Genomic DNA, 115343 nt, shown 5'->3' on the forward strand with positions numbered 1-115343 from the left:
GTTGCACTCAATTATAATCTTTCACGCAAAGCGTAAGAGGTGTTTATGCAAACCATAACAAGCCATAAAAAGCTCGAACACCCCATCATCAAATGGCGCGAATATCTAGAGCTCACAAAGCCACGGGTCGTCGCCATGCTACTTCTGACGGCGGTGGTCGGCATGTGTTTGTCGACGCAGAACGCGTTGCCCGTTTGGACTCTGATTCCGGCCCTCGCGGGTATTGGTCTAATGTCTGCCGCCGCAGCGGCGATTAATCACTTAGTCGACCGCCATATTGATGCCAAGATGGCGCGAACCTTACGTCGTCCGCTACCACAAGGAAGTCTCTCACCAACGCGTGTATTGACCTTTGCTACGATCCTGGGGCTCGTAGGTTTTGTCATGTTATACGCGTGGGTAAACCCACTAACAGCTTGGTTAACCTTTGCCAGTATGGTGGGCTATGCAGTGGTCTACACCATGTTTTTAAAGCGCGCCACGCCACAGAATATTGTGATTGGTGGTTTGGCAGGTGCAGCGCCACCGCTGTTAGGTTGGACAGCCATGACCAATGAGATCCACGGTTTTGCGATTCTTTTAGTCATGATCGTGTTTACCTGGACACCGCCCCATTTCTGGGCACTCGCCGTGCATCGAGAAAAGGACTATGCGCGAGCTAAAGTCCCAATGCTACCGGTCACCCATGGCGTCGAATTTACCAAGACTTGCATCTTTCTATACACTATTTTGCTATCGGTGGTATGTCTTCTGCCTTATCTCGTTGGTATGTCAGGCGTGCTTTATCTGATTGGATCAACCGCTTTAAACATGATCTTCTTGGGGTATGCATGGAAGCTTAAATATGCACCGGAAAAAAATACGGCATATAGCATGTTCACCTTCTCCATTTGGCATCTGATGTTAATGTTCGTCATTCTCTTAGTTGATCATTATTTGTAAGGACATACCATGCAATCGCGTTGGCTTATAATTATCGGTGGAATATTGGCAGCCGCTGCCGGGGCTTTGGCTTTTATCACAATGCCGCAAGAAAAGCCGGAAGCCTTGGTATATGATCCACCAAGGGCACTTGCTCCTTTTAAGATTGAGTCCACGGCTACTGGTGGAACCGTTGATAACGAAGCGTTAAAGGGTCAGTGGACATTACTTTTTACGGGCTACACCTATTGTCCGGATATTTGCCCGACCACGCTTTCTTCTCTAAAAACAATTCTGCCCCAGTTGCAAGCTCATGCTGATGTCCCGGTCAAAGTTTGGATGATCTCCGTCGACCCTCAGCGAGATTCACTGGCGCGCTTAACGGAGTACACGGGTTACTTCGGTAGACATTTCGTTGGGGTGCGCGCTGAGCACCCACAACTGTTCCCATTTGTCAGAGATTTAGGGTTAATGTATTCAGTTCCTGAAGAAGGGGAAACAAATTATTTGGTCAATCACAGTGCAGCGATTATTTTGGTGAATCCTAACGGGAGGCGGCTCGCTATCTTTAATGCGACTCACGAGCCGGGCGCTATTCCAACAGTCGATATGGAACAGCTAGTACGCGATTTTGCTATATTAGCGGGCTAGTCGGGCCAGTTACCCTGACTATCGGGACGAATGAGCGCCACCGAGAACCAATGATAACCACCACTGGTACTCGGAGCTGTGCAATTGATACGAGAGCGTCCCATAGGGATGTCGTTCTTAGGTGTCACGCTAAATTGCATTTCAGAGTCCCAATGCGGCTCAAGCACATCACTTCCTGCAAAACAGCGCAATGCATTGGTGTTCATTCCCTCTTTCTTACTAAGTTCGACGGTCACAGTCGGGCGTGTTTCGGAATGTGAAACTAACGGATCTGCTGGCGTATAATGAGTTACAGGCATAGGTAAACTATTCAGTTTGACCGCCAACGTCTCTAAGTTAGCGTAGCGTCCTGATGCTGGAAAACGTGGGATCGCTGTGGTCGGACTCCATTGACTCCAAGCACCTGAATGCTGAGCAAACCCTTTAAAGCCCCAGTCTTTTAGTAGCTTCTCAAGCGCCGGCGAATATTCGCCGTAAGGATAGGCAAAGTACTTAGGTTGTTCACCTAACTGAGTATCAATCGCTTGTTGCGCTGAAACAACATCCTGTTTCATTCGAGCCTGCCATTGCGCCTCTGATTCATTGTCTTTGCGACGAATTAAGTGAGCATGAGTCTGTCCATGGTTCACTATGGTCGCGCCTTCTGCATCAATTGTTTTCAACTCCTGCCAACTCATATAGGCCGATGGATGCGCTTCAAGTAAATCAGGATTAACGAAAACAGCGTACGGATAATTATACTCTGTAAGTATCGGATGAGCGTTTTCAAACACATTGTCGTAACCATCATCAAAAGTAATAACGACGGTCTTGGCCGGGATACTTGCCCCCTCGTCTACCCATGTTGCGGCTTGCTCGATATCAACAACATTAAAGTTATTGTCTTTCAAGTACTTTAAATGTTGCTCGAACTGTTCTGGTGTAATCGAGGTCACCGCTGGGGTGCTATCAGAGACATGATGATACTGAAGAATATGTACCCCCGGATAATAATCATTAGATGCCATGGCATCCACTGTAAAACTAGAGAGTGCGATAAGAGCCAATAAACCTGTGATTAATTTCATCAGACTATCCAGAAAGTTGCTGGTGAATGTTACATTAATGCCAGTCTACATGATTTAGTTGGAATTCGCTTAATGCAAAAGTTGTTGGGCTTTGCGCGCGCCGATCATCGTCGCGTATTTGCAATCGCGTTACCCATGATGATATCGAATATCGCTGCACCGCTTTTAGGGCTAGTCGATACGGCAATTATCGGGCACTTGCCAAACAGCGTGTATCTCTCGTCAGTTGCGATTGGCGCCATGGTCGTCAGCTTTATATATCTACTTGCGGTATTTCTTCGTATGGCGACAACGGGCGCTATTGCCCAAGCCTTTGGCGCCGATGATCAAACGGAACAACATCAACTGTTCACCCATGGGATTCTCACCGCCTTAATACTGGGGGTGGTGATCATTAGCTTGAGTCCCTTTATAACTTCAGTGTCATTGTGGCTCGTCGCACCAGACCCAAAGTTACTCAATTACGCCACGGACTATATTCAAATTCGATTATGGTCAGCGCCAGCGGCGCTCACAACACTGATCTGCCTGGGTGTTTTACTCGGTCGTCAAGATAGTCGAAGAGCGATGTGGTTAGTGATTATTACTAACTTCGTCAACGTCGTACTTGATCTCATCCTTATCGTCGGCTTAAACATGAATGTTAGAGGTGCTGCATTAGCATCGCTCTGTGCTGAGTGGACAACAGCTATCGTAGGCTTCTATTGGTGTCGTCACACCTTAGGTTGGCAGTTGAGCAAGGCACGCATTGTTGCCAGTAAATTAAGCTTGTTCTTACAGGCTAACGGCAATATTTTTGTTCGTAGCCTGACACTGCAACTTTGTATGGCGATGATGACGGGCTATGCCGCACGCTACGGCACAACCATAGTGGCTGCCAATGCAGTATTAATGCAATTCTTAATGCTAATATCACTTGGGCTTGATGGCATAGCATATGCTGTTGAGGCGTTAGCCGGTGAAGCCAAAGGACGAAATCGCCCAAATCAAGTACGCTATTGGTGCAGGATCACACTGTTGTGGTCAAGTCTGTTCGCGGCCGGCTATTCACTCGTATTTTGGTTGTTGGGGCAGCAAATTATTGGCTTGATTACTGACTTATCAGCAGTGGTGGATACGGCAATGCGCTATTTACCGTGGGTGATCGCACTACCGTTGCTTGCACATTGGAGCTATTGGCTGGATGGTGTGTTTATCGGTCTAGCATGGTCAAAAGCCATGCGAGATACCATGTTGCTTGCGGCTATTACTGGTTTTATCCCGATTTGGTGGCTAAGTAAGCCACTCGAGAACCATGGTTTGTGGCTGGCTCTGAGTGGCTTTCTCATTATGCGTGCTGTTTACCAGGCGATTTGGTTACTGCGCAGGAGTCGCAAGGTCGTCTAGTAAAATAACTTGTGGAGGTGTGCCACCACCGTCAGCATCTACCGCGATAACTGTATAGATACCACCACCTTCTAAGTTGAATAATACAGGACCAATTGCTGCAGTCTTAGTGCCTGCTGCAGTGACAGTCGCGTAGTATTCACCTGGAGTGACTTGTAAGCTACCTGTTGACACCAAGCCTTCAACATCAAAAGGTACATCGGCAACAACGGGATCAGCATCGCTAATATCTTCAGCTGCGGTCAAATAGATATCCACGTTACCCGCTGAAGGAGACGCGTGCACCACTTGAAGCTGCGCGGCCGTTGCAATACTACGACGTTGCTCAGTTAATGCCTGTAGCGCTAAGGTATCGTCCCCTAAGGCACCGACGGCATAAATGCTATAACTCATTGTCGCTTCTAACGAGAACTCGATATCATCTAACACTTGGGGCGTGCCACCTGTTGCGGCGACATCGATCAAATAGTCACCTTCTGCGACGTTGATATAGTCAGTGGCTGATTGGAACGCAAGATCAGTGATTTGCGGATCGGCTGCGTTATTCAGCGTTACATCAACATTTGGTGCGTCAGCAGCGGCGTGAATAACACGTACATCCGCTCCTGCGTTTGCGTCAGGAACTAAAACCGTACCGTCACCCGTTGCAATCTGCAGCGTCACAGGTGAATCGCCTGTTGCTGTATTATCTGTTGCAGCCACGATATAGTCACTGCCGTCGGGAAGCGTAATGGTACCCGAGTCATAGACCACGGTTGTTTCACCTACTGGGGTTAGACGAACACGATAGTCACCGGCTTCAACCGATACTTGACCTGAGTCATCACTAAACTCCAATGTGGCCGCGGGCGATGCGTCGGCAAGTGCTGCGTCAGGCGCTGTCAGATAGACATCAACTCCGGGGGCGTTATAAGCTGCATGGACTACTTGAATGCGGCTATTGCCACTCGCAACGTCCGACACTGGATTACTAATGACTAAAGGTTCGAGACTTTCATCACTCACATTACCCACGGCAAATATTTCGTAGCGTGTGTCTGCGTTAAAAGTCAGGTCCGCCGGTCCAATGACTGCAGCTGTCGATTGGTCGGGTAAAATGCCCTCAACCGTTATCGAATACTCACCTTCTTCGACTTCGATAACGCTGGAGCTGGCTTGATAAGGTACGTTTTCTAAAAGCGTTGTATCTTCTGCTATTACATTGACGCTCGGCGCATCAGAGGCTGTATGATGCACGCGTACGAAACTACTTTCTGGTGTGGGGTCGACAACTACTTCATCGTCGTTGTCATCGTCATCTAACCAACATCCCGACAAGACAAGCGTCGGCAAAAGTAGTACACTGAGTTTAGTGATTCCTCGCATTGTAATTTCCTCGTAATGATTAGGGCAAATATCACTACGAACTATGCAAATGCGAGGGATCACATTTGCTTAACAAATTTTGTAAAGAATTTGTAAGCTTGTATAGCTAGAATGATCTAGTAATACGAGTGTTCACCACGTTCATGTTCAGTCACATCTCGGACGCCCGTGATCTCATCTGGGAAACGCTCGATGAGTTCTTTCTCAATACCGTTTTTCACGGTCACGTCGATCATGCTACAGCCGTTACAACCACCACCAAATTGTAAGACCGCTTTACCGTCCTCGGTGATTTCAGTCACTAAAACATGACCCCCATGATTGGCAAGCTGAGGATTAATTTCCGCTTGAATCACATATTCCACACGGTCAATCAGAGGCGCGTCGTCAGCCACTTTACGTGCTTTAGCGTTAGGCGCCTTCAGTGTCAATTGTGAACCAAGTTCTTGTTCCTCAAAATCAATCACAGCGTCTTCTAAAAACGGCGCGCTTCCTGAATCAACGACTGCGTCGAAACCGTTAAAAGGAAGTCGTTCATCATCTGGCTCAACTGAGTCGGGTGGGCAGTAAGATACACCGCACTCAGCATTCGGCATCCCAGGATTAACAACAAATACGCGAATGTTTGTGCCTTCGGGCTGATCAGCTAACAACTTACAGAAGTGCTTTTGTGCAGATTCCGAAATGCGGATCATAATATCACCGTTCCTATACTTGAGTAATTTACTAGGTTTTATTCTAACGCAGACACTGCCAAAAGACTAGTGTTCGAGCGGGACGCTCCTAGGTTATACGCCAGACTCCAAACATCAACTGAACGCGCACCAACGGCATGTAGTGCCTCACTCGCAGCGCAAAAACTTGCGCCTGTTGTGCAGATATCATCAATTACCGCAATCGACTGACCCGATAATTTGCGATTCGCCTTAATAGCTCCTATTCGACTCAGCCAGCGCTGTTGTCGACTGCGATACTTTTGCTTGTCCAAACGTTTTATCCATAGCAAGCCACGTTTGGCAACCGGGATCGAAAGTAAACGTCCGCAATGGTGAGCAATCAAGCCGGCGGGATGAAAGCCTCGTTTTAACCAATCCTTGTCAGTACTTGGCATAGCGACTAAATAGTCAGGCAAAGGCATGCTGTGATAGCGATAGGTAAGCAAAACCTGTGCGCTCAGTTGTAATGCCAATAGTCGAGCCCAGTGACTGTTTCCACTCTCCTTAAAGCGATTGATTAGCCAACGTATTGACGTGTGATATCGCCAAACTGCGATGCAAAGCCGCTGTCGACGGAAGCAACGCTCTCCATGCGGTGGTGCATGTTCCAACAACAAGTGCCGAAAGGAACGAGGGCACATTCTGGGCAACTGCGCACTGCAAATAGTGCAGATTCCGGTTAGCGAGTTCGTTGGTTGTTGGCAAAAGACACAATCATTGAATTGCAGTATGATGGCGAGGTGATTAAGGCGAGATAGCATAGTTCATCAATATCGACAAAAAAAGAGAAACATAGTGAGTATTGCAATAACACGACAGGGGCAAGGGGAAGATTTAGTTGTACTCCATGGCTGGGGTATGAATCGTCACGTATGGAGCTTGATAAAAGACGAACTCAGCAAACACTTCAATATATGGCTGGTCGATCTGCCAGGCTTTGGTGATAGTCATGAAGAAACCCTATCGAATTCCGTCGATTCCATCGCTGACCAATTGCTATCTTCCCTACCTCAACGTTTCCATATATTGGGCTGGTCAATGGGTGGATTAATAGCCACGTCGTTAGCTACCCGACACTGCCAGCGCGTCGATAAATTGATCACCGTAGCGTCATCCCCTTACTTTCTGGAGTCGAGTGATTGGCCAGGCATCAAGCCACGATTAATGACCCAGCTAGAAACCGATTTACAAAATGATTTTCGTAAAACGGTGGAGCGCTTTTTATCACTCCAAGCGATGGGCAGTAAAAATGCAAAGCAGCAAGTAAAGCAACTCAAACAGTGGTTATTTGAATCCCCGTTAGCCTCTGAAGAAACATTGCTTACCGGACTGAAATTGCTTGAAAAAACTGATCTTCGCAACACTCTCAAGCATATTCAAGCGCCTATGCTACGCATGTATGGTCGACTTGATGGGCTGGTACCTATCAGCGCTTGTCAGGCGATCGAGCCCTTAGTTCCACAGTCCACGTCCTACGTATTTAATGACAGCGCTCACGCGCCATTCATCACCGAACCCGAATTGTTTATCGAACGCCTGATAAGCTTTATCAAAGGCTGATTAACGTTGGCATTGTGTGCAATACACCGTACTGCGCTGGCCTAAACGAATTTCTCGCAATGGCTTTTTACAGACCATGCACATTTTTCCGCCACGCCCATAAACCTGAAGTTTTTGGGCAAAATAACCGGGGGAACCATCCACTCGAGTAAAGTCACGTAACGTCGTGCCCCCCTGCCGTATCGCCTCAGCTAATGTCTCTTTGATGTGCTTAACCAATCGTTCATAGCGCACTTTACTTATTGCTCCAGCGGCGCGCTTGGGATGAATACCTGCTTTAAAGAGCGCTTCATTGGCGTAGATATTACCCACACCAACCACTTGATGGTTGTCCATGATGAACGTCTTTATCGGTTGCTTTTTGTTGCGTGATCGCTCGAATAGATAATCTGCATTAAATTCATCCGTCAAAGGCTCGGGTCCAAGCATCGCTAGCAGCTTATGCTCGTCAGCATTCGTTTCAGTAAATAATAGGGCGCCAAACCGACGCGGATCGTTGAGCCGCAAACATTGTCCCGTCGTGAACTCTATTTCGATGTGGTCATGCTTAACGCGCGGTGTTTCAATCGGCACTACGCGTAGCTTTCCTGACATGCCGAGATGCAAAATGAGTGTGCCCTGCTCAGTTTCTAGCAGTAAATATTTCGCTCGTCGACCACGCGAAGAAGACGGCTTCCTTCAACGTGATGAACTTGGTCAGGCACAGGCCAGCGTAATCGTGTATCGTGAACATTAACACGCTCAATTTTATGCCCTTCAATATGCGGGGCTATCCCCATACGACTCACTTCAACTTCTGGTAATTCTGGCACAATGAGGCTCCACTAGTTACTAGGAATTAGAGACGCGCGAGTTGCGTTTTCTATTAAATATAATTGTCCTTGCTGCGGCAGCCTAAGCATTACCGTGGGTTTATCATAAAGCTCAACTTCAGCATAATTATCGTTGCCAAAATACAAAGTCACGATGACTGGATCGCCTTGAGGCCTCTGGCTTGTCGCTGAAATCGCCAACTGTAGCCATTGATTAATAAGCGCCAACACTTGCTCTTGGGATTGAATACAATCGCCTTGGCAGGTCCATTGCTGCTCCTTCAGTTGGTATTTTGAGCCTGCAAATTCGATTCCTGTGAGTTCATCTGACTTGCCCATCAACGACTGAGTGGGTCCCGAGCTTATCTTGGTATTCGGATTTGGAAAAGCAAACCAAAAAGTCGCCACGATGATAAGTACCACGTAAACGATGATATTATTCCAAGTGCTTTTTTTAAATGTGAGTCCAAAAAACCGTCGCTTTTCGTTAATATCCATAGACTCTCTTCGACAAAACAATTGTTGATATCACAATAATACTTTATATTCTCGCCGCTTATCTTATTTAATCATGGCTATGGAAAAAATATCCCATCACATTGACTCGATAATCGACGCGCTCGTTGAGCGTGGATACGCAATTATTCCGAGTTTTTTACCCCACGCCGTCGCAGAACCACTGTATCAAGAAGCGAGCCAAATTGCCTCAGCTCATTGGCAAACCGCTGCCATTGGACGCGCTCAAACACATACCATTAATACGATGGTTCGTAACGATAGGATTATTTGGCTAGACGATAACAGCACTTACGGCGCCCCCTTCCTGAATTTAATGGAACAGTTACGACTCGCTGTTAACCGCACGCTCTTTATGGGTTTGTTCGACTACGAATGTCACTTAGCTCACTACCCTAAAGGCGCGTTTTATAAAAAACATCTGGACGCGTTTAAAGGTAAAAGTAATCGCAAGTTAACCACGGTGCTGTATCTTAACCCCAAGTGGAGCGAGGCCGATGGCGGCGAATTAGTAATGTACGGAAAGCGCGGTGAGGTGTTGGAAAAAGTGTTACCAAAACGTGGCACATTAGTTGTGTTTTTAAGCGACCAGTTTGTACACGAGGTACTTCCTAGCCAAAAAGATCGTTTCAGTTTAACAGGTTGGTTCCGGTTAAACGCCAGCATCTCCGGCATTATCGATCCACCACGCTAATCTAGTCGCGCATGTAGCATAAATTTTAGATATAAAAAAACCGGCGTAGTAGCCGGTTTTTTGCGAAACAAAACCAAATTACTTGATTTTTGCTTCCTTGAAGATCACGTGTTTACGAACCACTGGATCGAACTTTTTGATCTCCATTTTCTCTGGCATGGTGCGTTTATTTTTGTCTGTAGTATAGAAATAACCTGTACCAGCAGACGACACCAAACGAATCTTATCGCGCATAATATCTGTTCCTTACACCTTGATACCACGGCCGCGGAGATCCGCTAATACCGAGTCAATACCATTTTTATCGATGATACGCATACCTTTGGTAGAAATGCGTAATTTTACCCAACGCTTCTCGCTCTCAACCCAGAAGCGGTGAGTTTGTAAGTTTGGTAAAAAGCGACGCTTAGTCGCATTGCGTGCGTGCGAGCGGTTGTTACCGACTACCGGACGCTTACCTGTAACTTGGCATACTTGTGACATGTCTCTACTCCAAAATTGCTGCAAGCTCGCCTGTCGCCCAATTTGACCTTGCCTAGAAATCCGAGGGCGCATTTTATACAGCAAACAGGCCCGCTAATCAAGCTAAAACGGCGGTTTTTTGATCTCTTTGATCGTTCGGGCGCAATTTTACGCTATCTTGCAATAGATCTCCAGTGATTATTAAATAAGCCCTCTTTCGGCAAATGACACAGGATCACCACTACCGATCACGAAGTGATCAAGCAACGCAACGTCAACCAGGGCGAGTGCTTTCTGGAGTCTCTCTGTTACCCGTTTATCCGCCTGGCTCGGTTCCGCCACTCCCGATGGGTGGTTATGCGCCAGGATAACGGCAGCCGCATTATGCTGCATGACAAGTTTAAGCACTTCACGCGGATAAACTGGAGCAGCATTAATCGTACCGTAGAATAGCTCTTCATAACGCAACAAACGATGTTGGCTATCAAGCAATAGCAGTGCAAAAACCTCTCGCCGCTGATGACGCAACTGAGTTGACAAATACTCCTTCACCATCGATGGTTCAGTAAATCCGTCCCGCCGCGAAAGTTGCCAAGCTAAGTAGCGTTTTGAGAGTTCGAGTACCACTTGTAGCTGATTAATCCGCGCGGGCCCTAGCCCTTTTACAGCCATCAGTTGCTGGTTCGAGGATGTCAGTAATGGGCCAATCCCGTTGAATTGCACGAGCAGCTGTCGTGCAAACGTAACCACGTCCAAACCTCGACAACCACTCCCCAATAAGATCGCCAACAGTTCCGCATCTGACAGCGCACTAACTCCAAACTGCTGTAACTTTTCCCGGGGTCTTTCAGACTCAGGCCAAGACTTTACACTCATTGATTCAGCTCCGCTAAAATACTCGAGTGTAGCCTTACAGACTACCGCCTCGCCGTAGCTCATGTTATCTTTACGTGTCTTAACATACGGACGTTGGTGATTCATCATGAGTGCACTTGCAGGTCAACATATTTTAATCGGTATCACCGGAGGCATAGCAGCCTATAAAATACCCGAACTGATACGTCGCCTCAAAGACGAGGGCGCGCAGGTTCGTGTCATACTGACCAAAGGTGGCGAAGCCTTTGTGACGCCCATGACACTTCAAGCGGTATCCGGTGAAGAAGTGCATAGTGAACTACTCGACACACAAGCAGAAGCCGGTATGGGTCACATTCAACTGGCGAAGTGGGCCGATATTGTTATGATTGCGCCGGCCAGCGCTAATACGTTAGCTAAACTCGCTCATGGCTTTGCTGATGATCTACTCAGTACCGTTTGTCTTGCCACTGCTGCACCGTTGTTGCTGGCGCCGGCAATGAATCAACAAATGTGGCAACACCCTGCGGTTAAGGCCAATATGCAACGGCTTAGCGAGCAAGGAGTCAAGGCGATTGGCCCCGAGTCGGGCTCGCAGGCCTGTGGCGATGTAGGTGCTGGACGCATGAGTGAGCCCCATCAAATTAAAACGTTCATCATTGAGCAGTTACAGGATTCAGTGAGTAAACCGCTTGCAGGCGTGCGACTCACTATCACTGCAGGTCCAACGCGAGAAGCAATTGACCCCGTGCGTTACATCAGTAACCACAGCTCCGGTAAAATGGGATTTGCCCTGGCTCAGTCGGCAGCCAAACTCGGTGCTGAAGTGACACTGATAGCAGGTCCTGTTGACCTTCAAACGCCCACGGGGGTGAAACGGCTTGATGTAGAATCAGCGCAAGAGATGTTAGAAGCAGCCCTGGCGAACCCGAGTGACATTTTTATCGGTTGTGCTGCAGTGGCAGATTATCGTGTCGCGAATATCGCCGAACACAAAATAAAGAAGAACGCTCAATCGGGTGCTCCGCAACTCGAGCTTATTGAAAACCCAGACATTCTAAAAACCATTGCTGAACAGAACCCTGCACCGATGTGCGTTGGCTTTGCAGCGGAAACACGCGACGTAGAAACGTATGCGATTGATAAATTGAAACGTAAAAAGTTAGCGCTCATCATCGCCAATGATGTTAGCAATAGTGATATTGGCTTTAATAGTGATAATAACGCCGCCGTGGTGCTCAGTGCTGACGAGCGTGTGGTGTTTGAGCAACAAAGTAAAACATCGCTTGCCCATCAGCTGGCACACTATATTGCGAACCACTTTCATCAGAATTTTCGTAGATAATTAAGGAACCGAATCAATATGACCTCGGTAGAAGTCAAGATACTTAATCCTAAAATTGGCACCGACATCCCGCTTCCTGAGTACGCCACTAGCGGTTCAGCAGGCATGGATCTTCGCGCGTGTATTGATGCGCCCATGACTATTGCAGCAGGACAGACGCACTTAGTCGGAACTGGACTTGCCATGCATATCGGTAACCCAAACTATGCAGCGACGTTATTACCTCGCTCTGGACTTGGACACAAACACGGTATCATTCTTGGCAACCTTGTCGGACTCATTGACTCGGACTATCAGGGCGAGCTTAAGGTGTCCGTTTGGAATCGTAGTGAAAGAGATTACGTAATTGAACCTGGCGACCGCATTGCACAACTAGTGATTGTTCCTGTCATTCAGGCCGATCTCAACATTGTAAACGAGTTCGCTGCAAGCGATCGCGGCCAAGGCGGGTTTGGCCATTCTGGTAAGCAATAGTTAATTAGGTAACGCGATGACACAACAAAAAAGAAACCGTCGTGAAGAGATTCTACAAGCCCTTGCCGCCATGTTGGAGACAAGCCCCGGGCAACGGATTACCACGGCAAAATTAGCGGCTAACTTGGGTGTTTCGGAAGCAGCGTTATACCGTCACTTTCCATCAAAAGCACGTATGTTCGAGGGGCTTATTGAGTTTGTCGAAGATACGCTTTTAAGCCGCATTAATTTAATTATGGACGAAGAGAAAGACACGCTGATGCGTTGCCAAACGATCCTTAAGTTAGTGCTTACTTTCGCTGAAAGAAATCCTGGAATTACTCGTGTCATATCAGGTGATGCATTAATGGGGGAGCATGACAGGCTACGCCATAGGATAGAGGATTTATTTAACCGTATTGAGTCACAACTGAAGCAAGTTTTACGTGAAAAGGCATTAAGAGAACAAAAGCGGTTCGCTGTAGAAGAAGGTGTACTCGCGAATCTATTATTGTCATTCGCTGATGGTAAGATTAGTCAATTCGTACGTTCAGATTTTAAACGCTTACCTACGGAACACTTTGAGCAACAGTGGCAACTTATGGAACAACAATTACTGGCTGCATCCTAGCAGCCAGTAATTGTATCATTCATTCTTCTTAGCACGACTCAATAACGCGATAGCCGCCTCTTCCGGCGCCTTACCCTCGTATAACACTTTATAAATCTGCTCACAGATCGGCATTTCGCAGTCTTCACGATGCGCTAAAGACACGACTTCTCTCGTGTTACGGTAGCCTTCGACGGCTTGACCGATGGATTCTAATGCATCATCTACAGACTTACCCTGACCTAACGCTAATCCAAAACGACGATTTCGTGACTGGTTATCTGTACAAGTAAGGATAAGATCACCTAAACCGGCCATCCCAGTGAAGGTTTCACTTTTGGCACCCAGCTTGAGACCTAAGCGTGTCAACTCGGCTAAACCACGGGTAATAAGCGCAGTACGTGCGTTCGCACCAAAACCAATGCCATCCGCCATACCAGCACCAATTGCAATGACATTCTTGACTGCACCACCGAGTTGCACACCGATAAAGTCATCATTGGTATAAACGCGAAAAGAACGCTCGCAATGCAACATTTCTGACAGCTCATCCACAAAATCTTGATCTGTCGATGACATCGAGATAGCCGTCGGTAGGCCTTTAGCCATTTCAATTGCAAAGGTAGGACCCGACAATACCGCTAATGCGTGAGTGTTGCCAAGCACATCCTCAGCGACCTCATACAATAGGCGTCCACTCTCTGGCTCGAGACCTTTAGTCGCCCAAGCGACGCGTGCGTGCGTTGCTAGTAGCGGATTGATGGTATTTAAGATGTCAGCGAAAGCATGGCTCGGTACTACCACAACCACATTTTTCACGCCATCCACCGCCGCTTTAATATCTGCGGTAACTGTTAAGCTTTCTGGAAATTTACAACCTGGCAAGTAATGCGCATTTTCGCGATGTTCTCGCATCGCCGCAACTTGCACCTCATCGCGTCCCCAGAGTAAGGTTTTCACCCCTTTTCGAGCGAAACAAATAGCAAGGGCGGTGCCATAAGACCCCGCCCCTAGAATCGCAACTTCTGCTTGCTTCATATTAAGCAACCAGTCCTTACGCGTCAGCTTGCTGTTGTTGTGCTTGTTGCTGCTGAACGTGTTGCGCGAAGATCGCATCAAAGTTCACAGGTGCTAAGTTCAACTGTGGGAAAGTCGCACGGTTAACCAAGCTTGCTACACATTCACGTGCGTACGGGAACAAGATGTTCGGGCAGAACGAACCTAACGTATGCGCTAATTGACCTTCTTGAACTTCGTCACCGATGGTGAAGATACCCGCTTGATGAACTTCACAAAGGAATGCGACTTCGTCGCCTACTTTATTAGTTGCCGTCAAAGTCAGCACGACCTCATAAACGTTGTCTTCAAGTTTTTCATGCTTAACGTTCATGTCGAGTTTCAGGTCAGGCTTCCATTCTTTACGGAATACTGAAGGCGAATTTGGCGCTTCAAAAGAAACGTCCTTAGTGTAAACGCGTTGGATAGCAAACTGCGGTTGTTGTTGTTGATTTTCGGCAGTTGCGCCATTTGCTTGCTGTTCGTCAGCCATGATGATACTTCCTATTAAAACGTTGGTTGTTCACTAAACTAAATTGTCGATTGACGACTTTAGCTAAATTTTTAGTTAAAAACTACTTTCCTGTTGCAATCGGTAATTTATCATTACGCCAAGCATTCATGCCACCTGCTAGGACAGCGACTTGGTTAAAGCCTTGTGCTTGTAAACTTTTCGCGACCGAAACCGCCGTGTGTCCAGTGTTGCATACCAATACAATGGGGGCATCCTTAAACTTTTCAATAGCATGCACCTTATTGTCTTTGATCTGCTGCTGCGGCAATGATTTAGCACCACTCACGTGTCCCTTTCGGTACTCATCCGCTGAACGGATATCGACAAATATTCCGTCCTCTCGGTTAGTCCAGATAATCGCTTGTTGCGCCTGTAACTGCTTGATACCTTGCATGGTAGAGCGAATGGTCATAATGATTAACGCGAGCAAAAGAACAACCCATAGTCCGCTCATGAATGGATTATTCGCTACAAATGTCATTAGTTGTTGCATGCTAACTCGTTTATTTATTCGGTTAATGGTGACCCCTCACAGGAGGAGGGTATGTCCTTTTAGAGGGTGAAAGTATACCCTCTGTAGCCCTAACTACCAATAGCAAATCGAGTGGATGCGAAATCGGCAGAAATCCAGTAAACTGGACAGAATATATTTTTGCTTTCAAGCGCATAGGTAGTCGATATGGCACATGATAAAAAACCATTGGTTTTGATGATCTTAGATGGCTGGGGATACCGTGATTCAGCTCCGGACAACGCGATAACCGCGGCGAACACGCCAGTGATGGATCGGTTGTGGAATGAGTACCCTCACTGTTTAGTCGACGGCTCGGGAGGCGCCGTTGGTTTGCCGGATGGCCAAATGGGCAATTCTGAAGTAGGCCACGTTAATTTGGGTGCAGGCCGCGTCGTTTATCAAGATTTCACGCGCATCTCGCAAAGTATAAAAACGGGAGAGTTTTTCGATAACCCTGTGTTGACCGAAAACGTGGAACAAGCGGTCGCTAAAAACGGAGCAGTCCATATCATGGGACTACTCTCAGCAGGGGGTGTTCACAGTCATGAGGAGCATCTCATGGCGATGGTCGAATTGGCGCATAAAAAAGGCGCTCAACGTATCTACGTGCATGGCTTTCTTGATGGTCGCGATACCCCGCCTAAATCAGCAGGTCCGTCGATTGAAAAGTTTGAAGCACTCTTCGAACGACTTGGTGTAGGTCGCTTTGCCTCACTATCGGGTCGATTTTACGCAATGGACCGCGATAATCGCTGGGAGCGCATCGAAGGTGCATTTAACGCCGTTTATCATGGACGTGCTGAACATCGCGCAAATAACGCTCATAACGCCCTCGCCGACGCGTATGAGCGGGGCGAATCCGATGAGTTTGTCAGCCCGGTGGTCATTGGAGAGCCGGCCGCGATAGAGGACGGTGATGCGGTGTTCTTTATGAATTTCCGCGCTGACCGAGCGCGCGAGATGACACGTGCGTTTATTGATAATGAACTCGATACGTTTGAACGTGGCATTCGCAAACAACTCAGCGGCTTTGTCATGTTAACCCAGTACGCTGATGAATTTGACACGCCTTGTGCCTTCCCACCGGTAAGACTCGACAATGTGTTAGGCGAGTGGTTAGCTAAGCACGATAAAACGCAGTTGCGCATTTCTGAAACAGAGAAATACGCGCATGTCACATTCTTCTTTAGTGGAGGACGGGAACAAGCGTTTGATGGCGAACAACGCAAACTTATTCCTTCACCTAAGGTAAAAACCTACGATCTGCAACCTGAAATGAGTTCAAAGCAACTCACTGATGCGATTGTTGAAGCTGTCGATAATCAAGAGTATGACGTCATTATTTGTAACTATCCCAATGGTGATATGGTGGGTCATACAGGTAACTTTGATGCAGCAGTAAAAGCCTGTGAAGCCGTTGACCATTCGGTGGGAAGAGTAGTTGAAGCATTACAAAAAGTGGGCGGTGAATGCCTTATTACTGCTGACCACGGTAACGCCGAGCAAATGAGCGACCCGAGCACGGGCCAAGCCCATACTGCGCACACCAGTGAGCTTGTTCCGTTTATTTATGTCGGTCGTCATGCTACACCACGCAATGGTATTCTCTCCGATGTGGCGCCCACCATGTTGCATTTAATGGGACTTGAACAGCCAAATGAAATGACGGGTAAAACGCTCATGCAATTGGACGGTTAATTAATGCTGAAAGCGTTTGTATGGAGTTTGTTTCTTGTAGTCACTTTGTTGGCTGCTGACGTTAGTGCGCAGCAGCCTACTGAGCAAACCAAGGCAGAAAAGCAGGCCGAACTTAAAGCAATTCAAGCCGAGATTGAATCTCGGCTTGAAGCGTTTGAGTCACGCAAACAAGCATTAACATCGAGTCAGCGGGCGCTCAAAAAATTAGAGTTACGCACCGCCAAATTGGCTGAAGCGCTGCAAAACACCCGCGAGCGATTGCAAACCTTAGCTGGAGAGATTGAAAACAACGAAGCAGAGCAAAGTCGGCTGGAAAGCGATATCCGTGACCAACTGAACGCGTTGAAAGATCAGGTCATCGCGGCCTATGCAAACGGCGATTACGACTATCTCAAACTGCTACTGAACCAGCAAAAGGCATCCACTCTCGAGCGTCAACTGACGTATTATAAGTACCTTAACGATGCCCGTATTGCAGCCATCGACAGCTTAAAACAAACACAGGCTCAATTAGAACAGGTCAAACAAGCGTTACAGGCGCAATACCAACGGCAAACTGAGTTACGCGGCGAGCAGTCAGCACAACGTTCCGCACTTAAAAGGCAACAACAAAAGCAAGAACAAGCTATTGTCGAACTGCGTAATGAGCAGCGCTCAGAGGAAGAAAAAATTGCCGAACTGCGAAGTAGTCAAGCTGAATTAGAACAAGTGATTGCTGCCATCGAGGAAGCACTTAGTGATCGTGTTGAGTTAGTCGGTTTGAAGCCTATTAAAGCGAGTTTACAATGGCCGACCAATGGTAAAGTACAGCGTTTATTCGGTGAACGTCGTGAGGGACCTATCCGTTGGAAAGGCGTACTCATTGATGGCGAACAGGGGCAAAGCATCCGTAGCATTGCCGACGGTCGTGTTGTTTTTGCCGACTGGTTACGTGGATTCGGACTGGTTATTGTGATCGACCACGGTGAGGGCTATATGAGCTTGTATGGCTACAACCAAGTGATATTCAAGAATGTCGGCGAAGAGGTACAACAAAACGAGGAAATTGCACTCATGGGTCAAAGCGGCGCGCAAAATTCTCCTGCACTTTATTTCGAAATTCGCTTTAAAGGGCAACCCGAAAATCCAACCCAATGGATTCGCTAGCCGTCATGGGCCGTTACCTGTGTCTACTCGTACTCAGTTTTATAATGGTTTCCCCTGTGGTCGCTGCCGATAGGATCGCTATTATTATCGATGATATCGGTAATCACCCAGAAGATCTCGCAGCCGCGGACCTCCCCGGAGATATTACCTTTGCTATTCTTCCCTTTACTCCTTACGGTCGGTCTTTTGCCTTAAAAGCGCATCACCAAGGCAAACAAATTATGGCACATGTACCGATGCAAGCTTTAGCGGGAAATGCCTTGGGCTTAGGTGCGCTCACCGCCGATATGTCGAGTGCCGAAATAAAGCTCAAGTTACGGCAAGTATTAGATGATATTCCTTATGTGGCCGGCATTAATAATCACATGGGCAGTCAACTCACGCAGTTAACTCAACCTATGCAAGCGGTGATGGAGTCATTAAAGAATCACGATTTGTACTTTATCGACAGTAGAACAACCGAGTACACCGTGGCAGAAAAGATGGCACAGTCCTACCAAGTACCTGTCGCCCGGCGACACGTCTTTATCGATAATGAAACAGACGAGCAATATCTCACTGAGCAGTTTGATGAGCTAATACAGATCGCTCACGCACACGGGAGTGCTATTGCAATTGGTCACCCTTACCCGGAAACGATTAAATTTTTAAAACAGCGCTTAAAGTCGTTAAAAGAAGATGATGTTCAGCTAGTTTTCGCATCGGAATTGACAGTTAAAAGCGAGTTAAGCATCGCCAGTGGCTTGTTCAAGACGGGTCAGTAGAATCAGCGCTTGATCACGGCTATCCCCGCATACATCGTGCGTCGCATCAAAGTCTGAGCACACCTGAGGACGGCGCGGGTCACCAAACAAACGACACAAATTATCGTCATCGAGTTGGACACAACGCTCACCTGCCCTTTTACCCTCGGACATTCCCGGAATCGGAGAACTGATCGACGGCGCAATGCAACAAGCGCCACACCCCATACGACACTCCATGAATCCTCCAAAAATCTACTGGGCAATCAGAAACGAAAAAGGCGCTACTTGCGCAGCGCCTTTGGTACACAATACAGACTCAGTTATGACATCGCTGCACGCAATTTCTTCATCGCATTTTGTTCCAGCTGACGAACACGTTCAGCAGACACTTCATACTTCGCGGCTAAATCATGTAACGTAACTTTACTTTCAGACAACCAGCGTGACTGAACGATATCCTGACTACGTTCATCAAGCTCGCTCATCGCTGAAAACAGCTTTTTCTGAGTGTGTGCTTCGTAGTCTTCAGTCTCGATTTCTTCCGCGAGATCTGAGCGTTTGTCCTCAAGATACATCGCCGGTGAGTAGGTCGAGCCTTCTTTAGAATCATCATCGTCAGAACTCAGTTCAAAAGCTTGGTCATGGGCACTCATGCGCGCTTCCATTTCCATGACTTCTTTGCTCGAAACACCTAGCTCTTTTGCCACCGTTTCGACTTCATCTTGATTGAACCAGCCTAAACGTTTCTTCATCTTACGCAAATTGAAAAACAATTTACGCTGCGCTTTGGTGGTCGCGACTTTTACAACTCGCCAATTACGCAATACATATTCGTGAATCTCTGCCTTAATCCAATGCACAGCAAATGAAACAAGGCGCACACCCACTTCTGGGTTAAAGCGTTTTACCGCTTTCATGAGACCAATGTTACCTTCTTGAATCAAATCCGCTTGCGGCAGGCCGTAGCCAGAATAGCCACGGGCGATGTGCACGACAAAACGTAGATGCGACATGATTAACTCTTTCGCTGCATCTAAGTCTTTATCTTCCTGCAAACGTTTTGCCAGCGCTTTTTCTTTCTCAGCGCTCAGCATTGGAATGCGGTTGACTGACTGAATGTAACCGTCAAGACCCCCGCCCTGAGGGACCGATAAAGCCATGGTTTTTAATTCAGTGCTCATTTAACAACCTCTAATTACTCACTACATGTATCGACTAGCATAGCCTATTCATATGACCGTTTTTTTACACGCAAGTTCCCTTTTAGCGCAACAGATCGTCAGTGCTGGACCCGAAAAAACGATCGCCAAGAATCTCAGTATAACGCGCATGTTTGTCAACGCAAGTTTTGCGATCGTTTTCGATCATGCCTCTGGTTCGATACTTTTTATGTGCTTTCGCACCGCTAGAAAACTACCGATTAAACCCAGCGCCACAGCAACCAACCAGACCATTAACATCTCGCCCACAGTCAATCCTGAAAGGGAAAACTGTGATTGATATAATTCAGTTACATTGGTTACGGCAGAACCAATCCACCAGATCAATAACTGGGTTGCCAACCATGCAATCACACCGCCTGCCACACCATACCAAACACCGGTATACAGAAACGGCCGTTGAATGAATGCATCAGTGGCTCCGACGAGTTTCATAATCACGATTTCATCACGTTTACTGAGTATATTCAGTCGGATTGTATTGCTCACGATCAGAATGACAGAGATACATAAAAGCAGCGCTAATGCGGCCAATACATCCTGAATTAAATCAACAATCGCTTGCAGACGAGACAGCCAATCAACATCGAGTTTACCCATCTGCACTTCGCGAGCCTGTTGTAGCTCTTCAAGCAATGCCTGCGCCCGCGCAGGTGTGCGTGCTTGTTGCGCTGGTGTTACAACCAGTACGTCGGGAAGCGGGTTACTGTCAAAATAGTCCAATGTTTCACCAAAACCAGAAGTCGCTTTAAACTGCTCAAACCCTTCTTGTTTGGTAACCCACTGAACCGATTCGACGTCATTACGGATACTTATCTGCTGCTTTAATGTAGCAACCGATTGCTGGCTTGCATCGGTACGCAGAAACAAAGAAATTTCAGAGGCTTGCTGCCACTGTCCAGCAATTTGGGAGGTGTTTTTTACCATCACATAGAGTGCGCTAGGTAGCGTTAAGCTCAAACCAAGTACAGCAACAGTCATTAAGCTCGCAATAGGATTACGCCACAACTCCCCTAGACTACTGACCGCCTGTTGCAAATGATGCACCGGGATCATCAAAATACGCCGCCAAAACGGCAAGCTGGTTTGTTGTTGAGCACCTTTTTCGACGACTCGATTGCGGAACAATAAGCTCATGCCGGTTGCTCCTCTAGGCCATCATTAATGAGCCGCCCTTCTTTTAAGGTCAACGTCCGATATTTTAACCGCGCAATGAGACCTAAATCATGCGTAGCAATGAGTACCGATACACCGACTTGGTTGAATTCCTCAAATAGCCGAATAATGTCCATAGAGAGCTTAGGGTCAAGGTTACCCGTAGGTTCATCCGCCAATAGTAAAGGCGGTTTGGTAACGATAGCGCGTGCGATACCGACACGCTGTTGTTCACCACCGGAGAGCATCATGGGAAAATGCCGATACTTATCCGCCAAGCCGACCTTATCAAGGGCGGCAAGTACCCGTTTACGTGCTTCTTGTACGCTGTAACCCTCAATGATCAATGGTAACGCGACGTTATCAAACACCGATTTATCCATTAACAGCCGGTGGTCTTGGAATATCATACCAATGTCGCGACGTACAAAAGGGACCTGCTTCGGCTTAATCGTGTTGAGATCATGTCCATTGATACGCACTCGACCGGCGGTCGGGCGCTCCATCACACTGATTAGTTTGAGCAAGGTACTTTTACCGGCGCCGGAGTGACCCGTTAAAAATGCCATTTCTCCCGGCTCAACATGAAAATCAACATGGCTGAGGGCTTGGTGACCCCCAGGATAAGTTTTACTAACTTGCTCGAAGCGTATCATAGTGGCTTAAAGTTGCTTTATTCTTGGTCTAGCTTACGGTCAAATAGCGCTTGAATAAAGTCTCGCGCGACAAATGGCCTCAGATCGTCCAGTTGCTCACCCACACCGATGTATCGAATAGGAATTTTAAATTCATCGGCTACGGCAAAAATCACACCGCCTTTAGCGGTACCATCCAATTTCGTCATTACAATTCCGCTCACTCCGACAGCTTCGGTGAACAATTTGGCTTGCGAGATTGCATTTTGGCCCGTGCCCGCGTCTAACGTTAGCATCACTTCGTGTGGCGCTTCCGGATCCTGCTTTTTCATTACCCGCACAATTTTCTTTAGCTCTTCCATGAGGTTAGATTTATTTTGCAAACGCCCAGCCGTATCGGCAATAAGCACGTCTATACCACGGGCTTTCGCCGCCTGCATTGCATCGAACAATACCGATGCACTATCAGAACCGGTCTGTTGTGCAATGACAGGGATTTCATTGCGTTCGCCCCAGATCTGTAACTGTTCTACAGCAGCGGCGCGGAACGTGTCCCCGGCTGCGAGCATGACTGACTTGCCCTCACGTTTGAACTGTTTAGCGAGCTTACCAATGGTGGTGGTTTTACCCACTCCATTTACACCGGTCACCAAAATGACATACGGCGTTTTACTGGTATCAATCGCGAGCGGCTTATCGACCGGCTCGAGCAAGGCTTCCATCTGCTCTTGCAGCAATTCATATAGTGCTTCGGCATCTTTAAGTTGTTTGCGATCCGCTTGTTGCGTCAGATTATCGATGATTTTTGTGGTCGTTTTTACGCCTAAATCAGCCATTAATAGCTGCGTTTCAAGTTCTTCAAACAGATCGTCATCGATCTTCTTACCTTTAAAGACGCCGAATAAGCCCGAACCAATACTGCCCGATGTCCGCTTGAGTCCCTCGGTCAGGCGAGCCCAAAGCCCCTTTTTCTTAGCGGGTGCCGCTTCGGGTGTTGATTCAACTTCAGGTTCTATTGCTGGAGCGGCTTCAGGCTCGGGCTCAGGCTCAATGTTAGACTCAGATCTTGTCTCCTCTGCAGAGACAACCTCAGGTTCTGGTTCGAGCTCAGGTTCGGGTTCAGACTGCTTAGGAGGTTCCGGGTCGACCTCGGGTAACGGCTTTCCTGCGGCTGAATCGGCCGTCACTTGCGCACAGTCTTCCGTTGCATCAGCATCACGTGGGGTCGACTGCTGCTCTTGCTCATCTTGTTTTATTTCTTTCTCATCTTGTTTCGACGATTTATTGCGTCGAAACATTGAAAACAAACCTTTTGCCATAATTGAATACCTTGGAACTACAACCATTAAATCGTTAAACTAGTGATAGTTTACCACGCTGTAGCGAAACTGACGACGCACCCAGATAATTAACCAGGCCAATTATATTGTGAAAAAACAAAGCAACAAGAAAACAGGAGAATTGCGCCTTATTGCCGGGCAATGGCGCGGGCGTAAGCTGCCCATACTGACATCCGAGGGACTTCGCCCCACCACGGACCGCGTACGAGAGACGTTATTTAATTGGCTGCAATTTGATATTCAAGGCGCTCAGGTTGTCGATTTGTTTGCTGGCAGCGGTAGTTTAGGCTTTGAAGCCGCATCAAGAGGCGCCCAACAGGTAACATTGATAGAGATGGATAAAGCGGCGGCGCGGCAATTGAATCAAAATGTCAGTCGCTTATCGGCACCACAAATTAATGTGATACAACAAAGCGCGCTCGATTGGCTAAACGCGGAGTCAACTCAACACACTAAACTAGACATCGTATTTATCGATCCACCATTTAATAAATCACTCGTCAGTCCGACGCTTGCCGCGCTGAAGCGAGGTGAGTGGTTACATTCGGATTCGCTAGTTTACGTCGAAAGTGAACGCAACTTACCGCCTGAAATCTTCAATGACTTCGATATCCTCAGAGAAAAACATCACGGTCAAGTCAGCTTTAGACTGCTCACTCCATCAACTGAAGAGACAACACACGTATGAATATGATTTTACTTCTCGGCAAAGCGATTTTTGCCATTATATGGATTGCTTTGCTTGCGCTTTTATCGGGTTTAGTCGTCGACATGAGCACCCAAGCTTATGGTCTGATTGCTATGTTACTCGGCGTACTTGTGATTATGCATTTGTTATTGCTGGGGATTTTTGTTGCCACGATGAAAGCTCAACTCCCTTGGAAAAAGGGAGATGGCTGGCAGATTCTTATCTTCGGCATTTTCGGATGGCTAACAATCTACGCACGTCAGTCTGATGACTGATTCACTTCAAGGCCGATGTTAGAAATACCTTCATCGGCCACCATTTGCTTCAGCTGGTTAACCAATGCCTTTGTGACGGTCGGTTGCGCTTCGAGGTAATTGAGCATCGCTTGCTGCATTTCAACTTCGTACTGATACAGCTCATGTTGATTAACCGCCTCTCGTAACTGTTCAGCGGGTACCTCATCGGCGATATTGAGCTCAATGAATTTAGCCACCGAGGCTTGCGATACTTTCGCGACATCAACAAAGTTTTTTGAGTCTTTATCAAGCACGCCCTGCAGCAAGGTACTGATTGCAGTACACGCATCCATCGCGGGATAAACCCCAAGCATGTCATGACCGTATTCACTCGGCGTCACTTCATCGACTTTCTCTTGCCAACGTTCTGCGTTGATTTTGCTGTGTTTAGGATTTGCATGACGGTCCCATAGCGCGTTAAGGGCGCCACGTAGCGGCTTGAGTTCACCGAACCCCGTGAGCTGATGAAAAAATTCATAATTTGGCAGCATCCGCTCGCACAGATACAATGCAAACAATGATTGTTTTTCGGCTTCCATCGCACGGATGCGCTGAAACGTATTTAATTGACCCACAAGCAATCCTCGTTTTCGCTGAAGGACCCGTATTATGCCTAAAATAAGCTTGCCTCGCTACGATGACATTGTATTAGCTGCCAATCGCTTGGAAGGTTTCATTAAACACACACCGGTACTCACATGTTCAGAAATCGATGAGGCCCTGGGCTGTGAAGTTTTCTTTAAGTGCGAAAACCTTCAGAAATCCGGCGCGTTTAAGTACCGGGGCGCCAGCAATGCGTTGTTATCTCTGTCAGAGCAACAACGGCAAACTGGAGTGTTTACCGTATCATCAGGTAATCACGGTGCCGCACTGGGCTATGCTGGAGCACGTTTAGGCATCTCCGTTACGGTCGCGGTGCCCTATAATGCGCCTGCGATAAAACGTAACAATATTGAAGCCAGCGGTGCTTCAATAGTGACTATAGAGCCCGGTATGGAAGCGCGAGAGCGATTTGCAGCAGAACGAGCGCAGACCGGAGAGACATTTATTCCCCCCTATGACCATCCCGATATTATCGCGGGACAAGGAACAGCAACGTTAGAGCTACTCAAACAAGTCGAAGATTTAGACACCGTCGTCGCCCCTTTGGGCGGTGGAGGTCTGCTGGCAGGCGCATGCCTAGCAGCGCAAGGACTCGAAGTTTATGGCGCTGAACCGATGCTCGCTAATGATGGGTTTGAGTCGCTCCGCACCGGAGTCCGACAACCCGCGAAACCACCGCGTAGTATTTGCGATGGCTTACTGACGCAATTGGGGGAATATAATTTCGAAATATTAAAACGCCACGTAAGTGCTGTGCTTGTCGTTGAGGATAAAGACACAAAAGCGGCCATGGAACTGATCTGGCAGCGTCTTAAAATCATTATAGAACCATCCTCAGCGATCACGCTGGCGGCGCTGAAGCAAGAGCGAAGTCGATTCGCCGGGAAACGGGTTGGAATTGTATTAAGTGGTGGGAATATCGCGGCCGAGCCCAGTCAGCCGCTCAAGGTTTAAGTTGCGAAGATATCGGCATCGCTTTTGAACGTTTTAAATTCAAGCGCGTTGCCGCAGTAATCGTAGAAAAACATCGTGCCTTGCTCGCCCGGTTTGCCTTTAAAACGAATATAAGGCTCGATGACAAACTCAATATCAGAGTCAGCAATCTTACGCGCCACATCGTCCCAATCTTCGCGTAATAACACGACACCGAAGTGAGGCACGGGCACATTGTGACCATCGACGCCGCTGTGGTTTTTAACACCCGCTATTTCAGGTGCCACATGCGTCACAAATTGATGACCAAAGAAGTTCCAATCGATCCAATCGTCACTACTACGCCCCTGTTCCAGCCCCAAGATCTCACCATAGAACTTGCGTGCATTATCGAGGGACTTTACAGGTAAGGCTAAATGAAACGGACGTACTGCTGACATTGGCGATTACATCCGTGCTTGAGGTTCATGAATCGACTGACGCATCGCTGGAGAGCGCTTCCACATACGGTGCCCGATAGCAGCAAGCAATAGACCCCAATTAAGCGGAGGAATAAACCCTGCAGTCAATACCGCCAATAAACTCCAGAGGGGTTTAGATTGATACTGACCGACTAAGCCGTAAAACAATAACGCGGCTACGAGTCCCTGAAGTAACAGTAGGCTCAATAGCATAATTATTTCCTTCTTTAGCGAACATTTTTATCACTGCAAACTGCAGTTTTTTGTTATTTCTAAGCCTACTCAATTATGACTAAACTGTAAAATAATGTATAAGTTATTGATTTAAATACAAAAAAACCGGTCTATTGACCGGTTTTTAAGTTTTATGTTTTTTATTTTAATCGGTTCTATCGTTTAGAACGCGTTTAAAGCAGTATCCAGATCGGCTTTAAGATCGTCTAGATCTTCAATACCCACCGAGACACGAACAAAGTTGTCTAGGATACCTAGTTTCTCACGATTTTCTTTAGGTACCGACGCATGAGTCATGATCGCAGGGTGTTCAATTAACGACTCGACCCCTCCTAAGCTTTCTGCCAGCGCAAAGATTTCGACCGACTCTAAGAACTTACGAGCGGCCGCTAAATCGCCTTTCAATAAAATTGAGATCATGCCACCAAAACCCGACATTTGACGCTTAGCAAGCTCATGTTGTGGGTGGCTTTCAAGACCTGGGTAGATCACCTTCTCAACTTTCGGATGTTGCTCGAGCCACTGTGCCAACTCGAGTGCTGCTTGGTTATGATGACGCATACGTAACGCCAACGTCTTGACACCTCGGAGCGCTAAGTAGGAGTCAAAAGGACCCGCAACAGCACCCACCGAATTTTGCAAGAATAGCATCTGTTCGACTAAGTCTTGGTTATCACCGACAACAGCGATACCACCCACCATGTCAGAGTGCCCATTCAAGTACTTAGTCGCCGAATGCATTACGATGTCGGCTCCCAGCTCAATTGGACGCTGATTAAAAGGCGTCGCGAACGTATTATCCACTACCACGATGATGTCTGGATTATGTGTCTTTGCTGTTTTTACAATGGCTTCGATATCAACCAGTTTCAACATAGGGTTGCTGGGTGTTTCAACCCAAATCATACGTGTTTCTGAGGTCAGCGCCTGTTCGACTTGCTTAATGTCGGCAAGGTCAACGTATGAGAACTTAAGTCCTGCTGAACGCCCACGTACCTTGTCGAACAAACGGAAACTGCCGCCGTATAAGTCATCCATAGCGACCACGTGATCACCGCTATCAAGCAGCTCTAAAATTGTTGAAGTTGCCGCCATGCCGGAAGCAAAAGCAAGCCCTTGAGTGCCCCCTTCCAAATTCGCGACGGCGCGCTCCCAAGCAAAACGTGTTGGGTTATGCGAGCGCGAATATTCAAAGCCTTTGTGTTCACCCGGGCTCTCTTGCGCGTAGGTTGAACTGGTAAAAATCGGAGGCATGACTGCCCCAGTGACCGGCTCAGGTGACTGACCACCATGAATGGTGCGTGTCGCAAATTTCATTGGTTTGTTTGATGCCATTATTACAACTCCTTACAGCAAATTATTTTCACGCATCCACTCATCGTTGAATAACTTCGATAAGTAGCGATTACCTGTATCACACGCAAGTGTCACCACTTGCTTTCTCTCGGTTTGATCTTGGCAATAACGCACTGCAGCAGCGATTAAGGTGCCGCTCGAAGAGCCCACCATGACGCCCTCTTTCTCGAGCACCTGACGCGCCATCTGCATACCTTCTTTATCTGAGATAGCGTAGGCTTTATTGGCTAATTCAATTTCGCAGATTTTTGGTACGAAATCCTCGCCAATACCCTCTGCCAACCAGCTACCGGCTTCGACATGCTCTCCACGATTCACTAATGGTTCCAAAATTGAACCCGCGGGATCGGCAAGCACTAAATCAACATCGGACTTCTGCTCACGGAGATAGCGGCCAATACCTGTTAGTGTACCGCCTGAACCGACGCCACAAACGAAGGCATCAATGTCGCCGTCCGTTTGTTGCCAAATCTCTGGACCCGTGGTTTTGTAATGCGCTTCTACGTTGGCAGGGTTTTCAAATTGGTTTACATAGAACCAGCCGTTTTCTTCGGCTAAGCGAGCGGCCATATCTTGGTAGTATTCAGGGTGACCTTTTTGTACATCTGAGCGAGTCTGTTTGACAGTCGCCCCCATCGCACGCAAATTGTTGACTTTCTCTTGGCTCATTTTATCAGGCATTACGATCATCAAGGGGTAGCCCTTACTCGCCGCAACTAACGCCAAGCCCAAGCCTGTATTGCCTGCAGTCGCCTCGATGATGGTATCACCTGGCTTCAATTTGCCATCACGCTCAGCCGCATTAATCATCTCAACGGCGATGCGGTCCTTGATAGACCCACCCGGGTTTTGCAGCTCTAACTTAAGATACAAATCGCAGGGACCTGTATCGATGTTGTTCACTTTTACCAACGGCGTGTTGCCGATCATTTCCAATACGTTGTCATATACTTTCATATCGCGTCGCTTTTTCTCATCTGTTCAATGCGGTTCATTATCCCTATACTTTGACCACTTAACAACCACCGCCTTAGAACGCTTTGTTCAAAACAATAACTAGTTAAGCGAGACGCAAATGGATTTAAGAAGCGATACAGTGACCCAGCCAACATCTGCCATGCGTGATGCGATGATTCGTGCTGATGTGGGTGACGATGTGTATGGTGAAGATGCCACAATTAACGCGTTAGAGCAGCGCGTTGCCCAGTGGTTAGGTAAAGAGGATGCGCTTTTCTGCAGTTCCGGCACACAAAGTAACTTATTAGGTTTGCTCAGTCATTGTCGTAACGGTGAAGAATATATCGTGGGTCAGGAATATCACACCTATCGCTATGAGGCAGGCGGCGCTGCGGTGCTCGGAGGCATCGTGCCACAAACCATCGAAGTCGAAGCCGATGGTACTCTGTCGTTAGACACTATCGCCGAACGCATCAAGCCAAATGATCCTCATTTTCCGATTACCCGACTACTCGCATTTGAGAACACGCATGCCGGTCAGGTGATTGCTCAAGACTACTTCGACCAAGCGCGTACCCTGGCTGAACAGCACGGTTTAAACATGCACCTTGATGGTGCCCGATTAGTAAACGCTATGGCAGCAACGCAATTGACGGCCACCGAGCTGGCTGCGCCGTTCGATTCTGTTTCAGTATGCTGTTCAAAAGGTTTAGGAGCACCGGTCGGGTCACTACTTGTCGGTTCGGCTGACTATATTGCCCGTGCTCGACGTTGGCGTAAGATGGTCGGTGGCGGTATGCGGCAAGCGGGTATTTTAGCAGCTGCGATCGATTACGCATTAGATCATCACCTTGAACGTATTCAAGACGATCACGATAATGCCCAGTGGCTTGCTACCACGCTCAAAACAATCTGCGCTGACACCAATATCGTGGTCAGCGATGCTCGTACTAACATGGTTTACTTGACCTTACCCTCGCTTGAACTCGCTCAATCTCTAAAGCACTTTATGGAGCAACACCATATAAAAATTGGAGCAGCGAAGAAGTTGCGGTTAGTCACGCATTTAGATATTTCTCGAGACAATTTAGAACGTTTTGTTGTGCTTTTTGAAGACTTTCTAAAAAGATAACGCAGTTAACCGAACGTTAGCGTAAAGTGGCGCTATAAGTGCCACTTTATCAGTCGTGTTCCGCAAAAGCGTTGCCCGAGGTCAAGCTTAGCAACACCAGGCTTATTGTTGCTTATAATTTTTTTAATTGCTCTAACAAACGATCCAGGGCGCGGTAACTCAATGCCTCCGCAAGGTGACGCCGACCCACCGAGGTCGCATCATCCAGATCGGCTATCGTGCGGGCAAGTCGTAGTGTTCGGTAAAAAGCACGATGTGAGAGACCCAACTTTTCCACCACTTCAACTAAAAACGTATGATCCGCCTTGCTTAATTGACTATGTTCCAACACCGCTTGTGTGGTCAGTTCGGCATTTAGACAGCCTTGTCGCTCTCTCTGTTTAACATGACACGCAGCAACTTGATTACGAATTTGAGGTGACTGAGGTGTCGGCTTATGCTGAGCATCAAGCGCTCGAAGCGACTGTGTTTCTCTTGGCACCTCAACTTGCAGATCGATCCGGTCAAGCAATGGTCCTGATAATTTATTGAGATATTTAAGTATTTGATCGGGCGTGGAACGGCAACTCTCAAGCGTTCCGTCAAACTGTCCACAGGGAGAAGGATTAAGCGCCGCAATTAATTGAAATTGAGCCGGATAAGTTGTCTGGTATCCCGCTCGACTTATGGTGACTTCGCCCGACTGTAATGGCTCACGTAATGAATCAAGCACATAGCGAGAGAACTCAGCCAGTTCATCAAGGAACAACACGCCCTGATGAGCGAGACTGACTTCACCGGGTTTAGGTGGTGAGCCATGTCAGTTCGCATATTAAATTCTACTCCCAGAACGAAAAATCAATAAGTTACAGTTCAAGTTTGCAAAATAGCTAATCTTTTATTTCGCATAATAAAGGCTGCCATGCAGGTATTTTCGCGTAATAGAGGCTACTCCCTGTAATTCTTAAGTGGTCATAAAACAAATTGCCTTGAACACAGATGCGAACTTGTATTAAAAACAAATTTCTACTTTTAATACAAGCAAGAACCTTATTGTTATAGCGGTATTTCAAAGTTACATTAATACCATTTTAGTAAGCGTACTTTTTGAGAGGTCATCTAAATGGAACAGCTATTGCTATGGTTAAATACAGTTGGTTTGACTTTAGGAGTCTTAGGAGCATTAGGACTGACAATCTTCACTAAGGATTTTATTAGAATCAATGCCGATGGAACAGAAACATGGGGACCTCCGAAGGGAGTCAGTAATGAAGAGTGGAAGTCAAAAAATTTAAAGCTTCGTAGAAATCAGAAGTACTTTATACCCTGTTCATACATATTTATTGGGAGCGGCTTTATTCTTCAACTAATTTGCTTGTGGATACCTCGATTATAGCAAGCTGGAGATAGGCGGTTCCCAACTCGGTTCAATATTAGGTTAATCAAATTGGGTTAACACCTGTCTAGTTTCAGTTTATGACTGACAATGAATCAAACAATTAATCCTTATAAACACATCTGGGCTAAAGTACATCATTAATCGAGCCTAGTTAAGGATGCTATGCCCCCCCTCAGCTCAGCTCACCTCAGCATTAATATTGGCAACCACTCAAAGTCCTGCTATGTTAAATCCATATTCGCACAATAGCCTCTACTAACATGGACTTCAAAACACCGGTTCGCAAAATCAAACCCACGCGCAGAAGCGTATCTGGCTACTTTTCCTTTCGAGGAAAAGAGCCTATCCCATACGAATCAACCCTCGAACGCGACTTCGTTATGAGAATGGATTATGACCGCTCTGTTAAACATGTTGTCTCGCAGCCTGCTCGCTTATTCTATATTGATGCGAATGGAATAGAGCGCCGATATACGCCTGATTATCTGGTCTACTTCACCAATCCTATGCGCAAGCCTTTATTGGTAGAGGTCAAAGAAAAACAAGAGCTGGAACGCGACTTTTATAAGCTTCGTTATAAATTCTCGGCAGCATTTGGGTTAGCAAAGCAAAACGGGTGGACCTTTAAAATCTATGATGAACGACGTATCCGAAACGCCCTACTCGATAACCTTCAGTTGCTTAGGAGCTTTGCCAGCCGAAAAGTTAATACTGCCATAGTAAATGAAGTTAAAAACGACCTAGCGAGCATGCCTCTTCCGATTTCAGTACAACGTTTCACTCACAGATTCAACTCAGAGCGAGGAGCCCCTGGTATCCGGAAAAACGATATTTGGCGATTAGCCCTGGACCATTTATTAGAACTGGATTTATCTGCGCCACTATCTGAGGAAACCGCTATCGTCGGGGTTAATCATGGCAGCTTCTAATGGACATCAGTTAAAAAGACGCCGATTCAAATTAACGCCAGGTACCTCTGTTATCATGGATGGTGATGAGTACCTAGTAAAAGAAATACTCAACGAAAAAGAATGTATCGTCAAAAATATTTCCTCAAACTCGGCCGATATCGTTGCCATTAGTAAGCTCATCGAGCATGCCTCGAGCGTTACGTCTCATTTAATGCCAGCTGAGTCCGATTTAGATAACATTTCAGAGGCCGACTACCGAATAGCGAAAGACAGGCTAGAAGCTATCAAGCCTTTACTAGAATTCGACCAGCCAAGGAAAAGTGATGTCCGTTTACGTGCCGCTGAAGTTGATTGCCACTATACGACACTCTACAACTGGCTCAGGGCTTATCAATCAACTAAAGCCCTTACCAGCCTTATTCCAAAACGACGGGGTTGGAACTACAACCGTAAGCGGCTCGACAATGACGTTAACGCCATAGTTGAGCACTATATTGAGAACCTTTACCTGACGATAAAGCAGCCAAGTCCTAAAAAGGTTTATGCCGAAATCAAAAGTGCCTGCATTAAAGCTGGACTAACACCACCTCACCAATCCACTATTTACCGGCGTATTGACAGGATCCCAGAAGAAAAACGCTTACGCGGTAGAGGCCGGATTGAAGAGGCAAACAACCGCTTTTCAATAAAAGCAGGCAAGTTTCCTGGCGCCAATACTATTCTGAGTGTTGTGCAAATTGATCATACATCTGTGGATCTAATTGTAGTCGACGAGGATACCCGTCAGAGTATTAAAAGAATCTGGATTACCGTAGCGATTGACGTATTCTCCAGAGTTATTACAGGCATATATCTCTCATTGGACGCGCCGAGCTTAACATCCGTAGCCATGTGCATATCTCATTCAATACTGCCCAAAGATAAATGGCTAAAGTATGTTGGTATTGAAGGTGAATGGAATGTCTGGGGTTACCCGAAAAAGATACACACCGACAACGGCGCAGACTTTCGCTCTATTAACCTATCAGACGCCTGTGCCAGCAATGGGATTGACATTGAGTTTAGACCGGTTAAAAAACCTAATTTTGGTGGGCATGTAGAACGTTACCTGGGCACTTTCGCCAAAAAAATAGCAGAGTTGGACGGAAAAACGTTTAACCGTAGCAATAAACGGGAAACTTACGATCCTGAAAAACACGCTAATATGACGATAGATGAAATTGAGAAATGGCTGGTGAACGCAATTATTGAATATCACCATACACCGCACAGTTCAATTGGCGTCGCTCCGGTAACTCAATGGAAAATGGGTATAGAGGGCGGTTCTGGAATTATGGCAGCAGGATTGCCGGAGGTTCCTGACGATCCTTTAACACTCGAGCTCGACTTCTTACCCAAAGCGCTCCGAAGCATATCGGGACAAGGTGTCGTCTGGGACAATATTCATTATTTTTCAGACGGCATACGCCATTTGATTGGTCATAGAGATAGTAATGGTAAGAGTCTCAAGTATATCGTTCGGCGCGACCCCAGAGACATTAGGAAAGTATGGGTTTACGACCCGTTCCAGAAGTTATATCACGAAGTCCCTTATGCTGACCCAACACACCCATACACCAATAAATGGGAGCTTGATGAGGCCAAGCGCTACCTGAAGTCTCTCGACGATAAAACGTTTAATGAAAGCGCCATTTTCCGCGCCATAGAAAATATGCGAGAGATAGAAGAGCAAGCAAGAACGAAGACCAAAAAAGCGCGTCGTAATAAGGAAGCTCATGCGCGCCGGAAAAAGCAGGCTTCTCCTGCGAAGATATATACTGGTAATGTCACGAATAATAAAAACGCCTCAACAGACCCTGTGGTTAATAATGAAACCGGTGGTACAGACGATGATATTTGGGGGACAGATATTGAGGGGTTTGAGATAGAATGAAGGCCACATGGACGAATTAAAGCATATTGATAAAAAGTATCGTCAGGTAGCACTTCTACCGGATAAAGAGCGCATAGCCTTTATCAAACAAAAACGATGGGTAGGCTACCCGGTAGCGCTCAATGCTATTCAAGAATTGAAAGCCCTTATGGAGCAGCCAACACAACAACGAATGCGCTCAGCATTGCTTATTGGTGACTCTAACAACGGCAAATCGTCCATCATAGAAAAGTTTTGTGAAGCACATGGACAACCCGTTGTTGATGAAGATGAAATACTTAACAAGCCAGTTCTCGTAACTGAAGTATCAGCTCCGAAAGTCAAAGATATCTACATTTCTATTCTGGAAGAATTTTGGGCTCCATTTAAAACGACCCAAACTGAGAGCCAGTTAAGGGCGCAGTCCTTTGAGCTGATGCGGGTTTGTGGCGTAAGAATGCTTATTTTGGATGAATTTCACACGCTCCTAGCTGGGACGGCCCAAAAGCGAACTAACGCCTTAGCTGAGTTAAAAATGATATCGAATAAACTCAAAATTCCTATTGTCGGTGTAGGCACAAAAGATGCGCTGTCAGTTATCAGAGACGACCCTCAGCTACAAAGTCGGTTTTGGGTAATGGAATTGCCTCTTTGGAAACCAAATACGGACTTTGCTCGGTTATTATCAAGCTTTGAAAAAGCTCTTCCTCTGAAACATAAATCCAATTTAGCAAGTAAAGAAATAGGTGAACGCATTCACACGATATCAGGCGGCAACTTGGGTAATTTACACGAATTGCTGAAAATTTGTGCAATTGAAGCTATACATAATGGTAAGGATAAAATCGATCTAGACATTGTGGAGTCCTTTTCATGGTTTACTCCAACGAGAGGGCAAAGAGCAATCAAGCTCACCTGAGGCGATGGCCGGTAAATACCGTTCCTTTTGACGACGAGCTGTTATCGTCGTGGTTGATAAGGGTAAGTTTCGACCATTTCACTGCCCCATTAATACTGACGTCATACCTTTGGGGCAACTGGCGAGCCTGGACATTCGATTTAGACAGAGAACTTTCCGTTGCCAGGCTTAACAAGCTAAGTGCATGTTCCGGCATATCGGTGAGTCAGTTACAACGAATGTCACTGCGCTCAACAATAGAAAAGATTTCTCGCACCAATTTAATCCAGCAGTCGATGTGGCCGTGGGTCGTCGCAAGGCACACGAGAAACCGTAATACATACCGCTACCAACCATTTTGTCCTAAATGCCTTAAAAGCGATTCAGAGCCTTACTTTCGGCGCACGTGGCGGCTTTCTTTTGTAACGGTTTGCACTCTACATTCCTGCCAACTGCTGGATTGCTGTCCACACTGCAAACAATCAATAGAGCCTCATAGACTCAAAACGAAAACTTTAACGAAGTGTATGTATTGTCATCAGGACCTTACTACCGCACCATCAAAAAAAGCTAGCAGCAGGCTCGTGAAAACAACCAATGAGCTAATTCAATCAATAGACGCCTCTAATACAAATGCCCGGGATATTTTTCACCAGCTCGAGTTTTGGATAGCAACCTTGCGGAAGCTATCGATTTCTAATTCGACAACACACAAAAAGATTTTCTCAGGACTTGTTGACGTCAAAGATCGCGAATTAATCTCATCCTGCCGAGGGGTAAACTTTAACTTTTTAACAGTCGAGAGCCGTTCAGTTATCCTAAAGTACTGTAACATTGCCAATAGCGATTTATTGGCTCAAAATCTCTCCAGGCTCTCGTCACAAGGACTAAGCTCGTCTTTTATGACCTCGCTGTTAACGACTCCACCATTAACAGTATTGAACTTCTTGGGGTTAACATGGCCTCCGGAGTCAAATACCAAACGAGCCTGTCCACAAAGCCCAATAACGATTAAGAAAGCACCTCGTCCGCGCCCCTTGGTAGAAAAAAGCTGGGAGCTCCTACTCAGGAAGCATAGGCTTGGAAAACTCTAACGAAAAACACTGCGATCAATGCGGCCGATTTGTGGACCGTATTACTCGACGTTATAAAGAAGAAAGTTACTGCCTCAACTGCTACTTGCGATGCTTCCCACATTCGGTATGCAGTGAATGCAACAAACAAAAGAGAATTCATTACAGTGATAAAAAGCGTATATGCTGTAGCTGCTACACGAAGGTAACACCCTGTGTGCGATGCAGGCGAACCGGGCGCCCAATCGGCAAAGTCACATCAAGCGGGCCATTCTGCAATAGTTGCTATCGTTACCTACAAGAGCAGAAAAAATGCTCTCTTTGTGGAAAGATGGACGTCGTTTCACAAGGTTTATCGGTTGGGGTGGATTCACTAATTTGTGACTCGTGCCGTGCAAGACTCCGCCCCAAGTGCCCTAGGTGCGGCATTCGCAGAAAGCTTTATGAAGTCGATAGTGGCGCACTCGTGTGCTACCGGTGTCGAGATAACATAAAATATTACTGTACCGGTTGTGACGTAGAGTTAACCGGTAAAGAAAAAACGCTCTGTCCTTTATGCAGCGCAAAACGCCTTAATAAGATTAGAAAACATCAAAATGCTTTAAACCTTAACACGCTGGGTTCAAGGAAACTGTTTATAGAGTTTGTGAACTGGTTAGAAAAAACTCGCAATTCTTTCGATGCTGCCCATAAGCAGAATCGCTACATCCTATTTTTTCAAACAATTGAACCATTTCCTAATGACTGGTACCTAACGCTCGGTTTCCTTACAAAAGTCGATGGCAGATATTTAAGACGTTCCGCCATGCCGCGACAATTCCTAGAAAGTAAAGGGGTCGTATTTGACGAGAGGTTACTCGTCACCGCAATGGATTTACGGACAATTGATATAAATACGGCAATACTTGAGGAAACACGGCCATCTGCCCTTCAGGACGCTATCCTTGAGTATATTAGCCTTAGAAAAAGTCAGCTCGAAGAAGGAAACATTAAAGCACGGACACTGCGTTTTGAAACATCAGCAATGAAGAGCCTGATCGATCACAACCGGTGGTCGAAAAGCCCACAGAAAGCGCTGGAAAGCCTCTTAAGGGAAGCACCTGGGATGCGTGCGTCAATATTTAAATTTGTCAGCTTCGCCCGAACAAACACCAACCTCGGAATGTTCATGCCTAAACTAAACGCTGAAAGCGGAATTGTTGCCGCTCTAAAGCGTTACTTAAATAAGCCAAGCTCAAAAGCTTTCCGTGTATACACTTTCTTCGCTCTTGACTACTTTCATGACTGTTATCTTCCAAGAAATGCAAAAATTCACATAAAAGAAGTAGGTGACGGCCTGGAAGTCACATTTAAAAGTCATACATTCTGGGTGCCATCCCCAACTCGTATTTTAAAAAAGTGATGCGACTAGCTCGTGGTAATCCGTTTCAGTTTTCGATAAATCTGATTTGCAATACCAGTCTCATCGCCTCTATGGGTTATCAAAGAAACACTACTACCAGCGATGCCAGTTGCTCTTTTCCAAACACCCTTAACGTCAACGATGCCAGTTAATACTTGAGGTAACGCATCTAAAAAATCACTTGTCGAGGAAGCTTGGAAGATAGCAGTTCTAAACTTCTCATTATTAAACCTTTCAATACAAACAAAAAAGAAATTAATGTCTCTGAATGAGATCTGGAACACACCAAATCGCCTTTTGGGAAGACCAGTATAGATCTCTTTGTTTAAGCGCCGATGTTCTTTTCTGAAGAGCCAGTCATCATATAGTTCAGGCTCTACTAAAATGAGCTGCCCGGAGGTCAGTACACCGCTATAGAACCCATTTAACGATGCAGGCTTAGACACTTTTGCGGATTTTTCGGCAGGCAATTGATTTAATGCCGACCATAATAAGTTCAGTGTATTCGGTAACTCTTTTTTCGGCTCATCATCCTCATGGATTAGGTTCAGCTTACCAACGTTCGGATTACCGCCTCTTTGATTACTTGGTGACACCTTACTTTCTGGAGTTGGTACTGGTTTGACTTGAGTGCTCTTTGTTTTATTTTCCTTTGGTACAGCTTTTTGAAGGCCTGTTTCGCCCCAGTGCTCCATGTCACCTAATCGGAGATCCTCCCCCATAGAGCTTGATGAAGGTCTCGACTTTGAGGTTCCAATTAACTTTTTACCCTTAGTCTTAGTCCGTTTTTTGCGTTTCTTTTCAGATTTATTCCCGTTTTCATCAGTGATATTACTATTCTCGCGAATAAGAAAGAAATCAGGACATTCCGGAAGTTTGTACCTATGGATCTTTAAGGCCATGAACCGCTTTCCTTTTACTAGCCAAATCCCAGACACAAGCCATTTGTGAGTTCCAGCGAACCAAGGGCGAACATTCAGATAAGTTGCTTTGTCGCGCTCTCGGTTCAATTGCGTGGATATGTAATTTACCGTTCGTTGTGTGTATCGTTGTGACTTTAGGCCCCAAACAAAGTAACGATCGTCGTCATACACTTCTTTTGAGAGCCCTAGTTTGTATTCACCCTTTTGAGGGATATTGCTGAAGTCAGTGGTATCAAACTTTTTGAATTCCAATTTTTCCAGTGCCACGGTTGCAAAGCTACCAAGGACCGTTTGCTTGAGAAACTGGGATACCCCGTACGTATCATCAAAGATAGTTATAGAGCTCGCTAAAAGCTCGATGCCACATTTGGTGGTTACAGTAAAAAGCTTTGTCCCTTTAAAGCTATCTGGGATCTGATATATATCCGGAGGTAATATATAACGCTTGTGCTGACTTGCCTCAGGGCTACTGCTTTTGTCTTCCAGCTCCCAGGCGCTGACAAAGTTACCTTTGTCTTGTGGATCAATTGTAAATTCAAATATGGTTTCAATTAAATCTGCGCGTTCACTATAGTACTCAGCATTTTTCCAAATACTGCCTTTTTCCAGCAACTTCGTATAGCTTTTAGCCACCTGAACAAGCTTGTATTCATCGCTTTCCGAGTTTTCCAGTAAAATATCTACCAAGGGTTCGTCAGAAGCTGGCTCATTCCAGGTTAATGCCCCATATTCCTTTACAAGCCATTCCTTGTCATCAACCGGGAGTCCTTCAATCTGTATGCTATCGGCCACAATCGCACCTTCCACTACGGGTGAAACTAAATGAAAGGCTTGGTTGTCTCTGTCGTAAGTATTTGGGTGCTCAGCCGGTAACTACTTAACTGTAACTACTTTCTCTCTACGTCAGACTCAGACTTAATGCGCAAGAAAATCTCTTCCCGGTGAACGTCAACATTTTTCGGGGCATCAACACCCAGACGCACCTGATTCCCTTTAATACCGAGAACGGTAACGCTGATATCGTCGCCTATTTTTAACGTTTCACCATTGCGGCGAGTAAGAATTAACATATCGACTATCCCTGTTGAAAAATTAAAGCTTAACGAAAGCCTTAAAAAATAAAAAGGCAGTTGCAGAGCTTTAAATAAAAGCCTACAAATCCAAAAGCTATTATCTCACAACAGAGGTTCACCACATTGAGAAAATGAGACAAGCAAGCCGGTTAGATGAAAGGGCTGGACTAAACCAGCCCTCCGGTCCTTACTCTCCAGTTAAATCGTGAGTCGGAGCGTCCGGCCCATTCGCTTTAACCGAAGCAATTCCCGTTTCTCTGGAGTCTCTAGTGGTATACATCTGACTCACACCGATAATTTCCCAGTTACCGCCTTTAAGTACGAAGTAATACTGGTCATTAGTAGAGATTTTTCTCTCGTACTGCTCATCCAGTGGGCTGTTAACTCTTACTGAGCTTATCCCGTTTTGAGCCCCTTGCTTCGAAACATACCCCTCACTGCGAAGGATTTGTTCACCATTTGCGGCTATAAGACGAAAGTAAAACTGCTCATCAATACCTTCAAATAATTCATACCGTGCTGCCATGTTATTTCTCCTTTCTCACGCCTTTGAAAGGCGTTCCGTCAGACTTAACATCCATGAAGCGACCGGTAACGGCATCTCGCTTGACCCAATGACCGCTTGGGGTTTCTGTTTGAGAACGTTGGCGCACTGCGCCGCGACGTTGGTTATCACCAACAGGTGGATTGGTAGCCATAGTAGGGCTCCTCAATTAGATCAAATGTAAAAAGGTTTGACACTAACCGGGAGTTAATAGAAACTTATGTCGCCAAACACTAGTTACATTAACTTCGGTTAGTGAACTCAGAAAAGAAGCTGCTCTTAAAAAGGGTGGCTTTTTTTCTGCACTTACGATAATACTAATCAATCTGAGCACGTCAAGCATTTTGATCTGTTTTCTAGATCTTTTTTGATCATGGTGATCGGCTTTATCGATTGGAGCGGGTATGACTACCAACCTTACCGGATACCAAACTGAAATATTGGCTCATATCGAGTTTATTGGACGTTTCTATGGGCTCGTTTCTCGAGCTGATTTAATCAAGCGATTTGATATCAGTGAAGCAAGTGCCACTCGAACCTTTCAGTTATACAACTCGTTGGCGCCTGGTAACTTAATATACAAACCAAATATCAGACGTTACGAATGGCAAGATGCCGCAAAGCCAATCATAGATGTGGCGATGTCTAAATGTGTTAGCACTCTCACCGATGGCTTTGGGGATAGTTTTGCACGCATTGACGAAGAACCAATTGCCATAAAAAACTCGCTTTTCAATGTTAATTTGGAAGTGTTATCGGCAGTAACGCGGGCAATTAAACGCAAACAAGTTATCAAAATAGACTACTTCTCAAAGTCTTCACCAAGAAGTTCTGCTAGAGATATTATTCCTCACGCCATAGCAGATAGCGGTCTTCGTTGGCATGTTCGGGCATTTGATAGAAAAAGCATGGAGTTTCGAGATTTTGTAATAAATAGGATAAAAAAAGCGAAGCCTTTGTCAGGTGAAGTGATACCTGAAACGCAGACCGGTTCGTCCGATAATGACTGGAACGAAGTTGTAGAGCTGAAAATTCAAGCCCATCCAAATTTAAGCGGATCAAAATCAATGATCGAGTTTGAATACAGAATGGTCGATGGTCTCTTAAGGAAGAAGGTTCGCAAAGCTCTTGCTGGTTACCTATTAGATACTTGGAACATTGATACGTCAGAGAATGCCTGTTTGAGAGGTAATCACGTTATGCTTCATTTAAAGAACTCTAACGAGTTAAGTTTTCCGGGGAAACTTCTCGCCCCGGGAAGCCTCCATAGTAACAACAATTAGTGTGTCGTACTTTATCATGAAATTTAATAATTTTAAGCCAAGCAAATATACCTGTTTAGAAATGTGTGCTGGTGCCGGAGGGCAAGCTCTGGGTTTACATATGGCAGGATTTAGACACAGCGCTTTAATCGAGATTGAGTCGGCTGCATGCAAAACACTAAGACTAAATAACCAAGAACATAACTTGGGCTGGCAAGAAATCATTGAAGGCGATTTAATAGAGTTTAGTCAGAGCAACGCCAAAAGCTACAAGGACCAAATTGATTTAGTTGCTGGCGGTGTTCCTTGCCCACCTTTTAGTAAGGCTGGTAAGCAATTAGGCAGTAGCGATGAACGCGATTTATTTCCTGCAGCGCTGAAAGTCGTTGAAAATGTAAGACCTAAAGCTGTAATGCTTGAAAATGTGCCAGGTTTATTGGAAGCAAAGTTCAAAGATTATCGCTCCTCAATAAGTTTAAAACTGCAGGAACTTGGCTACACACCGTTCTGGACATTAGTTCAATCCAGCCAATTTGGAGTCCCGCAGCTTCGCCCTCGAACTATTTTAGTAGCATTACGTCCAGAAGTAGCGAGCCACTTCAAATGGCCTCAGCCGCAATCTAAGATAGTTACGGTGGGTGAGGCACTGGGAGACCTCATGGCTAGCAAACGGTGGCCAAAGGTAAATGACTGGATAAAAGCTGCAAATAAAATTGCGCCCACTTTAGTCGGAGGCTCTAAGAAGCATGGGGGGCCAGATTTGGGGCCGACTCGAGCCAAAGAACAATGGCGAAAATTAGGCGTCTATGGACATCGCATAGGCTCAGACGAAGAAATTCCAGACAAAAGCTTTAAGGGAGTTTTACGGCGAGATGGTAGCATTCTCCCGGGGTTTGAGCATATGCCTCTGCTCACGACACGGATGACCGCAAGACTACAAGGCTTTCCAGACGAGTGGCTTTTCCATGGCACTAAAACGACTATTTACCGACAGATTGGGAATGCATTCCCACCTCCAGTTGCATATAGTATAGGAGTTCAGATAATCCACGCTCTTCAAGCAAGCAGCCAGTAGGACTAAGGATATTCTATAATGAAGGGAAGAATAACAGAGCTTCGTGACGATTTTCATCGCAACCTTATCAATCAGGGAATACTTGGCTGGGTTAATTTACCCTCTAATAAGACCTCAAAAGGTCATAGCAACTTTAGTCCCTACACGGCCAATAATGCCGACAAAGATAGCAGGATCAGTAATTATTTAGCCTCTGACGTGTTAGCTACAATAGAAACAAGGTTAGGGTTTAATAGTGGTATGCCGGGTCAATTTAGAGCGGGGCAGACTCAGGGAAGTGACTTTGAGAAAGAGTGTCAAAAGTATCTAGAATTAAGTTTTAAGGAGGTATTACATCTTCGCAACGGAACTTGGCAGGTGCACCAGGCAGATAAATTGACGAATATCGGTACTTTTGAACAATATAGCCACCTTATTGAACTTGATAGACTCGCTGATGAACACCAACAAATTAAGAACTTTCTAGGTAATGGCTATGTTGTTAAACCTGATGTAGTTATTGTCAGGGAGGCTGAAAGCGATCAAGCGATTAATTCAGCGAATAACTTAGTTGACAATGACACGTGTAAATTGACCTACTTTAGAAAGTCGAATCAAATAAGACTTAACGGTGAAGTTCATCACTTTTTACATGCCAGTGTTTCTTGCAAGTTTACGATGAGATCGGATCGAGCACAGAACACTAGGACGGAAGCCCTAAATTTAATCCGTTCGCGTAAAGGCCGAGTTCCTCATATCGTAGTCATCACAGCTGAGCCAATGCCGTCTAGGTTATCTTCTCTAGCGCAAGGTACCGGCGACATTGACTGTGTTTATCACATAGCCTTAGATGAGTTAGTTACTGCCACAAAAAATTCTGGCGAAGAAGAAGCACAAAACCTACTACAAATGATGATTGATGGTAAACGATTGAAAGATATCGCAGATCTGCCCCTTGACCTAGTTATTTAAACAAGAAACTGGATATCTAGCTAGTGTCAAGCCGTGGTCGGTATTATTAAGCACACAACGTGTTTTATGGAGTGTTAATGAAAGTTCCTAAAATTTGGTTTTTTGACATGGAAGGTACAATCCTAAAAAAAAATCACGAATTGGATAACGGAAAAGTTGCTCCAAGTGCATGGACAGTCCTAGCAAAAGATTTAGGTGAAGAGTGCTACCTTGAGGAAGAGCTTACTAAAGATAAGTGGCGTGCCCGACACTATAAAGGTTATTTGGACTGGATGAAAGACACCGTCCTAATTCACAAAAAGTACGGCATGACGAGTCAACACTTGCAGAACATAGTCGACAGAGCAGAGTTTCATGATGGTGTTGAGGAACTATTCGCATGGCTACATTCACACGGAGTAATAACCGCACTCATAACTGGAGGGTTTAAATCATTAGCAGACAGAGTACAAAAACATCTAAAAATAGACCATGCGTTGAGTGGTTGTGAGTACTTCTTTGATAGTGACGGCTTCATCGAGTTTTTTAATCTACTACCATCAGATCATGAAGGGAAGTTAAGCTTCATGAAGCAAGTATTATTTGAACATGGACTAACTCCCAAGGAAGCTGCGTTCGTTGGAGATGGAGAAAACGATAGACACTTAGCTGAATGTGCAGGATTCTCGATTGCCTTCAATGCTCAAAAGGAATTAAAGAAGCGCTCTACCGTTTCTATTGATCAACCAATAGGCCACGAAAACTTGGCAGATATCATCTCTTTATTCAAGTAGTCCTTTTTAACTAACTTGCTTCCCATCGGATTTGGGTGCTTTAGTTTCGTCGGTTACGTTAAGGACTTTCTTCTCTAGGTCTCTCACACGCTTCTCTAGAATTTCTATTTTTTGATTCTGCAATATTTTTTGGTGCAGACTTTCAGCTATACTGGGGCCTAGAGTAACAATCAATGACAGAAGTCCAAAGATAATCGCGAAATTCTTCATGCTTATATTGAGGGTTTTACTATTAAGAGACTCATCAATCTGCTTCTTCAACTTATCTCGGTCTAGGAAATATTTGGGTAACGACCTTAAGTCTGCTTTCAAGTAAGCCATATAGTCATCCCGATTATTGGGCGACGTCTCAACATCTTCAAGTTCGTCTTTAGGGAAGTCGATCTTGTGAAACACAACTCTGAAAAACTTATCAGTATTTAGTTTCTCTACCCCCAACTCAATTGTCTTTGATGATAAGTTCGTAGCTAAGGTGGAGATTGGCCCCTTAAAGCCGCCGTCAATGATGCCGGTATTGAACGCCATAAAGCCTTTCTGAGAAAAGCGATTTTTAAGAAAAACGTATGCAACGTAACCTTTCGGTACATTTAACTCTTCTTTTGAAACTAGGTAGACTGTTTCTTGAGACTCAAGTTCGTACGTTTTATCGGTCACAACGACCTTCTTTTTATCGCTGTCATCGGTATGGTAAATAATTTCCCCGATACTTACATCTATACTCGATTTCCCGCGAAACTTTTCTATCATCGTCTGTTTACAGTTGCCGGGGAATATGAGCATGTCTTGTCTTATTACTTCGGTGCTTGGTATTTGCATTTCTACTTTCCCCTAATCTAACACTAACTTATAGGTAATATTTCAGCTTGAGCTACCTGCTTTCCAACCTCTACAGACAGTAAATAATTCAACAAGCTATGCTATCGTTCATAGATATAATCCCACTATCATTGCAGTGCACTTAATTGAAGGGCATGACCTTTACGGCTGGGCTGTAATTTAAACATGCTCTTTTCCAAACGCTTCTATCAGAAAAGCTAGTATTTGTTCCAGTAAGGCGTTCGAACTTTATCATGCTGGTGATGGCCGAGCAAAAACGCGTCGCCGGAAGCTCGCCGAACACATTCAGGCGCTGAGTATTTTATTAGCTCCGCTCACAGCGCAGAGGTACCGAAATTGGCCGTACTAACTGTGGACTTCCCAATTGAGGTATACATATTGTGACCCATAGACTCGAGCATGCCGGTATGTATACCCATGTGTAATTTCTTAGGACGACCCTGAGAGTCCTTTTCATGGTTATTAGGTTGGTCTTCTGCTTTCATATCTAATATGTCCTTTGAACTAATCCTTATCAGATATTCTGCTCTAAATCTGAACTTGAGTCCATATCCAGTGTTGCCAGCTCGAGTTGCTCAAGCCTTTCCTAGTGAATGTATTTGTAGATGTCCCTCTTCATATAAGCAGTTGATAGCCTCGGCTAACGCGCTTGATTCACTATTCAGATTTTGCAGAGACACCCAAAACAGGGCATAGTGTGCCTATGAAAAATGTGTTGCCGACCAAAACGAAACACAAGCCTCAATTACACAGTTAAAGGGAGTCGAGTCCATACAGATCTTGTCGTGCATACCGCCTCATAGTATAAAAACGATTTAACAGTCATGATGCTATAAGCATTATCAGGAATACTTAATTAAGGCTAAGTTCTGAGCGACGAAAAATGGGGCAAAACCGGTGGCTTGTCCGATTACCAATATTGGGTCTGCAATCCGATAGTGAGGCCACACGAAAACACTAACTTCCCTAAATTATTCTTGGGGCTGTTATCGGGGAGGATTCACTCGGGAGCCTTAAAAAAGCTACTGAAAAAAATACAAACTTTGAGGTCATAATGGCGAAGTTAAAACCAAGAGCGAGATTGATACGCACTATCGGTGATAAGCTAATAAGCGGTCCAGAGGCTGCCATCATTGAGCTAGTTAAAAACTCTTATGATGCAGACTCACCCTCGGTAGAAATATCAATAGACCCACCTTCAGAAAGCGACTCTGGAAAAATCATAGTGAAGGACTTTGGTCATGGAATGACATACGACAACATTCTTAATGACTGGCTGGAGCCTGCTACTGACACTAAGACTAAAAACACTTTATCCAAATCAGGAAAGAGGACTGTTCTCGGGGCTAAGGGAGTCGGCAGATTCGCCTCCGCTAGTTTGGGTAAGAAAATAAAGTTAACGTCTACAGCAAGGTTACATAGCGGCTACGAAAAAAGCTCACTAAAGCTAGATTGGAGTATATTCGAGTCCAATACTTACTTGGACGACATTGATATTGATATTAACCGGACAGAGATTTCGAGTGCAGATAGCACTGGCGTCAGCATTGAGATTACAGAGTTGTCTACCATTTGGGATGAAAAAAAAGTTCGCAAACTAGTTCGGGAATTACGACGCCTTGCTACCCCACAACACGATGAAACTGCACAATTTGATATCTATCTTGATCTTAAACACTTCAGTAAAGGAAACCCTGAACCATACAATTTCAATGGCCCACAGCTGCTTTTTGAGACAAATCGAATCGCAGAAGTAATAGAGGACTCGAATGCAGACAACACAAAAAAAACTAGTAATACATTAATAACCCCATACAGAATCAGTAAAGAGTCTGACTATCATCTGCAAGGTTCATTTGATGCAGCTGGAAAATTTACAGGTACTTTCACTATTGTTCGCGGAGATAATCTGCCTATTCCTTTAAACTTAGAAGCCCCTCCACTCGAAATTGGAGAATTACCTTGTGGTCCAATCGGTGTTGACCTTCGACTATATGATTTAGAGAAAGAATCAATCGAAAAATTACTAGAACGCATGGGGCTCAGTTTCTCTGATTTTGGTCTACGTAATGCAAGAGCAATGATTTCAGAAAACACAGGGATAGGCATATACAGAACTGGATTCAGAATTCGGCCTTATGGTGAACCCGATAATGATTGGTTAAAGCTCGAGAATCGGCGAGTTCAGAATCCTTCTAAAAGAATTGGACACGGTCAAATATCAGGGACAATTAATGTTGGTTCAGAAAGTGAGTCCAACCTTATTGAACGAAGTAGCCGTGAGGGGCTTGAGACAAACAGTGCCTTTGAGCGACTTGTTACTTTGATAACAAATGTTTTACTGAAAATAGAGCAGAAAAGATTTGATTTTAGGGCCAAGGCTGGAATTAGTAGAAAACCCGTCAAACGAATAGAAAAGGCGCGTGAACTATCTTCACTTGACTCAATAACTAGAGCTGTGCGAAACCTTCCAGAAGAGGCGCAAAAACCGTTATTGCTTAAAATTGAAAAAGAATCTCAAATTCTAACAAAAACTCTTGATGAAATAGAGGCATATCAACGTTTACTAGAATCTCGAGCCGCGCTAGGTATGGTCGTAGCCCAAGTTGTCCATGATGGACGCACCTATTTAGAACCTATCAACTCATCCGCTAAATCAATAATTAAGAACGCGCCCTATGTACTCGAAGACAGTCCTAAAGGGGAGCTAGTCAGGAAATTTTACCCCTCATACGGGCAAGCTGTATTAGACGGTTCAAAAGGCCTATCATCTCTCTTCAAATCCTTAGATCCTATCTCGGGAAGACGGAGAGGACGTCCCGTTGAATTTTCTGCAATCGAAAGTATAAATAACACATTAAACTTACTCGCCGAAGCGTTGATTATGTCATCGGTAAATGTTGAATTAGAGGTTGATGAACACCTGAAGCTCTACGGGTACCCTGGCGATCTCCAGTCAGCTATGGTTAATATCATACACAATGCAATACATTGGCTGAAAAGTACCGAAAACAACAAAAAAATCGTAGAAATCTCCTCTAAAGTAGAAGGGGGTATGGCGAAAATATCAATATCAAACAATGGCCCTCTTATAGACGAACAGGATCAAAATGCCATATTTGATGCTGGATTTTCTCTCAAGTCTGATGGGCATGGTCTTGGTTTATCAATAGCTAAAGAAGCATGTAAAAACAGCAATGGAGACCTGAGCTTAGACGAAGATTACATCGATACTTGCTTTGTAATTACGTACCCAATTTCTCAATAGATTAAAACTATGAAACTAAATTTACTTATCGTCGAGGATTCACAACCATTCCTAAACCAATGGGATGAAAAGCTTCAATTCTATAAAGTTGGGGATAATCCCATATATTCCATAGAACACAAATCGGTAACTAATTTGAGCGAAGCCAAACAACTTCTAGAAAATACCAAGTTTGATGCGGCTGTTATCGATATACGTTTAGATGAGGATGGTGAACAAACAGCTCATGGTAATGATATTCTTAAGAACTTATCTGAAAACTCGCTTACTGTTTGTGCCGTATATACCGGTGAGCCAGGCACTGAGATTGTCGCTGAACATCAGAAAGATTTTGTTCAAGTTTTTAAAAAAGGCGACGGGGATGGCATCGAAAAAGTCCTAGATTGGCTAGATGCAAAAGCAGGTATGATATCAGCCATCAGGACAATGCAAAATTCATTTAACAAGTCTATGGCTGAAGCATTCACTAAATCTATTTGGCCTCGCTGGAGTTACTGGTTGAATGAAGTAAGCGAACAAGAGTTCGCAGAAAAAGCCTTGACCCGTCATATGGCTACCCACCTTCATGCTTCTTTCCTCAATGAGGTAAGTGCAGTACATCCAGAAGAGCATTATTTTATCCCCCCACTCCAAGAGCGCTTGGACACGGGTGATATAGTTCGGATAGAAGAAGAGTATTTTATCCTTATTACGCCACGATGTGATCTGGCGAGGGAACAAAACCCTACTTTCCAGCTGGTGAAACTCGTCTCAACCCAAGAAAAATGGAACGAATTGCATGACCTACAAGTAAACGGCGCTAATAGAAAGGCTAGAGAAACAGCCGATAAGGATTTACGCAAATTGATAAACCATGGGGACCGTTCACCTAAGCTTCACTTCCTTCCCCAGATAAAGCTGAATGACAATGAAATTTTAGGTCCTTTTCATGCACAATTTAACTTTATGAAGTGCATGGAAGCAACCACTGAGAATAGAGCAGAGCTCAGCGAGCGTCGAATAGCAACATTGTCCAATGAGTTTGTTCCATCTTTAGTGGAACGACTAGGAGCATATTTCAGCCGAATTGGTACACCAGACTATTCGCATCCCGAATAATTATAGTTCAACAACTCCATTACAACCTTGCCTATCTGCTGTGCCAAATAAGGCGGCACAGCATTTCCAACTTGCACATACTGCTGAGTTCTGGTTCCCTCAAACTTGTAGTTATCGGGAAATGTCTGCAATCGCGCAGCTTCTCTAACAGTTAAACTGCGACACTGTTTAGGGTCATAGTGAATAAAGTAGTGACCATCTTTTGAAATGTGGCTAGTTACTGTTGTTGAGTATTTGTTTGCAGCCTGAGTCCGGAATCGGTCTGCATGTGAGCCACTATTCCAATTTTCATGCGCGGGCGCTAAATCAGCCGGGAAATCATGTGCTTTAGGTGAAATTCCCCCACTCAACTTGGTAAAAGCTGCGCTATATGCGTAACGAAGTAAATCACTCTCCATATGCCCGCGAGTTTCATGATTTAATACACAAGGAGGCTCCGCAGCTCGGTACCATTCGATTAAATGCTCAGGCATTTGGCTCGGAAACTTAATGGGCTGAGAAGCTGAACGTGCTAGCTTCTTTAGAGGTTTAACATCTAAACTTTGAGCTTTCTTGAACTGCTTTTTAAGAAGACGCTTAACAATAGTAGCATTATTTGAAACTACACTTTCCCAATCTTTCACTGTATCTTTACGCTTTGAGAAACCACTTCGTAACTTTGGTAGATCGGCTAACACTTGTTCTACCGTCGATTTATGCTCTAATCGATTGAGGGTCCTTGGAGTTCCTTCGATATCGGCTCGTACCCCCAACAAAATAACTCGATGGCGGGCTTGAGGCACACCGTAGTTTTCTGATTTTATAAGGAAATCAGTAAAATCGTCATACTTTGGGTCATCCGGGTTGTTTGCATCTACAACCAACGAAAAGATCTTGTATCTTGGAGTCTCGATTCTTGTAACACGCTCTGGCGCCCTCAAGTCTTCTAGAATTTTAGGAAACATTACTTCCCCATCTAGTTTAGCGGAGAGAATACCGCGAACATTTTCCATTACGAATACATCCGGTTGCGCAATAGACAGAACTTTCAGATATTCTTTATACAGAAAGTTTCGATGGTCTTTTTCTGCCTTGTAATCTTTTATTCCCGCATTGCGAGAGCGACCTGCAAGCGAGTACGCCTGACACGGCGGGCCACCGATGACCACCCTTGGCTTGTCTCCATGAGCTTTAACCAGCTCTGAGATTCTCGAATGAATCTCCTTGTTGTCATCACCAAGAGCGTGTGGCGTATACAGGGTTTCCCGCAAACTCTCTTCCGCCTCGATCGGGAAATAAGCAAACAGTTCTTCCCTCGTATAGGCTCCCATCAAATAGTCATTATAGTAAGCTAGGCCTAATTCAGAGTTTTTAATCTTTCTATAAAAAGCCCTAGTCGTGAGGGTTTTGTGTGCAGATGGTTCTTTTTCAACAGATACACCGATTCTAAATGGGTAACTTCCATCAACATCAGCGACTGAAGATATGCCTTCGCCCAGCCCGCCAGGCCCCGCAAAAAGGTCGATTACAAGAACTTCACCTGTTTCCATTGGTTCACTGTTATTATCGTTTTATATGTGAATTAATCATACCAGGCAAATAAACATAAACAATTATTTTATTCTTATACCCTTCCAATAACGCTCTCTGAACTAACAGCATCTTATCAATCAAATTTCAGTTTTCAGCTACCTGATTTTTCAGCTCCACGGACGGTCAATATTTACAAGAGTTGAAAGAGTAGAGTTCGTTAAGTCTCGCTGATATAGTTGCTGTAATACAATTCACAGGGCATGAAAAAGTGCAACGCATCACACACTTGATAGCAAGAGCCTACAAGCCTCTACTTACCGCTGTTATCGTATCAGCTGCGTTACTTCTTTCTGTTACACCGATAACGGTTAACGCTCAAACCTCGCCGGTTAAAATGAGTAACAGCAAAATATGTCACGATACTTCAAGTCCTTACTATGAACGTACCAAGAACTTCAAAGCATACGATTCAATTACCGCATGTCTTGACGCTGGAGGCCGACTTCCTAAAGGGCAGAAAGCACCAAGAGCAAGAAGCTCTTCTGAGTTCAGTTCATCCAGTGAGTATTCCAGGAGTGCTTTTGCCGGCTGGCTGGATGAAGACGGCGATTGTCTCAATACACGCCACGAACTTTTGTTGGAGCTTTCAACGGGACCAACAACAAAGTCTAGTGACGGTTGTCGTGTGGTAAGAGGCCGGTGGAACGACCCATATTCAGGTACTGTCTTTTTTGATTCTTCTAAAATGGACGTCGACCACCTGGTACCTTTAGCCTGGGCCTGGCGAAATGGTGCTTCCTCATGGCCTGAATCAGAAAGAGACAGATTCGCCAATGATCCAATCAACCTTTTTGCGGTAAGCGCAAGTTTAAACCGCAGTAAAGGAGCCCAAGGGCCCGATAGCTGGCTGCCCCCTAATGAAAAATTCCACTGCCAGTACGTGACAAGATTTTACCGTGTGCTATTGAAGTACGAATTTCCTGAAGATGTCCGCAGCCGTGCTAAGGTGATTATGGACTCAAAATGCTAGTTTGGTACCGTAATTGGCCTTAGCCTATGATATTTAGTATCTATGAAAACCAATATTCAGTTGATGGTCTATATTGGGTTTGAGCACTTTTATTGAGGGACCTGCGATGAAAACAACAGCAAGCCAACAGGTAGAGGTTGTTACTGATATTCTTTGTGATGCCTGCGGTACTAGCGTTGTTCCTGACTTCCAAAAAAAGCATCGCGACAACCTTAACGATTTTAGTGACTATGGAATGCTGAATGCGTCATATGGCTATGGCTCGAATCAGGATGGTGAATCGTTTCATTTTGACTTATGCGAATCATGCTTCAAAGAGCTAACGAAAAAAATAGCAGATATACGTACATTAAATAGCGGCAGTCTCTGAACATTTAACCATTACCAGCATGTCGTTATCGCATTATTAATTTTTGAGGAAGCCAATTGTTGGTTACAAACCAGGGCAAGAGCGTGAACGTTTTTTAAGCATTCACGATTAAGTCCAGCACTTCTTCGCTCATGGTGGCCATCTTTTGTTTGCGATTGACGCTGGCATCTATCGTCTTCTCGCGCCGTATCTGATTCAGCGCAACATGTCGGAAGCAAGCCAGATTATCGGCAGCATGGCCACGGCTAATTGGGCAGTTATCTTCTCGTATTGTCACATCGAGAACCCAATGCAGTCGGTTTTCAATGCCCCAATGGGCGCGCACTGTGCTGGCAAATTCCTCAGCAGATAAGCTTGCTGAACTTATATAATAACGATACTGCAACTGCTCCTTGCCATTGGCCAAACGATAATAAGTGGCTCGACCAATGGTCTTGATTGATGACCAGACTGAACGTATGCCCGGGGGCAACTCTAATGCTGATAAGACATCGTAAGAGCGGTATTCAACGCGACCATGCTTTTGCTCAACATGTCCTGGCTCGTTGCTTCCACTGAGCTCAAATGCATCCTGGAGTGCCTGATATAGGGACTTTTGATTTTTTTTACCGCAATGCAGTAGTCCGCTTTTTTCTTTACTATTGTTTTCACGATTTGCTTCTGGCAGCTCATGGCGTCGAGTGTCACCATCGCACCTTCCAGCTCCAGCAGCTCTAATAACTCAGGTACGGCGGTGATCTCATTCGACTTTTCATCCGTCCGCCGCTGGCCGAGAACAACACCGTTTTTAGTCGCAAACGCACTTATCATGTGCAGCGTCTTACCATCAACGGCAACGACTTGTTTATCGGTAAGTTTTTCAGTTGCTTGCATCCACTGAATAAATCGCTGGTGAAACGTCTGCGGGTCGATACGACAAACAAGCCTGGCGATGGTGTCATGCACCGGAATGCCATGACTGAAATCACCGTATTTTTTTAGCCATTTTAGCCTAAGGTGTCCGAAATCTTCGATTTCTTCCCAGCCTTCTGCGCCTGATATGACCGCAGTCAGGTTTAAAAACAGGACATCAAACAATTTATAGGTTACTTTTGATGCTTGTCTTGGGTCTTCAACGTCGGCAAAGTGGTCAGTCAGCAAGGTCAGGCTCATCATGGCTCTCCGTAAAAGAGAGTATATGATCACGACTAAAACTGATCGTCAAATCGATCAATTATTTATTAGCCCAACTGGTCAAGAAACGTTCACGATCTTGCCCTGGCGCCGCTCATAACTAAACCTTTTTGTCAGGGGCCTTGCTAATAACATATCGATTTAAATTCACAGTTGAGCATTGCCGTGTATTACTCATCAGACACAGTTCGATATTTAAGAGCTTTCCTTCTCAGCGATATTTCCTGTCTTATCTTGGAGTTATCCGAAGGGAGATCTAAAAACTGAGTCGCGACATCCATACTTTCAAACTGAAACGGGTTTGTGAGATGGAACCCAATTACCTGAATTACAAAGCGTTGAAGTTGATATACCTGTGGCTCAATATCATCCTCACCTACGCCTGTATGGACGAAACGATTTCGGTACTGCCTTAAATGCTCTAAAACCAATTTACAATAAGCTGTGTCATCAAAACAAAAAGCTGCACGACGGATGGTAAGGTCATAATTAGCCTTCTGTGTACCCGTAATAAACTCAAGGGTGCTCCATAGCTTTAAAAACGAAGCATTGTAGTCTCTGGAATCCAAAGCGCGAACGAACTTTTTGATCGCTAACTCAACATCATCGCGATACTTGTGTTTCGCTAAGACACGGCGAATTCTTTTTGTGTATTTTTCAATTACTGGAAACCTTTGACGGAAGTCGATGAGTCTTTTTTCCGAGACAGGATCAGGGTCATACCAAAAGCGATCATCAGCCTGTTTGCCCGAAGATGTATGCAGCGTATGGAGCTTTCCGAACACAATTTGATTGACAGGATTTTTCAGTCCATAAGTTTCAACCCAGTCATAGTTCAATTTCAGACACCAAATACCACGCAGCAAATCTAAACCCTCAAATATGCGTTCCACGGCCTCCTGTGGCGTCCTAGCAGACGTGTGTGCCAACACGTAATAAGCCTTGCTGGTATCTACTTCCTCAATCCCCCAGCTTGATACTCTGCGAGCAGTCTCTTTGCGAGCTTTGAGGTATTTTTTATGAAGATTTTTGACGAAACGAACGTGAACGTCGTTGATTTTTTGATCTGGAAAATGGTTGGTTCGTTTGATATTGACTGTAGTTACTAAAGTGTATCGTTTCAGATTTTCAGAGTTGTACTCACGAACCAATCTGGATACTTCAGTTATGATATTTTTTTGCGTAAAATCAGGTTTGCGAGCTGCGGCACTTACCCCTCTTGAAACTAACCTCCCAGCTTCCGAAGCTGGTATACCAGGTTGGCCTAAATCAATCAGCGACTTGAAAACTGATATGTACTCGCGATACTCGAACCCGCGAAAGCTGACTTGACCGTTTTTGACCGTTCTTATTTCATCCAGCCTATCAATCAAAACCTTAGGTTCGAATCCTTTCTTCCATGTCACTTTTCCCATCATATTATCTCGTTGATTTTCATCTTTTTTCACCCTACTAGCGGATCTCATATTTTTCAATAAAATCATAAGCTCCCCAATTATTTGGGGCTTGACAATAACACTAACTGAGTTTTGCTGAAGATCAGTGTTTTGGCGATCTCAATCGCCAGAAAAAAATAATTCAGGAACGTGAGCAAATGGTTCAGCTAATCAGAGGATTAACTACCACGAATTATCAGAAAGGCTTAGGTTTTAAGCTTCGACTGGAATGGTTGAAAAAGTACGGTGAATTTAGTCATGGCATACCGGTCCTTGACACCATTGCTAGGCTTGTTTGTCGTATCGACCCGCAGACGTTTCACCAGCGATTTATTCAGTGGATGCAAGCAACTGAAAAACTTACCGATAAACAAGTCGTTGCCGTTGATGGGAAGACACTACGACGCTCCTACAAGCGTAACGACAGGCAATCCAGATCGCACATGATAAGTGCTTTTGCGACTAAAAACGGTGTCGTGCTGGGGCCGCTTGAACTGCCTGCAAGCATACGTTCAACCTAGTCATCGCTTGAGACTATTGGCCGTGCCACTTATTATCGATTAACGAATGGCAAAGAGCAGCTGCAGTATCGATATTATATTAGCTCAGCACGCTTATCGGCTGAGCAGTTTGCCAGTACAGTGCGCGCCCATTGGGGCATTGAAAACCGACTGCATTGGGTTCTCGATGTGACAATACGAGAAGATGACTGCTCGATTAGTCGTGGTCATGCCGCAAATAACCTGGCTTGTTTCCGCCATATTGCGCTGAATCAAATACGGCGCGAGAAGACGATAAAAGCAAGCGTCAATCGCAAACAAAAGATGGCTACTATGAGCGAAGAAGTGCTGAACTTAATCGTAAATGCTTAAAAAACGTTCACGCTCTTGCCCTGGGTTACAAACGGATTTCCCGGAGTTTTTTTGCGCATAGCACTTACCATGAACCAAGAATGATCCTTGGTAAGTAACCAGCAAAGCTTCTGTCTTGACTTCCATACCCTCCCAGTAAAAACTTATTCATCAACCATTAAAAAGATTCGCTTATGGCTCTTTCAGATCACCAGGATGTCACCGTTTCATTACAAGAACTCTTTACTGGCCAACTTCATGGAAAAAAGCCCATCGATAGAATCGACCCTTTGAAATATAGTCAGCTCTTGCGCCGAGGTATTGAGGGAGCTGCAGTAAGCAATATTTGTAGCGAACTCCCAGCACAACTCTTGGCAACCGCACTTGATTTGGACGTACCCGAACTATTTAGACTGGCGGAAAAAGAACGATTATCTCCGCAACAAACTGAAATTATAGGAGACTTCGTGACTCTTTGGTCTGAGCTAAAAAGCTTCTTTGAAGATGATTTGCAATTGCTAACCGAGTGGCTGGAAACGCGACTTCCCGTGCTTAACGGTGAGGCACCGGTAACGTTCATCAATACGTTTATTGGACGTAACAAAATCGGGTTCTACCCCGTTTCTACGGACGGTTTAAAACGTTTGTAAACTTCCTGTCTTGATTCGCTACTCTACGTCGCATTCTTGGATTATGAAACCGCTCGATGTAAAAAAATATATCGGCACGAGCTTCGTCTCTGGTTCGGTATTTCCGGTGGTTCACGCGCTCGCGTTTGAGCATACCGAAAAAGCCTTCACAAGCCGCATTATCGGCACAATGTCCGACAGCACTCATGCTCCCCAATAAGTCGTTGTTTTTTAAGTACCGTTGATAATCGCCGCTGGTAAATTGCGTTCCACGATCCGAATGCAGTATTGCCTGTGTCGCCTCAGGACGTTGCCAGACTGCCATCTCCACCGCTCGCAGAACCATTTTTCTATCCTGCCGGTGGTGCATTGACCAGCCGACAACGACATGGTTAAACAGATCCAGCACAACACACAGATAAAGTTTTCCTTCGTCCGTTTTCACTTCGGTTATGTCAGTTACCCACTTGGTATTCGGCTCAAGGGCTTTGAAGTCTCGTCCCAGGTGGTTTTTAATACCATCCGGGCGCTGAGATGGTGTTTTGCGACCACGCCCTTTTTTGCGCGGCCAACCTTGTAACCCATGCAATGCCATTAATCGCGCAACGCGATTAAGACTGACCGTTTCCTTTTCTTCTTTAAGATCTTCATGCATGCGCGGCGCACCAATAATACCGCCGCTATCTTCATGGATCTCTTTAATACGCGTCAGCAATCGTTCATTATCAACGGCACGACGCGACGGTTGGCGATTTACCCAGTCATAATAGCCGCTGGCTGAGACTTTCATACAACGGCACATTAAGCGTATCGGAAACTGTTCGCGACAACGTTCGATCGCCTGATATCTCAGGACGACTCTTTTGCGAAGAACGTTGCCGCTTCGCGCAAAAAATCACGCTCCTTTTTTATCCGGGCCAACTCGCGCTTAAGCCGAGCAACCTCTTCGTCGCGTGGCGTGCCTGAGCCTTTGTGAGCACTACCAGGAGCCTCTTCTAACTCGCGTTTCCATCGGGACAGCATATTTGGGTTAACACCAATTTCCAGTGCAACCTGTCGACAACTGACTCCGGGCTGTCGAGTCTGCTCAACGGCTTCTCGTTTAAATTCAGTACTGTATTTTCTTCGTTTGGTCATGAACACTCCTTATGGGCACATTATGCCTCTTTATGGATGTGTCCGTAAAATCTGGGTAGAACCCATCAGGGAAATCGCGCTAGAAATGCAATACGGTGAATTTTGTTAGCTTGCTGTTTAAGTGACACTGTACGTTACACTTTGATTCAGATGTTCCCTTCAATAATCTTAGGGTTAGCTGATGCATCAGAGTAACCATTCGTATTATGACTAAACGTATACAGCGCTTTACTGTCTAAAGCTGTGCTTTATACCCTTTCATTTTTTATGCCGTGAAGGGCATTTATTCAGCCAGAGCGTTCATGCGTTAGGTGCTGAACACTCTTTAACGAAATGGATAATTGTCATAGCAACCGGAGCCCTTCGGAATTGTTGTTTCCGCAGGCCTGGCTAGGCAACCAGTGTAGCCGGAGCCTTTCAGCTATGCAGCATCATGCCTCGTTCGGAATGAATAATTCCATGAGTCACAGACAGTGTTGATAAGAGCTTGTGAAACAAGAAGTGAAACCCGATAACAAGCGCAAACTGTTCATTTTTCTGATAATGCTCCCGCATACACGATACGGCCGACAAATAATCAACTTTCTCTGAGTGCGGCAACCGATTGAATTGTTCCAGTGACGTTTGCTGTTTTTGGAAAACAGATTTTGCGAACTCAATTGCTTGCTCAACTTCTACCCGCTCAGCATCATCAAGAGCTCGTATTTTACTAGTGATTTCGTCTATCGATAGCGCTTCTGCGTACACCTCGTCACTCAAATCCTTGAGCATATAATCTCCTTTTATTTAGTGTCCTTTCCACCATAGCCGTTAGGGCTGAGCATTCCGGCAATAGGTGTCAGCTTGTTAATACTCAGTTTGCATTAGTTTTTGTGCGCCACTGCAAAAGGGTGGCAAGCCACCCTCATGAAAATCAGCAATTTGGTAAGTTATCCAAGTTATTACCGCTGTTGCTATCCGCTTCAGTGGTTAAATACTTTTTCCCGCCACGAGATTTTACTTTAACCGCGACTTCCTGGGTGCCGACTTCTTTCACATAATATTCATGAATGCCATGCTCTATGTCATTGATGGCATCAACCTTTTTTCGAGGAGACCATGTTTGCCACTCATTACATAGTGCCGTGATATCACCGTCATCGTCTTTCCTTGTCGCCTTAACTTGTCGTTTTGCCATTTTCTTCTCCTTATTGAGTTGGTCAAAACTTAAGCTAGTATTTAATTGGACTTAATCAACCAGGCAACAAGTTTTTTGGAAATAAGGTTTCTTTTAACACGTATCGGCGCCACTTGACGTCAATTAATGTGTTCATCACTCCGCAATAATATCAGGGTGTGACTAAACCTGACTTTTATCCGTGAAGTGGAATTCCTCAAGAACAATGTTAACCTAAAAACAACATAATTTGATTATTTACATTATACCTATGTCAGCTCCAATAATAAAAACCAGTACAGAGCTTAGCCAAGCTAAAACACTTCTAGGCAAAAGTGTTCCAATGCACCGAAAAGCCTACAGTGACCGAACCGCGTGGTTAATGGCCTGTTTTGCCGAGTTGGCGTACATGAAGTTTAACCCACCCATTATAAATTCCCGGCTGGGGAACTCGATTGAGAAGGAGCTGGGCAAGAGCATGCAGGATACGCGGAAGCTGAAAACGGTAGTTCAGTTGGCTATTGATAACTTCGCGTATGACCCTGAAAAGGAGAAGCGGCTGCTCGAGGAGCAGTTAACTATACTCGAAGCGGAGCTCATAAAGACATTTAACGCAGGTGACAGCCAGGCAATACTTATCAAAACCAATCAATTTCTGGTTTTATCCTTCAGGGGTACAGAGCCTACTCAGCTAAAAGACATAAAAACCGATGCTCGAGCAAACTTAACCAAATGCGTTACCGAGGGGAAGGTTCATTCAGGTTTTCACGATGCCTTTAATTTAATCGAGCTGGACATCAATCAATCACTTAGCGCGTTCCCTGAGCTTCCTTTGTTCATAACCGGTCATTCTCTCGGCGGTGCGTTGGCAACAATCGCAGCCAAGAGAATAACGCATGCCGGCGGTAATGCAGCTTGTTACACCTACGGTGCACCCCGGGTGTCCGACGACCACTGGTTAATGACGATGAAGACGCCCATATACCGTGTTGTAAACTCTTCTGATGGAGTAACCATGGTTCCACCGCCAGGCTTTACTATCACGGCCATATCTTGGCTAGTCGGATTTACTCCGGCTGTGGGTGATAAATGGAAATCGTTTTTACGGGAAAAGTTTGGCGGCTATCTTCACGGCGGTGACATGCGATTTTTAACAGACGTTAAAAGCGGTGACTACTCAAAGGCAAGGCTATTGACTCACGTTGATATTTTCTATCGCCTAAAAGGTTGGTTCAGAAAGCAGTTTACGTTTACGAAGTTTGGCACTGATCATAGCATGTCCGTTTACCGGGCGAAATTGGCATTTATTGCCATACGAAGAAATTAGTCGTATCACTAAAATTGTGTCGAACCAGTGATTATTACTCTCATTGAGCTAAAAGGATAAAGTTGATATTGAAATGCTGCCTTAAAGTATCAGCTTTATTCTAGTTCATAAATAACCACCATCGTACTTTGAAGTCAGAACAGTTAGCGCTGTTGATTCTAGTGAGGAAAACCAAGTGGTTACTGTACCGAAGAGTAAGTAATGTAAACTAAAGGTTGAAAATTATGGGTTGTAATTTATTTATGAAGAGTCAAAGTAAGAAGTCAGACACGAAAAAGAAAAAAAAAGATAGGCTGGGTAGAAGAAAGAGATTAATCGCGTGGATTATCGAAAACACGATTATTACGTTATTCGCTGTAACAATTCTTTATGGATTGGGTTTGTTGCTATTCGGTGTGATGAACGGGGTTTACCTATCTGATTTTGAGTGGCTGTATAGTGGGTTAGGTATTACTAAATCCGAAGAATCTTACACCGTTTCCTTCTACTCTTCTGCAGAACAAGATTATTGGTTCTTTGTATTTATAGGAATCATGGCTTGGTTTATTAGTTATATAAGCTCAAAAAGAGAAGCAAAAGATGACAAGTTAACTAATAAAATAAATCACTTTTTTCCGGACGTGGATCCAAGCTCAGCACACATGCGTTACTTAGAGACCAAAGTTAATGAACTGTCGTGCATAGCAAGTAGTGTTCACCGCAAGGTAATAATTTTAAATATAGAAGACGGCCTGATTGAAAGCCAAGTAAACGCAACTACTAAACTTGTAAATATCCACCATAACCACGACTTAACTGAAAACTTTGGGGAGTTCTATGTTATTAGGGATGAAGCAGCTAAAAAGAAGAGTCCATGGGGAAATTTAAATCTTTTTCATCTTGATACACCGTCAAGTGGAACTGTTGAATTAGTTCGTAGCCAAAGCTTCTCTGGGAAGGAATTTAATGAAAAATATAATATCAAGTTAGGTAGAGAAGAGGTAGGTACGTTGACCAGCTGTTATTGTTGTTGGGATGATATAACGGAGGATACGAGACTAACACCGGCGTTTTACACAAGGGAGTACTCATTTGAAATGGTAAATAGCACGGAGTATGATCTAAGAATCAAGATTGAGTGTACCAATCATGATGAGTCAAGTATCCGGCTGAAACCCGGGGAAATGATCGAGCCTGATTTAGTCTACAAGAACATCAAGCCTGATGATGACGAATTTCGCATATCAATTGAAGTTGAGAACCCTGAGCCAGAGCAATAGTGATTTTTTTGTTGTAGTACTATTGAACAAATAGGTACAGTGGTCTAAAATCCAATCATTCGATAGGTATTTTTCATACCTTGGAGAGGGGAGAGAGACTATGATGAGTAAAGTAAAGGGCATGTAGCCCAAACAATTATCCAAGTTTAGGAAGGCGCCATTAAGGCGCCTTTTTTGTATCCTCCTAGCGGCAACGTACCCTAGAGTTTGGCGGTTTGATTGTAAGGGCAGAATTCGAAAACACTCCCCCATCATGCCCCTATCTGGTAAGGCCTGAGACTGGAAAGCTATTGCACGCGAGAAACTATGAGTATAAAGCTTGGCCGATTATTGTAAAAAAATAACTAGGCGTAAATTGTAATAGCCGACTTTCGTCGGCTATTTTTTAACCGGGGTCATTACATCATAACGATGTAATAATCTTGGGTAGTGATGTTCAGTCTTAATAACCGTTGGAAGTAACAGTGGTACGACAATCCGCTGTGATTACGGCGCAGCGCCCGTAATCCAATGCAATGAGCATCACTATCGTAAGAGTGATATCTCCCCATCTTCATGGCTTGAAAATGACATTAAGCTGATTGAAGAAGCAGCAAGGATCGGGTTCTTTCACTATGGACCCCGACTTTGGATGATTGGTGAGATGGAGCCGCTAAAGGCCCTGCAAGCCCCTAAGATGAGGCCGCAGATTATAGAGCGAGTGCTCACGGAATACCCAGTAACAGTGCTCGCTAAAGGTACTAAGTTTTATCGCCTTCGTATTGATCCGGATCGGCCTGCGAATACTGAAGAGTGCGACATTCCCCCGGTTGAGTATTCGGGAAATGGACGCTTGTGTTCAACAGAGCTTCAAGTGATGTACGGTTCCCAAGATATCGATGTTTGTATCCATGAGTGCCGAGCTGCAGCAGAAGACGACATTTATGTCGCTACTATAGTGACTCAGAAAGATTTGCGTCTTCTCGATTTGACTCATGTCCTTGAAGAGGAATGCACTGAGTTTGAAAGTCTAGATATGGCGTTACATATGCTGTTTCTTGCCAAATCTCATTCATATGAAATTTCCCGAGCTATCGCATTAGCGGCAAGAGGCGCTGGTTTTGATGGTGTCATTTACCCCTCGTTTTTCAGTCTAATTCGTACGGGCGGTCATCCTTTTGAAACTGCTTACGGTCTTTCCTTGCGCCGATTTAGTTCAGGAAAGATCAAGTATGCGGAGGCATTCACAATTCAGAATTTGGCCTTGTTTGGACGCCCTCTAGAAAAAGGCGTAGTTAGTGTTGACTGTATCAATCGACTCATACTCACCCAAATTGGTTACAAAGGTCATTTCGGGCCAGTCGAGTATTGATACTCATGAGTACACCTAAGAAAGTCATTAAATTCGCTCCCAACGTTAAGGGCGGAATAGAAGATAAGCTAACAGCTTATTTTAAAACAACCTATAGCGCCATAACGACAGACTCTCAGTTAGTTGTCGTTCGTGAATTAATAGTAGCGTTTATTCTGCGAATTTAGAATCTATTATGCGAATTGACAAGCCACCACCGACCAATGCCGCTGCCGAGCATGTATGATGAGGCATGCGCAAATTGCGTTGAGTCAGTTGTTGTGGCGCAAGATGTGTCTCAACCAATGACTTAATACATGCGATCTGCATACCTTCACTATGAGTCGGGGTGGGTAGGATAGTTAGAAAACGTTGCGCGAGCATTGTTTTACCAGTCCCAGGCGGCCCAACAAAGAGCAAGTGATGGCGACCTGCTGCAGCAATAAGTAAAGCACGTTTCGCTTGTGTTTGTCCGATAATATCCGCGAGATCGCCAACATCGTTTTCTTGCGATAAATACGGTTTATCGCTTTCTGCGGCGTTGAGTTGATTGTGTCCCTGCAAATGTTCGAACAGCGCAGCTAAATCGGGCACTAAAAAGTGATTTTGCTGCGCCGCATATCCCGCTTCGGCGACATTAGTAGAGGGAACGAAAACAGAGCGATCTGCACGCTTAGCCGCTATTAATGCCGGTATAAGGCCCGACACTGCTTGCGTGTTTCCTGCTAAAGCGAGCTCTCCATAAAATTCGAATTTAGCCAGTTGACCCGCATCAATCTGATCGGAGGCGGCAAGAATACCTACGGCTATCGCCAAGTCGAAACGAGCCCCCTGCTTGGGAATTTCAGCGGGAGCTAAGTTGACGATAATACGCGTTGCCGCGGGGAATTCGAGACCTACATTGAGAATCGCTGATTTAACACGATCCCTCGCTTCTCTTACCGATGTCGCAGGCATTCCAACAATCGTGAATGACGGTAACCCACGAGCGAGATCAACTTCTACGCGAACTTCAGGAGCCTCAATACCAATACTGGCGCGGGTGAAAACAGTTGCTGTGGCCATACTCTCTCTCGCAAATAGAGAGAGCATAGCCCTAAACAAGGTTCATCGATGTCAGCTTGTACCGACTTTCATGTCGGTGCAGCTATTACCAATAATTCTCGGAGGTTACTTGTCCGGGTTTACGGCGCGTATTTTTCTCTAAACCGAGCGCTTTTAACTGTTCACGCGATGCTTGTATCATATCGGGATTACCACATAGCATGACCTGACTACGCTCGTTAAAATGAACACCACAGGCCTCTTGTAATTCATTACTCGCGATTAAGTCCGGAATCCGACCGGCCAATGCTTCCGGAAGCGCCTCGCGAGATACGATCGGCTGGTACACGAGCTGCCCAGGATAACGTTGCTGACATTCATTAATAAATTCCCGATACGTCAGATCTTGCGCTTCGCGGACACCTTGCACTATTACGATGCGTTTAAACCGGCGCCAAGGTTGCTCAGTACGCAACATTGAAATAAAAGGGCCAATGCCCGTGCCTGTTGAGAGCATCCACAGATCATCGCCATCGGGTACCTCATCCAGCGTAAAAAAGCCCCCTGCCGGCTGAGTGATATTGACTTCATCGCCTGGCTTCAGTTCTGCTAATAGTGGGCTCAATAATCCACCTTCGACCTTTGCAATCACAAAATCGAGAATAGACTCTTGCGGTGCACTGGCGACCGAATACGCACGTAGAACCTGCTCGCCACCCACATTTAAGCCGAGTCGCACAAACTGACCGGCTTTAAAGTCAAATGATTCAGTGATTACGCGTAGGCTAAAAACACTGTCACTCCATTGAAAGTTCTCAACGACTTTACCGCTAATCCATTGAATCATCGTGCTCTTTACCCTTACTCTTGAGTGTCGTCTTGCTTATTCTGTTCAGCTAATTGCTGCTCTAACTGCTCTACACGCTCTCGCAGACGCAGCAACAATTGTTGCTGAACATCCATCTCTTCGCGAGTGACGAGATCGAGTTTAGAAAGTTGTGATTGCAAGGTTTGTTTAACACGCTGCTCAACATTACCGGCTAACTCTTTAACGCCAGATGGCATGCTTTCGCTAATTTGTTTAGCAATGTTTTCAATGGTCTTGTTGTCCATAAGGGGTCCTTAATTAATTTAACCGTTTGGGCTCAGACAAAAGTACGCTAAAATCGCCGCTCTTGATTTATTGTACCACTCCTAACCGAGCCTTAATAATGTTAAACGATCGACAGCGACAAGCCGTTCACTATGTGCAAGGTCCTTTACTCGTTTTAGCGGGCGCAGGCAGTGGTAAAACGCGCGTAATTACAGAAAAAATCGCTTATCTTATTCGTGAAAATATTTACACTGCCCGTCAAATCGCTGCGGTTACGTTCACCAATAAAGCCGCGCGCGAAATGCGTGAGCGTGTCAACCAAACCATGGGGGCCGGTGGTGCACGCGGCTTAACAGTATCCACGTTTCACACGCTCGGTCTGAATATTATCCGACGCGAGCTCAGCGCACTCGGTCTCAAGCCCGGATTTTCTTTGTTCGATGATCAAGATACCTATGCACTGCTCAATGGTCTTACCGAAGATGCGTGGGAAGGCGATAAAGCCGTCATTCAAAAATGTCAGCACCGTATCGGTCAATGGAAAAACGCCATGATATCGCCAGAGCAAGCGTTGCAAGAGGCTTCGACGGAAGATGACCGACAATTTGCTACGGTCTTTGCGCAATACGAGAAACACTTGCTGGCATGCAATGCAGTGGATTTCGATGATCTAATTCGCCTACCGAGTCAATTATTACAACGCAACGAACACGTTCGCGCTCGCTGGCAAAAGAAATTTCGCTACTTACTCGTTGATGAGTACCAAGACACTAATACGAGCCAGTACCTTTTGGTCAAACTACTGGTCGGTGAGCGTGCGCGCTTTACTGTAGTTGGCGACGACGATCAATCAATTTACTCATGGCGCGGCGCACAACCACAAAACCTAGCGCTTTTGCAGCAAGACTTCCCTACTTTGAAGGTCGTTAAGTTGGAGCAAAATTACCGCTCTCACGGTCGTATTCTAAAAGCGGCGAATATTCTGATAGAAAATAACCCTCACGTATTTGAGAAAAAATTATTTTCAGATAAAGAATACGGTGAATCCCTGCGGGTTATTTTTGGCCGCAACGAGGAACATGAGGCGGAGCGTGTAGTCGCCGAAATCGTAAAGCAACGCTTTTTAAGCAAAACACCTTATCATCATTTTGCGATTTTATATCGGGGTAACCATCAGTCTCGTTTGTTCGAAAAGGCGCTGATGAACAACCGGATTCCTTACAAAATTACTGGTGGACAGTCGTTTTTTGCGCGGGCGGAAGTCAAAGATATTATGGCGTATCTACGCCTACTGGTTAACCCTGCTGATGATACTGCGTTCCTACGCATAATAAATGTGCCACGTCGAGGGATAGGTCCGCAGACGGTGCAACGCATCGGTGAGCTGTCTAAGCAGCTAGGCTGTAGCCTGCTAGAAGCCTGCGACTCGATTCACTTGAAGACCTTACTGAATACGCAGACTTTTAACGCGGTTGATACCTTTGCTCAGATGATTAAAAACGCTGCGCGGGAAGCCGATCATAACGAAAGTGCTGCCGTCGCTGTGCGCATTCTGCTTGCGGAAATTGGCTACGATGACTGGTTATTCGAAACCAGCCCAAGCGCTAAGGCCGCGGAAATGCGCGTTAAAAACGTGTATGAGTTGCATAAGTGGGTGTCCGATATGTTAGCGGGCAACGACGAATACGAACCAATATCACTGGAGCAAGCAGTCGCCAAGCTGTGTTTGCGCGACATGATGTCCCGAAATGAAGATGACGAGCAGTTTGATCAAGTACAGCTAATGACATTACACGCATCCAAGGGCTTGGAATTTCCTTTTGTTTTTCTGGTCGGCATGGAAGAAGGCTTGCTTCCCCATCAAAGTAGTATTGAGGGTGATGATATTGAGGAGGAACGTCGACTTGCGTATGTAGGAATTACCCGTGCTCAACATCGTTTAGTGTTTACTCTAGCAAAAGAGCGGCGTCAGTTTGGCGAGGTATTTCAACCTCAACCGAGCCGTTTTTTGTTGGAACTTCCGCAAGATGATATTTCTTGGGAGCACGACAAACATAAACCGAGTGAGGAAGAGCGTGAAACAACCCGGCAGCGCGGTTTAGAAATGCTTAAAAACGCACTCAACAAACCCTCTTAACTTAGCGTGCCGTTAGCTTTGCTAGGTGCCTTGGATTCCAGCGACCTGAGTCGTTTTGTGACATAGTTACCTTGGCCAAACTCTACGCCTAATTCACAGAGAATGTTCGCCAAAGATTCATTTTTCACCCCGGCTGCATAAAGTTCAATTTCTAACTCATCACACAGTGTGGCAACGTGACGCAACATTGCTCGAGCACGAGTACTCGTTTCAAGCCGCTGCACATAGTCTTGGTCGAGTTTAAGCTTAGAGAACGGGTAATTGTATAAAAATTGTAGTGGTCCGGCGCCCCGACCAAAGTGATCAATAACCAATTTGAAACCCGCCTGAGATAACCGTCGTAAACTCGCCACCGAGCGTTTATCGTTTTGGGTTAACGCTGTTTCTGAAAACTCTAAAACCAGCTGCGCTGGGTTGACCTTGTAGCGCTCGACGATATTGAGCAACTGCCGTATGTAACCGGATTTAAGCAAGTGCCGCACAGAGAGATTTAAATGAATACGTTCAGCTTCAACCTCCGTATTCAATAAGTGCTCGCAGCAACGCTTTAACAGATATTGGTCTAACTTAACGATCAAACCTGTTTTTTCAGCGAGAGCGAGATAATCCGAAGTCTTTACCCGATTGTTTTCGATATTCCATCGCAGAAAAGCTTCTGATGCATGTTTGTGACGACCCGAAATATCTGCAATGGCTTCAAACTCAACGAAGAAATCTTGGTCGATTCGGGCATGACGCAACGCGCGCTCGCGTTTTACCGACTCAACCAATGTACGGTGCATGGTATTATCGAACACCACATAACGACCACGACCCTGTGATTTAGCTTCGTACATTGCCGCATCTGCATCTCTCAGCAAACGTTCAACAGAATCCTGAGAGTCATCACAAATAGCAATGCCAATACTGGCGCCCGAATAATGTTCATGTCCGTTTAATATAAATGGAGCATTCAAACTCGAGATAATACGTTTAGCGATTTCACGCGCATCATCGACCGAAGACATCGTATCGAGTAAAATAACAAATTCGTCGCCCCCAAGTCGGGCAACTAAATCATTCTCTCGAACACAAGTTTGAATGCGTTTACTCACATCGAGTAAGAATTCATCACCTGCCGAGTGTCCCAGCGTATCATTGATATTTTTGAAGCGATCTAGGTCTAAAAATAAGACCGCAAAGAAGTGTTCTGGATGACGCCTCTGGTGAGCAAGCGCTTGTTGCAAACTCTCGGTAAATAAGGCGCGATTCGGTAACCCTGTTAAATTATCGTGGTGCGCATCATGAAACAGTCGGGCTTCGATTTTTTTACGGCGCTCGATCTCGGAAACAAGTTCTTCCGTGCGTTCCTCAACTTTTTTCTCGAGGAATTGATTAACCCGTTGGATTTCTTCGTTCGCTCGACGACGTTCGATTGCTACCGCGACATGTTGAGAGACAAAGTTAAGTAACTCAAGATCCTCGTGCTTATAGAAAAACTCCTCATCGTACGTTTGTACGGCAATCACGCCAAACACCTTGCCATCGAGGACTAACGGGCTTCCTAGCCACTGCTTTGCAACAATACCTGTATCTTCGGTTAAATTAATTTCGCCATTTTGGGTCAGCAGAGCACGTTGTTCTGCGTCAATGAATGCAGGCTCCGCCTTGCGCATGACGTACTCAGTCAGTCCTTTTCCGATTCGCCGCCGTTCGGCCTTATTGTCTCGTTCATCTTTATGGTAAGGAAAGCGAATATACTTTTTGTCTGTGGACACGAGCGCGACATAAAAATTGTCCGCATGAATCAGTGTCGCAATTTGCTTATGTAGCGCTTCGTAGAAAGTAACCATGTCTTCCGATGTGTTGGTCAGCTCTGAGATTGCAAATAACACTGAGGTTTGTTGCTCGACCTTTTCTCGAACGGTTATTTCTTTCATGAGGCTTTCATTGGCATGACGCAGCTCAGCCGTTTGATGGGCTATTTCCTTTTGTAAAATTTCCTTTTGTTTAAGCCGTTCAAGCGCATTAACAACATGTTGGGATACAAATGTAAGGAGATCTTTGTCACTCTCATCATAGCGGTGGTTATCGTGATAACTCTGTACAACCATCGCGCCAATCACGCTGTTACCGGATATCAGCGGGACGCCAAGCCAATCGATTGGGGCAGACCCCATTTCCTCAACTTCATTTTGCTGAATAAGTTCTTTAAATACTGCTGGAGGACAAAGAAGTGATTGACCCGTTCGCATTACATAGCCCGTTAAGCCGCGTGCCAAGGACTCCATAGGCATTTGTTCGATCACTTGCTTTTCGTCGAGTTCATCTACGAAGTAGGCAAAGTTGACAACCTTTTTATCGGGTTCATAAAAACAAACGTAGAAGTTGCGAGCGTACATTAGCTCGCCAATGATGGCATGCACAGATTGGTAGAAGTTATCCATGCTGCGTGCGGACGCAGCAAGCTCAGAAATACGAAAGAGCGCCTTCTGCACGACTTCTGCTGAGCGATAACTATACGTAAGCCGCTTTAGGCGTCCAATGACCTTAGTCAGCTTTTGATTTTCTTTAGCAAGCGCCGTCTGATTATCATTCGGGCTATTCGTTGCCGGCATGCTGCGGGGACTCCCTACCCATCACTTCTAATTATAGTTGTTTATTGTTTTTCTTATTGGCTTGTTATAATTATTAACAAACGTAAAGTATAAACTATAACCAGTGGGTTGCAAGAAATTGCCGCTTATATATACAAAAAAGCCACCGCGATTTGCGATGGCTCATATTCTGCCTTTGAGGCACGCTGTAATAATCAGATTTCAGCTGTCATGTATTCAATAGCAGCTTTGATTTCATCTTCAGAACAATCAGCACACGTCCCTTTCGGCGGCATCGCATTGTAACCATTAATTGCGTGTTTTAAGACAGTGTCCATACCTTGCGCTAGACGCGGCTTCCAATCATCTGCGTTATTGATTTTTGGGGCGCCCATCACACCTGCCGTATGACACGCTGTGCAATACTGACCGAATACTGCTTCGCCTGAGCGAGGTCCACTCGCCGCGGCCTCGTTAGCTGCGCTTTCGCCTGCTACTCGGACTTTACCAATCGGCTCAATACGTTTTGCAATGGCGTCCTTAGACATGCCATCTTGAACAGCGGCAGAGGCACCAAAACTAATCATGGCGGCCAAGCCAAATGAAAGGCCTTTAAGTGCAAGTGTCGTCAATCGTTTCACGAGTGTCTCCTAAGAATCTGGCTGGTACACTATACCCAGTGCTAGGAGATTATACCCACAAAAGCTCAAAGGATAAACACTTGAAAGAAGTGACTCGTAAAATTGCGTTACTTGATCTTGACGCTTTCTTCGCGGCGGTTGAAGTGTTACGCGACCCAAGCCTACAAAATCGTCCCTTTGCTGTCGGTGGCGGGGGCGACCGTGGCGTGGTGGCTACGGCCAATTATATCGCCCGTCGCTTTGGCGTGCACAGCGCCATGTCGGGGCATCGAGCGCGCCAACTATGTCCCCAGCTTGTTTTTGTAAAACCCAACTTTGCCGAGTATAAAGCGCTATCCTATCAAGTCCGCGACATACTCGCTCGCTACACGCCGCTGGTTGAACCTGCATCAATCGATGAGTTTTATCTCGACCTGACTGAAAATGATGCTTTCAAGGGCAGCGCTAGTCTTACCGTTGAGGCGATTAGGAGAGAAATCAGTCAACTCGGAATTACCGGTTCTGCGGGCATTTCTAATCAAAAAATGGTTGCGAAAATTGCTAGTGACGACAATAAACCCAATGGGCAAAAGGTGGTGCCCCCAGAAAACGTATTTGATTATTTAGCCGTTTTGCCGCTTAAACGTGTCCCTGGCGTGGGACCGAAAAGCCAAGCAACCCTTGCGCGATATGGATTTACACACGGGCACCACATACAGGCCGCAAGCACTGAGCAGCTACAACAAATACTAGGGGAAAAAGCAGGTTGGTTGCTCTTTCAACGTTGCCAAGGTATCGACCCACGCCCTGTGACTGTCGACCGAATTCGTAAAAGCGTCGGCGTTGAACAAACGTTACCAGCCGATATACAGCAACTCCGTACTGTACAAGATTATATACAACAACAGTTACTGCCACAGTTAAAGAAACGACTCAAAATTGACCATTGGCGCGAACAGCCTATCAAGACTCAAACGCTGAAATTAAAGTTTTCAGATTTCAACCAGACGACCGTTTCAAAAGGGCACGGGTTTGTGTCACCCAGTTTGTATTATCAGTTGGCTGAAGAGGCATGGCAACGGGGCGCGGGAAAACATGTAAGGTTGATTGGAATCAGCGTAACGCTGCCTGATCCCAATCAACAAACTCAACTCGAGCTTGAGCTCGATTAGTCAGCTTTTACAGTGATGGTGATTTTCTTCGAAACAACAGCTGGGTTGTGGGGAACGTGATTCTTATCACCAAGAATAATTTGTAAAGTATGTTCACCCGGCTCAAGCGTTAGCGTTGTCTCTGTCTGACCGCCACCAAAATGGATGATATCACCGCCCATCGGCTGATCCATTGGTGGTAACGAATCCATATCCACTAACAAATGATGGTGTCCAGTATTCTTCACATCAACGCCAGCGGGCGCGACACCCATGCCTGATAAGCCAAATTTAACCTTAAAGGAAGAATTTACAACTTCTCCATCTTGTGGCGATATAATATAGGCATGAGCATCTTTCGGTGCTTGGCTCTGCGCCATCTCTTGAGCTTGTGCCGTCGCAACGACAGTGCTACCGAACATTGCTAGAGCACCAATTAACCATGCGCGCTTCATAATCCTTCTCCTAAATTAGTTACGACAATTTAAACTTACTGACCAAGGACTCTAAACGATCAAATTCACCTTTCAATGATTGACATGCCTGATGCGTTTTCTTCAAGTTGTGCTGGCTACGCTCATTCATTTCATTGATATCAGTCACATCACGGTCCAGCGAGCGAATCACTTGGCTTTGCTGCTGTGTCGCAGAAGCAACAGAATGATTCATATCATCAATTTGTGCAATGACTTGATCAATTTCGCTCATGTGGCGTGTAGATTCATCGGCGCTTGCTACACAGGCCTCACTGGTTTCTTGACTATCATTAATGATATCGACCACTTTACGGGTACCCTCTCGGACTTGCGAGATCATCGTCTCAATTTCGCCAGCCGACTGCGACGTGCGCTGAGCTAAGCTACGTACTTCATCAGCAACAACAGCAAAGCCACGCCCTGCTTCTCCCGCTCGTGCAGCCTCTATCGCTGCATTCAGTGCAAGCAAATTGGTTTGCTCGGTTATACCCATGATAACTTCGACAATCTTACCAATATTTTGTGTGTTCTCGTCTAAGCTATGAATGGCATCAACCGACTCTTTCATCCGGCGCGAGAGCGTCGTAATCTGCTGCATATTAAACTTCAAAGCCTCACGTGCCGAAACCGATATTTCTGTTGCTCTCGTTGCTTGCTCTGATGCACTTCCCGCGCTTGTGGATATTTCACTTGAACTGGCGCCTAATTCATTGATTGCAGTCACGACCGTATTGGTGCGCTCGGACTGTTCATCACCGAGTGATACTGAGTCTCTATTTGCTGACACCATTTGCTGAACATTAGTTTCCAGCTGATGGGACGCTTTACGAACATCCATAATCGCGTACTGAATTTTTTCGATAAATTCATTCATGCGAGACGCAACCACACCGAATTCATCGTGACTCGTCACCGAGATACGCTGGGTTAAATCGCCCTCACCTCGTGCCAAGTCAGTTACTGCATAGTTGAGTTGACGTAACGGCTTCAGCAGAACCGATAACAACGCATTAAGAAGTAGGATGACGGCAACAATACCAATCACCAGATAGATCAGCGCTGACCATGCAAACGATTCAACGTCGGCGTACGCTTTCTCACTGTCTATTGCTACAGCAAGGTACCAATCTACGCCATCAATTCCTTCAACAGGCTGAAAAGTGAGCATGAATTCGCGATCGTTAATTTGATAATCAACGAGATCTTTAGTAATTCGCGCATCCTTGCCTAAGTATTGCGTAATCGTCTTATCGACATTTTCAGTTACTGGATGACTTAAAATTTTACCCTCTTTATTCACCAAAAAGGCAAATCCCAAGCCCATAAAATCGGTGTTATTAACAATCCCGGATACAGTATCGAGCATCATATCGCCACCCGCTACCCCCACTAAACGCCCGTTCTCTTTCATTGGAACAACGGCAGAAATAGTCAGTTCGTTGGTGGTTACATCAATATAAGGTTGTGTATAAGTCGGCTGCTGTTGCTTAACCGCTAATTGATACCAAGGTCGTTGTCGCGCGTCATAATCATCTGGTAAGTCAATTGTTGTGTCATCAAGAATAAACTGACCGTCCGTCAGACCATAGTAAACATTTTTGAAATCGCCCGATCGCTTTGCTTGTTGGACTTTACGTAACGCTGCTTGCGTATCATCAGAAGCGTCATAAGACTGCGCTGACGCTTGAATTATCCGCATGCGGTCATTCAGCCACTGAGCAATATTGTTTGATACCGAGTCGGACATTGCATTTATCTGGGTACGCAGGTCCTCGCGTATCTGGTCTGACATCTGCCAAAAGTTTGTAGCCGTAAAAATACCGAGCACCAACACCAGTATTGCCGATGCAGCAATAATAACTTTTTGAGTAAACTTCAATGATTTCAACATGTTTTACTATCTCTCAACACCACTTCACGCTAACCGACCTGAATTGTGGTTTGTGGATAACGAATTCTTCTTTTATTTGGGGTTGTTAAAAAATAAACTAAAGTCAATGGTCCAACGCGTCCCGCAAACATCAAAAGCATAATAATGCATTGACTCAGCGGGGTTAGCTGATCAGTGACTCCTCTGGACAACCCAACGGTTGCAGAAGCCGATAAAACTTCAAACGCTATATCTATAAACGGCAGATTGTTCAGAATCATTAGCACAAATATACCAATAAATAGCATTGCGATGGTCACCATCGTCACCGCGAGCGCTTTCATTACCGCTTCTTGAGAGATCGAACGTTCCATCAATGTGACATGCTCTCTACGGCGAATAAAGGTGTAGGTAGCGAGCATTAAAATAATGAAGGTGCCTAATTTTATGCCGCCCGCAGTACTCATGGAGCCACCACCAATAAACATCAGCAAAAGCATATATACAGCGCTTACATCGGTTAATGCACCAATATCCACACTATTAAAACCCGCGGTCCGTGGGGTCACGGCTTGAAACCAAGCAGCCGTCCACTGCCCAACGTTTGATAACCCCCCCAAGGTCTGGGGGTTATTATGCTCAAGCCCATAAATCACGAACATTGATACGAGGTTAATAACGAGCGTGGTAATCAGGATACTTTTTGTGTATACCGAAAAATTGCGCCAGCGTCTTCCTTCATACATGTTGGTAATGACCGAAAACCCGAGTCCGCCGATAATAAACAAGCATGAGATAATGAGGTTAATAGGCACATTGCTCGCATAAGGAATCAAGCTATCGGGTGAGAGCCCAAAACCCGCATTATTAAAGGCAGAGATCGCGTAGAAGAGACCATGCCCAAAGGCTTTCAAAAGTGGCATTTCAGGCCACCATAACAACGTCAAAGCAATAGCCGCTACCAACTCACAAATCACAGCGAGTATTAATACGGCTTTTGCCGTTTTAACGATATTCATAAGACTGGTTTGATTCATCGCTTCCTTGGCAAGCAAACGCTGCTGAATTGATATTTTTCCGCCGAGCGACGACACCGCCAGAATCGCAAAAGTCATAAAGCCAATGCCGCCTAATTGAATTAAGACTGCGATAACACTGGTACCGAAGAGCGTAAAATCGCCCCCCGTATCTGCTACAACCAAGCCTGTTACCGTTACCGCCGACGTTGCCGTAAACACCGCTTGTAACCAAGTAATAGGGACAACCGTAGCAAAGGGTAGTTTGAGCGCAAAAGTGCCTAAGAGAATCAATACAGCAAAGCCCGAAGCAAGCACCACGGGCGGGCTTGCTTTAAGCGCTTTGCTTTGGGTTCGCGCAGAAGTTTTATATAAAAAGGCGAGTGACGGCTTCCACAACTTCATATTATTTCAACTTCGGAGCCATTGATTTGAGCGCTTTTAAGCTACCCGCAATGACCATTGTCTCATTTCCCTGTAACTCACTCGTGAAGTCAGGACTTGCATGCACTTCATCACGACGTTTAAGTAGTAGGACATGAAAATTATCAACATCATCGGGTAGAATATCGTTGATTGTTTTACCCTCTAAGTTTTCGCTCACTGCGATCTCAACACAAAACCAGTTGTGACCCAGCGACATGTATTCGTTAACCATTGGATAGTTTAGCGATTGCGCGACACGAATACCCATTTCCTCTTCCGGGTGGACGATTCTTGAAACACCGAGCTTAGAAAGTATTTGGTGATGTTCTTTTGAGGTCGCTTTGGCCCAAATTGTCTCAACGCCGATGCTTTTCAAATGCAGGACGGTCAGCAAACTAGCTTGCAGATCTTCACCAATAGCAACCAATACCGTGTCACAGCTTTCAAGGTTTAATTCGCGCAACGCTTGTTCATCGGTGACATCGGCGATAGCGGCATGTGTTAATTGATCAGCCAACGCATCGACACGTTTCTCATCCGAATCAACACCGATGACTTCATGTCCTAAATTAAGTAATTCTAAAGAGGTCCGTGCACCAAAACGCCCTAAACCGACCACACCAAACTGCGCCATTACGTTATCTCCTGCACCGTATTACGGACTTGGTTTCGTCCCATGTCTTTTGCATGATAAAGCAACTTATCAGCACGCTCTAGCCATGCCAGCCAATTCTCTTCACTCTCAAGTTCACTGACCCCAATCGATATCGTCATATTGACGGGGTCTTCTTTCAACTCAAAGTGATTTGCTGAAAATGTCGCACGCAACTTTTCCGCTGCTCGGGTGGCACCCTCGAGATCGGTATCTGGCATTAATATAACAAACTCCTCACCACCCACTCTGAATACTTTATCAGACGCCCTAAAACTTGATTTAATCAGCTGCGCTGCCTGGATTAGTAGCCTATCTCCATCAAAGTGACCGTATTTATCATTCACCTCTTTGAAGTAGTCAATATCACATAGTGCCGCTGAAATAGGTCGACCATGCCGCTTTTTTAGCGCCACGAGATGTTCAAGATCAGTTTGTAATTGCTTACGGTTATAGACTCCCGTTAAAGTATCCGTCACCGCCAACTCGGTAAAGTGACGTTGCATACGAGTCAATAATCTAACCAAGGTTAAGGTGAGGATCATCAGCACCAATAAAGAGACTAAAGCGCGCCAAGCAACATCAGGTTCTATGGTATAAACGCTGACAGCGGTCAACAGTGTGACGAATACCACGGTCACTACAATAGCTAATTTCCACGCAAGCAAAAAAGCAATCGAAGCCATCACCGGATACGCCCACAGTAGACCGTGGATACCATTAACGAGTGTCGAGTACATCACTGCGGCGCACAATAACGTAATAAAAATAATGTGGCGCCCACGGCGCTTACTCATTTTCTTTACGCGCAATGCAGTAAAAGCTGTGTAACACAAGAAAGCACATAGCCATGCCAGCATGAGCCACTTACCCTCAAGTGCCTGAATAACCGTCAGTGGTAAAGTGACTAAGAACGCACCCCAATATATCCGATGGGCAACCTTCCCAGTAAATTGACTAACAACGTCCTCAGCTGAATCACTCGGCGTTTCACTGACCTTGTTTAAATCCATGCTAAAACATGTCCTCTATTAGTGCGTTTTTGCAGGCGCTAAAAACAAACTATTTGTCAAAATAGGTATCCAACCATCCATGTAAGCACGGTAAGTCGGTGATTGCGCATAGGCTATGAGCATTCCATCGCCCATGGGTTCAACCATTAACTGTGGCTTAAATGGAATCTGTCGCTTTATTTCCGGCCACAATAAACCGCTTGCAAGCACTTCCTCTTGTTGGGCGAACCAGGCTAAGTTGCGCCCATCGTCGATACTCAAAGGAGCGAAGACCTGATCCCCAGTGAACGTTGCCACGAGATCGCGCTGAACGCCAGCGGTTAGCCAGTGATTCTGGTCAACCTTGACTCGCACCAGCGCACCGGGAACGTAATCAGGGCGTTTATCGGACGCCTTCACTACTTCCTTCAGTTGGCTTTCTGATTCAATCAGCTGCGCTGCCTGCAGAGTCTCCTCTTCATTCATTGCTGGGGTAGCTGAGTCAGCCGCATACTCCATGTGGGTCGATAGTAAGTTCGCCTCTACCGCCCAGCCTGTGGCGCTCCCCAAGGTAATGAGAACACCTCCGTGCTCAACCCAACGACGTAATTTCTCCACACTAGCGGTTGAGAAGTAGCTTGAATAACTCGCTTGACTCTCCGGCATGACCAATACATCGATCCCGGCCAGATCAGACTGAACCAGTTGCGTTGTACGAATCGCCATCACGGGATAGCCGATTTGTCGCTCAATGACAAAGCGCGTGTGACCCGCGCTTAATGAAGAAACAGGCTCATCCCACGCCATAGCGATAGTTGGCGCTGCCAATGATTGCACATTCTCGGAGCCAAAATTGGGTCCTTTAACGATCCAGCTGCTATCGACACCTACGATATCGACACCTGTCTCTCGAGCTAAACGCGTTAGCACCGACGGGAGATCGCTCCGCTGATTATCAGCGCGAGTTACAATCACACTGCCGGCAGCAAAAGTGCCTGCTTTTTCATGCGTAAATGACAATTCACTTTGTTTTAGGTTCACGCCTGCGCGGAGCGCTGAGGCGATAAATCGACTACTATTCGTATCTCCTGACCGCACCAAAAAGGCAACACGAGCCTCTAGATTATGGACAGTGCCCGGCTTAATCGGCTCAATTCTTTCCTGAGCTGTTGGCACGCGTACGACCTCATCGCAAGCGCTGATATTGACGTTAAACATCAACGGCAACGACCAACCGGTGACATCATATATTTGATCAGCCAATAAGTTCGCCTTGCGCTGCTGTTGCTGCTCGATAAAATCGCCCGCCATATTAATCTGTTCGTCTAGCAAAACCCGAATGAGGCGGTAATTCGGCTGTGCCATATCGATAAAGTAGCTTCCCTCTGGGTATTGGTTACCACAGGCATCAATGGCGTTAGAGTTACGCGTGACCTCGATACCGTGCTCTTGCAATAACGACGCTAATCGCTGTTGTCCGGCAACGTTTTTGGAGTCTGCAATAATTAACGTACGTTGCTCACTTTCGCGCCCTTCATTCACGGCACTGACTCGATAGTCACGATATCTTCTTAACAATGCTTCACGACGCTCGCTAGCAGTTTGAATAGTAGCTAAGCTGCTTGTGAAATGGCGTTCAACACCGTCTAAATAAGTCAACGTAGTTCCGTCTTTGCGCGCGAACGTATGTCCTCGCGCTGATGCCATTTCGTAGGTCATCGCTACTGAACCGGAGTATAGCGGCCAACTCGCACCATACCCCGGATAAAAGGCATCAAAAATTTCTCGCGTGTAATAATCGTAGCCAGCGTTATCAAACCATTTCGCATTATTTCTTCCCACCCAATGTAAAATCTCGCGTTGCGACTCGGTAATGTAGGGGTTGTAAGGTCGCGCCTCGGGCGTAAAGTAGTAGCTTGAGTCACCCCCCATCTCATGCAAGTCGACAAAAAGTAGCGGTGGAAACTCTTTAAGCGCTGCAACTTGCCCTTTTATTTCTGGTTGCGTCAACGCAATCCAATCACGGTTGAGATCAAATAAGTAGTGGTTTGAGCGTCCTTGCGGCCAAGGTTCATTGTGTTCCGCGCTCCGTCGATCGGCATCATGAGTAAGCCCAACGGTGGCATAATAGCGACTCACAAAACGCGCTCTGCCGTCTGGGTTTTGTAGCGGATCGATAAATACCACAGTGTTCTCTAACCAATTTTTTGTTTCGTCTGATGTATCGGCTAAAAGATGATACAGCGTCATCATTGCGGCCTCAGGAGACGATATCTCGTTTCCATGTACGCCGTAAGATAACCAAACACTACTTGGGAGCTTATTCATTAACTGTTCTGCTTCACGAGCAGAGGTTTTGCGCGGATCACCGAACGCTGCCATTCGTTGGGAGTATTTATCTAACTGTGCAATATGGTGAGGTGCCGATACAGCAACGAAGTACAATGGACGATCTTCCCATGACCGGCCATATTCTATTAAGCGCACACGCTCGCTATAGCGCTCGCTTAGAGTTTGGAAATACTTATAAATAGCGTCAGGTGACGAAATTCTTGCGCCCATTTCGTAACCCAATGTGTCCTTGACAGTAGGCACAGACTGTTGATACTGATTGAACACTGGTTTTGCATTCAAAAACGCCGGCGTAGCGAATGAGCAGGCCCAAATTAGCGCGCATATTAAGGGTCGTTTAGGACGTGATAAGCGAATCAGTTTAAGCATTTTCCGTACCTTTTTTAAGCAATAAGCTTACCGACTTTTTTACGTATTGGATAGATATTTAATATCTCGTTTTCCAATCAGATGGACAAATTATGGATTATGAAAAATTAAGAGTGCTCAATCAGTTAAAAGACGAAGGTTCTATTTCAGAGGAAGAGTATCAGCGGCAACGTGAGAAGCTGAGTCGTGAGAGCGAACTCTCTTCCAAATCTGAATTCGATGATCTGCGAAAATTAACTGAAGATGAAAAAACCTACGCATTTTTTATGCACCTGTCTCAGTTCGCTACTTTTATTCTTCCACTAATCGGATTACTAGCCCCCATGATTATGTGGATAATGAAGCGAGAAGATCCTTATATCGATGCTCACGGTAAGGTCATTTTCAACTGGCTGCTAAGTATTACTATATATACCAGCGTACTTTTAGTGCTTGCAGTGTTCACGTTAGGACTCACTTTTATTCCCATCGTCATTCTTGGGTTGCTTTCAATCATATTCGTCATTCTTGGCGCTAAAAATGCTAAAGAAGGCATTATCAAAGACTACCCATTGGCCATTCGTTTCATGAAGTAGCGCTACTGGTGTTAGTAGCCCCTTTTGCGTAAACTCGGGCTACCGTAAAAATAGAGCGTTTACCATGAAGTGGATGTACATCACAGTCTGGCGTTGTATTGCTATTTTATTTGTCTTGTTGGGCATCATCGGCCTTGCGTTGCCGGTCATGCCCACGGTGCCATTCCTTATTGTCGCTTTATGGGCCGCCAGTAAAGGCTGGCCACAACTGGAAACTTGGCTGTTAAACCATCCTAAATACGGCCCTGATCTGATTGCCTGGCGCGAACATCGACAAATACGGCGTCGCAATAAGATTATTGCCATCCTTATGATGGCAAGTGGATATCTTATTTCTTGGTTTATACCGTTACCCATGTGGCTGCGCATTACTGTGGGAAGTATCTTACTTGTTGTTGCTGTATGGCTCGCGTGCCTTGATGAATATAAAGAGTCTAAAGAGCATGTTTGAACGTTTTTAAACCACCCTTGATGCAAATCAAGGGTGAGTCTAAACCCACCACACTTAACTGCTAAACTGCCATCGTATTGATAGAACGAGAGGTGCAGTATGCAACACTGGGAATGGAACTGGTTAAAAAAGTACAATATTAACGGACCGAGATATACGTCTTATCCAACCGCGTTAAGCTTTCATGAGTCCGTTAATACGGCGACTTGTCAAAACGTCGTTGCCAAGTATCAAAAGCCGATCTCGCTCTATATCCATCTACCGTTTTGCGCTTCACTTTGTTATTACTGTGGTTGTAATAAAGTGATTACTCGACATCAATATAAAGCAGACGAATACCTTGATGCGCTTGGCACTGAGTTAGAGTTATATCGCAGTGTGCTCGCTAAAAAGGATATCGCCAGTGTGCACTTGGGAGGCGGCACGCCAACCTTTTTGAACACGCCACAACTAAGACGTTTAATGGCGTTAATTAAAGACGTCAGTTCAAATCAAGCAATAGATGAACTGAGTATCGAAGTCGATCCACGCCAATGTGATAATGATAAGCTCAGTGTCTTAAGGGCGCTAGGTTTTAACCGCTTAAGCTTCGGCATTCAAGATTTCGATAATGATGTTCAAGTCGCTATCCATCGTACGCAGTCTTACGAGCTTGTTGCTGACCAAGTCAATCATGCTCGCTCACTCGGATTTGAGTCGATTAGCTTTGACCTAATCTATGGACTGCCTCTGCAAACAGAAGCCCGTTTCGCACATACACTGGCTTTAGTTGAACGCCTAAGTCCCGACCGCATATCGCTATTTAACTATGCTCACTTACCCGAGCGATTCGCAGCACAGCGCAAAATAAAAGAGAGCTGGTTACCTAAGGCAGCGCAAAAGTTAGGTTTATTTAAACAGGCCATCGAACACCTGACAGGACTGGATTATCAATTCATCGGTATGGACCATTTTGCAAAACCCAACGACAAACTGGCGATTGCGCAGCGAGAGGGAAGACTCACACGTAACTTCCAAGGGTATGTCACTAAGGATCAGAGTGCAGTACTTGGGCTCGGTGTATCTTCTATTTCTCATATTGATGGGCATTACTGGCAAAATGAAAAAGATTTAAAAAGCTACTATAATGCGCTTATCAAAAATAAGTTGCCCATCGTTAAAGGTTATCACTCGACCACTGAAGATAAAATTCGCGGTGATCTGATAAAACAATTACTGTGTGAATTTGAAGTCAATCTTCAACAATTTTCGACTCGGTGGTCTTTAAATAGCTTTTCTCAACACTTTCACGACGAGCTTCAGCGCCTACAGCCATTTATTGATGACGAGCTAGTCAAGCTATCCGAAGAGCATTTGGTTATCACGAACCCAGGCAAATTACTTGTACGCACAATTGCTAGCTGCTTCGATGAGTATTTAAATATTCATCAAATGCGTTATTCTCGTGTAATATAAGGATAGCGGATAATTTATAACCAACTTGATATAGATCAAGTTTTGCAAAGCAGGCTTTTGCTACGCTCTGCATCACGATTAATACTGATCTATATCAACACCAATAGGTGTTAAGGGGACGTCAGATGTGCCGCATGAATCACCGTCGAAGCGAGTTAGGTATGAGAAACCCAATCCAATGTAACCAATGCAGTATGCAATCTATATGCGTGCCCGCAGGTCTTGTCTCGAGCGAGATCGATAAATTGGATAAAAGCAGCCGTGAGCCTCACGTATATAGCAAGCGTGATATGGTATACAGCCCTGACCAACCGCTTAACTCACTATTTGCGGTAAAGAGTGGTTCCGTGAAATGCTACACCATCGATAGCGAAGGTAAGCAACAAATCACCAGTTTCCATTTAACCGGCGATATCATTGGCATGGAGTCTATTTCTAATGGTGCCGCGGTGACCTACTGCGAAGCGATGGAAACCTCGATGTTGTGCGAAATAAAGCTTAACCGGTTATTCGCACAAAACTTCACCGGTGTTGATAAAAATCTGTTGAGACTCCTCAGTCATCGCATTGGTCAACGTAACACGCATTATCTAAACGTGGTCAATACAACAGCTGAACAGCGGGTTGCTTCATTTATAATGGGTCTTTCAGACCACCTTTATGAACATGGCTTCTCGCGTCATGAGTTTAAACTTCCCATGACACGTACTGACATTGCGAACTACCTTGGTTTAGCAGTAGAAACTGTGAGCCGCGTATTTTCCTCGCTAAAACAAAAGGATATCATCGACACCAAACAGTCGATTCTATTTATCCAAGCGCCAGCTGAACTTAAACAAATGGCGAACTAAAACTTAAGAGAGGTATCATGCCACAACCTGCGTTTGATTGGTCAGATCCACTGAACTTACGCCATCAACTGACTGAAGAAGAGCTGTTAATACAGAAAACAGCTCATCAATATGCGCAGGCGAGGCTGATGCCTCGCGTTCAATCTGCATTTCGCGAAGAACGCTTTGATCGTGAGATTATGCAAGAGCTCGGTCAGTTAGGCTTGCTCGGTGCGACCATTCCAGAAGCATACGGTGGTGCCGGTGTAAATCACGTCAGTTATGGCTTAATTGCTCGGGAAATCGAACGCGTCGATAGTGGTTACCGCAGTGCGATGAGCGTTCAATCCTCGCTCGTCATGCATCCTATTTACGCCTTCGGTAACGAACAACAACGTAAAAAATACCTCCCTAAACTAGCAACCGGCGAATGGGTCGGAAGCTTTGGTTTGACGGAGCCTGACGCGGGCTCTGATCCTGCAAGTATGCGAACTAAAGCGATAAAAACCGAGGCCGGTTACCGCATCACGGGTTCAAAGATGTGGATAACTAACTCACCTATCGCTGATGTGTTTGTTGTCTGGGCTAAATGCGACGGCGATATTGTCGGCTTCATTTTAGAACGCGGCATGAAAGGCTTATCTACACCGGAAATCGAGGGTAAGTTTTCATTACGCGCATCGATTACCGGTGAAATTGTAATGGATGAGGTTGAAGTCAGCGAAGAACAACGACTTCCTAATGTGCGCGGGCTGAAGGGACCGTTCAGCTGCCTCAATAAAGCACGATACGGTATCGCTTGGGGAGCCATGGGTGCTGCCGAATTTTGTTGGCATGCAGCGCGTCAATACACCTTGGACCGTGAGCAGTTTGGACGTCCGTTGGCAGCAAACCAACTTATCCAAAAAAAGTTAGCCGATATGCAAACAGAAATAGGCTTGGGTCTACTTGCCGCCTTACAAGCAGGTCGTGAACTCGATCGCAAGACACTTAACCCCGCCGCCATCTCGTTGATTAAACGTAATAACTGCGGTAAAGCTTTGGATATAGCTCGACAAGCGCGTGATATGCATGGCGGGAACGGTATTTCCGATGAGTATCATGTGATACGTCACGTTATGAATCTCGAATCGGTTAATACCTACGAGGGAACCCACGATGTGCATGCACTGATCTTAGGTCGCAGTCAAACGGGTATCAGCGCTTTTTAACCACGTAGATAGATTGACGAGAGGTTAATGAACCCCTCGATCATTCAGGTGGGCTTGATAGGCTTTATCACTGTGCTGAATGTGCTGCAATAGCCAACGCTTCACAAATTCGAGCAACTCACCGACCACTTGGTCGCCCCGCTCGATACGGTTACGAAAATCAACGACTTGCTGCACCAACTGCTGATGCTTGTGTTTATGTGCATCCAGGTCGGGGTAGTCGTGGCGCTCCATCAACAGTTCTTCGTAACTAAAATGAGTCGCAGTGTAGTTAATCAACGAGCTCAATAGCCGTTCGACCGCCTGACGGTCGCCACCTCGCTGCTGTATTCGGTACAACTCATTAGCAATGTAAATCAACCGCTGGTGCTGACGATTAATCTCCTCAATGCCTACGTCAAATTGCGACGACCATTCAATTAGCTTTTCCTGCTGCGCCAGACGTGATTCGATTATTTGCGCGTCGACTGAATAGCGGTCGCCTAATGATTGTATCTCACCGCCGAGCGTTGTTAACTGCGCAGCGCTTTCAAGCGCATGTTGAGAGTAGCTGTCGACCTCTTTCGCTGCATCGGTTGCAGTAGTAATCGCTTCTTTGATCGTCGCCGTCGTCATTGCCTGCTGCTCAGTCGCAGAAGCAACTTGAGTATTAAGGTCAGTAATCTGATGAGTGAAAGTGACTATCGTATCGAGTGCAGCTTCCGCCTCTTCAGCTGATAACTTAGCTCGCTCTGCTTGTTGCGCATTATTGTTGAGACTGCTCACCGCTTGCTGAGTATTTTGCTCCAAACGCTCCACCACACTTTGGATCTCGCCAGTTGATGTTTGTACTCGATGAGCAAGCTTACGCACTTCATCAGCGACTACCGCAAAGCCACGTCCTGTCTCCCCTGCTCGCGCTGCTTCGATAGCGGCGTTAAGAGCCAGTAAATTGGTTTGCTCGGCAATGTCATTGATAGTGGTTAAGATCGTGCCGATGGCTTTGCTATCCTCAGAGAGACTCTTGATAACCGATTGAGAATGAAGAATATCTTCGCTTAACGTAATGTTGTGTTGCGCTAACTGTTGAACACGTTCACGTCCTCCGCTAGCAGCATTAAGGCTCTCATGTGCACTGGTTGCTGCACGTTGTGTCGACTCTGATACCTCATTAATAGCAGCCGTCATTTGTTCTGCCGCTGCCGACACCTGATACATCGTGTCTGCCTGTTGCTTCGTTTTTTCTGCCAGCGCCTTGTTTGCATCGTAATTGGCCGTCCCGAGACGGTTTAAACCATCACTTGCAGTCCGGATCGCGTGTACGGAATAGCTTGTCTCAACAGAAATCGTGTTGAGTCGCTCGGTGAGTCGTGCTAGCTCGTCGCTCCCCTTGAGCTGGGCAGTATTATTAAGATCGCCATTTGCCAGGGCATTTGAAACTCGATTCGCTTCAGCCAGAGAGCGCTTGATACCAGTATACATTGCTGTAAAGACAACCAACTGTACCAAGACCATCCCGGCCAGCATAACCGCGTTCCAAAGAATTACCTGCTTTGGGTCGCTGATATCCATTGCCTGTCCACTGATCGCCGCTTGTTGACGCTGATAAGAGTCCCACATCATGAGCAGGCTCAGCACGATCACGGGTAGAAATAACAATATTCCGGTAATGATAAACTTATTTCTAAAGCGCAGACTGTTAAAAAACAATTGAATTGGTTTAGTGACTGAGACAAGTACCTGCACAAGTCCTCCGCATATTGACTCAAATAGCTGCCCGGACGGCAGTATTTCAAAAGGCACGTTATCCAATTTGCGTCGGAAATGATTTGATCCCGATCAAAAGTTAACCAAAGATTTGATCTGAACCCGTGGCTTGGGTTAGTTAAGCGATGATCAATTGGTACCCTAAAACACTCAGGTGCTTGTTTTCGCGAGCAATGTCGGCCTCTAAAATAGCACTTTTTGCCAATGGCCCTTGTAGGGTAAGAATCAGTTTTGCTCCCTTCAACGAGACCGAACGTAACGCCTCATGAGTTTGCCGGCTCGCATTAAGCAATACAGCTAAGCGTATCACCACTATCATGCGCGCTACCGTGAAATGCTCGAACTGAGCAAAATCGGTTAATTCTTCAGCGATGATTTTTTTACGATAATAACGACACAACATCGCCAACACACGCTGTTCATCGGAGCTAAATCCAGGCATATAGGCATTCGCTAAAATATAACCTGAATGCTTTTGAATGCCGCTTGAGCTAATGTTCATACCTACTTCATGTAGGCTACACGCACCGGCCAATAATAATCGGATATCGGGTGTATTAAGTTGCCATGTATTGCCTACGCCTTCCAGTATTAGCTCTGCCGAGGAAAGGACCCGCTTGGCTTGTGCTTCATCGACTTGATAACGAACCGCCATGCTTTGAATCGTCTTATACCGTATATCTTTGTGAAATACAGCCTGTTCAGCAAGTTCAAATAGCACACCCTCGCGCAAGGCTGCATCAACAGAACTGAGCTCATCAATACCGATCTCTTCACAGACAGCGATAAGCACTGCTAACCCGCCGACTATCGAGGGGATACGCTGCTGTTCAACATCACTCGAGTTAATCTCCGATATATGCCTTAAAGTTAAAAGCCTATCGCGTAATTGATGCAATGCTTTGAGCGTAATCGTGAGATCACCGTCTGTGCTACCGTGAATCCACTTAGCCAGCGCTTTGATCGTTCCTGAGGTACCTAATACCTGTTCGGCTCGTGCTTTCTTAAGCTGTTTACTAAACGGCTCAAGCTCCTGTTTCACACTCAATACGGCTTTATTAAAACGCTTGGGAGTGACTTTTCCTTTTGCAAAAAAGCGTTCAGAAACCACTAAACTACCAAAACTTTTTGATAATAATATTTCTGGTTCCTCAGCGTGGCCCACGGCAAATTCAGTACTACCACCGCCAATGTCGATAATCAGTCGTACGCCACGAAACGGAACTGCTTGTGCCACACCCAAGTATATGAGTCGTGCTTCCTCTCGACCCGAAATGACCTCAATTGGAAACGGCAGTAACTGGCGGGCAGCCTGGATAAACTCCTTGCGATTGTTGGCTTCTCGCAACGTATGAGTCGCCACGACACGGACGCGTTCAGGCGCAAAATCTCGCAAATGCATGGCAAATTGGGATAACGCATCTAAGCCTCGATCAAAGGCCTCAACACTAATCCCCTTATTGACTAACCCTTCCGCCAACGATACTCGTTGCTTAAATTTATGTATGGGTTGAATTTGCCCCTCAATGACTCGACCAATAATCAAGTGAAAGCTATTGGAGCCTAAATCAAGCGCCGCCAAGTGTTCTCGACTGTCAGACGTTAGCCACTGAGTGTCATTTGTTTGAGTCATAGGCTCTGTTTTTAAAGTATTCATGTATTTTTAACTGTGACCTCAAGCGCTTGCGACGAGGGATTTGGCCGCGCTCAGACACTGGAGTGACATACTCATTCACTTGTTCGGCATCGATACGACGTGCTTTGATATTATCGTTCCACTGCATATCCATAATCGTCAGTATATCCTGTTGTGCAGCGTGATCGTAAATTGGGCATGCGACCTCGACACGATGATCGACGTTACGTGTCATCAAATCAGCCGATGAAATAAAGACCTTTGTATCACCATCATTGCCAAAGATATAGACACGCGCATGTTCTAAAAACCGATCGATAATACTAATGATTTCGATATTTTCGCTGAGTTTAGGTACATTGGGTCGTAGCGTACACATTCCGCGCACAATACACCGAATTTTTACACCTGCACGGCTCGCTCGGTAAAGTTGTACGATCAGCGCGTTATCAACTAGGTTGTTCAGCTTTAGAAAAATTTCCGCGGGCTTGCCATTCTTGGCGTGGTTAATTTCCCGCTCAATAAGTTCGTTAATTCGGGTGCGCAGATTATTCGGTGCCACCAACAACTGGTGCCAAGGGTAAAAACGATAAGGTTGCTCGAGATAATTAAACACATTCTCAATGTCTGAGCAGATCTCAGGATGACAAGTAAACAAGCTAAAGTCGGTATAGAGTTTTGCTGTTTTTTCATGAAAGTTCCCCGTTCCAATAACACCATAACGACGAATAGCATGATCCTCTTGCCGATGTATCAATAATAACTTCGAGTGCACTTTGAGCCCTTGCAGACCAAAAGTCACTTTCACACCCGATTCAGTCAGTTCCTTCGCCCATTCTATATTGGCCTCCTCGTCAAACCGCGCTTGCAGCTCGACCATCACGGTGACTTTCTTTCCATTTTGCACAGCCTCCATGAGCGAATGAATAATCCGAGAATTAGGCGCAACACGGTAAATACACATGTGAATTTTTAATACATGAGGGTCATAACAGGCCTGGCGAATTACCTCAGTAAAATGTGCAAACCGGTGATACGGGTAATAGAGTAAAATGTCATTACGCTTAATCGCATCAAATACATTGTCAGCCTGCTCAAAACGTGGGTGCCTCAGTGCGGGAATCGGTGGGTGCTCGAGCTTTTTGCCACCTAAGTTTTCAAAACTTAGAAAGTCTTTCGTATTACGATAGCGCCCGCCCGCAACCATGGCATCGTACTGATTGAGATGCAGTTTCTTACTCAACAGGTTCAACATATGAATTGGCATTGCACGATCATAGACAAGCCTGACCGGGTCCGCTTTTTCGCGCTGTTTTAAGCCTTCTTCCATACGTTCAAGTAAACTCTGCTCAATATCATCAGAGGGGCGGTACTCTGCATCACGGGTCATTTTGAAAGAAAAGGCAATGATAGACTGAAACGGCACGATGCCTTTAAATAAACTGGCCAAATTGAGTAAAACAACATCATCTAAAAATAGTACTTTACGCAACTTACTATCACGCTTTTTAGGCAAAATAACAAAACGCGATAACTCATGAGAGGGGATCTGTACCGCAGCGTACTTACGTTGACCGGACTGCTGCAATTGCGCCAGTAAATAAGTTTTGTCTTCGTTTATGACTTTAACTAAATCAGTCGTGTCGTTGATAAGGATGGGAACAATTTGTGGCTTTATTTTGTTATCAAAATATTCCCGTAAGCCTGCCTTTTCGTCTTCTGTAACCTGCTCACCAGAGGCCCAAATAATATTTTCAGCCCGCAACGCTTTTATCACTTTACGGTGAATCAGCTCGAACTGTTCCTGTAACTGCACTACCTTTTGTTGAATAAGATGCAGTAGACGTTCGCTGTCTTTACGCTGTGCATCGGTTTGAGCAAAGAAAATTCGTCGACGCACGTCGGCGACACGGACCTGAAAAAACTCGTCCATGTTAGAGGAAAATATACCAAGGAATCTTACCCGTTCGATAACGGGCACTTCCTCGTCATTGGCTTCTTGAAGCACGCGCTCGTTAAACGAAAGCCAACTCAACTCTTTAAAATAGAACTTCATACAAAAACGCCTGGCCGCTTATCTATTTAATATACAGAATAGCGCGACCAAGCGATTACAGTATGACAGTAAAATGACAACTAGAAGGTATAACGTAGAGCAATCATCGCTACATAAGGGTCAATTGCTACATCCGTCTGCTCAATTGTACTACCATTTAAACGAACCGACGCTGTGGTATCAATGTCGATATGGCTCACCATTAACTGCGCGCCCCATTGTTCTGATAGCTTCCAGTTGACACCCGCCTGTATTGCGGCTCCCCAAGAGTTCGACAACGCCAAATCTACGGAGTCGTCAGCGCCCGCTACGCCGAGTGTTTGTAACGTTTGGGTTAACTCGCTCGATGCCTGATCATCAAAAAACGTGGTGTAGTTAACACCTACGCCAACAAAGGGCTCAAGTCCTTGTACGCCAGTATCCCAATGGTATTGCACGAATAAGGTCGGCGGTAAATGTTTGGTCTTACCAATCGATAAGCCACTCAACGTACCCGAACCGTAGATGTCGTGCGCGAATGGCGTCGCTGCTACCAATTCAAGACCCCAACCATTTTCCCACTGATAGTCAAAAGTCAGACCGAGCTGGGTGTTAGTGTTTACGACGACACCGGTTGAATTAGCAGGTAGTCCTGCCACTTGCTCTACGGTGTTTAATGAGCTGCTGCTATCATCAGGAATCACTGAAATAGCGCCCACATTAATTGAAAAGTCTTGCGCTTGAGCGAAAGATGCGGCGAAAAGTGTTGCAAGTGCAACGGCGGAAGTTAAACGCTTCATGGGTCACTCCTACTTTTAGATGACCCATGAAGCATAACGAGTTTGAGATCAGCGAGGCTTGACCTGTATCAACAGAGCCTTTTATACCTCAGCATTGTGATAGATGTTTTGCACATCATCACAATCGTTCAGCATATCCATCAAACGCTCAAACATCGGCATGTCGTCTTCCGCAATTGCGGTCGTGACATGAGGAACAAATTGAATTTCGTCCGTGTCAAAGTCGATATCGGCGAAAGCAGCGGTTAATGCCTGGCGCGTAGCTGCATATTCAGTATGTGGAGCAAATACAGTGACAACACCATCATCAAACTCCACGTCGCCCACATCCACATCGGCTTCCATCAATGCCTCGAGCACGTCATCTTCGTTGTCATGTTTGAACGCAAAAATCGCACAATGTTCGAACGAATGCATGACACTGCCTTGCTCACCAATCTTACATTTGCTTTTCGTGAAGCAGTTGCGCACCTCACCAAACGTGCGGTTTGGATTATCCGTAAGACACTCGACGATAACCATACAGTTACTGGGTCCATAACCCTCGTAACGAGCCGGTGAAAAGTCTTCACCCGCACCGCCCTGAGCTTTATCAAGCGCTTTATCAATTACGTGAGACGGCACTTGCTCTTTTTTAGCCCGGTCAATCAAGCTCCGTAATGCCAAGTTCGCATCAGGGTCGGGCCCACTTTGTTTTGCACAGACATAAATTTCGCGACCAAAGCGACTGTATACACGGCTTTTTGCGGTCGCTGTTTTTGCAATGGATTCTTTTCGGTTTTGATAGGCGCGGCCCATAATAGTCTCTCTTACCTTACAAATCAGTTCATAAAACGCACCAGATTTTACACAGCCAGGGCTGAACGGTCTATTTTATTCACAGATTTGTCATGCGCTATTAAACGGGCTGTCATCTTTACGGGCTACTTTTTCAGCGTTCATCATCGGGAGGCTGAACATGAGCAAACACAAGCCATCGGTTAATACGCTGTTTCTTTCTGATATTCACCTCGGTTCATCCACCAGTCATTGTGAACTGCTACTTGAGTTTTTAAAGCATATTCGCTTTAAAAAATTAGTATTGGTGGGCGATATCATTGATTTATGGGCGATCCGTAGCAAAGGCCAAGGGCTGGATGAGTCGCATATTAAAGTGATCCGCAAACTGCTCAAGCAGGCGCAAGAAGGCGTACAGGTAATTTATATTACAGGCAATCACGATGGTGGCTTACGCCAGCTACTCGACGACTACCCCTTTGATAAGGGTATCGTCAATATCCAGTTGACCAACACCTATGATTATCACGCGTTAAATGGTCGCCGTTATATCGTAATGCACGGGGATCAATTTGATAATCAAGTAAGAGGACACCGCCTGCTCAATTGGGTTGGCGATAACATCTATGAGGGCTTGCTTAAAATTAACCGTTACTTTAATCGTTGGCGCTCTCGCAAGGGTTACGTCTATTGGAGCCTAGCCAAAGCGGTAAAGTCGCGTTCTTCGCAAGCATTAAAATATGTTCACCGTTACCAACATGCTGCGACCGCCTACGCAGAGCGTAAAGGTTATGATGGCGTGATATGCGGACATATTCATGTGCCTGCTGAGCGCCATTTTAATAACACGCACTACTTAAATACCGGTGATTGGCAAGACTCCTGCAGCGCTATCATTGAGCACGAAAATGGCGATTGGGAACTATTAGATGTGCCTTCATGGCTCAACAGCCAAGCGAGCATCAAACAACTCAAACCTCGCGTAGCTTAGCTCACCACACAATTACGTCCGCGACTTTTCGCGGCATACAGTGCCTTGTCAGCGTGACGCAGCACTTCATTATGTGTCGCGCCATTGTGGTGAATAGCAACGCCAAACGACGCTGTCACTTGAATTTCATGACCCTCAGATCGAATCACTAACGCCTCTAAAGCGGCGCGGAATCGCTCAGCAGTACGGGTTGCTTGTTGCAGCGTCTGATTGGGTAACAAAAGCGAAAACTCTTCACCGCCAGTACGCGCAAAGATATCGCTTTCCCGTACCAGCCGACCGAGTGTCTGCACCAACTCAATTAATACGCGATCACCCGCTTCATGACCAAAGTTATCATTAATTCGCTTAAAATGATCGATATCAAACGTGACGATCGCCAAGGATTCTTCGTAGCGCTCACTTCGATACACCAATGTTTCTAAAGCCTCGGTAAAGAAACGTCGATTGTAAGCGCCCGTTAACGGGTCACGTTCAGCTTGTTCTTTCAGTTTCAACTCGAGTTCTTTTTCCTCGGTAATATCCCTGAGTGTACCCAACACCATTTCACCGTCAGCTTCCATTTCCACGATCTGCCGCACCCATAGATAATGCCCATCGGTGTGTTGGATGCGATGCTGAATATCAACCGTGTGACCCGGCTTTAAGTCATGCTCGGCTTGCAGAATTTGTTCAAGATCATCAGGATGGGAGCGCTCTCTAAAGAAATGAAAATCACGACTTTCTGGCTTTTTTTGCCAACCCAGAATGGTATAAATCATGTCTGACCAATAGATTGTTTTTTCTTTAAGGTTGGCTTCCCAGTGGCCAAGTTTGGTTAACGCTTGCGCTTGTTTTAAATTCCGCCGACTGCGTTCGAGCTCGAGTTCCATCATTTTACGCTCAGAGATATCGACAATCATGCCGTACCAGCTAATCGAGTCGTTCGTTTTATAAACCGGTCGAGCTTGCCCGAATACCCAGCGCTCTTTACCATCCACGACCACGCGATATTCACAGATCCAATCAGTCATATTGGCACGCGATTGTGCGATAGTTTCTGTGATGTGAGGCATATCATCCGGGTGAAGGGTTTCAAAAACCGCCGATGCATCCTCAATGACGTGCTCCGGTTCGACGCCATAAATTTCTTTAATGCCTGCGCTCGCGTATGGGAATCGTGTGCGACCATCTTTAAACTGCTGAAACTCATAGACGACACCTGGAATTAACGAAGCAATCGTCGAAAAGCGATGTCGCAACTCAACCAGATGGGTAATTTCAATATGACTTCCAATGACCCATTCAGGTTTGCCGTCGTCGGTCCACGTCTCACATCGTCCCGAATCGCGTACCCACACCCAATGTCCGTCTTTGTGACGCATACGCGCTTCACATTCATAAAACGGTGATCGACCCGCAAAATGATCCTGTAAGCGCTGATTCGATAGCACCAAATCTTCGGGGTGTGAATGTTGCAGCCAACTATCAATGGTCGGCGCTAGCTCATCTAGTTGATAGCCAATGATTTCAGCCCAGCGTTTGTTAAAACGACACTCGCCGGTTTGTACGTTCCATTCCCATGTGCCTGCTTGAGTCGCCTCAATCATCGATAAAAGCTTTTTTACATACAATGATTCAGGCGGAGTTAAGGATGTAAACATCAGAACGCAGGTTCCTTTTGCTCAATGGTTTTTGATTCAATATTCAGCAAAACAGAATATAGCAGTGAATATAGCGTTTCAATCTAATATAGAAACATTCGTTCGTTTATAAAGTATACCGTGCGTCATATATTGAGCGTCATTAAATTTAAAGGAGGCGCTTATGAATGCACCGACATTACCCGTCATCTCAATGACAGCGCTTGAATCTGAGTCAGGATTAGCTGAACTTCGTCGCGCTGCCAGTGATGTAGGCTTCTTTTATTTAGTTGATCACGGTATCAGTCACGAGAGTCAGCAAGACTATTTGCGGCTAAGCCGTGAGTTTTTTCAACTCTCTGTACAACAAAAACAGTCAGTCGATATGATTCACTCACCACACTTTCGTGGCTATAACGCGATGGGCAGTGAGATGACTGCAGGTCGACTCGATGCGCGTGAGCAGTTTGACTGGATGAACGAAGAACAGGCAATTCCTGACTCAGCATTGTCGCAACCTTGGCAAAAGCTGATTGGGCCTAATCTATGGCCAACCAGTATGCCGGGGTTAAAACCGTCGTTAACGAAGCTACAAGATCAGTTGAGCGACATCACCGTTAATCTATTACAAAGATTATGTGCGTCGTTAGGTGTTGAAGCGCATGCCCTCGATCACACAATAGGTAAGCAACCTTATACCCACGCCAAATTGATTCGCTACCCTGGTCAACATAGGCCACAGCAAGGAGTCGGAGCGCACAAGGATCCAGGTTACTTAACGTTGGTCATGCAAGATGAGCAAAGCGGGCTTAAGGTTGAACGCAACGGTCAATGGATAGCTGTGGAGCCTATTCCCGGCGCTTTTGTTGTCAATATTGGTGAACTGCTAGAACTTGCATCAAATGGCTTTTTAAAGGCAACTAATCACAAAGTTGAAAGTCCAAAACAAGGTGTCGAGCGTTATTCAATTGCTTTTTTTATGGCCGCTCAGTTATCTGCCACGGTGCCTGTACTATCATTACCTGACGAACTGAGCGCACGCGCATCAGGGCCATCTGCGGATCCCAACAATCCGTTATTGACCGATGTCGGTAATAATGTACTTAAAGGGCGTCTACGCTCACACACACATGTGACACGTCGCTATTACTGCCAACAAACTGCGCGAACATTGCTGGCCAATAGCTTTGCACAACTACCGATCAACGATATTTGTAGTGAATGCACCATTTAACGTAAGGAGAAAAGAGATGGGTTTACGAATTGGCGATAAAGCTCCAAATTTTGAAATTGAAACCACTCAAGGCAAAATCGACTTCCATGATTGGGCAAAAGGCTCTTGGGTCTTCTTTTTTAGCCATCCAGCCGATTATACCCCCGTGTGTACCACCGAGATGGGCCGAACCGCTCAGCTAGCGCCTGAATTTGAAAAGCGTAATGTGAAGCCACTGGGCTTATCCACGGATACAGTCGACGCACACAAAGGCTGGATTAATGACGTCAACGACACTCAAAACACATTACTTGAGTTCCCGATCGTTGCCGACCAAGAGCGCAAAGTAGCTGAACTCTACGATATGATCCACCCGGGTGAAAGCCAAACGGCAACGGTACGTTCAGTATTTATTATCGATCCCGATCAGAAAATTCGTTTAACCATGACTTACCCGATGACGGTAGGCCGTAATTTTGCGGAAATTCTGCGTGTGATCGACGCACTACAAACTACGGATTCACAAGAGGTGGCTTGTCCCGCTGATTGGGTGCCGGGCGATCGCGTGATTATCCGTCCGACGGTATCGGAAGAAGACGCACAGAAGAAGTTCCCACAAGGCTATGAAACATTGCGTCCATATCTACGCTTAACGGATATCAACAAGTAATTTAAACGAATCTGTTTAATTGAGCCGGCACTTTCGCCGGCTTTTTTGTTTCCTCTCTTGCCACAATCGATCCTTTCATGATCATCCACCGATCCCAGCAAAGACTTGTGCATTAAAAAAGCATATAATACGCGCCCGAAGGGCGGTTTAAAGTTGAGTGTTTTACTCGGGTATTTTATAATGAAAGTATCTTAAGTTCAGCAAGGTGGTAAGCATGAGCGAACAAATTGATCAGGCACTCGCACGTAAATATGATGCGGGTTTTGTCTCAGAAATCGAATCAGAAACCTTTCCCAAGGGGTTAGATGAGGATGTCATCCGCCGCCTGTCGGCCATTAAAGGTGAACCTGAGTGGATGCTTGAATGGCGATTAAAAGCCTACCGAACGTGGCTCAAGCAAACCGAGCCCGAGTGGGCGCACGTGGATTATCCAAAGATCGACTATCAAGATATTTCCTATTACTCAGCGCCGAAGTCGATGAAAGACAAGCCGAAGTCATTGGACGAAGTAGACCCTGAGTTATTGCGCACCTACGAAAAGCTTGGGATTCCTTTGCATGAGCAAGAAATGCTTGCGGGCGTGGCGGTTGATGCTGTGTTTGATTCTGTTTCCGTGGTCACCACCTTCCGCGAGAAACTCGAGGAAGCCGGTGTTATCTTCTGCCCAATTTCTGAAGCACTGCACAAGTACCCCGACTTGGTAAAAAAATATCTTGGCACGGTAGTGCCGCGCGGCGATAACTACTTCGCTGCACTCAACAGCGCTGTATTTACTGATGGTTCTTTCGTGTACATCCCGAAAGGCGTTCGTTGCCCTATGGAGCTATCAACGTATTTCCGCATCAACGAGCAAAATACAGGTCAATTTGAGCGTACATTAATCGTTGCCGAAGAAGGCAGTTATGTGAGCTACCTCGAAGGTTGCACGGCACCGCAACGTGACGAGAATCAGTTGCACGCTGCGGTAGTAGAGCTCGTCGCCTTAGACGATGCAGAAATCAAATATTCAACGGTACAAAACTGGTATCCAGGCGATGAAAACGGTAAAGGCGGCATCTACAACTTCGTTACCAAGCGTGGTCTGTGCGAGAAAAACGCCAAGATCTCTTGGACGCAAGTTGAAACAGGTTCTGCTGTGACGTGGAAGTATCCAAGCTGTATTCTTAAAGGTGATAACAGTGTCGGTGAATTCTATTCAGTGGCGCTCACCCGCGGTAAACAACAAGCCGATACCGGCACTAAGATGATTCACTTGGGTAAAAACACCAAATCGACCATCATCTCTAAGGGTATTTCAGCGGGCTACAGTAATAATGCCTATCGTGGTTTGGTACGGATGGGGCCAGGTGCCGAAGGCGCGCGTAACTTCACTGAGTGTGACTCGCTACTCATTGGCGATAAGTGTGGCGCGCATACATTCCCGTATATCGAAAGTAGCAATCCGAGTGCGATTGTTGAACACGAAGCAACAACATCTAAGGTCAGCGATGACCAGCTCTTTTTATGTCAGCAACGAGGCCTTGACCCTGAGAAAGCAGTCTCAATGATTGTGAATGGCTTCTGTAAAGAAGTATTCCGCGAGCTTCCTATGGAGTTCGCCGTGGAAGCCGGTAAGTTGCTTGAAATCAGTCTTGAAGGTTCAGTGGGGTAATAAATGCTTACGATCAAAGATCTACATGCACGCGTCGAAGAAAAAACCATTATCAAAGGGCTTAACTTGGAAATTAAGCCCGGTGAAGTGCACGCAATCATGGGCCCCAACGGTGCTGGTAAAAGTACCTTAGGATACGTATTGTCGGGTCGTGATGGCTATGAAGTGGAACAAGGTGAAGTCAACTTCAACGGCGCTAATCTGCTCGATATGGAAGTCGAAGAACGTGCTCAAGCCGGACTGTTCTTAGCATTCCAGTATCCTGTCGAGATTCCTGGCGTGAGCAACATGGAGTTCATGAAAGAGTCTGTTAACGCAATGCGCAAAGCACGTGGCGAAGACGAGCTGAGTTCTGCTGAATTCTTGAAAATGGCGAAAGAAGCGTGCAAACAAGTGAACTTGCCGCTTGACTTCCTCAAGCGTGGTGTCAACGAAGGCTTCTCGGGCGGCGAGAAAAAGCGCAACGAAATCATGCAGTTAATTATGCTAAAACCGAAGTTGGCGATTCTTGATGAATCAGACTCGGGACTCGACGTTGACGCATTACAAGTGGTCGCTAACGGCGTTAATAGCCAACGTGACGGCGAACGTAGCTTTATCGTTGTAACTCACTATCAGCGCCTACTTGATTTCATCGAACCCGACTACGTGCATATCTTGGCACAGGGTAAAATCGTCAAGAGTGGTGGTCCAGAGCTTGCGAAAGAAGTTGAAGCATCCGGTTACGCTTGGTTAGGTCAAGCAGACGAGGGAGAAAAAGCATGAGTCAATGGTTAGCCCACGTAATTGAGCGTGCCGCCGCCGTTGATGATTGGTTATCACCAGTACGTGCGGAGGCACTGGCCAAGCTGAAAGAACAATCTTGGCCTGGACGTCGCACCGAAGCGTGGCGATACACGTCGCTGCACGCGGTCGAAAATTTATCGTTGCCGACCGAGAGTAATGCGCAAGCAGAAGCGCCCGCGATTAAAGGGCTCGATGCCATCGACTTAGTATTTGTTGATGGACGCTTAACCAGCGATTTGGCGGCACTCAACCTGCCCGAAGGCTTAACAATTCGTTCTTTGACGGATAAATCGGACATCGCTGAACAAGTCTTTACTCAGGTAAAACCAAGTCACCATTTATTTGGACTGGTTAATGACGTACTCGCGACACAGGGGATCGTTATCGAGGTAGCGGCTAACGCAACCATTGAGCGCCCTATCCGGGTCGTGAACTTTGCGACCGACAACGTCGAGTCGCACACGCGTGTGCTGGTAAGCTTAGGCGACAATGCTAAAGCAACGGTAATCGAGCACGGTAGCGGTACGGGTCATAGCTTGAATACCGCCTTTGCTGAGTATGATATTGCTGATAATGCACGTTTAGAACATTATCGTTTTGCACTGCATCAGGGTGAAGCGATCCATGTCGGCGGTAGTCACTTTAAGCTCGCTAATAAAAGTCGTTTAAATAGCACGTTAATCGGTTACGGTTCACAATTAACGCGTTTAGACGTGGATATTATTCACGCAGGTGAGCACGCCCACGCGAAATTTAATAACGCGTACTTGTTAGCACCCAAAGAGCATTTTGATTTACACAGTACGATTGAGCACGCGATGCCTAATGGTACCACTGAAGAAAATGCGCGCGGTATCATCGGCGATAAAGCGAAAGCTGTATTTAACGGTCGTATCCACATTCATCGCGATGCGCAAAAAACATTAGCAGAGCTGAATAACCGCAACCTACTGCTATCGCGCGGAGCGCAAATTAATACCAAGCCCGAGCTAGAAATCTACGCCGATGACGTGCAATGTGCTCACGGTGCAACCGTCGCAGAAATAGATGAAGAAGCACTGTACTACTTGTTAACGCGTGGTATTGATAAGCAAAAAGCGTTGGTGATGCTCAACTTTGGTTTCGTCCAAGAGATGGTTTTCGACATGCCAAATGAAGCGTTAGCCGAATGGTTACAGCCTATTCTGAAGCAGCGCTTTGAAGACATGATGGAGCGCTCATGAGCCTGAATGTGGAGCAAATTCGTGCCCAGTTTCCGGTGCTGCAAGAACAAGCTAACGGTCAGCCGTTAGTTTATCTTGATAACGCAGCAACCACACAAAAGCCGCAAGCGGTTATCGATGCATTAGTCGAATACTATTCGACTTATAATTCGAATGTTCACCGTGGCGCGCATTTTTTATCGGATAAAGCAACACGACGTTATGAAGAGGCGCGTCAAGTCGTTGCACACTATCTTAACGCTTCACGCACCGAAGAAGTGATTTGGACTTCAGGCACCACCGAAAGTATTAATTTGATTGCTAACGGTGTTGCACAGCGCTTAGAAGCCGGCGATGAAGTTGTGGTGACCGAAATGGAACACCATGCCAACCTGGTCACCTGGCAGCAAGCTTGTAAAAAGGCAGGAGCCACACTTAAGGTTGCACCAATTAATGATGCAGGCGAGCTTGATATCACGGCATTTGAGGGCCTCGTCACTGAGCGCACAGCATTCGTGGCATTCCCTCATATCTCTAATGCGTTGGGCACCATTAATCCTGTTCAAGAGCTGACCCAAATCGCCAAGGCGGTAGACGCATTGGTTTTAGTTGATGGGGCTCAAGGGGTTGCTCATGGCGCCGTTGACGTGCAGGCAATAGGCTGCGACTTTTACGTATTCTCAGGTCATAAAGTATTTGGTCCAACCGGTGTTGGCGCGCTGTGGGGCCGTTACGAATTACTACAAGACTGGCCTGTGTGGTTGGTCGGTGGCGAGATGATTGCCACAGTCACCTATCAAGATGCAACCTGGGGTGAATTACCCAACCGGTTGGAAGCTGGCACACCTAATATCGCTGGTGTTATCGGTCTTGCTGCTGCTTTGCGTTGGTTACAGCAGTTCGATGCTGATGCAATTTTGGCGCATGAGCAAGATTTGCTGACCTATGCCACCGAGTGTGCGAGTACCATTGAGGGTATGCGCTTAATCGGTACCGCGAAAAATAAAATTGGCGTGATGAGTTTTGTGCTCGAAGGCACTCATCCAGCGGATGTTGGTTTTATCCTCGATAAACAAGGCGTGGCGATCCGTACCGGTGATCACTGTGCACAGCCTTTGATGAAACGGCTAGGCGTGCCAGGCACCGCGCGGGCATCGTTCTCAATATATAATACGCGAGCTGACATCGATCGCTTGTTTAGTGCAATCAAAAAAGCACAAATGATGTTAGCGTAACGACAGGAGGTAAATTATGTCTGTCGAATCTTTTGTACCTAATCAACAACTCATTAGCATGACCCCAACCGCTATTAAGCATTTTGAGGGCAAACTAGCTGATCAACCTGGCGCGATACTGCGCCTATCGACCAAAATGAGCGGTTGTACTGGTTATGCATACGTGTTGAATGCGGTTCCTGAAGCTGAGGCTGATGATGAGCTGGTGCAAGTTAATGACACACTCACCGTGGCGATTGCTAAAGATGCCGTTGATGTCCTGCGTAATACCGAAATTGATTACGTCAAAGAAGGCATCAATGGTGTGGTAAAATTTAATAACCCTAACGTGGTTAATGAGTGTGGCTGTGGTGAAAGCTTCAGCGTGCAGGAATAGGTACTGATTCATGCAACAAAAAATGGTCACCACCCAACGCGAAGTTAAGTGTCGTAAAGTACCCTCGGGCGAAGTTAAGGTTATCCCTAAAGGCGAATTCGTCAACATAACCCAAGACTTAGGTGGCAACTACACCGTGACTTGGATGGGCAATATGTTGCGCATTGATGGCACAGACGCCGATGCGATTGGTCGTAAGCCGCAGACGCTTGACTTCGAGCCGCCTGTTGATGGCCAGATTAGTGAGTCCCAAGTATGGGAAGCACTCGAGACTATTTTCGATCCAGAGATCCCTATCAACTTAGTCTCTTTAGGACTGATTTATGCCGTCAACATCGATCAAGATGCGCAACGCATTGATATTGATATGACGCTAACGGCTCCCGGTTGCGGTATGGGCCCCGTACTCGTAGGTGATGTCGAGTATCGCTTGAGCTTAGTGCCCCATGTGAAGGACGTCCAAGTCAATTTGGTATTCGATCCACCGTGGTCGCGCGACATGATGTCCGAAGAAGCTCAGCTTGAAGCAGGCGTATTCTTTTAATTGTTAGCAGTCAATAAAGGTCGACGTGAAGATGAATCTACCCAGCACTGATGAAATCATTGAAGATCTCGAGTTTTTAGATGATTGGGAGCAACGCTACCAGTATATTATCGACCTCGGTAAGGGCTTGCCGGGCCTCCCTGAGGCGCTTCGTAAAGACGAATTTATCGTGCGGGGTTGTCAAAGTAATGTGTGGCTCATTGCTGAGCAAAAAGACGGCCGTTTATTGTTTCAAGTGGACAGTGACGCAGTCATCGTACAAGGCTTACTGACACTCGTATTAGCGGCATTTCACAATAAGACACCTGAGCAAATTTTAGCGTTTGATATTGATGGTTACTTCAAAGAACTGGATTTAGAAAATCACATTACGCCGACCCGTGGTAATGGGCTTAAAGCGATTGTCGCTAAAATTCAGTCAATAGCACAGAACGCTTAGTCGCGCCGACCTGTGATCATTGGGCGTATTAATTGAATGCGCCCCCACCATTGCACAAAGATAATGGCAACAACGTGCAGGCAGACTAAAGCAAACAAAGTGTGCGCACCGAGTTCATGTAAATCCTCTAGCATGCTGCTACCATAAAAGGCATCCACTTCCTCAAGCATGAATCCAGTCGTTGCTTGATACGCCAATAGCACCATCATCAGTAAGATAACGACTCCACCTAACGGATTGTGCCCGGCATCTCGAGGTAACTGACGTTGTTTTAACTGCGTGATGTGAGTCTTAATGCGCGAAGGCGTTGGAAAAAAGTCACTGAATCTCGCCCGTTGAGGTCCTAAAAAGCCCCAGACAACGCGGAAAATAAGCCAAGCAAAGGCATAATAACCAGCAATTTGATGCGCTGTCTCACCCGGCTCGAGTAAGAAATAATTCAGTACAAAAGCGAGCGCTATGCTCCAATGAAACAAACGAATGCCGATGTCCCAAATTTGCATAGCGCTCTCTTTACCTTATTCCATTTCTTGTTTAACGATACTGCCATCAACCGGATTAAAGTAAATTTCTACTTTTTGGTCGTCAGCATTAAAGCCATAGATCTCATAACACTGACCTTCGGTGACTTTAAACTCGTTAATTTTATAGCCTTGCTCTTCCAGGCCTTGCTGAAACTCAGCTTGGTCTATCCATTCGCTCTGTGGCGCAGAAGTACACTGAGTATGTGACTCTTCTGCACTACAGGCACTTAATAGTAAAGTGCCCGATGCGACAGCGATTGAAGCTAACAATATTGCTCTCATTACGCCCCCTATTCGTTTGGTAGCGACTGATAACCCATGTGATATAGGGTAAAGCCGAAAATATCCGAATACTGCTCAATGGTCTTCGATACAGGCGTGCCTGCACCATGTCCCGCATTTGTTTCGATACGGATCAGCTGCGGTGCATCACCACCTGCTTTATCCTGCAACTCTGCGGCAAACTTAAATGAGTGCGCAGGCACCACACGGTCATCGTGATCACCGGTAGTAATCAATGTTGCTGGATACTCCACACCTTGTTCTACGTTATGAACGGGCGAGTAGTTCAGCAGGTATTGGAACATCTCTTTGCTGTCCTCTGCTGTACCGTAGTCGTAGGCCCAGCCTGCGCCAGCAGTGAAGGTATGGTAACGCAACATATCCAAAACGCCGACGGCAGGTAAGGCAACCGCAAACAAGTCAGGACGTTGTGTCATCGTTGCCCCGACCAACAGACCGCCATTGGAACCGCCACGGATAGCAAGTTTTTCTTTTGACGTGTAATCTTCATCAATCAAGTACTCTGCAGCGGCAATAAAGTCGTCAAAGACGTTCTGCTTTTGCATCTTCGTACCGGCATCGTGCCACGCCTTACCATACTCACCACCACCACGTAGGTTAGCAACGGCATAAACACCGCCCATTTCCAACCACGCCGCATTTGCGATGCTGAACGAAGGCGTTAAGCTGATATTAAAGCCACCATAGCCATATAGAATCGTTGGATTACTACCGTCGAGCTCCGTACCTTTTTTATAGGTAATGATCATGGGCACCTGAGTACCGTCTTTAGACGTGTAGAACACCTGCTTCGACTCATAGTTACTGGAATCGAAATCCGCGCCGGACTCTTCGTAAACGGTTGATTCGCCAGTATCCGGATTCAAAGCATAAATAGTTTGTGGCGTGCTGTAATTAGTAAATGAGTAGTACAACGTTTCAGCGTCGTCTTTACCGCCGAAACCACCTGCACTCCCGACACCCGGTAAGTCAATTTGACGAATTTCTTTACCTTGGTAGTCAAACTGCTTCACTTGCGAGACCGCATCGACCATATATTCCGCGAAAATGTAGCCTGCCCCGGTGGTTGGGTTGAGTACGTGCTCAGTCTCAGGGATCAAGTCACTCCAGTTCGCTTCTTGTGGCGCTCCAGCATCAACGACTACGACACGGCCGTTAGGCGCTTCACGGTTGGTCTCGATATAGAGTTTACCGTCTTCACTATCTAACACCGATACATCTGAGTCATAGTCGTCAACCACAGTGACCAGAGGCGCATCCTCTTTGCTCAAGTCTTTGATAAAGAGTTTATTACCTGATGTTGAATTAGCGGCAGAGATCACCAAAAACTGATTGTCGTCTGTCACGTAGCCGCCCACATAGCGGTGCTTCTGCGCGTCCGTGCCACCGAATACCAGCTCGTCATCGCTCTGTGGCGTACCTAACTCATGGTAATACAGCTTATGTTGATCAGTTTTTGCCGAGAGCTCACTACCTTCCGGCTTATCATAGCTTGAATAGTAGAACCCTTCGTTACCTTTCCAAGAGATACCACTGAACTTCACATCAACCAGTGGGTCCTCAAGACGCTCTTTCGTTTCAGCATCAATGACAATAATTTTACGCCAGTCACTCCCGCCCTCAGAAATCGAATAAGCTGCTAGTTTTCCATCTTCACTAAAGGTCAGTTGCGCTAATGACGTTGTTCCATCTTCGCTGAAGGTATTCGGATCCAAGAACACTTCTTCTTCGTCACTATCGTTCTTCTTACGATAGACCACGTATTGGTTCTGCAAACCATCGTTCTTATAGTAGTAGGTGTAGTCACCCTCTTTGAATGGTGCACTGACTTTTTCGTAATTCCACAACTCCGTCAGGCGCTTTTCAATTTTGTCACGGAACGGGATTTTTTCTAAATGATTGAAGGTGACCTCATTTTGCGCTTCTACCCACGCTTCGGTTTCGGCACTCCGATCATCTTCTAACCAACGATACGGGTCTTTCACTTTTGTATCGAAATAAGTATCGACGGTATCCCCTTTGCGTGTTTCTGGGTACTTCACTTGCATCGACCCCGCTTGTTGCTTTTCCACTTGCTGAGTTTCGGCTGTTTGCGACGAATCGTTTTGTGCTGGAGAGCACGCGACAAGTACGCTAACAGCGACAGCACTGAGTACGTATTTCATAGATAGTTCCTTTGTTGTTATTTTGTAACTATTAAGTTAACAGACTGTCCTGAATTGCGAAACTTTGATAGAACAGTATTTCGACCGAACATGCCTAACTTGAGACAAAGCCAAAATGAAGAATGAATCGACTTTAAAAGACTTACCGCAACTGCTCTGCGGTCCTTTAGTTCGGCATATTGAGTCTGATCATTTTTACTTGTGGCTGGTCACGAAAAGCGACCATGTTCCTCAGGTGGAATGTAGTATCGATGAGACGCCGGTCGATATCAAACAAACAGACCGAGTCATTGCTATTGGCAAGCATGCTTATGTGATGTTGATAAGGGTCGAGCCTGCTCAACCGCTTGCCCACAACCAACGAATCGGTTACGACCTGGTTTGGCCTACCGAAAACGAGCGTTTATCAGAACAACACGACTTCTTGCTTTATTCAGGACAAACATGTCCGCAGTTTGTTTATAAAGAGACGATTGACCAACTGCTTCATGGTTCATGTCGCCGCCCTCATCATCCCGCTGATGATGGGTTATCACGTGCTGATAAAGAGATTCAGGCACACCTCGATCGCCCCTCGAAACGAGCGGGTATTCTTCTGCACACAGGGGATCAAGTCTACGTCGATGATGTCGCTGGCCCGATGTTGGCATCCATACACGCATTAATTGAAGTACTAAAGCTATCTGATGAGACTTTGCCCGATGATCAACTGAATCAACTGGATGACCTAATTCAACACCCAAATGGCTATTACAGCCGCCAATCCTTGCTACCGGATACTAAAGCGAATGAAGCGCTGACTGAGAAATTTTTTGGTGGCGTGAAAAAACCGATTTTTACCTCAGCACACGCGGGTAACCACCTGATTACTGCCGCTGAAGTCTTCGCCATGTATCTGCTCTGTTGGTCACCCACGCCTTGGCGTTTAATCAAGGTGCAACAACCGTCGCAGTTAAATCAAGAACAACAAAAGCGCTTTACCGATGAACAGGCAACCGTTGATAAATTCGTTAAAACATTGCCTCAAGCAGCGCGTGCCATGGCACACAGCATCAGCTATATGATGTTTGACGATCACGATGTGACCGATGACTGGAACTTATCAGCCGCTTGGGAGCTCACGGCCTACCACCATCCTTTTTCAAAACGTATTGTCGGCAACGCGCTGTGGGGCTATTTAATTTTTCAAGGTTGGGGCAACCAGCCCGAAGTGGTAACCCCCCTTATGGATGCCACTGCACAATTACTTGAAAAGCCATTAACTGAGCAACCGGAAGAGCACGATCAACTTATTGAGCAACTGCTGGATTGGGAGCAATGGCAGTTCACCCTAGACACGCACCCCAAAATTCTTGTGCTCGATACCCGCACCCGTCGCTGGCGAAGTGAGCGTAGTATCCGCAAACCATCGGGATTAATGGATTGGGAATCTTTAATGGAGATGCAGCACCAAATTATGGATGAAGAGGCTGTGATTTTAGTGTCCCCTGCACCGATATTTGGCGTGAAACTAATAGAAGCGATCCAAACGGTGTTTACCGCGTTGGGTAAACCGCTGGTTGTTGATGCTGAAAACTGGATGGCGCACAACGGTGCTGCCAATACCCTACTCAATATCTTTTCTCACAAACGCACACCGCAAAAGTTCACGATTCTCTCGGGTGACGTGCACTATTCATTTGTATACGACGTGCAGTTGCGTCGTGAAAAAGCCGAGTCATCAATCTGGCAAATCACCAGTAGTGGCGTTAAAAACGAGTTTCCGAACACTTTATTAGAGTGGCTCGACCGTATGAACCGGTGGCTTTACTCCCCGCGTTCACCTCTCAACTGGCTTACTAAACGACGCCGTTTCGCCGTGTCTCCACGGCTGCCGACGGGCCGTGATGCCGGCGAACGACTCTGGAACCACTCTGGTATCGGCTGGGTCAGTTTTGATCAGGACGGCGCTCCGTCGCGTATCCGACAATTAAATGCAGACGGTAACGAAACCGAGTTTCTAAAAGAAGAGTAGAAACTCGTTTGTTAGTCGCGCTTATCCTTATTATTGAATCGCGCTAAAGTTTCGCCGTAAACACACTCAACATGGCGAGTAAACGCCTCTACAGAGTAATCCGCAGCAAACTTAAGCGCCTGTTTACCGAGTCGCTCACGCAGCTCATCGTCATTGATGAGCTTAACCACTTGTTCACTCCAACGGTCTTGTTTTGCAGGCGTTTTGTAGCCGTTAATATCATCTTCGACGACATCTTCTATACCGCTCGAGCGCACAGCAACAACCGGCATACCCGCAGCCATCGCCTCAAGAATAACCATGCCTTGGGTTTCAGACTGCGAGGCAAACACAAATAAGTCACCCAACGCATACCATTCCGGCATATCCTTAGGTGGAACGGCACCCACTAATTGAACACAATCAGTCAGTCCATTGTCATCAATCCGCTGTTGCAGATAGTCGCGCTGATGTCCTTCACCGATTTGCAGCAAGCGCACAGGCTTATTAGCACGCTTACGGATATCAACCATCGCGTCTATCATGAAGTCGATATTTTTCTCATCAGAGAGACGTGCCACACTCACCAAAATACATTCGTCGTCACTCATGGACTGTGATGTTTTGATTGAATCAATCTTATCGCGGCTGACTTTTTGGAAGCGCTGATACTCAATGCCTGTTGGTTGCACATAGATAGGTCGCGTTACACCAATCATGCGTAAATACTCTTCAACCGACTGGGTCGGCACAATGACGCTATCGCATTTGTTGGCAAAGCGGCGCACCATAATATGCGCGATGATATTCCGAAATAAGTTACCCGGCAGCATGACATAATGAGCATAGTGTTCTAGCCGTGTGTGGTAGGTATAAACCACGGGCACTTTCAAACGCTTGGCCATGTAAACACCGAGCGAGCCTATCCAAAACGGATGATGCACATGAATAATATCAGGCTTGAGTGCTTTTACCTTTTGTCTGACTACACGTGAAAATAAATGCGCGAACTGGAATTCACTGTTTTCACCAAATGAGAACCAATTAGGCATACGAATAACATGCGCTTCATCGGTACGGGCATTCGCGTATTTGGGTGCCACGATCGAGATTTTATGTCCGAGATGCTTCAGGCCCACCCTTAAGCGCTCGATAGAAATAGGTACACCGCCGATAAACGGTAAATAGTTGTTGGTGAACATCACGATGTTCAGTGGCTTACTTAACCATGGTTTTGGATCGATATCATAATCAGGATAATAAGACTTACCCACGAACACCATTTGATACAGCTTTACGCTCACAAGTAGCAGTGCGCTTACGATAAGAATAAAGTTGATGTAGCCTGCGTAGAGCAACGAGTAAATAAAGAACCAGAGGCTTTCGAGTATTTTGAGCACCGGATGTTGACCGACTTCAAGCTCATTCACATTCACCTCGATGCCGGCATCTGTTACATGCACCATCAAATAGTGATAGAAGCTATTATCGTGATTGAGCACTAAGCCACCTGCGCCACCTGTAATATAAAATGGCGTGCCTTTGTACATCACCTTATCGTAAATCGATAAATGGCTGGAAAATACCGCGTCAACCGAGTGCTGCTCAACCAGTTGCAATAGCCCAGAACGAAAACCCAATGGTTGTAAAAAGTCATCCTCCGTCGCAAACAAGGTCTCGTTTTTCGGCTGCACCGGGGGGTGAGATACAAAAATAAAGCGGTGCTTAGACTCATCAGCGCGCAAAATATCCGTCAACCAACGCAACTGCCACTGCCATGGCGTTTTACCCGTACTATCCAAAAAGATAAAACGCGTGCTGTCTGCTACAAAGCTAAAAAAGTGAGGGCCAAAATGTTCGTAGTAGCGAAAACTACCAAACTCGTCGTATTCATTGTCACCAAAGGTGAGCAAATAAGGTTTATTCAAGTGTGAAAGACTGCCATAGAGCGCGCGATATTTATCCTCTCCACCACCGCTGACCGCATTACCAGCAGATACGACAAAGTCGATATCAGCTTGATTTAATTCAGGAATGATCCGCTGCTCAAAGATACCAATCGAATTGTTAATATTGCCGAGTACCGCAAACTGATAATCTGAATCTCCTTGTAAGCGACTACTGATGCTGGCGACCTGTTCACTGTGTACTACCTCAAATTCTGGTTGGCTAAAATTCAAATAAATCTTATAGCCGATAACCAGCCCCACAATGACGACATTGACGTAAAACAGTATCTTCAGCCATTGATTTTTATTCATGCGCCCTTCCTGCGACTTGCCAACATCTCATACTGCAACGTCACCATGCCAATCAGCATGCCCAAATAAATAGTGATAAAGCGCCAGCTAAAGATAATTAATAATAAATGATGACTTTGCACAAACTGTGCGAAAAACGAACCGAAAACTCCCTCAGAAACGCCTGATGCTCCGGGGGTTGGTGCAAAATACATGACAAAGGTAGTCACCACCAAAAGACCAACGGACTGCCAATAAGGCACCGTATAGTCGAGTCCCCATAATAGAATAGCGGGAAAGCTGAAGAGGCTTAATAAAAAGACAACCGTGAAAAACACAGAGCCCCACACATAGAGCGGTTTGCCCTTACAATAATCTCGAAAACTGCCAGCAAAACGGAGCATTTCACGTTTGCTCCAAAAGCCAAGTACACGGCATTTATGTGCACTCATTAAATTGACTGTCGCAAGTACTCTAAGCACGCCATTGATTGGCGCAATCAGCCAGTGGGTTTTAAACAGCACCATCGCAAAGAATGCTAAGTAAGCCGTGACCAATATAGCAAGCGAGCCGCCAATGCCTTTAGACAAAGTTGAGTCAGAAAGTGCAGGCAGTATCAGCAATAAAACCGGCGTAAATGTGAAGATAAAAATCACCGCTAACACAGTCCGAATCGTTGTGGCTGCAGTCGCTCGTCCCACCGGCACGCCCTGCTTCGCCAAATACCATACTTGCGCAAAGCCTCCACCGGTCGCCATCGGTGTAACATTGGAAAAAAACATATTAATAAAAATCAGCCGAGTCATTGGCGCTGCCGGCACACGATACCCCAGTGCCCGTAAAGTAAAATAGAGGCGCAATCCGTCACTGGCGAAATAAACAATAAGTAGCGCCAGTAAACTGAGCAACACCGCAGGTTGCAATAACTGGCTATCAAATTGTAGCTCAGCACCTTGGAAAAACTGCTGAATGCTGTAAAAACCAAGCGCCGTTAATACAACAAAGAGGCCACTGAAAATCAGCAGCCTCTTCCACGCGATAGGTTGTTTCTCTGTGTTGATAGGCATTAGTAGCCAGGCATTAAGAACACTTCGCGAACACAGTTCCGCGGATGCGCATTAAGCGCGTGTAAGACCGCGTCGGCGACATCTTGAGGGTCCAATTTATCCGGTTTGGGCTCATCAAAGAACGGCGTATTGACCATACCCGGTGCAATCACCGTGCAGCGTCCGCTCCATTCGCGCATCTCTTCCGCTAAGTTTTGGGCAAAACCATGCACAAACCACTTGCTTGCCCCGTAGACAGAGCCCTTAATCGCTGTGCGCCCTGCTGCCGAACCGGTCATAATAAAGTGACCCGTGGATTTCTTTAAGTGTGGCAAAGTAAGCTTGGCGGTATAAAGTAATGCATTGATATTAAGATCAATCATTTCGCGCCACTCGTTAGGGTCGCCATTTTCAGTGCCTGCAGCGTTTAATCCTTTGCCCGCATTAGCGAACACGGCATCCAGTTGACCAAACTGATCAACGGTTTGCTGCACCACGCGCTCCAGTTGCTGATAGTCCGTTACATCGGCCGCAATAGGTAATACGTGCTCAGCGCCCAAATCATTTGCCAATGCTTGCAGCTTATCTTCACTGCGAGCGGTTGCCACAACCTTGTAACCTTGCTTTACTGCTTCTTTCGCGGTGGCTTCGCCAATCCCCGAAGAGGCGCCTGTAATCAACAATACTTTGGCCATGGAAACTACTCCTTTCGGTTTGTTAAAGTCGTTCTTACGATAAATTCGATTAAACGGTTTAGCTCGGCGCTAAAAACAAGATACTCACCCATGTGATTAACATCAGCAGAATCGAAATGAAAACCGCTGCCGAGGCAATATCCTTTGCTTTACCACTCAGCTCATGAAAGTCAGGGCCAATACGATCAACGACCGCTTCAATAGCAGAGTTCAATAATTCAGTGATCAGCACAATTCCGTAAGTGATGATCAATAGCAGTTTGGCAATCAAACCTGTCTGAACAAATAGCAGTGTGGGGACAATAATAATAAGCAACGCACATTCTTGTCTAAATGCAGCTTCACTTCGGAGTGCGGCGACTAAACCACGGAAAGAATAACGGTTCGCATTAATGATTCTGCGTAAACCTTTTTGACTTGGCTTCACTTAACGTTTCCTTGTTTTAACCGAGTAGTTGATTACCTAATAAACCAATAATAAATCCAAATACAGCGCCTAGCGGCGGCGTCCAATAACGTGGCATGGTCGATTGCGGCGCAATATCTTGAAAAATAAGATAGAGAATACCACCTGAAGCAGTCGCCATGATAACAGCTGTCGCCTCGGTATAATCAGCAAGAACCCAGTGCCCAGTGAGTGCCGCCAGAGGGCCGATAAACGCCACCAGAAAAAAGCCCACTAAACGCTTTTTCTCAGACAACTTAGAACCTTGGAGTTCCCTAAAGGCATTAAAACCTTCAGGTAGATTTTGCAAACCGATAAATAGCGCCAGTAACATGCCAAACTCGGGCTTGATTGCAAACATCGCACCCAAACTCAAAGCTTCTGGAATAAAGTCCAACAACATTGCCAGTAGTTGGGAGGCTTGGCTTGCCTGCTTTGCTAGCCATTGGTCAACTAAACAGAACAGGACACCGCCAGCCATAAATGCCAACGCGACAGCCCAGACGGGCAAGTTATTGTTGGCCTCCGGTAACAATGCAAACATAACCGCGGAAAGAAGTATCCCCCCACCGATGGCGACAACGCCATGCACTAATTTCTGTTTATTCGCAGATTCGGCCGACCCCTCCCACTTGGCTAACAAAGCGCCTAAGAACGCCGTAAAACCGGCTAGCCAAGTTAAGGCAATCATGTTCAAAATCATACAGTGCTCCCTTGCACAATGATTCAAGCCATCTTAAAACAAGCGGCCTATGTTAAAAAGCTCGATGCGTGATTAAAAACACATTAGGAAGTCGCACTCTCGTCAAACCAGAATACATCTTCAAGGCGTTGCCCAAAAACGCGCGCTATCAGAAATGCAGTTTCAAGTGAGGGTGAATAACGTCGTTGTTCAATTGCCGCAATGGTCTGACGCGTTAAATTAACCTTGTCGCCGAGTTCGGCCTGGGTCATTCCACCGTGTTGTTCGCGCAAAGCACGCACACAGTTATCAATGGGCAACATATTAATAACCCCGTCGATAGCCGATAATTTCTACAACGTACTCCGCAGCTTGCGCCACCACTAAACTCAACAATGCCATCAAAAACAGAAGATCCCCGTGTTGATGCACCAAATACGTCATTAAGCTAGCAACAATGAGTACGCCTAATAAGATACCAGAATAGGCATCCGCACGTTGTTGAATCGTTTTTTCGCGTTCATCTGCGGGGCGATTCGCCGACTTACGATCAACAAGCGCTAACGCGATCTGACCGACAATACTCAGCACAATGAGCCCCACCGTTAAACGTGTAAAGACCGAAACCGCTGGCGGCCACTGGCTTGTTGAATTAAAGCCCTGCACAACCTCGAAAGTAAGACCGCCACCGACCAATAAAGTAATGATTAACATCAGCCATGCTGATTTTTCACGAAATGCCATAACCCACCCACCATGTTAAAAATAGTTAACACTTGAAAATTAGGTTCATCGCATTATTATGTCAAATATTTTTAACATCGCAGAAAAAATAATATAATTAGCAATCAAAGTGAGCCACATATTATGCTTTTTGCGTAATTGTACTTAGTCCCGTTAGTCAGTCGGCAGAGTCATTGTGTTAAATTTAGATTTTCAGCAACGTGTTGTCATTAATACTTCAGAACAAGATTGGATCGATAGCCCCTCAGCAGGCGTTAAGCGTAAACTACTCGAACGAGAAGAGGCTGAGCGTGGTCGCGCAACCAGTATCGTTGAATATAAACCCGGCGCATCGTTTAATACCCACTCACACCCACTGGGTGAAGAAATACTGGTGCTGTCAGGTGTATTTTCTGACGAATATGGTGACTACCCGGCTGGTACCTATCTCAGAAACCCGCCCGGTAGTAGCCATGCCCCTTTTAGTAAAGAGGGTTGCGTATTATTGGTAAAACTCCACCAGTTCCAACAGGATGATACCGCCACAGTCAGAGTTAATACTCAGCAGACGGACTGGCTAGCCGGTCAAGGCCGACTCAAGGTGATGCCGTTGCATAGTCACGGTACCGAACACGTCGCACTCGTAAAATGGCCACAAAATGAGAGATTCAAGCCTCATAGGCACCTCGGTGGCGAAGAAATATTTGTGTTGTCCGGCGAGTTTTGTGATGAACACGGTCGCTATCCGAAAGGAACCTGGCTCCGTAACCCACATATGAGCGTTCACCACCCGTTCGTGGATGAAGAAACCGTTATCTGGGTCAAAACAGGACATTTAGGATAAATGCAATCTTCCTTTGTCATTTGCCGCCAAAACGCGTAGATTACGCGCCTATTTTTTATTCAGGTGCGTAAACGTGATTTCTGCTTCAAACATCACCATGCAATTTGGTGCAAAACCTCTATTCGAAAACATATCAGTGAAATTTGGCGAAGGTAACCGCTACGGTCTGATCGGCGCCAACGGCTGCGGTAAATCGACGTTTATGCGCATCCTCAGCGGCGACCAAGAGCCCTCGTCTGGCAATGTATCCACCGATCCAAACATGCGCGTCGGTAAATTGAGGCAGGATCAGTTCGCTTATGAGCAATTCAGTGTCGTTGATACCGTTATCATGGGTCACGAGGAACTGTGGCAAGTAAAATCAGAACGCGATCGTATTTACAGCTTACCTGAAATGAGCGAAGAAGACGGCATGCGTGTTGCTGACCTTGAAGTCGCATTTGCCGAAATGGACGGTTACACAGCAGAGTCACGCGCAGGCGAACTATTACTCGGTGTTGGTATTCCGCTCGAAGCGCACTTTGGCTTGATGAGCGAACTTGCACCGGGTCTTAAATTGCGGGTTTTGCTCGCACAGGTGTTGTTTTCAGAACCTGATATTATGTTACTGGACGAACCGACCAACAACTTGGATATCAATACGATTCGTTGGCTAGAAACGGTACTCAATGAACGCCAAGCGACGATGATCATTATTTCGCACGATCGGCACTTCCTAAACAGCGTGTGCACCCACATGGCTGACATCGATTACGGCGAGTTACGCGTGTATCCAGGTAACTACGACCAGTACATGTTCGCCGCAACACAGGCACGCGAACAACTGCTGAATGAGAATGCGCGTAAAAAGGATAAAATCGCCGAACTGCAACAGTTTGTCAGCCGATTCTCTGCTAACGCATCAAAAGCCAAACAAGCGACCTCGCGGGCAAAACAGATTGAGAAGATTCAATTAGCCGAAGTCAAAGCGTCGAGCCGAGTGAGCCCATACATTCGTTTCGAGCAAGAAAAGAAACTTTATCGCTTAGCACTCGAGATCGAGGGACTCAATAAGTCCTTTGGTGACTTACACGTATTAAAAGATTTGAACGCCATGGTCGAAGTCGGCGAAAAGGTCGCCATACTCGGCGCTAACGGTATCGGCAAAACCACGCTGCTGAAGTGTTTGGTCGATCAATACGCAGCTGACGATGGCATCATTAAGTGGTCTGAAAACGTTAATATAGGTTACTATGCACAAGACCATGCCGACTGGTTCAAACAGGAAATGACCGTATTTGATTGGATGAGCCAGTGGAAGCAACCACACCATGATGAGCAGGCAATTCGCGGCGTATTGGGTCGCATGTTGTTCTCTCAGGACGATATCAAAAAGCCAGTGTCGATTTTATCGGGTGGTGAAAAAGGACGTATGATCTTCGGCAAGCTCATTATGCAGCGTCCCAACGTATTAGTGATGGATGAGCCGACCAACCACTTGGATATGGAATCAATTGAAGCACTCAACCTAGCTCTCGAAAACTACGATGGAACAGTACTCTTCGTCAGTCATGACCGCGAGTTTGTATCGTCACTGGCATCTCGTATTATTGAATTAACCGACAAAGGCATGCGTGACTTCTCGGGAAGTTACGACGACTATTTGAAACAACTTCAATCCGCTTAAGTTAATTAATTAAAAAATGGTACGTCGCGCAAAATGCGCGACCTACCGAGTAATGAGCTGAACCTCCGTACCCGACCTCATATTTTTGCTACCATCAACAAAATTTTAATAATTCTAACTAAAATAGGTAGTTAAACTATGAAACGACTGGTAACCAGCCTGCTTGTTTCTGCGGCCTTTGGCGCCTCTGCGTCAAACGGAGCTCCAGAACGACCGCTAATCATGCAACCCGAAATCAGCCCCGATGGCACCCAAATCGCCTTCAGTTATCAAGGTGATATCTGGACCATGTCAACGTCGGGTACTCATCCCA

Annotated in this window: 114 protein-coding genes and 3 pseudogenes (2 of these 117 cut by a window edge); 55 read left to right on the forward strand and 62 right to left on the reverse strand. The window is 45.8% G+C overall.

The window, feature by feature from the left end:
- The 3 genes in view from OS145_RS00265 to OS145_RS00275 are tightly spaced (at most 9 nt apart) and all read left to right on the forward strand, a layout consistent with a single transcriptional unit that may run on beyond the window.
- A protein-coding gene (locus OS145_RS00265) for a COX15/CtaA family protein (RefSeq protein WP_006953850.1) crosses the window boundary here: on the forward strand, nt 1-36 show its end. It extends 957 nt beyond the left edge of the window; only the last 36 of its 993 coding nucleotides appear in the window; the start codon falls outside the window, past its left edge; its stop codon occupies nt 34-36.
- 9 nt (nt 37-45) lie between these two features.
- Nucleotides 46-942: a heme o synthase gene (gene cyoE, locus OS145_RS00270; protein WP_006953851.1), complete on the forward strand. Its 897-nt coding sequence runs from the start codon at nt 46-48 to the stop codon at nt 940-942.
- A gap of 9 nt (nt 943-951) precedes the next feature.
- A complete protein-coding gene (locus OS145_RS00275; RefSeq protein WP_006953852.1) occupies nt 952-1572 on the forward strand; it encodes an SCO family protein in 621 nt (206 codons plus the stop codon).
- Here OS145_RS00275 and OS145_RS00280 read toward each other — a convergent pair.
- Nucleotides 1569-2639: a polysaccharide deacetylase family protein gene (locus tag OS145_RS00280; RefSeq protein ID WP_006953853.1), complete on the reverse strand. Its 1071-nt coding sequence runs from the start codon at nt 2637-2639 to the stop codon at nt 1569-1571. The genes OS145_RS00275 and OS145_RS00280 overlap by 4 nt on opposite strands.
- A gap of 72 nt (nt 2640-2711) precedes the next feature.
- On the opposite strand from OS145_RS00280, the gene OS145_RS00285 reads away from it, so the two are divergent.
- On the forward strand, nt 2712-4025 hold the full coding sequence (locus OS145_RS00285; RefSeq protein WP_006953854.1) for an MATE family efflux transporter: 1314 nt from the start codon (nt 2712-2714) through the stop codon (nt 4023-4025).
- Here OS145_RS00285 and OS145_RS00290 read toward each other — a convergent pair.
- The 3 genes from OS145_RS00290 to OS145_RS00300 form a co-directional block, all read right to left on the reverse strand.
- Nucleotides 3996-5390, reverse strand: coding sequence for a DUF4397 domain-containing protein (locus OS145_RS00290; protein WP_006953855.1), 1395 nt, complete (start codon nt 5388-5390; stop codon nt 3996-3998). The genes OS145_RS00285 and OS145_RS00290 overlap by 30 nt on opposite strands.
- Before the next feature lie 116 nt (nt 5391-5506).
- Nucleotides 5507-6085, reverse strand: coding sequence for a Fe-S biogenesis protein NfuA (gene nfuA, locus OS145_RS00295; protein WP_006953856.1), 579 nt, complete (start codon nt 6083-6085; stop codon nt 5507-5509).
- A gap of 38 nt (nt 6086-6123) precedes the next feature.
- On the reverse strand, nt 6124-6579 hold the full coding sequence (locus OS145_RS00300) for a ComF family protein (protein WP_006953857.1): 456 nt from the start codon (nt 6577-6579) through the stop codon (nt 6124-6126).
- 322 nt (nt 6580-6901) lie between these two features.
- Here OS145_RS00300 and bioH point away from each other — a divergent pair, with 322 nt between their 5' ends.
- Nucleotides 6902-7666: a pimeloyl-ACP methyl ester esterase BioH gene (gene bioH, locus OS145_RS00305; protein WP_006953858.1), complete on the forward strand. Its 765-nt coding sequence runs from the start codon at nt 6902-6904 to the stop codon at nt 7664-7666.
- Here bioH and mutM read toward each other — a convergent pair.
- Together mutM and OS145_RS00315 are read right to left on the reverse strand one after the other, a co-directional pair.
- A pseudogene (mutM, locus tag OS145_RS00310) lies at nt 7667-8478 on the reverse strand (bifunctional DNA-formamidopyrimidine glycosylase/DNA-(apurinic or apyrimidinic site) lyase).
- Between the two features lie 12 nt (nt 8479-8490).
- Entirely contained in the window at nt 8491-8976 is a 486-nt protein-coding gene (locus tag OS145_RS00315; protein WP_006953861.1) for a hypothetical protein, read from the reverse strand.
- Between the two features lie 79 nt (nt 8977-9055).
- Here OS145_RS00315 and OS145_RS00320 point away from each other — a divergent pair, with 79 nt between their 5' ends.
- Nucleotides 9056-9688 (forward strand): 2OG-Fe(II) oxygenase, encoded by a 633-nt coding sequence (locus OS145_RS00320; RefSeq protein ID WP_006953862.1) that lies wholly within the window; start codon nt 9056-9058, stop codon nt 9686-9688.
- A gap of 78 nt (nt 9689-9766) precedes the next feature.
- On the opposite strand, the gene rpmG is transcribed toward OS145_RS00320, so the two are convergent.
- The 3 genes from rpmG to radC form a co-directional block, all read right to left on the reverse strand.
- A complete protein-coding gene (gene rpmG, locus OS145_RS00325) occupies nt 9767-9922 on the reverse strand; it encodes a 50S ribosomal protein L33 (RefSeq protein ID WP_006953863.1) in 156 nt (51 codons plus the stop codon).
- A gap of 12 nt (nt 9923-9934) precedes the next feature.
- Nucleotides 9935-10171, reverse strand: a complete 237-nt coding sequence (rpmB, locus tag OS145_RS00330) for a 50S ribosomal protein L28 (RefSeq protein ID WP_006953864.1) — start codon at nt 10169-10171, stop codon at nt 9935-9937.
- 180 nt (nt 10172-10351) lie between these two features.
- Nucleotides 10352-11026, reverse strand: a complete 675-nt coding sequence (radC, locus tag OS145_RS00335; RefSeq protein WP_040487498.1) for a RadC family protein — start codon at nt 11024-11026, stop codon at nt 10352-10354.
- Between the two features lie 106 nt (nt 11027-11132).
- On the opposite strand from radC, the gene coaBC reads away from it, so the two are divergent.
- From coaBC to slmA, 3 genes are read left to right on the forward strand one after another with little or no spacing between them, the layout of a single operon-like run.
- A complete protein-coding gene (gene coaBC, locus OS145_RS00340; protein ID WP_006953866.1) occupies nt 11133-12350 on the forward strand; it encodes a bifunctional phosphopantothenoylcysteine decarboxylase/phosphopantothenate--cysteine ligase CoaBC in 1218 nt (405 codons plus the stop codon).
- Between the two features lie 18 nt (nt 12351-12368).
- Nucleotides 12369-12824, forward strand: coding sequence for a dUTP diphosphatase (dut, locus tag OS145_RS00345; RefSeq protein WP_006953867.1), 456 nt, complete (start codon nt 12369-12371; stop codon nt 12822-12824).
- Nucleotides 12825-12840: 16 nt separating this feature from the next.
- The gene (gene slmA / locus OS145_RS00350; protein ID WP_006953868.1) at nt 12841-13434 is read left to right on the forward strand and encodes a nucleoid occlusion factor SlmA; all 594 of its coding nucleotides are present in this window, start codon (nt 12841-12843) and stop codon (nt 13432-13434) included.
- A 15-nt stretch (nt 13435-13449) separates the two neighbouring features.
- Here slmA and gpsA read toward each other — a convergent pair whose 3' ends face one another.
- The 3 genes from gpsA to OS145_RS00365 all read right to left on the reverse strand — a co-directional run bounded on the left by gpsA (nt 13450) and on the right by OS145_RS00365 (nt 15476).
- On the reverse strand, nt 13450-14451 hold the full coding sequence (gpsA, locus tag OS145_RS00355) for an NAD(P)H-dependent glycerol-3-phosphate dehydrogenase (RefSeq protein ID WP_006953869.1): 1002 nt from the start codon (nt 14449-14451) through the stop codon (nt 13450-13452).
- 16 nt (nt 14452-14467) lie between these two features.
- The gene (secB, locus tag OS145_RS00360) at nt 14468-14962 is read right to left on the reverse strand and encodes a protein-export chaperone SecB (RefSeq protein ID WP_006953870.1); all 495 of its coding nucleotides are present in this window, start codon (nt 14960-14962) and stop codon (nt 14468-14470) included.
- Between the two features lie 82 nt (nt 14963-15044).
- Nucleotides 15045-15476, reverse strand: coding sequence for a rhodanese-like domain-containing protein (locus tag OS145_RS00365; RefSeq protein WP_006953871.1), 432 nt, complete (start codon nt 15474-15476; stop codon nt 15045-15047).
- A 186-nt stretch (nt 15477-15662) separates the two neighbouring features.
- Here OS145_RS00365 and gpmI point away from each other — a divergent pair, with 186 nt between their 5' ends.
- Genes gpmI through OS145_RS00380 form a run of 3 tightly spaced genes read left to right on the forward strand, consistent with a single transcriptional unit; the run spans nt 15663 to nt 19105 of the window.
- A complete protein-coding gene (gpmI, locus tag OS145_RS00370; RefSeq protein WP_006953872.1) occupies nt 15663-17195 on the forward strand; it encodes a 2,3-bisphosphoglycerate-independent phosphoglycerate mutase in 1533 nt (510 codons plus the stop codon).
- Between the two features lie 3 nt (nt 17196-17198).
- Nucleotides 17199-18341 (forward strand): murein hydrolase activator EnvC family protein, encoded by a 1143-nt coding sequence (locus OS145_RS00375; protein WP_006953873.1) that lies wholly within the window; start codon nt 17199-17201, stop codon nt 18339-18341.
- Nucleotides 18329-19105 (forward strand): divergent polysaccharide deacetylase family protein, encoded by a 777-nt coding sequence (locus OS145_RS00380; RefSeq protein ID WP_242603630.1) that lies wholly within the window; start codon nt 18329-18331, stop codon nt 19103-19105. The genes OS145_RS00375 and OS145_RS00380 overlap by 13 nt, the downstream gene beginning before the upstream one ends.
- On the opposite strand, the gene OS145_RS13075 is transcribed toward OS145_RS00380, so the two are convergent.
- From OS145_RS13075 to ftsY, 5 genes are all read right to left on the reverse strand, one after another.
- Entirely contained in the window at nt 19067-19324 is a 258-nt protein-coding gene (locus tag OS145_RS13075; protein ID WP_083773204.1) for a YkgJ family cysteine cluster protein, read from the reverse strand. The genes OS145_RS00380 and OS145_RS13075 overlap by 39 nt on opposite strands.
- A gap of 83 nt (nt 19325-19407) precedes the next feature.
- A complete protein-coding gene (gene rpoH, locus OS145_RS00385; protein ID WP_006953876.1) occupies nt 19408-20268 on the reverse strand; it encodes an RNA polymerase sigma factor RpoH in 861 nt (286 codons plus the stop codon).
- A 183-nt stretch (nt 20269-20451) separates the two neighbouring features.
- Nucleotides 20452-21444, reverse strand: coding sequence for a permease-like cell division protein FtsX (gene ftsX / locus OS145_RS00390; RefSeq protein ID WP_006953878.1), 993 nt, complete (start codon nt 21442-21444; stop codon nt 20452-20454).
- Complete coding sequence (ftsE, locus tag OS145_RS00395; RefSeq protein WP_006953879.1) at nt 21441-22118, reverse strand: cell division ATP-binding protein FtsE; 678 nt, start codon at nt 22116-22118, stop codon at nt 21441-21443. Before ftsE ends, ftsX begins: the two co-directional genes overlap by 4 nt.
- Nucleotides 22119-22135: 17 nt before the next feature.
- Nucleotides 22136-23416: a signal recognition particle-docking protein FtsY gene (gene ftsY, locus OS145_RS00400; protein ID WP_006953880.1), complete on the reverse strand. Its 1281-nt coding sequence runs from the start codon at nt 23414-23416 to the stop codon at nt 22136-22138.
- A 109-nt stretch (nt 23417-23525) separates the two neighbouring features.
- Between ftsY and rsmD the strand changes: the two genes are divergently transcribed.
- Together rsmD and OS145_RS00410 are read left to right on the forward strand one after the other, a co-directional pair.
- A complete protein-coding gene (rsmD, locus tag OS145_RS00405) occupies nt 23526-24125 on the forward strand; it encodes a 16S rRNA (guanine(966)-N(2))-methyltransferase RsmD (RefSeq protein WP_006953881.1) in 600 nt (199 codons plus the stop codon).
- Nucleotides 24122-24400 (forward strand): DUF1145 domain-containing protein, encoded by a 279-nt coding sequence (locus OS145_RS00410; protein WP_006953882.1) that lies wholly within the window; start codon nt 24122-24124, stop codon nt 24398-24400. Before rsmD ends, OS145_RS00410 begins: the two co-directional genes overlap by 4 nt.
- Here OS145_RS00410 and OS145_RS00415 read toward each other — a convergent pair.
- Nucleotides 24385-24996: a YjaG family protein gene (locus tag OS145_RS00415; protein WP_006953884.1), complete on the reverse strand. Its 612-nt coding sequence runs from the start codon at nt 24994-24996 to the stop codon at nt 24385-24387. The two genes, OS145_RS00410 and OS145_RS00415, sit on opposite strands and share 16 nt — an antisense overlap.
- A 34-nt stretch (nt 24997-25030) precedes the next feature.
- Between OS145_RS00415 and OS145_RS00420 the strand changes: the two genes are divergently transcribed.
- Nucleotides 25031-25978, forward strand: coding sequence for a threonine ammonia-lyase (locus OS145_RS00420; protein ID WP_006953885.1), 948 nt, complete (start codon nt 25031-25033; stop codon nt 25976-25978).
- Here the strand turns inward: OS145_RS00420 and OS145_RS00425 are convergent.
- From OS145_RS00425 to OS145_RS00440, 4 genes are all read right to left on the reverse strand, one after another.
- A complete protein-coding gene (locus tag OS145_RS00425) occupies nt 25975-26397 on the reverse strand; it encodes a VOC family protein (RefSeq protein ID WP_006953886.1) in 423 nt (140 codons plus the stop codon). The two genes, OS145_RS00420 and OS145_RS00425, sit on opposite strands and share 4 nt — an antisense overlap.
- Nucleotides 26398-26403: 6 nt before the next feature.
- A complete protein-coding gene (locus OS145_RS00430; RefSeq protein ID WP_006953888.1) occupies nt 26404-26631 on the reverse strand; it encodes a hypothetical protein in 228 nt (75 codons plus the stop codon).
- Between the two features lie 183 nt (nt 26632-26814).
- Nucleotides 26815-27987 (reverse strand): trans-sulfuration enzyme family protein, encoded by a 1173-nt coding sequence (locus tag OS145_RS00435; protein WP_006953890.1) that lies wholly within the window; start codon nt 27985-27987, stop codon nt 26815-26817.
- A 12-nt stretch (nt 27988-27999) separates the two neighbouring features.
- A complete protein-coding gene (locus tag OS145_RS00440; RefSeq protein ID WP_006953892.1) occupies nt 28000-28965 on the reverse strand; it encodes a cysteine synthase A in 966 nt (321 codons plus the stop codon).
- 118 nt (nt 28966-29083) lie between these two features.
- Between OS145_RS00440 and ltaE the strand changes: the two genes are divergently transcribed.
- Entirely contained in the window at nt 29084-30097 is a 1014-nt protein-coding gene (gene ltaE / locus OS145_RS00445) for a low-specificity L-threonine aldolase (protein ID WP_006953894.1), read from the forward strand.
- A gap of 112 nt (nt 30098-30209) precedes the next feature.
- On the opposite strand, the gene OS145_RS13675 is transcribed toward ltaE, so the two are convergent.
- Nucleotides 30210-30848: an ATP-binding protein gene (locus tag OS145_RS13675; RefSeq protein WP_006953896.1), complete on the reverse strand. Its 639-nt coding sequence runs from the start codon at nt 30846-30848 to the stop codon at nt 30210-30212.
- 887 nt (nt 30849-31735) lie between these two features.
- Between OS145_RS13675 and OS145_RS00460 the strand changes: the two genes are divergently transcribed.
- The 5 genes from OS145_RS00460 (at nt 31736) to OS145_RS00475 (ending at nt 37671) form a co-directional block, all read left to right on the forward strand.
- The gene (locus tag OS145_RS00460; protein ID WP_040487468.1) at nt 31736-32404 is read left to right on the forward strand and encodes a TnsA endonuclease N-terminal domain-containing protein; all 669 of its coding nucleotides are present in this window, start codon (nt 31736-31738) and stop codon (nt 32402-32404) included.
- Nucleotides 32391-34319, forward strand: a complete 1929-nt coding sequence (locus tag OS145_RS00465) for a TnsB C-terminal domain-containing protein (RefSeq protein WP_006953902.1) — start codon at nt 32391-32393, stop codon at nt 34317-34319. The genes OS145_RS00460 and OS145_RS00465 overlap by 14 nt, the downstream gene beginning before the upstream one ends.
- A gap of 7 nt (nt 34320-34326) precedes the next feature.
- Nucleotides 34327-35217: a TniB family NTP-binding protein gene (locus tag OS145_RS00470; protein ID WP_006953904.1), complete on the forward strand. Its 891-nt coding sequence runs from the start codon at nt 34327-34329 to the stop codon at nt 35215-35217.
- The gene (locus OS145_RS13680; RefSeq protein ID WP_083773205.1) at nt 35172-36290 is read left to right on the forward strand and encodes a TniQ family protein; all 1119 of its coding nucleotides are present in this window, start codon (nt 35172-35174) and stop codon (nt 36288-36290) included. Before OS145_RS00470 ends, OS145_RS13680 begins: the two co-directional genes overlap by 46 nt.
- Before the next feature lie 625 nt (nt 36291-36915).
- Nucleotides 36916-37671 carry a hypothetical protein gene (locus tag OS145_RS00475; protein WP_050749958.1) on the forward strand — a complete coding sequence of 252 codons (756 nt, stop codon included), beginning with the start codon at nt 36916-36918 and terminating at the stop codon, nt 37669-37671.
- A gap of 5 nt (nt 37672-37676) precedes the next feature.
- On the opposite strand, the gene OS145_RS00480 is transcribed toward OS145_RS00475, so the two are convergent.
- From OS145_RS00480 to OS145_RS13345, 4 genes are all read right to left on the reverse strand, one after another.
- Nucleotides 37677-39386 (reverse strand): hypothetical protein, encoded by a 1710-nt coding sequence (locus OS145_RS00480; protein WP_006953906.1) that lies wholly within the window; start codon nt 39384-39386, stop codon nt 37677-37679.
- Nucleotides 39387-39481: 95 nt separating this feature from the next.
- Nucleotides 39482-39664 (reverse strand): carbon storage regulator CsrA, encoded by a 183-nt coding sequence (gene csrA, locus OS145_RS00485; RefSeq protein WP_006953907.1) that lies wholly within the window; start codon nt 39662-39664, stop codon nt 39482-39484.
- A gap of 190 nt (nt 39665-39854) precedes the next feature.
- Nucleotides 39855-40193: a YegP family protein gene (locus OS145_RS00490; protein WP_006953909.1), complete on the reverse strand. Its 339-nt coding sequence runs from the start codon at nt 40191-40193 to the stop codon at nt 39855-39857.
- Between the two features lies 1 nt (nt 40194).
- Entirely contained in the window at nt 40195-40365 is a 171-nt protein-coding gene (locus OS145_RS13345; RefSeq protein ID WP_006953910.1) for a hypothetical protein, read from the reverse strand.
- Nucleotides 40366-40615: 250 nt separating this feature from the next.
- Here OS145_RS13345 and OS145_RS00495 point away from each other — a divergent pair, with 250 nt between their 5' ends.
- The 4 genes from OS145_RS00495 (at nt 40616) to OS145_RS00510 (ending at nt 44272) form a co-directional block, all read left to right on the forward strand.
- Nucleotides 40616-41494 carry a helix-turn-helix transcriptional regulator gene (locus tag OS145_RS00495; protein WP_006953911.1) on the forward strand — a complete coding sequence of 293 codons (879 nt, stop codon included), beginning with the start codon at nt 40616-40618 and terminating at the stop codon, nt 41492-41494.
- Nucleotides 41495-41510: 16 nt separating this feature from the next.
- Complete coding sequence (locus OS145_RS00500) at nt 41511-42548, forward strand: DNA cytosine methyltransferase (protein ID WP_006953913.1); 1038 nt, start codon at nt 41511-41513, stop codon at nt 42546-42548.
- Nucleotides 42549-42566: 18 nt separating this feature from the next.
- Nucleotides 42567-43499: an NgoMIV family type II restriction endonuclease gene (locus OS145_RS00505; protein WP_006953914.1), complete on the forward strand. Its 933-nt coding sequence runs from the start codon at nt 42567-42569 to the stop codon at nt 43497-43499.
- A gap of 77 nt (nt 43500-43576) precedes the next feature.
- Entirely contained in the window at nt 43577-44272 is a 696-nt protein-coding gene (locus OS145_RS00510) for an HAD family hydrolase (RefSeq protein WP_006953916.1), read from the forward strand.
- A 6-nt stretch (nt 44273-44278) separates the two neighbouring features.
- Here OS145_RS00510 and OS145_RS00515 read toward each other — a convergent pair whose 3' ends face one another.
- A complete protein-coding gene (locus OS145_RS00515) occupies nt 44279-45088 on the reverse strand; it encodes a dCTP deaminase/dUTPase family protein (RefSeq protein WP_006953918.1) in 810 nt (269 codons plus the stop codon).
- A 335-nt stretch (nt 45089-45423) separates the two neighbouring features.
- The gene (locus OS145_RS13350; protein WP_006953919.1) at nt 45424-45594 is read right to left on the reverse strand and encodes a hypothetical protein; all 171 of its coding nucleotides are present in this window, start codon (nt 45592-45594) and stop codon (nt 45424-45426) included.
- A gap of 569 nt (nt 45595-46163) precedes the next feature.
- On the opposite strand from OS145_RS13350, the gene OS145_RS00520 reads away from it, so the two are divergent.
- Nucleotides 46164-48377: a sensor histidine kinase gene (locus OS145_RS00520; RefSeq protein ID WP_006953922.1), complete on the forward strand. Its 2214-nt coding sequence runs from the start codon at nt 46164-46166 to the stop codon at nt 48375-48377.
- 9 nt (nt 48378-48386) lie between these two features.
- The gene (locus OS145_RS00525) at nt 48387-49475 is read left to right on the forward strand and encodes a hypothetical protein (protein ID WP_006953924.1); all 1089 of its coding nucleotides are present in this window, start codon (nt 48387-48389) and stop codon (nt 49473-49475) included.
- Here the strand turns inward: OS145_RS00525 and OS145_RS00530 are convergent.
- Nucleotides 49457-51004: a DNA cytosine methyltransferase gene (locus OS145_RS00530; protein WP_006953925.1), complete on the reverse strand. Its 1548-nt coding sequence runs from the start codon at nt 51002-51004 to the stop codon at nt 49457-49459. The two genes, OS145_RS00525 and OS145_RS00530, sit on opposite strands and share 19 nt — an antisense overlap.
- A gap of 251 nt (nt 51005-51255) precedes the next feature.
- On the opposite strand from OS145_RS00530, the gene OS145_RS13085 reads away from it, so the two are divergent.
- Together OS145_RS13085 and OS145_RS00535 are read left to right on the forward strand one after the other, a co-directional pair.
- Nucleotides 51256-52017 (forward strand): HNH endonuclease family protein, encoded by a 762-nt coding sequence (locus OS145_RS13085; RefSeq protein WP_006953927.1) that lies wholly within the window; start codon nt 51256-51258, stop codon nt 52015-52017.
- Nucleotides 52018-52123: 106 nt separating this feature from the next.
- Nucleotides 52124-52387: a hypothetical protein gene (locus OS145_RS00535; RefSeq protein ID WP_006953929.1), complete on the forward strand. Its 264-nt coding sequence runs from the start codon at nt 52124-52126 to the stop codon at nt 52385-52387.
- 94 nt (nt 52388-52481) lie between these two features.
- On the opposite strand, the pseudogene OS145_RS00540 reads toward OS145_RS00535, so the two are convergent.
- Both OS145_RS00540 and OS145_RS00545 read right to left on the reverse strand, forming a co-directional pair.
- A pseudogene (locus OS145_RS00540) lies at nt 52482-53542 on the reverse strand (ISAs1 family transposase).
- 188 nt (nt 53543-53730) lie between these two features.
- Nucleotides 53731-55044: a hypothetical protein gene (locus OS145_RS00545; protein WP_006953937.1), complete on the reverse strand. Its 1314-nt coding sequence runs from the start codon at nt 55042-55044 to the stop codon at nt 53731-53733.
- A gap of 110 nt (nt 55045-55154) precedes the next feature.
- Between OS145_RS00545 and OS145_RS00550 the strand changes: the two genes are divergently transcribed.
- Together OS145_RS00550 and OS145_RS13685 are read left to right on the forward strand one after the other, a co-directional pair.
- Nucleotides 55155-55517 carry an ISAs1 family transposase gene (locus OS145_RS00550; protein ID WP_006953938.1) on the forward strand — a complete coding sequence of 121 codons (363 nt, stop codon included), beginning with the start codon at nt 55155-55157 and terminating at the stop codon, nt 55515-55517.
- 15 nt (nt 55518-55532) lie between these two features.
- Complete coding sequence (locus OS145_RS13685; RefSeq protein ID WP_083773206.1) at nt 55533-55868, forward strand: ISAs1 family transposase; 336 nt, start codon at nt 55533-55535, stop codon at nt 55866-55868.
- 592 nt (nt 55869-56460) lie between these two features.
- Here OS145_RS13685 and OS145_RS00560 read toward each other — a convergent pair.
- The 3 genes and pseudogenes from OS145_RS00560 to OS145_RS00575 all read right to left on the reverse strand — a co-directional run bounded on the left by OS145_RS00560 (nt 56461) and on the right by OS145_RS00575 (nt 58790).
- Nucleotides 56461-57613: pseudogene (locus OS145_RS00560) on the reverse strand (IS3 family transposase).
- Nucleotides 57614-58030: 417 nt separating this feature from the next.
- Complete coding sequence (locus tag OS145_RS00570; protein WP_006953943.1) at nt 58031-58384, reverse strand: hypothetical protein; 354 nt, start codon at nt 58382-58384, stop codon at nt 58031-58033.
- A gap of 142 nt (nt 58385-58526) precedes the next feature.
- Complete coding sequence (locus OS145_RS00575) at nt 58527-58790, reverse strand: DUF3892 domain-containing protein (RefSeq protein WP_006953944.1); 264 nt, start codon at nt 58788-58790, stop codon at nt 58527-58529.
- Nucleotides 58791-59178: 388 nt separating this feature from the next.
- On the opposite strand from OS145_RS00575, the gene OS145_RS00580 reads away from it, so the two are divergent.
- The 3 genes from OS145_RS00580 (at nt 59179) to OS145_RS00590 (ending at nt 62706) form a co-directional block, all read left to right on the forward strand.
- The gene (locus tag OS145_RS00580) at nt 59179-60096 is read left to right on the forward strand and encodes a lipase family protein (protein ID WP_242603631.1); all 918 of its coding nucleotides are present in this window, start codon (nt 59179-59181) and stop codon (nt 60094-60096) included.
- 224 nt (nt 60097-60320) lie between these two features.
- Nucleotides 60321-61355: a hypothetical protein gene (locus tag OS145_RS00585; RefSeq protein ID WP_006953946.1), complete on the forward strand. Its 1035-nt coding sequence runs from the start codon at nt 60321-60323 to the stop codon at nt 61353-61355.
- Between the two features lie 643 nt (nt 61356-61998).
- Complete coding sequence (locus tag OS145_RS00590; protein WP_207328185.1) at nt 61999-62706, forward strand: RES family NAD+ phosphorylase; 708 nt, start codon at nt 61999-62001, stop codon at nt 62704-62706.
- Between the two features lie 150 nt (nt 62707-62856).
- Here OS145_RS00590 and OS145_RS00595 read toward each other — a convergent pair whose 3' ends face one another.
- The 3 genes from OS145_RS00595 to OS145_RS00605 all read right to left on the reverse strand — a co-directional run bounded on the left by OS145_RS00595 (nt 62857) and on the right by OS145_RS00605 (nt 64842).
- Nucleotides 62857-63750, reverse strand: a complete 894-nt coding sequence (locus OS145_RS00595) for a magnesium chelatase domain-containing protein (protein ID WP_006953948.1) — start codon at nt 63748-63750, stop codon at nt 62857-62859.
- Between the two features lie 85 nt (nt 63751-63835).
- Nucleotides 63836-64576 carry a ferredoxin--NADP reductase gene (locus OS145_RS00600; protein WP_006953949.1) on the reverse strand — a complete coding sequence of 247 codons (741 nt, stop codon included), beginning with the start codon at nt 64574-64576 and terminating at the stop codon, nt 63836-63838.
- Nucleotides 64577-64590: 14 nt separating this feature from the next.
- Complete coding sequence (locus OS145_RS00605; protein ID WP_006953950.1) at nt 64591-64842, reverse strand: accessory factor UbiK family protein; 252 nt, start codon at nt 64840-64842, stop codon at nt 64591-64593.
- Between the two features lie 95 nt (nt 64843-64937).
- Between OS145_RS00605 and rep the strand changes: the two genes are divergently transcribed.
- Nucleotides 64938-66959 (forward strand): DNA helicase Rep, encoded by a 2022-nt coding sequence (rep, locus tag OS145_RS00610; protein ID WP_040487510.1) that lies wholly within the window; start codon nt 64938-64940, stop codon nt 66957-66959.
- Here rep and OS145_RS00615 read toward each other — a convergent pair.
- On the reverse strand, nt 66956-69556 hold the full coding sequence (locus OS145_RS00615) for a sensor domain-containing phosphodiesterase (protein WP_006953952.1): 2601 nt from the start codon (nt 69554-69556) through the stop codon (nt 66956-66958). The two genes, rep and OS145_RS00615, sit on opposite strands and share 4 nt — an antisense overlap.
- 194 nt (nt 69557-69750) lie before the next feature.
- On the reverse strand, nt 69751-70122 hold the full coding sequence (locus tag OS145_RS00620) for a c-type cytochrome (protein WP_083773210.1): 372 nt from the start codon (nt 70120-70122) through the stop codon (nt 69751-69753).
- Nucleotides 70123-70265: 143 nt separating this feature from the next.
- Between OS145_RS00620 and dinB the strand changes: the two genes are divergently transcribed.
- On the forward strand, nt 70266-71327 hold the full coding sequence (gene dinB, locus OS145_RS00625) for a DNA polymerase IV (protein WP_242603635.1): 1062 nt from the start codon (nt 70266-70268) through the stop codon (nt 71325-71327).
- On the opposite strand, the gene OS145_RS00630 is transcribed toward dinB, so the two are convergent.
- Genes OS145_RS00630 through OS145_RS00655 form a run of 6 tightly spaced genes read right to left on the reverse strand, consistent with a single transcriptional unit; the run spans nt 71324 to nt 79459 of the window.
- Nucleotides 71324-71761 carry a DUF4399 domain-containing protein gene (locus tag OS145_RS00630; protein WP_006953955.1) on the reverse strand — a complete coding sequence of 146 codons (438 nt, stop codon included), beginning with the start codon at nt 71759-71761 and terminating at the stop codon, nt 71324-71326. The genes dinB and OS145_RS00630 overlap by 4 nt on opposite strands.
- A gap of 19 nt (nt 71762-71780) precedes the next feature.
- Nucleotides 71781-73673, reverse strand: a complete 1893-nt coding sequence (locus OS145_RS00635) for a methyl-accepting chemotaxis protein (protein WP_006953956.1) — start codon at nt 73671-73673, stop codon at nt 71781-71783.
- 29 nt (nt 73674-73702) lie between these two features.
- Entirely contained in the window at nt 73703-75073 is a 1371-nt protein-coding gene (locus OS145_RS00640; RefSeq protein ID WP_006953957.1) for a TrkH family potassium uptake protein, read from the reverse strand.
- A 1-nt stretch (nt 75074) separates the two neighbouring features.
- A complete protein-coding gene (locus OS145_RS00645) occupies nt 75075-75728 on the reverse strand; it encodes a potassium channel family protein (protein ID WP_006953958.1) in 654 nt (217 codons plus the stop codon).
- A complete protein-coding gene (locus OS145_RS00650; protein ID WP_006953959.1) occupies nt 75728-76759 on the reverse strand; it encodes a GGDEF domain-containing protein in 1032 nt (343 codons plus the stop codon). The genes OS145_RS00645 and OS145_RS00650 overlap by 1 nt, the downstream gene beginning before the upstream one ends.
- An 18-nt stretch (nt 76760-76777) precedes the next feature.
- Nucleotides 76778-79459 (reverse strand): M14 family zinc carboxypeptidase, encoded by a 2682-nt coding sequence (locus OS145_RS00655; protein WP_006953960.1) that lies wholly within the window; start codon nt 79457-79459, stop codon nt 76778-76780.
- Nucleotides 79460-79551: 92 nt separating this feature from the next.
- Here OS145_RS00655 and OS145_RS00660 point away from each other — a divergent pair, with 92 nt between their 5' ends.
- From OS145_RS00660 to OS145_RS00680, 5 genes are all read left to right on the forward strand, one after another.
- Nucleotides 79552-80034, forward strand: a complete 483-nt coding sequence (locus tag OS145_RS00660) for a magnetosome magnetite crystal formation protein family (protein WP_006953961.1) — start codon at nt 79552-79554, stop codon at nt 80032-80034.
- A gap of 64 nt (nt 80035-80098) precedes the next feature.
- Complete coding sequence (locus tag OS145_RS00665) at nt 80099-80485, forward strand: YbaN family protein (protein ID WP_006953962.1); 387 nt, start codon at nt 80099-80101, stop codon at nt 80483-80485.
- 99 nt (nt 80486-80584) lie between these two features.
- Nucleotides 80585-81940 carry an oxygen-independent coproporphyrinogen III oxidase gene (gene hemN / locus OS145_RS00670; protein WP_006953963.1) on the forward strand — a complete coding sequence of 452 codons (1356 nt, stop codon included), beginning with the start codon at nt 80585-80587 and terminating at the stop codon, nt 81938-81940.
- A gap of 161 nt (nt 81941-82101) precedes the next feature.
- Nucleotides 82102-82791 (forward strand): helix-turn-helix domain-containing protein, encoded by a 690-nt coding sequence (locus tag OS145_RS00675; RefSeq protein ID WP_242603632.1) that lies wholly within the window; start codon nt 82102-82104, stop codon nt 82789-82791.
- A gap of 17 nt (nt 82792-82808) precedes the next feature.
- The gene (locus tag OS145_RS00680) at nt 82809-83981 is read left to right on the forward strand and encodes an acyl-CoA dehydrogenase (protein WP_006953965.1); all 1173 of its coding nucleotides are present in this window, start codon (nt 82809-82811) and stop codon (nt 83979-83981) included.
- Nucleotides 83982-84005: 24 nt separating this feature from the next.
- On the opposite strand, the gene OS145_RS00685 is transcribed toward OS145_RS00680, so the two are convergent.
- The 5 genes from OS145_RS00685 to OS145_RS00705 all read right to left on the reverse strand — a co-directional run bounded on the left by OS145_RS00685 (nt 84006) and on the right by OS145_RS00705 (nt 90996).
- Nucleotides 84006-85706: a bacteriohemerythrin gene (locus OS145_RS00685; protein WP_006953966.1), complete on the reverse strand. Its 1701-nt coding sequence runs from the start codon at nt 85704-85706 to the stop codon at nt 84006-84008.
- Between the two features lie 139 nt (nt 85707-85845).
- Nucleotides 85846-87360 carry a Ppx/GppA phosphatase family protein gene (locus OS145_RS00690; RefSeq protein WP_006953967.1) on the reverse strand — a complete coding sequence of 505 codons (1515 nt, stop codon included), beginning with the start codon at nt 87358-87360 and terminating at the stop codon, nt 85846-85848.
- The gene (gene ppk1, locus OS145_RS00695; RefSeq protein ID WP_006953968.1) at nt 87344-89419 is read right to left on the reverse strand and encodes a polyphosphate kinase 1; all 2076 of its coding nucleotides are present in this window, start codon (nt 89417-89419) and stop codon (nt 87344-87346) included. Before ppk1 ends, OS145_RS00690 begins: the two co-directional genes overlap by 17 nt.
- 80 nt (nt 89420-89499) lie before the next feature.
- Complete coding sequence (locus tag OS145_RS00700; protein ID WP_006953969.1) at nt 89500-90198, reverse strand: OmpW/AlkL family protein; 699 nt, start codon at nt 90196-90198, stop codon at nt 89500-89502.
- Nucleotides 90199-90279: 81 nt separating this feature from the next.
- The gene (locus tag OS145_RS00705; protein WP_006953970.1) at nt 90280-90996 is read right to left on the reverse strand and encodes a YebC/PmpR family DNA-binding transcriptional regulator; all 717 of its coding nucleotides are present in this window, start codon (nt 90994-90996) and stop codon (nt 90280-90282) included.
- A gap of 160 nt (nt 90997-91156) precedes the next feature.
- On the opposite strand from OS145_RS00705, the gene OS145_RS00710 reads away from it, so the two are divergent.
- Entirely contained in the window at nt 91157-91966 is an 810-nt protein-coding gene (locus tag OS145_RS00710; protein WP_006953971.1) for a UDP-2,3-diacylglucosamine diphosphatase, read from the forward strand.
- On the opposite strand, the gene OS145_RS12910 is transcribed toward OS145_RS00710, so the two are convergent.
- Entirely contained in the window at nt 91963-93609 is a 1647-nt protein-coding gene (locus tag OS145_RS12910; protein WP_006953972.1) for a GGDEF domain-containing protein, read from the reverse strand. The genes OS145_RS00710 and OS145_RS12910 overlap by 4 nt on opposite strands.
- 163 nt (nt 93610-93772) lie before the next feature.
- On the opposite strand from OS145_RS12910, the gene OS145_RS00725 reads away from it, so the two are divergent.
- From OS145_RS00725 to OS145_RS00765, 9 genes are all read left to right on the forward strand, one after another.
- Nucleotides 93773-94822, forward strand: coding sequence for an isopenicillin N synthase family dioxygenase (locus OS145_RS00725; RefSeq protein ID WP_006953973.1), 1050 nt, complete (start codon nt 93773-93775; stop codon nt 94820-94822).
- A 16-nt stretch (nt 94823-94838) separates the two neighbouring features.
- Nucleotides 94839-95471 carry a peroxiredoxin gene (locus OS145_RS00730; RefSeq protein WP_006953974.1) on the forward strand — a complete coding sequence of 211 codons (633 nt, stop codon included), beginning with the start codon at nt 94839-94841 and terminating at the stop codon, nt 95469-95471.
- A gap of 214 nt (nt 95472-95685) precedes the next feature.
- Nucleotides 95686-97122 (forward strand): Fe-S cluster assembly protein SufB, encoded by a 1437-nt coding sequence (gene sufB / locus OS145_RS00735; RefSeq protein ID WP_006953975.1) that lies wholly within the window; start codon nt 95686-95688, stop codon nt 97120-97122.
- A gap of 3 nt (nt 97123-97125) precedes the next feature.
- Nucleotides 97126-97887 (forward strand): Fe-S cluster assembly ATPase SufC, encoded by a 762-nt coding sequence (gene sufC / locus OS145_RS00740; RefSeq protein ID WP_006953976.1) that lies wholly within the window; start codon nt 97126-97128, stop codon nt 97885-97887.
- Nucleotides 97884-99131, forward strand: coding sequence for a Fe-S cluster assembly protein SufD (gene sufD, locus OS145_RS00745; protein WP_006953977.1), 1248 nt, complete (start codon nt 97884-97886; stop codon nt 99129-99131). Before sufC ends, sufD begins: the two co-directional genes overlap by 4 nt.
- Nucleotides 99128-100345, forward strand: a complete 1218-nt coding sequence (locus OS145_RS00750) for an aminotransferase class V-fold PLP-dependent enzyme (protein ID WP_006953978.1) — start codon at nt 99128-99130, stop codon at nt 100343-100345. The genes sufD and OS145_RS00750 overlap by 4 nt, the downstream gene beginning before the upstream one ends.
- 16 nt (nt 100346-100361) lie before the next feature.
- The gene (locus OS145_RS00755) at nt 100362-100721 is read left to right on the forward strand and encodes a HesB/IscA family protein (RefSeq protein ID WP_006953979.1); all 360 of its coding nucleotides are present in this window, start codon (nt 100362-100364) and stop codon (nt 100719-100721) included.
- Nucleotides 100722-100731: 10 nt separating this feature from the next.
- Nucleotides 100732-101265 (forward strand): putative Fe-S cluster assembly protein SufT, encoded by a 534-nt coding sequence (gene sufT, locus OS145_RS00760; protein WP_006953980.1) that lies wholly within the window; start codon nt 100732-100734, stop codon nt 101263-101265.
- Nucleotides 101266-101296: 31 nt separating this feature from the next.
- On the forward strand, nt 101297-101704 hold the full coding sequence (locus tag OS145_RS00765) for a SufE family protein (RefSeq protein ID WP_006953982.1): 408 nt from the start codon (nt 101297-101299) through the stop codon (nt 101702-101704).
- Here the strand turns inward: OS145_RS00765 and OS145_RS00770 are convergent.
- Genes OS145_RS00770 through OS145_RS00780 form a run of 3 tightly spaced genes read right to left on the reverse strand, consistent with a single transcriptional unit; the run spans nt 101701 to nt 104696 of the window.
- A complete protein-coding gene (locus OS145_RS00770; protein WP_006953984.1) occupies nt 101701-102207 on the reverse strand; it encodes a cytochrome b/b6 domain-containing protein in 507 nt (168 codons plus the stop codon). The two genes, OS145_RS00765 and OS145_RS00770, sit on opposite strands and share 4 nt — an antisense overlap.
- 15 nt (nt 102208-102222) lie before the next feature.
- A complete protein-coding gene (locus tag OS145_RS00775; RefSeq protein WP_040487473.1) occupies nt 102223-102510 on the reverse strand; it encodes a PepSY domain-containing protein in 288 nt (95 codons plus the stop codon).
- 8 nt (nt 102511-102518) lie between these two features.
- Nucleotides 102519-104696 (reverse strand): prolyl oligopeptidase family serine peptidase, encoded by a 2178-nt coding sequence (locus tag OS145_RS00780; protein WP_006953992.1) that lies wholly within the window; start codon nt 104694-104696, stop codon nt 102519-102521.
- 115 nt (nt 104697-104811) lie between these two features.
- Between OS145_RS00780 and OS145_RS00785 the strand changes: the two genes are divergently transcribed.
- Nucleotides 104812-106710, forward strand: a complete 1899-nt coding sequence (locus OS145_RS00785) for a metallophosphoesterase family protein (RefSeq protein ID WP_006953994.1) — start codon at nt 104812-104814, stop codon at nt 106708-106710.
- 11 nt (nt 106711-106721) lie between these two features.
- Here OS145_RS00785 and OS145_RS00790 read toward each other — a convergent pair whose 3' ends face one another.
- The 7 genes from OS145_RS00790 to OS145_RS00820 all read right to left on the reverse strand — a co-directional run bounded on the left by OS145_RS00790 (nt 106722) and on the right by OS145_RS00820 (nt 112541).
- Nucleotides 106722-108950: a glycosyltransferase gene (locus tag OS145_RS00790; protein ID WP_006953996.1), complete on the reverse strand. Its 2229-nt coding sequence runs from the start codon at nt 108948-108950 to the stop codon at nt 106722-106724.
- Nucleotides 108947-109996: a lysylphosphatidylglycerol synthase transmembrane domain-containing protein gene (locus OS145_RS00795; RefSeq protein ID WP_006953998.1), complete on the reverse strand. Its 1050-nt coding sequence runs from the start codon at nt 109994-109996 to the stop codon at nt 108947-108949. The genes OS145_RS00790 and OS145_RS00795 overlap by 4 nt, the downstream gene beginning before the upstream one ends.
- The gene (locus tag OS145_RS00800) at nt 109996-110670 is read right to left on the reverse strand and encodes an SDR family oxidoreductase (protein WP_006954000.1); all 675 of its coding nucleotides are present in this window, start codon (nt 110668-110670) and stop codon (nt 109996-109998) included. Before OS145_RS00800 ends, OS145_RS00795 begins: the two co-directional genes overlap by 1 nt.
- Nucleotides 110671-110728: 58 nt before the next feature.
- Nucleotides 110729-111097, reverse strand: coding sequence for a diacylglycerol kinase (locus OS145_RS00805; protein ID WP_006954002.1), 369 nt, complete (start codon nt 111095-111097; stop codon nt 110729-110731).
- Between the two features lie 16 nt (nt 111098-111113).
- Nucleotides 111114-111818: a ZIP family metal transporter gene (locus OS145_RS00810; protein ID WP_006954004.1), complete on the reverse strand. Its 705-nt coding sequence runs from the start codon at nt 111816-111818 to the stop codon at nt 111114-111116.
- Between the two features lie 83 nt (nt 111819-111901).
- Nucleotides 111902-112120 carry a helix-turn-helix transcriptional regulator gene (locus tag OS145_RS00815; RefSeq protein WP_006954006.1) on the reverse strand — a complete coding sequence of 73 codons (219 nt, stop codon included), beginning with the start codon at nt 112118-112120 and terminating at the stop codon, nt 111902-111904.
- 1 nt (nt 112121) lies between these two features.
- Nucleotides 112122-112541 (reverse strand): hypothetical protein, encoded by a 420-nt coding sequence (locus OS145_RS00820; RefSeq protein WP_006954008.1) that lies wholly within the window; start codon nt 112539-112541, stop codon nt 112122-112124.
- 175 nt (nt 112542-112716) lie between these two features.
- Between OS145_RS00820 and OS145_RS00825 the strand changes: the two genes are divergently transcribed.
- The 3 genes from OS145_RS00825 to OS145_RS00835 all read left to right on the forward strand — a co-directional run.
- Nucleotides 112717-113364: a cupin domain-containing protein gene (locus OS145_RS00825; RefSeq protein WP_006954010.1), complete on the forward strand. Its 648-nt coding sequence runs from the start codon at nt 112717-112719 to the stop codon at nt 113362-113364.
- A gap of 73 nt (nt 113365-113437) precedes the next feature.
- Nucleotides 113438-115030: an ABC-F family ATPase gene (locus OS145_RS00830; protein ID WP_006954012.1), complete on the forward strand. Its 1593-nt coding sequence runs from the start codon at nt 113438-113440 to the stop codon at nt 115028-115030.
- 138 nt (nt 115031-115168) lie between these two features.
- On the forward strand, nt 115169-115343 hold the start of the coding sequence (locus OS145_RS00835; protein WP_006954014.1) for a S41 family peptidase. Its footprint extends 3032 nt past the window's final position; the window shows 175 of its 3207 coding nt (coding positions 1-175); its start codon is at nt 115169-115171; the stop codon falls past the right edge of the window.

Source organism: Idiomarina baltica OS145, assembly GCF_000152885.1.
GTDB classification, from domain to species: domain Bacteria; phylum Pseudomonadota; class Gammaproteobacteria; order Enterobacterales; family Alteromonadaceae; genus Idiomarina; species Idiomarina baltica.

Excerpts from the sequence above, each read along its gene's own strand:
- cyoE (WP_006953851.1), top strand. The coding sequence starts at position 46 with ATGCAAACCATAACAAGCCATAAAAAGCTCGAACACCCCATCATCAAA.
- OS145_RS00275 (WP_006953852.1), top strand. The coding sequence starts at position 952 with ATGCAATCGCGTTGGCTTATAATTATCGGTGGAATATTGGCAGCCGCT.
- OS145_RS00280 (WP_006953853.1), bottom strand. The coding sequence starts at position 2,639 with ATGAAATTAATCACAGGTTTATTGGCTCTTATCGCACTCTCTAGTTTT.
- OS145_RS00285 (WP_006953854.1), top strand. The coding sequence starts at position 2,712 with ATGCAAAAGTTGTTGGGCTTTGCGCGCGCCGATCATCGTCGCGTATTT.
- OS145_RS00290 (WP_006953855.1), bottom strand. The coding sequence starts at position 5,390 with ATGCGAGGAATCACTAAACTCAGTGTACTACTTTTGCCGACGCTTGTC.
- nfuA (WP_006953856.1), bottom strand. The coding sequence starts at position 6,085 with ATGATCCGCATTTCGGAATCTGCACAAAAGCACTTCTGTAAGTTGTTA.
- OS145_RS00315 (WP_006953861.1), bottom strand. The coding sequence starts at position 8,976 with ATGGATATTAACGAAAAGCGACGGTTTTTTGGACTCACATTTAAAAAA.
- OS145_RS00320 (WP_006953862.1), top strand. The coding sequence starts at position 9,056 with ATGGAAAAAATATCCCATCACATTGACTCGATAATCGACGCGCTCGTT.
- rpmG (WP_006953863.1), bottom strand. The coding sequence starts at position 9,922 with ATGCGCGATAAGATTCGTTTGGTGTCGTCTGCTGGTACAGGTTATTTC.
- rpmB (WP_006953864.1), bottom strand. The coding sequence starts at position 10,171 with ATGTCACAAGTATGCCAAGTTACAGGTAAGCGTCCGGTAGTCGGTAAC.
- radC (WP_040487498.1), bottom strand. The coding sequence starts at position 11,026 with ATGAGTGTAAAGTCTTGGCCTGAGTCTGAAAGACCCCGGGAAAAGTTA.
- coaBC (WP_006953866.1), top strand. The coding sequence starts at position 11,133 with ATGAGTGCACTTGCAGGTCAACATATTTTAATCGGTATCACCGGAGGC.
- dut (WP_006953867.1), top strand. The coding sequence starts at position 12,369 with ATGACCTCGGTAGAAGTCAAGATACTTAATCCTAAAATTGGCACCGAC.
- slmA (WP_006953868.1), top strand. The coding sequence starts at position 12,841 with ATGACACAACAAAAAAGAAACCGTCGTGAAGAGATTCTACAAGCCCTT.
- gpsA (WP_006953869.1), bottom strand. The coding sequence starts at position 14,451 with ATGAAGCAAGCAGAAGTTGCGATTCTAGGGGCGGGGTCTTATGGCACC.
- secB (WP_006953870.1), bottom strand. The coding sequence starts at position 14,962 with ATGGCTGACGAACAGCAAGCAAATGGCGCAACTGCCGAAAATCAACAA.
- OS145_RS00365 (WP_006953871.1), bottom strand. The coding sequence starts at position 15,476 with ATGCAACAACTAATGACATTTGTAGCGAATAATCCATTCATGAGCGGA.
- gpmI (WP_006953872.1), top strand. The coding sequence starts at position 15,663 with ATGGCACATGATAAAAAACCATTGGTTTTGATGATCTTAGATGGCTGG.
- OS145_RS00375 (WP_006953873.1), top strand. The coding sequence starts at position 17,199 with ATGCTGAAAGCGTTTGTATGGAGTTTGTTTCTTGTAGTCACTTTGTTG.
- OS145_RS00380 (WP_242603630.1), top strand. The coding sequence starts at position 18,329 with ATGGATTCGCTAGCCGTCATGGGCCGTTACCTGTGTCTACTCGTACTC.
- OS145_RS13075 (WP_083773204.1), bottom strand. The coding sequence starts at position 19,324 with ATGGAGTGTCGTATGGGGTGTGGCGCTTGTTGCATTGCGCCGTCGATC.
- rpoH (WP_006953876.1), bottom strand. The coding sequence starts at position 20,268 with ATGAGCACTGAATTAAAAACCATGGCTTTATCGGTCCCTCAGGGCGGG.
- ftsX (WP_006953878.1), bottom strand. The coding sequence starts at position 21,444 with ATGAGCTTATTGTTCCGCAATCGAGTCGTCGAAAAAGGTGCTCAACAA.
- ftsE (WP_006953879.1), bottom strand. The coding sequence starts at position 22,118 with ATGATACGCTTCGAGCAAGTTAGTAAAACTTATCCTGGGGGTCACCAA.
- ftsY (WP_006953880.1), bottom strand. The coding sequence starts at position 23,416 with ATGGCAAAAGGTTTGTTTTCAATGTTTCGACGCAATAAATCGTCGAAA.
- OS145_RS00410 (WP_006953882.1), top strand. The coding sequence starts at position 24,122 with ATGAATATGATTTTACTTCTCGGCAAAGCGATTTTTGCCATTATATGG.
- OS145_RS00420 (WP_006953885.1), top strand. The coding sequence starts at position 25,031 with ATGCCTAAAATAAGCTTGCCTCGCTACGATGACATTGTATTAGCTGCC.
- OS145_RS00425 (WP_006953886.1), bottom strand. The coding sequence starts at position 26,397 with ATGTCAGCAGTACGTCCGTTTCATTTAGCCTTACCTGTAAAGTCCCTC.
- OS145_RS00430 (WP_006953888.1), bottom strand. The coding sequence starts at position 26,631 with ATGCTATTGAGCCTACTGTTACTTCAGGGACTCGTAGCCGCGTTATTG.
- OS145_RS00435 (WP_006953890.1), bottom strand. The coding sequence starts at position 27,987 with ATGGCATCAAACAAACCAATGAAATTTGCGACACGCACCATTCATGGT.
- OS145_RS00440 (WP_006953892.1), bottom strand. The coding sequence starts at position 28,965 with ATGAAAGTATATGACAACGTATTGGAAATGATCGGCAACACGCCGTTG.
- ltaE (WP_006953894.1), top strand. The coding sequence starts at position 29,084 with ATGGATTTAAGAAGCGATACAGTGACCCAGCCAACATCTGCCATGCGT.
- OS145_RS00460 (WP_040487468.1), top strand. The coding sequence starts at position 31,736 with ATGGACTTCAAAACACCGGTTCGCAAAATCAAACCCACGCGCAGAAGC.
- OS145_RS00465 (WP_006953902.1), top strand. The coding sequence starts at position 32,391 with ATGGCAGCTTCTAATGGACATCAGTTAAAAAGACGCCGATTCAAATTA.
- OS145_RS00470 (WP_006953904.1), top strand. The coding sequence starts at position 34,327 with ATGGACGAATTAAAGCATATTGATAAAAAGTATCGTCAGGTAGCACTT.
- OS145_RS13680 (WP_083773205.1), top strand. The coding sequence starts at position 35,172 with ATGGTTTACTCCAACGAGAGGGCAAAGAGCAATCAAGCTCACCTGAGG.
- csrA (WP_006953907.1), bottom strand. The coding sequence starts at position 39,664 with ATGTTAATTCTTACTCGCCGCAATGGTGAAACGTTAAAAATAGGCGAC.
- OS145_RS00490 (WP_006953909.1), bottom strand. The coding sequence starts at position 40,193 with ATGGCAGCACGGTATGAATTATTTGAAGGTATTGATGAGCAGTTTTAC.
- OS145_RS13345 (WP_006953910.1), bottom strand. The coding sequence starts at position 40,365 with ATGGCTACCAATCCACCTGTTGGTGATAACCAACGTCGCGGCGCAGTG.
- OS145_RS00495 (WP_006953911.1), top strand. The coding sequence starts at position 40,616 with ATGACTACCAACCTTACCGGATACCAAACTGAAATATTGGCTCATATC.
- OS145_RS00500 (WP_006953913.1), top strand. The coding sequence starts at position 41,511 with ATGAAATTTAATAATTTTAAGCCAAGCAAATATACCTGTTTAGAAATG.
- OS145_RS00505 (WP_006953914.1), top strand. The coding sequence starts at position 42,567 with ATGAAGGGAAGAATAACAGAGCTTCGTGACGATTTTCATCGCAACCTT.
- OS145_RS00510 (WP_006953916.1), top strand. The coding sequence starts at position 43,577 with ATGAAAGTTCCTAAAATTTGGTTTTTTGACATGGAAGGTACAATCCTA.
- OS145_RS00515 (WP_006953918.1), bottom strand. The coding sequence starts at position 45,088 with ATGCAAATACCAAGCACCGAAGTAATAAGACAAGACATGCTCATATTC.
- OS145_RS13350 (WP_006953919.1), bottom strand. The coding sequence starts at position 45,594 with ATGAAAGCAGAAGACCAACCTAATAACCATGAAAAGGACTCTCAGGGT.
- OS145_RS00520 (WP_006953922.1), top strand. The coding sequence starts at position 46,164 with ATGGCGAAGTTAAAACCAAGAGCGAGATTGATACGCACTATCGGTGAT.
- OS145_RS00525 (WP_006953924.1), top strand. The coding sequence starts at position 48,387 with ATGAAACTAAATTTACTTATCGTCGAGGATTCACAACCATTCCTAAAC.
- OS145_RS00530 (WP_006953925.1), bottom strand. The coding sequence starts at position 51,004 with ATGGAAACAGGTGAAGTTCTTGTAATCGACCTTTTTGCGGGGCCTGGC.
- OS145_RS00535 (WP_006953929.1), top strand. The coding sequence starts at position 52,124 with ATGAAAACAACAGCAAGCCAACAGGTAGAGGTTGTTACTGATATTCTT.
- OS145_RS00545 (WP_006953937.1), bottom strand. The coding sequence starts at position 55,044 with ATGATTTTATTGAAAAATATGAGATCCGCTAGTAGGGTGAAAAAAGAT.
- OS145_RS00550 (WP_006953938.1), top strand. The coding sequence starts at position 55,155 with ATGGTTCAGCTAATCAGAGGATTAACTACCACGAATTATCAGAAAGGC.
- OS145_RS00570 (WP_006953943.1), bottom strand. The coding sequence starts at position 58,384 with ATGCTCAAGGATTTGAGTGACGAGGTGTACGCAGAAGCGCTATCGATA.
- OS145_RS00575 (WP_006953944.1), bottom strand. The coding sequence starts at position 58,790 with ATGGCAAAACGACAAGTTAAGGCGACAAGGAAAGACGATGACGGTGAT.
- OS145_RS00580 (WP_242603631.1), top strand. The coding sequence starts at position 59,179 with ATGAAGTTTAACCCACCCATTATAAATTCCCGGCTGGGGAACTCGATT.
- OS145_RS00585 (WP_006953946.1), top strand. The coding sequence starts at position 60,321 with ATGGGTTGTAATTTATTTATGAAGAGTCAAAGTAAGAAGTCAGACACG.
- OS145_RS00590 (WP_207328185.1), top strand. The coding sequence starts at position 61,999 with ATGGAGCCGCTAAAGGCCCTGCAAGCCCCTAAGATGAGGCCGCAGATT.
- OS145_RS00595 (WP_006953948.1), bottom strand. The coding sequence starts at position 63,750 with ATGGCCACAGCAACTGTTTTCACCCGCGCCAGTATTGGTATTGAGGCT.
- OS145_RS00600 (WP_006953949.1), bottom strand. The coding sequence starts at position 64,576 with ATGATTCAATGGATTAGCGGTAAAGTCGTTGAGAACTTTCAATGGAGT.
- OS145_RS00605 (WP_006953950.1), bottom strand. The coding sequence starts at position 64,842 with ATGGACAACAAGACCATTGAAAACATTGCTAAACAAATTAGCGAAAGC.
- OS145_RS00615 (WP_006953952.1), bottom strand. The coding sequence starts at position 69,556 with ATGCCGGCAACGAATAGCCCGAATGATAATCAGACGGCGCTTGCTAAA.
- OS145_RS00620 (WP_083773210.1), bottom strand. The coding sequence starts at position 70,122 with ATGATTAGTTTTGGTGCCTCTGCCGCTGTTCAAGATGGCATGTCTAAG.
- OS145_RS00630 (WP_006953955.1), bottom strand. The coding sequence starts at position 71,761 with ATGAAGCGCGCATGGTTAATTGGTGCTCTAGCAATGTTCGGTAGCACT.
- OS145_RS00635 (WP_006953956.1), bottom strand. The coding sequence starts at position 73,673 with ATGTTGAAATCATTGAAGTTTACTCAAAAAGTTATTATTGCTGCATCG.
- OS145_RS00640 (WP_006953957.1), bottom strand. The coding sequence starts at position 75,073 with ATGAAGTTGTGGAAGCCGTCACTCGCCTTTTTATATAAAACTTCTGCG.
- OS145_RS00645 (WP_006953958.1), bottom strand. The coding sequence starts at position 75,728 with ATGGCGCAGTTTGGTGTGGTCGGTTTAGGGCGTTTTGGTGCACGGACC.
- OS145_RS00650 (WP_006953959.1), bottom strand. The coding sequence starts at position 76,759 with ATGGATTTAAACAAGGTCAGTGAAACGCCGAGTGATTCAGCTGAGGAC.
- OS145_RS00655 (WP_006953960.1), bottom strand. The coding sequence starts at position 79,459 with ATGCTTAAACTGATTCGCTTATCACGTCCTAAACGACCCTTAATATGC.
- OS145_RS00660 (WP_006953961.1), top strand. The coding sequence starts at position 79,552 with ATGGATTATGAAAAATTAAGAGTGCTCAATCAGTTAAAAGACGAAGGT.
- OS145_RS00665 (WP_006953962.1), top strand. The coding sequence starts at position 80,099 with ATGAAGTGGATGTACATCACAGTCTGGCGTTGTATTGCTATTTTATTT.
- hemN (WP_006953963.1), top strand. The coding sequence starts at position 80,585 with ATGCAACACTGGGAATGGAACTGGTTAAAAAAGTACAATATTAACGGA.
- OS145_RS00675 (WP_242603632.1), top strand. The coding sequence starts at position 82,102 with ATGAGAAACCCAATCCAATGTAACCAATGCAGTATGCAATCTATATGC.
- OS145_RS00680 (WP_006953965.1), top strand. The coding sequence starts at position 82,809 with ATGCCACAACCTGCGTTTGATTGGTCAGATCCACTGAACTTACGCCAT.
- OS145_RS00690 (WP_006953967.1), bottom strand. The coding sequence starts at position 87,360 with ATGACTCAAACAAATGACACTCAGTGGCTAACGTCTGACAGTCGAGAA.
- ppk1 (WP_006953968.1), bottom strand. The coding sequence starts at position 89,419 with ATGAAGTTCTATTTTAAAGAGTTGAGTTGGCTTTCGTTTAACGAGCGC.
- OS145_RS00700 (WP_006953969.1), bottom strand. The coding sequence starts at position 90,198 with ATGAAGCGTTTAACTTCCGCCGTTGCACTTGCAACACTTTTCGCCGCA.
- OS145_RS00705 (WP_006953970.1), bottom strand. The coding sequence starts at position 90,996 with ATGGGCCGCGCCTATCAAAACCGAAAAGAATCCATTGCAAAAACAGCG.
- OS145_RS00710 (WP_006953971.1), top strand. The coding sequence starts at position 91,157 with ATGAGCAAACACAAGCCATCGGTTAATACGCTGTTTCTTTCTGATATT.
- OS145_RS12910 (WP_006953972.1), bottom strand. The coding sequence starts at position 93,609 with ATGTTTACATCCTTAACTCCGCCTGAATCATTGTATGTAAAAAAGCTT.
- OS145_RS00725 (WP_006953973.1), top strand. The coding sequence starts at position 93,773 with ATGAATGCACCGACATTACCCGTCATCTCAATGACAGCGCTTGAATCT.
- OS145_RS00730 (WP_006953974.1), top strand. The coding sequence starts at position 94,839 with ATGGGTTTACGAATTGGCGATAAAGCTCCAAATTTTGAAATTGAAACC.
- sufB (WP_006953975.1), top strand. The coding sequence starts at position 95,686 with ATGAGCGAACAAATTGATCAGGCACTCGCACGTAAATATGATGCGGGT.
- sufC (WP_006953976.1), top strand. The coding sequence starts at position 97,126 with ATGCTTACGATCAAAGATCTACATGCACGCGTCGAAGAAAAAACCATT.
- sufD (WP_006953977.1), top strand. The coding sequence starts at position 97,884 with ATGAGTCAATGGTTAGCCCACGTAATTGAGCGTGCCGCCGCCGTTGAT.
- OS145_RS00750 (WP_006953978.1), top strand. The coding sequence starts at position 99,128 with ATGAGCCTGAATGTGGAGCAAATTCGTGCCCAGTTTCCGGTGCTGCAA.
- OS145_RS00755 (WP_006953979.1), top strand. The coding sequence starts at position 100,362 with ATGTCTGTCGAATCTTTTGTACCTAATCAACAACTCATTAGCATGACC.
- sufT (WP_006953980.1), top strand. The coding sequence starts at position 100,732 with ATGCAACAAAAAATGGTCACCACCCAACGCGAAGTTAAGTGTCGTAAA.
- OS145_RS00765 (WP_006953982.1), top strand. The coding sequence starts at position 101,297 with ATGAATCTACCCAGCACTGATGAAATCATTGAAGATCTCGAGTTTTTA.
- OS145_RS00770 (WP_006953984.1), bottom strand. The coding sequence starts at position 102,207 with ATGCAAATTTGGGACATCGGCATTCGTTTGTTTCATTGGAGCATAGCG.
- OS145_RS00775 (WP_040487473.1), bottom strand. The coding sequence starts at position 102,510 with ATGAGAGCAATATTGTTAGCTTCAATCGCTGTCGCATCGGGCACTTTA.
- OS145_RS00780 (WP_006953992.1), bottom strand. The coding sequence starts at position 104,696 with ATGAAATACGTACTCAGTGCTGTCGCTGTTAGCGTACTTGTCGCGTGC.
- OS145_RS00785 (WP_006953994.1), top strand. The coding sequence starts at position 104,812 with ATGAAGAATGAATCGACTTTAAAAGACTTACCGCAACTGCTCTGCGGT.
- OS145_RS00790 (WP_006953996.1), bottom strand. The coding sequence starts at position 108,950 with ATGAATAAAAATCAATGGCTGAAGATACTGTTTTACGTCAATGTCGTC.
- OS145_RS00795 (WP_006953998.1), bottom strand. The coding sequence starts at position 109,996 with ATGCCTATCAACACAGAGAAACAACCTATCGCGTGGAAGAGGCTGCTG.
- OS145_RS00800 (WP_006954000.1), bottom strand. The coding sequence starts at position 110,670 with ATGGCCAAAGTATTGTTGATTACAGGCGCCTCTTCGGGGATTGGCGAA.
- OS145_RS00810 (WP_006954004.1), bottom strand. The coding sequence starts at position 111,818 with ATGATTTTGAACATGATTGCCTTAACTTGGCTAGCCGGTTTTACGGCG.
- OS145_RS00815 (WP_006954006.1), bottom strand. The coding sequence starts at position 112,120 with ATGTTGCCCATTGATAACTGTGTGCGTGCTTTGCGCGAACAACACGGT.
- OS145_RS00820 (WP_006954008.1), bottom strand. The coding sequence starts at position 112,541 with ATGGCATTTCGTGAAAAATCAGCATGGCTGATGTTAATCATTACTTTA.